The 115,343-nt window shown below is 73.5% G+C and carries 93 protein-coding genes, 1 pseudogene and 1 riboswitch (2 of these 95 cut by a window edge); of the genes and pseudogenes, 68 read left to right on the forward strand and 26 right to left on the reverse strand.

The features are described 5' to 3' along the window. The 4 genes from C1701_RS19820 to C1701_RS19835 all read left to right on the forward strand — a co-directional run. On the forward strand, nucleotides 1–1,812 hold the 3' portion of the coding sequence (locus C1701_RS19820; protein WP_026419976.1) for a polyribonucleotide nucleotidyltransferase. 414 nt of this gene lie to the left of the window's left edge; 1,812 of the gene's 2,226 nt are visible here — the last part of the coding sequence; its start codon lies off the left edge, out of view; it ends in the stop codon at nucleotides 1,810–1,812. 82 nt (nucleotides 1,813–1,894) lie between these two features. Further along, nucleotides 1,895–3,235 carry a M16 family metallopeptidase gene (locus C1701_RS19825; protein WP_026419977.1) on the forward strand — a complete coding sequence of 447 codons (1,341 nt, stop codon included), beginning with the start codon at nucleotides 1,895–1,897 and terminating at the stop codon, nucleotides 3,233–3,235. 59 nt (nucleotides 3,236–3,294) lie between these two features. Beyond that, entirely contained in the window at nucleotides 3,295–4,005 is a 711-nt protein-coding gene (gene dapB, locus C1701_RS19830; protein WP_051314219.1) for a 4-hydroxy-tetrahydrodipicolinate reductase, read from the forward strand. After that, nucleotides 4,002–4,451, forward strand: a complete 450-nt coding sequence (locus tag C1701_RS19835; RefSeq protein ID WP_026419979.1) for a hypothetical protein — start codon at nucleotides 4,002–4,004, stop codon at nucleotides 4,449–4,451. Before dapB ends, C1701_RS19835 begins: the two co-directional genes overlap by 4 nt. 6 nt (nucleotides 4,452–4,457) lie before the next feature. Here C1701_RS19835 and C1701_RS19840 read toward each other — a convergent pair whose 3' ends face one another. Then, a complete protein-coding gene (locus C1701_RS19840) occupies nucleotides 4,458–5,063 on the reverse strand; it encodes a GNAT family N-acetyltransferase (protein WP_103057118.1) in 606 nt (201 codons plus the stop codon). A 291-nt stretch (nucleotides 5,064–5,354) separates the two neighbouring features. On the opposite strand from C1701_RS19840, the gene C1701_RS19845 reads away from it, so the two are divergent. Next, nucleotides 5,355–6,590, forward strand: a complete 1,236-nt coding sequence (locus C1701_RS19845) for a winged helix-turn-helix domain-containing protein (protein WP_026419980.1) — start codon at nucleotides 5,355–5,357, stop codon at nucleotides 6,588–6,590. A 42-nt stretch (nucleotides 6,591–6,632) separates the two neighbouring features. Here C1701_RS19845 and C1701_RS19850 read toward each other — a convergent pair whose 3' ends face one another. Together C1701_RS19850 and C1701_RS19855 are read right to left on the reverse strand one after the other, a co-directional pair. Then, complete coding sequence (locus tag C1701_RS19850; protein WP_051314220.1) at nucleotides 6,633–7,547, reverse strand: DUF4097 family beta strand repeat-containing protein; 915 nt, start codon at nucleotides 7,545–7,547, stop codon at nucleotides 6,633–6,635. 98 nt (nucleotides 7,548–7,645) lie between these two features. Beyond that, nucleotides 7,646–8,227, reverse strand: coding sequence for a toxin-antitoxin system HicB family antitoxin (locus C1701_RS19855; RefSeq protein WP_026419981.1), 582 nt, complete (start codon nucleotides 8,225–8,227; stop codon nucleotides 7,646–7,648). Between the two features lie 243 nt (nucleotides 8,228–8,470). On the opposite strand from C1701_RS19855, the gene thyX reads away from it, so the two are divergent. The 5 genes from thyX to C1701_RS19880 all read left to right on the forward strand — a co-directional run bounded on the left by thyX (nucleotide 8,471) and on the right by C1701_RS19880 (nucleotide 15,470). Then, nucleotides 8,471–9,223, forward strand: a complete 753-nt coding sequence (gene thyX / locus C1701_RS19860; RefSeq protein ID WP_026419982.1) for an FAD-dependent thymidylate synthase — start codon at nucleotides 8,471–8,473, stop codon at nucleotides 9,221–9,223. Between the two features lie 140 nt (nucleotides 9,224–9,363). Beyond that, nucleotides 9,364–9,663, forward strand: a complete 300-nt coding sequence (locus C1701_RS19865) for a hypothetical protein (RefSeq protein ID WP_051314221.1) — start codon at nucleotides 9,364–9,366, stop codon at nucleotides 9,661–9,663. Nucleotides 9,664–9,764: 101 nt separating this feature from the next. After that, entirely contained in the window at nucleotides 9,765–10,709 is a 945-nt protein-coding gene (gene dapA / locus C1701_RS19870) for a 4-hydroxy-tetrahydrodipicolinate synthase (protein WP_051314255.1), read from the forward strand. 101 nt (nucleotides 10,710–10,810) lie between these two features. Further along, nucleotides 10,811–12,445 (forward strand): ribonuclease J, encoded by a 1,635-nt coding sequence (locus C1701_RS19875; RefSeq protein ID WP_103057119.1) that lies wholly within the window; start codon nucleotides 10,811–10,813, stop codon nucleotides 12,443–12,445. Between the two features lie 187 nt (nucleotides 12,446–12,632). After that, nucleotides 12,633–15,470 (forward strand): FAD-binding and (Fe-S)-binding domain-containing protein, encoded by a 2,838-nt coding sequence (locus tag C1701_RS19880; RefSeq protein WP_337661839.1) that lies wholly within the window; start codon nucleotides 12,633–12,635, stop codon nucleotides 15,468–15,470. A 617-nt stretch (nucleotides 15,471–16,087) separates the two neighbouring features. On the opposite strand, the gene C1701_RS19885 is transcribed toward C1701_RS19880, so the two are convergent. Continuing rightward, nucleotides 16,088–16,855 (reverse strand): lysophospholipid acyltransferase family protein, encoded by a 768-nt coding sequence (locus C1701_RS19885; protein WP_030105824.1) that lies wholly within the window; start codon nucleotides 16,853–16,855, stop codon nucleotides 16,088–16,090. Between the two features lie 264 nt (nucleotides 16,856–17,119). Between C1701_RS19885 and C1701_RS19890 the strand changes: the two genes are divergently transcribed. Then, complete coding sequence (locus tag C1701_RS19890) at nucleotides 17,120–19,609, forward strand: FtsK/SpoIIIE family DNA translocase (protein WP_211237582.1); 2,490 nt, start codon at nucleotides 17,120–17,122, stop codon at nucleotides 19,607–19,609. Nucleotides 19,610–19,892: 283 nt separating this feature from the next. Then, on the forward strand, nucleotides 19,893–21,539 hold the full coding sequence (locus C1701_RS19895) for a phosphoenolpyruvate--protein phosphotransferase (RefSeq protein WP_030225441.1): 1,647 nt from the start codon (nucleotides 19,893–19,895) through the stop codon (nucleotides 21,537–21,539). 159 nt (nucleotides 21,540–21,698) lie between these two features. On the opposite strand, the gene C1701_RS19900 is transcribed toward C1701_RS19895, so the two are convergent. The 6 genes from C1701_RS19900 to C1701_RS19935 form a co-directional block, all read right to left on the reverse strand. Then, complete coding sequence (locus C1701_RS19900; protein ID WP_051314222.1) at nucleotides 21,699–22,805, reverse strand: NAD(P)-binding domain-containing protein; 1,107 nt, start codon at nucleotides 22,803–22,805, stop codon at nucleotides 21,699–21,701. 397 nt (nucleotides 22,806–23,202) lie between these two features. Further along, complete coding sequence (locus C1701_RS27710; RefSeq protein WP_245588905.1) at nucleotides 23,203–23,892, reverse strand: hypothetical protein; 690 nt, start codon at nucleotides 23,890–23,892, stop codon at nucleotides 23,203–23,205. Nucleotides 23,893–24,158: 266 nt separating this feature from the next. Continuing rightward, nucleotides 24,159–25,748: a PPE domain-containing protein gene (locus tag C1701_RS27715; protein WP_051712737.1), complete on the reverse strand. Its 1,590-nt coding sequence runs from the start codon at nucleotides 25,746–25,748 to the stop codon at nucleotides 24,159–24,161. Between the two features lie 1,078 nt (nucleotides 25,749–26,826). Then, on the reverse strand, nucleotides 26,827–30,219 hold the full coding sequence (locus C1701_RS19925; protein WP_103056421.1) for a phosphodiester glycosidase family protein: 3,393 nt from the start codon (nucleotides 30,217–30,219) through the stop codon (nucleotides 26,827–26,829). Nucleotides 30,220–30,471: 252 nt separating this feature from the next. Then, complete coding sequence (locus tag C1701_RS19930) at nucleotides 30,472–31,002, reverse strand: phospholipase (RefSeq protein WP_103056422.1); 531 nt, start codon at nucleotides 31,000–31,002, stop codon at nucleotides 30,472–30,474. Between the two features lie 719 nt (nucleotides 31,003–31,721). Next, nucleotides 31,722–32,303 (reverse strand): amino-acid N-acetyltransferase, encoded by a 582-nt coding sequence (locus tag C1701_RS19935; protein ID WP_103056423.1) that lies wholly within the window; start codon nucleotides 32,301–32,303, stop codon nucleotides 31,722–31,724. Nucleotides 32,304–32,414: 111 nt separating this feature from the next. Here C1701_RS19935 and rimO point away from each other — a divergent pair, with 111 nt between their 5' ends. From rimO to pspM, 7 genes are all read left to right on the forward strand, one after another. Continuing rightward, nucleotides 32,415–33,860, forward strand: a complete 1,446-nt coding sequence (gene rimO, locus C1701_RS19940; RefSeq protein WP_026419992.1) for a 30S ribosomal protein S12 methylthiotransferase RimO — start codon at nucleotides 32,415–32,417, stop codon at nucleotides 33,858–33,860. A 20-nt stretch (nucleotides 33,861–33,880) separates the two neighbouring features. Next, nucleotides 33,881–34,537, forward strand: coding sequence for a CDP-diacylglycerol--glycerol-3-phosphate 3-phosphatidyltransferase (gene pgsA / locus C1701_RS19945; RefSeq protein WP_245588906.1), 657 nt, complete (start codon nucleotides 33,881–33,883; stop codon nucleotides 34,535–34,537). A 38-nt stretch (nucleotides 34,538–34,575) separates the two neighbouring features. Further along, nucleotides 34,576–35,061 (forward strand): CinA family protein, encoded by a 486-nt coding sequence (locus tag C1701_RS19950; protein ID WP_245588919.1) that lies wholly within the window; start codon nucleotides 34,576–34,578, stop codon nucleotides 35,059–35,061. A 296-nt stretch (nucleotides 35,062–35,357) separates the two neighbouring features. Continuing rightward, entirely contained in the window at nucleotides 35,358–35,813 is a 456-nt protein-coding gene (locus C1701_RS19955; RefSeq protein WP_026419995.1) for a helix-turn-helix domain-containing protein, read from the forward strand. Between the two features lie 219 nt (nucleotides 35,814–36,032). Continuing rightward, nucleotides 36,033–36,752, forward strand: coding sequence for a hypothetical protein (locus C1701_RS19960; RefSeq protein ID WP_103056425.1), 720 nt, complete (start codon nucleotides 36,033–36,035; stop codon nucleotides 36,750–36,752). 87 nt (nucleotides 36,753–36,839) lie between these two features. Beyond that, on the forward strand, nucleotides 36,840–37,658 hold the full coding sequence (locus tag C1701_RS19965) for a PspA/IM30 family protein (protein WP_035274800.1): 819 nt from the start codon (nucleotides 36,840–36,842) through the stop codon (nucleotides 37,656–37,658). Nucleotides 37,659–37,680: 22 nt separating this feature from the next. Continuing rightward, on the forward strand, nucleotides 37,681–38,481 hold the full coding sequence (pspM, locus tag C1701_RS19970) for a phage shock envelope stress response protein PspM (protein WP_103056426.1): 801 nt from the start codon (nucleotides 37,681–37,683) through the stop codon (nucleotides 38,479–38,481). 476 nt (nucleotides 38,482–38,957) lie between these two features. On the opposite strand, the gene C1701_RS19975 is transcribed toward pspM, so the two are convergent. Both C1701_RS19975 and C1701_RS19980 read right to left on the reverse strand, forming a co-directional pair. Further along, on the reverse strand, nucleotides 38,958–39,158 hold the full coding sequence (locus tag C1701_RS19975) for a DUF397 domain-containing protein (RefSeq protein WP_026419997.1): 201 nt from the start codon (nucleotides 39,156–39,158) through the stop codon (nucleotides 38,958–38,960). After that, nucleotides 39,155–39,460, reverse strand: coding sequence for a Scr1 family TA system antitoxin-like transcriptional regulator (locus C1701_RS19980; protein WP_156038480.1), 306 nt, complete (start codon nucleotides 39,458–39,460; stop codon nucleotides 39,155–39,157). Before C1701_RS19980 ends, C1701_RS19975 begins: the two co-directional genes overlap by 4 nt. A gap of 50 nt (nucleotides 39,461–39,510) precedes the next feature. Here C1701_RS19980 and C1701_RS19985 point away from each other — a divergent pair, with 50 nt between their 5' ends. From C1701_RS19985 to C1701_RS19995, 3 genes are all read left to right on the forward strand, one after another. After that, the gene (locus C1701_RS19985; RefSeq protein ID WP_103056427.1) at nucleotides 39,511–40,356 is read left to right on the forward strand and encodes a methyltransferase domain-containing protein; all 846 of its coding nucleotides are present in this window, start codon (nucleotides 39,511–39,513) and stop codon (nucleotides 40,354–40,356) included. Next, nucleotides 40,326–40,643: a hypothetical protein gene (locus C1701_RS19990; protein ID WP_103056428.1), complete on the forward strand. Its 318-nt coding sequence runs from the start codon at nucleotides 40,326–40,328 to the stop codon at nucleotides 40,641–40,643. Before C1701_RS19985 ends, C1701_RS19990 begins: the two co-directional genes overlap by 31 nt. Nucleotides 40,644–40,839: 196 nt before the next feature. Further along, the gene (locus tag C1701_RS19995; RefSeq protein ID WP_103056429.1) at nucleotides 40,840–42,108 is read left to right on the forward strand and encodes a uracil-xanthine permease family protein; all 1,269 of its coding nucleotides are present in this window, start codon (nucleotides 40,840–40,842) and stop codon (nucleotides 42,106–42,108) included. A 356-nt stretch (nucleotides 42,109–42,464) separates the two neighbouring features. Here the strand turns inward: C1701_RS19995 and C1701_RS20000 are convergent, their stop codons facing one another. Both C1701_RS20000 and C1701_RS20005 read right to left on the reverse strand, forming a co-directional pair. Next, nucleotides 42,465–43,298 carry a DNA-formamidopyrimidine glycosylase family protein gene (locus C1701_RS20000; protein ID WP_026420001.1) on the reverse strand — a complete coding sequence of 278 codons (834 nt, stop codon included), beginning with the start codon at nucleotides 43,296–43,298 and terminating at the stop codon, nucleotides 42,465–42,467. A gap of 51 nt (nucleotides 43,299–43,349) precedes the next feature. Next, nucleotides 43,350–44,171: a ParA family protein gene (locus C1701_RS20005; RefSeq protein WP_026420002.1), complete on the reverse strand. Its 822-nt coding sequence runs from the start codon at nucleotides 44,169–44,171 to the stop codon at nucleotides 43,350–43,352. 236 nt (nucleotides 44,172–44,407) lie between these two features. Between C1701_RS20005 and C1701_RS20010 the strand changes: the two genes are divergently transcribed. Together C1701_RS20010 and C1701_RS20015 are read left to right on the forward strand one after the other, a co-directional pair. Continuing rightward, nucleotides 44,408–45,142, forward strand: a complete 735-nt coding sequence (locus C1701_RS20010; RefSeq protein ID WP_026420003.1) for a methyltransferase domain-containing protein — start codon at nucleotides 44,408–44,410, stop codon at nucleotides 45,140–45,142. 256 nt (nucleotides 45,143–45,398) lie between these two features. Beyond that, nucleotides 45,399–45,809, forward strand: coding sequence for a DUF3040 domain-containing protein (locus C1701_RS20015; protein WP_026420004.1), 411 nt, complete (start codon nucleotides 45,399–45,401; stop codon nucleotides 45,807–45,809). Nucleotides 45,810–46,201: 392 nt separating this feature from the next. Here C1701_RS20015 and C1701_RS20020 read toward each other — a convergent pair whose 3' ends face one another. From C1701_RS20020 to C1701_RS20030, 3 genes are all read right to left on the reverse strand, one after another. Then, on the reverse strand, nucleotides 46,202–48,739 hold the full coding sequence (locus C1701_RS20020; RefSeq protein ID WP_337661840.1) for a transglutaminase family protein: 2,538 nt from the start codon (nucleotides 48,737–48,739) through the stop codon (nucleotides 46,202–46,204). Then, complete coding sequence (locus C1701_RS20025; protein ID WP_026420006.1) at nucleotides 48,739–50,022, reverse strand: DUF58 domain-containing protein; 1,284 nt, start codon at nucleotides 50,020–50,022, stop codon at nucleotides 48,739–48,741. The genes C1701_RS20020 and C1701_RS20025 overlap by 1 nt, the downstream gene beginning before the upstream one ends. Before the next feature lie 104 nt (nucleotides 50,023–50,126). After that, the gene (locus C1701_RS20030; protein ID WP_026420007.1) at nucleotides 50,127–51,209 is read right to left on the reverse strand and encodes an AAA family ATPase; all 1,083 of its coding nucleotides are present in this window, start codon (nucleotides 51,207–51,209) and stop codon (nucleotides 50,127–50,129) included. 452 nt (nucleotides 51,210–51,661) lie between these two features. Between C1701_RS20030 and mraZ the strand changes: the two genes are divergently transcribed. The 27 genes and pseudogenes from mraZ to C1701_RS20160 all read left to right on the forward strand — a co-directional run bounded on the left by mraZ (nucleotide 51,662) and on the right by C1701_RS20160 (nucleotide 84,670). After that, nucleotides 51,662–52,093, forward strand: a complete 432-nt coding sequence (gene mraZ, locus C1701_RS20035) for a division/cell wall cluster transcriptional repressor MraZ (protein ID WP_026420008.1) — start codon at nucleotides 51,662–51,664, stop codon at nucleotides 52,091–52,093. 210 nt (nucleotides 52,094–52,303) lie between these two features. After that, nucleotides 52,304–53,353, forward strand: a complete 1,050-nt coding sequence (rsmH, locus tag C1701_RS20040) for a 16S rRNA (cytosine(1402)-N(4))-methyltransferase RsmH (RefSeq protein ID WP_272480996.1) — start codon at nucleotides 52,304–52,306, stop codon at nucleotides 53,351–53,353. Then, the gene (locus C1701_RS20045; RefSeq protein ID WP_051314226.1) at nucleotides 53,350–54,081 is read left to right on the forward strand and encodes a hypothetical protein; all 732 of its coding nucleotides are present in this window, start codon (nucleotides 53,350–53,352) and stop codon (nucleotides 54,079–54,081) included. Before rsmH ends, C1701_RS20045 begins: the two co-directional genes overlap by 4 nt. Beyond that, on the forward strand, nucleotides 54,081–55,946 hold the full coding sequence (locus tag C1701_RS20050) for a peptidoglycan D,D-transpeptidase FtsI family protein (RefSeq protein ID WP_026420010.1): 1,866 nt from the start codon (nucleotides 54,081–54,083) through the stop codon (nucleotides 55,944–55,946). Before C1701_RS20045 ends, C1701_RS20050 begins: the two co-directional genes overlap by 1 nt. Nucleotides 55,947–56,127: 181 nt before the next feature. After that, on the forward strand, nucleotides 56,128–57,675 hold the full coding sequence (locus C1701_RS20055; protein WP_337662308.1) for a UDP-N-acetylmuramoyl-L-alanyl-D-glutamate--2,6-diaminopimelate ligase: 1,548 nt from the start codon (nucleotides 56,128–56,130) through the stop codon (nucleotides 57,673–57,675). Continuing rightward, nucleotides 57,672–59,195, forward strand: coding sequence for a UDP-N-acetylmuramoyl-tripeptide--D-alanyl-D-alanine ligase (locus tag C1701_RS20060; RefSeq protein ID WP_026420012.1), 1,524 nt, complete (start codon nucleotides 57,672–57,674; stop codon nucleotides 59,193–59,195). Before C1701_RS20055 ends, C1701_RS20060 begins: the two co-directional genes overlap by 4 nt. Then, nucleotides 59,192–60,265: a phospho-N-acetylmuramoyl-pentapeptide-transferase gene (mraY, locus tag C1701_RS20065; RefSeq protein WP_026420013.1), complete on the forward strand. Its 1,074-nt coding sequence runs from the start codon at nucleotides 59,192–59,194 to the stop codon at nucleotides 60,263–60,265. The genes C1701_RS20060 and mraY overlap by 4 nt, the downstream gene beginning before the upstream one ends. Nucleotides 60,266–60,310: 45 nt before the next feature. Beyond that, nucleotides 60,311–61,819, forward strand: a complete 1,509-nt coding sequence (gene murD, locus C1701_RS20070) for a UDP-N-acetylmuramoyl-L-alanine--D-glutamate ligase (RefSeq protein WP_103056432.1) — start codon at nucleotides 60,311–60,313, stop codon at nucleotides 61,817–61,819. Continuing rightward, nucleotides 61,816–63,255: a putative lipid II flippase FtsW gene (ftsW, locus tag C1701_RS20075; RefSeq protein ID WP_443098127.1), complete on the forward strand. Its 1,440-nt coding sequence runs from the start codon at nucleotides 61,816–61,818 to the stop codon at nucleotides 63,253–63,255. The genes murD and ftsW overlap by 4 nt, the downstream gene beginning before the upstream one ends. Nucleotides 63,256–63,487: 232 nt before the next feature. After that, the gene (gene murG / locus C1701_RS20080) at nucleotides 63,488–64,633 is read left to right on the forward strand and encodes an undecaprenyldiphospho-muramoylpentapeptide beta-N-acetylglucosaminyltransferase (RefSeq protein WP_245588907.1); all 1,146 of its coding nucleotides are present in this window, start codon (nucleotides 63,488–63,490) and stop codon (nucleotides 64,631–64,633) included. A gap of 89 nt (nucleotides 64,634–64,722) precedes the next feature. Next, on the forward strand, nucleotides 64,723–66,183 hold the full coding sequence (gene murC / locus C1701_RS20085; protein WP_245588921.1) for a UDP-N-acetylmuramate--L-alanine ligase: 1,461 nt from the start codon (nucleotides 64,723–64,725) through the stop codon (nucleotides 66,181–66,183). Nucleotides 66,184–66,302: 119 nt separating this feature from the next. Beyond that, on the forward strand, nucleotides 66,303–67,028 hold the full coding sequence (locus C1701_RS20090) for a cell division protein FtsQ/DivIB (RefSeq protein ID WP_026420018.1): 726 nt from the start codon (nucleotides 66,303–66,305) through the stop codon (nucleotides 67,026–67,028). 113 nt (nucleotides 67,029–67,141) lie between these two features. Then, the gene (gene fgd / locus C1701_RS20095; protein WP_035274805.1) at nucleotides 67,142–68,173 is read left to right on the forward strand and encodes a glucose-6-phosphate dehydrogenase (coenzyme-F420); all 1,032 of its coding nucleotides are present in this window, start codon (nucleotides 67,142–67,144) and stop codon (nucleotides 68,171–68,173) included. Between the two features lie 114 nt (nucleotides 68,174–68,287). Further along, complete coding sequence (locus tag C1701_RS20100; protein WP_051314229.1) at nucleotides 68,288–69,748, forward strand: xylulokinase; 1,461 nt, start codon at nucleotides 68,288–68,290, stop codon at nucleotides 69,746–69,748. Between the two features lie 771 nt (nucleotides 69,749–70,519). Next, nucleotides 70,520–71,905: a cell division protein FtsZ gene (gene ftsZ / locus C1701_RS20105; protein ID WP_026420019.1), complete on the forward strand. Its 1,386-nt coding sequence runs from the start codon at nucleotides 70,520–70,522 to the stop codon at nucleotides 71,903–71,905. Nucleotides 71,906–72,075: 170 nt separating this feature from the next. Further along, nucleotides 72,076–72,783, forward strand: coding sequence for a peptidoglycan editing factor PgeF (gene pgeF, locus C1701_RS20110; protein ID WP_026420020.1), 708 nt, complete (start codon nucleotides 72,076–72,078; stop codon nucleotides 72,781–72,783). 2 nt (nucleotides 72,784–72,785) lie between these two features. After that, a complete protein-coding gene (locus C1701_RS20115) occupies nucleotides 72,786–73,517 on the forward strand; it encodes a YggS family pyridoxal phosphate-dependent enzyme (protein ID WP_026420021.1) in 732 nt (243 codons plus the stop codon). A gap of 105 nt (nucleotides 73,518–73,622) precedes the next feature. After that, nucleotides 73,623–74,255, forward strand: a complete 633-nt coding sequence (locus C1701_RS20120; protein ID WP_026420022.1) for a cell division protein SepF — start codon at nucleotides 73,623–73,625, stop codon at nucleotides 74,253–74,255. A gap of 20 nt (nucleotides 74,256–74,275) precedes the next feature. Next, nucleotides 74,276–74,560, forward strand: a complete 285-nt coding sequence (locus tag C1701_RS20125) for a YggT family protein (protein ID WP_026065904.1) — start codon at nucleotides 74,276–74,278, stop codon at nucleotides 74,558–74,560. A gap of 78 nt (nucleotides 74,561–74,638) precedes the next feature. After that, on the forward strand, nucleotides 74,639–75,448 hold the full coding sequence (gene wag31 / locus C1701_RS20130) for a DivIVA-like cell division protein Wag31 (RefSeq protein ID WP_026420023.1): 810 nt from the start codon (nucleotides 74,639–74,641) through the stop codon (nucleotides 75,446–75,448). 515 nt (nucleotides 75,449–75,963) lie between these two features. Next, complete coding sequence (ileS, locus tag C1701_RS20135) at nucleotides 75,964–79,218, forward strand: isoleucine--tRNA ligase (protein WP_030225485.1); 3,255 nt, start codon at nucleotides 75,964–75,966, stop codon at nucleotides 79,216–79,218. A gap of 674 nt (nucleotides 79,219–79,892) precedes the next feature. Next, nucleotides 79,893–80,109: pseudogene (locus tag C1701_RS28200) on the forward strand (MFS transporter); the annotation flags it as partial. Between the two features lie 347 nt (nucleotides 80,110–80,456). Beyond that, nucleotides 80,457–80,738, forward strand: coding sequence for a DUF167 domain-containing protein (locus C1701_RS20140; protein WP_103057122.1), 282 nt, complete (start codon nucleotides 80,457–80,459; stop codon nucleotides 80,736–80,738). A gap of 148 nt (nucleotides 80,739–80,886) precedes the next feature. Next, a riboswitch (SAM riboswitch) is annotated at nucleotides 80,887–81,000 on the forward strand. Nucleotides 81,001–81,039: 39 nt separating this feature from the next. After that, nucleotides 81,040–82,416, forward strand: a complete 1,377-nt coding sequence (locus C1701_RS20145) for an aminotransferase class V-fold PLP-dependent enzyme (protein ID WP_103056433.1) — start codon at nucleotides 81,040–81,042, stop codon at nucleotides 82,414–82,416. A gap of 227 nt (nucleotides 82,417–82,643) precedes the next feature. Then, the gene (gene lspA, locus C1701_RS20150) at nucleotides 82,644–83,180 is read left to right on the forward strand and encodes a signal peptidase II (RefSeq protein WP_030105869.1); all 537 of its coding nucleotides are present in this window, start codon (nucleotides 82,644–82,646) and stop codon (nucleotides 83,178–83,180) included. Continuing rightward, a complete protein-coding gene (locus C1701_RS20155; RefSeq protein ID WP_026420027.1) occupies nucleotides 83,177–84,106 on the forward strand; it encodes an RluA family pseudouridine synthase in 930 nt (309 codons plus the stop codon). Before lspA ends, C1701_RS20155 begins: the two co-directional genes overlap by 4 nt. 186 nt (nucleotides 84,107–84,292) lie before the next feature. Continuing rightward, a complete protein-coding gene (locus C1701_RS20160) occupies nucleotides 84,293–84,670 on the forward strand; it encodes a hypothetical protein (RefSeq protein ID WP_155886228.1) in 378 nt (125 codons plus the stop codon). 57 nt (nucleotides 84,671–84,727) lie between these two features. On the opposite strand, the gene C1701_RS20165 is transcribed toward C1701_RS20160, so the two are convergent. The 3 genes from C1701_RS20165 to dnaE all read right to left on the reverse strand — a co-directional run bounded on the left by C1701_RS20165 (nucleotide 84,728) and on the right by dnaE (nucleotide 90,578). Continuing rightward, nucleotides 84,728–85,777 carry an AsnC family protein gene (locus tag C1701_RS20165; RefSeq protein WP_103056434.1) on the reverse strand — a complete coding sequence of 350 codons (1,050 nt, stop codon included), beginning with the start codon at nucleotides 85,775–85,777 and terminating at the stop codon, nucleotides 84,728–84,730. Nucleotides 85,778–85,879: 102 nt separating this feature from the next. Continuing rightward, a complete protein-coding gene (locus C1701_RS20170) occupies nucleotides 85,880–86,731 on the reverse strand; it encodes a DUF4253 domain-containing protein (protein WP_103056435.1) in 852 nt (283 codons plus the stop codon). Nucleotides 86,732–87,011: 280 nt separating this feature from the next. After that, nucleotides 87,012–90,578, reverse strand: coding sequence for a DNA polymerase III subunit alpha (gene dnaE / locus C1701_RS20175; protein WP_026420031.1), 3,567 nt, complete (start codon nucleotides 90,576–90,578; stop codon nucleotides 87,012–87,014). Between the two features lie 760 nt (nucleotides 90,579–91,338). Here dnaE and C1701_RS20180 point away from each other — a divergent pair. The 6 genes from C1701_RS20180 to C1701_RS20205 all read left to right on the forward strand — a co-directional run bounded on the left by C1701_RS20180 (nucleotide 91,339) and on the right by C1701_RS20205 (nucleotide 96,848). Further along, nucleotides 91,339–92,559 carry a cytochrome P450 family protein gene (locus C1701_RS20180; protein ID WP_030105875.1) on the forward strand — a complete coding sequence of 407 codons (1,221 nt, stop codon included), beginning with the start codon at nucleotides 91,339–91,341 and terminating at the stop codon, nucleotides 92,557–92,559. Nucleotides 92,560–92,708: 149 nt separating this feature from the next. Continuing rightward, nucleotides 92,709–93,941 carry an adenosylmethionine--8-amino-7-oxononanoate transaminase gene (locus C1701_RS20185; protein ID WP_443098164.1) on the forward strand — a complete coding sequence of 411 codons (1,233 nt, stop codon included), beginning with the start codon at nucleotides 92,709–92,711 and terminating at the stop codon, nucleotides 93,939–93,941. Between the two features lie 26 nt (nucleotides 93,942–93,967). After that, nucleotides 93,968–94,756, forward strand: a complete 789-nt coding sequence (bioD, locus tag C1701_RS20190; RefSeq protein WP_103056437.1) for a dethiobiotin synthase — start codon at nucleotides 93,968–93,970, stop codon at nucleotides 94,754–94,756. Between the two features lie 48 nt (nucleotides 94,757–94,804). Next, the gene (gene bioB, locus C1701_RS20195; protein WP_030105878.1) at nucleotides 94,805–95,848 is read left to right on the forward strand and encodes a biotin synthase BioB; all 1,044 of its coding nucleotides are present in this window, start codon (nucleotides 94,805–94,807) and stop codon (nucleotides 95,846–95,848) included. Between the two features lie 49 nt (nucleotides 95,849–95,897). Then, nucleotides 95,898–96,119 (forward strand): biotin synthase auxiliary protein BsaP, encoded by a 222-nt coding sequence (gene bsaP, locus C1701_RS20200; RefSeq protein ID WP_081715622.1) that lies wholly within the window; start codon nucleotides 95,898–95,900, stop codon nucleotides 96,117–96,119. A gap of 114 nt (nucleotides 96,120–96,233) precedes the next feature. Continuing rightward, complete coding sequence (locus C1701_RS20205; RefSeq protein WP_051314230.1) at nucleotides 96,234–96,848, forward strand: DUF2567 domain-containing protein; 615 nt, start codon at nucleotides 96,234–96,236, stop codon at nucleotides 96,846–96,848. Between the two features lie 72 nt (nucleotides 96,849–96,920). Here C1701_RS20205 and C1701_RS20210 read toward each other — a convergent pair whose 3' ends face one another. Further along, nucleotides 96,921–97,625: an NUDIX hydrolase gene (locus tag C1701_RS20210; protein ID WP_081715623.1), complete on the reverse strand. Its 705-nt coding sequence runs from the start codon at nucleotides 97,623–97,625 to the stop codon at nucleotides 96,921–96,923. Between the two features lie 87 nt (nucleotides 97,626–97,712). On the opposite strand from C1701_RS20210, the gene nadA reads away from it, so the two are divergent. The 3 genes from nadA (at nucleotide 97,713) to nadC (ending at nucleotide 101,345) form a co-directional block, all read left to right on the forward strand. Continuing rightward, a complete protein-coding gene (gene nadA, locus C1701_RS20215; RefSeq protein ID WP_026420038.1) occupies nucleotides 97,713–98,729 on the forward strand; it encodes a quinolinate synthase NadA in 1,017 nt (338 codons plus the stop codon). Beyond that, nucleotides 98,726–100,363, forward strand: coding sequence for an L-aspartate oxidase (locus C1701_RS20220; protein WP_026420039.1), 1,638 nt, complete (start codon nucleotides 98,726–98,728; stop codon nucleotides 100,361–100,363). The genes nadA and C1701_RS20220 overlap by 4 nt, the downstream gene beginning before the upstream one ends. Nucleotides 100,364–100,469: 106 nt before the next feature. After that, nucleotides 100,470–101,345, forward strand: coding sequence for a carboxylating nicotinate-nucleotide diphosphorylase (nadC, locus tag C1701_RS20225; protein ID WP_026420040.1), 876 nt, complete (start codon nucleotides 100,470–100,472; stop codon nucleotides 101,343–101,345). Nucleotides 101,346–101,396: 51 nt separating this feature from the next. Here the strand turns inward: nadC and C1701_RS20230 are convergent, their stop codons facing one another. The 3 genes from C1701_RS20230 to C1701_RS20240 form a co-directional block, all read right to left on the reverse strand. Further along, complete coding sequence (locus tag C1701_RS20230) at nucleotides 101,397–102,830, reverse strand: DUF6297 family protein (RefSeq protein WP_103056439.1); 1,434 nt, start codon at nucleotides 102,828–102,830, stop codon at nucleotides 101,397–101,399. Continuing rightward, a complete protein-coding gene (locus C1701_RS20235) occupies nucleotides 102,827–103,507 on the reverse strand; it encodes an ABC transporter ATP-binding protein (protein ID WP_103056440.1) in 681 nt (226 codons plus the stop codon). The genes C1701_RS20230 and C1701_RS20235 overlap by 4 nt, the downstream gene beginning before the upstream one ends. Nucleotides 103,508–103,748: 241 nt before the next feature. Further along, nucleotides 103,749–104,576: a carbon-nitrogen hydrolase family protein gene (locus C1701_RS20240; protein ID WP_337661841.1), complete on the reverse strand. Its 828-nt coding sequence runs from the start codon at nucleotides 104,574–104,576 to the stop codon at nucleotides 103,749–103,751. A 253-nt stretch (nucleotides 104,577–104,829) separates the two neighbouring features. Here C1701_RS20240 and C1701_RS20245 point away from each other — a divergent pair, with 253 nt between their 5' ends. The 4 genes from C1701_RS20245 (at nucleotide 104,830) to C1701_RS20260 (ending at nucleotide 109,289) form a co-directional block, all read left to right on the forward strand. Next, entirely contained in the window at nucleotides 104,830–106,416 is a 1,587-nt protein-coding gene (locus C1701_RS20245; RefSeq protein WP_103056442.1) for an ABC transporter substrate-binding protein, read from the forward strand. Between the two features lie 211 nt (nucleotides 106,417–106,627). Beyond that, the gene (locus C1701_RS20250; protein WP_337661842.1) at nucleotides 106,628–107,278 is read left to right on the forward strand and encodes a ribonuclease domain-containing protein; all 651 of its coding nucleotides are present in this window, start codon (nucleotides 106,628–106,630) and stop codon (nucleotides 107,276–107,278) included. Between the two features lie 121 nt (nucleotides 107,279–107,399). Next, nucleotides 107,400–107,906: a barstar family protein gene (locus tag C1701_RS20255; protein WP_051314231.1), complete on the forward strand. Its 507-nt coding sequence runs from the start codon at nucleotides 107,400–107,402 to the stop codon at nucleotides 107,904–107,906. 225 nt (nucleotides 107,907–108,131) lie between these two features. Beyond that, complete coding sequence (locus C1701_RS20260; RefSeq protein WP_337661843.1) at nucleotides 108,132–109,289, forward strand: aminotransferase class V-fold PLP-dependent enzyme; 1,158 nt, start codon at nucleotides 108,132–108,134, stop codon at nucleotides 109,287–109,289. Between the two features lie 192 nt (nucleotides 109,290–109,481). On the opposite strand, the gene C1701_RS20265 is transcribed toward C1701_RS20260, so the two are convergent. Then, nucleotides 109,482–110,798: a M14 family metallopeptidase gene (locus C1701_RS20265; protein WP_081715626.1), complete on the reverse strand. Its 1,317-nt coding sequence runs from the start codon at nucleotides 110,796–110,798 to the stop codon at nucleotides 109,482–109,484. A 275-nt stretch (nucleotides 110,799–111,073) separates the two neighbouring features. Here C1701_RS20265 and hisD point away from each other — a divergent pair, with 275 nt between their 5' ends. The 4 genes from hisD to C1701_RS27720 all read left to right on the forward strand — a co-directional run bounded on the left by hisD (nucleotide 111,074) and on the right by C1701_RS27720 (nucleotide 114,415). Continuing rightward, the gene (gene hisD / locus C1701_RS20270) at nucleotides 111,074–112,408 is read left to right on the forward strand and encodes a histidinol dehydrogenase (protein WP_026420047.1); all 1,335 of its coding nucleotides are present in this window, start codon (nucleotides 111,074–111,076) and stop codon (nucleotides 112,406–112,408) included. A 29-nt stretch (nucleotides 112,409–112,437) separates the two neighbouring features. Continuing rightward, a complete protein-coding gene (locus C1701_RS20275; protein ID WP_103056445.1) occupies nucleotides 112,438–113,562 on the forward strand; it encodes a histidinol-phosphate transaminase in 1,125 nt (374 codons plus the stop codon). Then, entirely contained in the window at nucleotides 113,559–114,158 is a 600-nt protein-coding gene (gene hisB, locus C1701_RS20280) for an imidazoleglycerol-phosphate dehydratase HisB (protein WP_026420049.1), read from the forward strand. Before C1701_RS20275 ends, hisB begins: the two co-directional genes overlap by 4 nt. Before the next feature lie 101 nt (nucleotides 114,159–114,259). Then, on the forward strand, nucleotides 114,260–114,415 hold the full coding sequence (locus C1701_RS27720; protein ID WP_169731699.1) for a hypothetical protein: 156 nt from the start codon (nucleotides 114,260–114,262) through the stop codon (nucleotides 114,413–114,415). 618 nt (nucleotides 114,416–115,033) lie between these two features. Here the strand turns inward: C1701_RS27720 and soxR are convergent. Continuing rightward, nucleotides 115,034–115,343, reverse strand: partial view of a redox-sensitive transcriptional activator SoxR gene (gene soxR / locus C1701_RS20285; protein WP_026420050.1) — the 3' portion only. It continues 152 nt past the right edge of the window; 310 of the gene's 462 nt are visible here — the last part of the coding sequence; its start codon lies off the right edge, out of view; it ends in the stop codon at nucleotides 115,034–115,036.

Here is a 115,343-nt window from a genome sequence, read left to right on the forward strand (position 1 = left end):
ATCAACGCCGCCTCGGCGTCGACCCAGCTCTCCGGTCTGCCCTTCTCCGGCCCGATCGGCGGCGTGCGCGTCGCCCTCATCCAGGGCCAGTGGGTGGCGTTCCCGACCCACGAGCAGCTCCAGGACGCCGTCTTCGACATGGTCGTCGCCGGCCGGATCGTCGGTGACGACGTCGCGATCATGATGGTCGAGGCCGAGGCCACCGAGCGCACGATCGAGCTGGTCGGCGAGGGCGCCCCCTCCCCGACCGAGGAGGTCGTCGCCCAGGGCCTGGAGGCCGCCAAGCCCTTCATCCGGGTGCTGTGCGAGGCCCAGCAGTCGCTGGCCGACTCCTCGGGCAAGGAGCGCCTGGAGTTCCCGGTGTTCCCGGCCTACGAGCAGGACGCCTACGAGGCCGTCGAGCGGGTCGCCTCGGCCGACCTTGCGCAGGCGCTGACCATCTCGGGCAAGCTGGAGCGCGAGGACCGCATCAGCGAGGTCAAGCAGGCCGCGGTCGAGAAGGTCGGCGTCGGTGAGGGCGAGGCCTTCGCCGGTCGGGAGAAGGAGATCTCGGCCGCGTTCCGCTCCCTGACCAAGCAGCTGGTCCGGCAGCGGGTGCTGCGGGACCGGGTCCGCATCGACGGCCGTGGCCTGGCCGACATCCGGAGCCTCGGCGCCGAGGTGTCGGTGATCCCCCGGGCGCACGGCTCCGCGCTGTTCGAGCGGGGTGAGACGCAGATCCTGGGCGTCACCACGCTGAACATGCTCCGCCTCGAGCAGACGCTGGACACGCTGGCGCCCGAGACCACCAAGCGGTACATGCACCACTACAACTTCCCGCCCTACTCCACCGGTGAGACCGGTCGGGTCGGTTCGCCGAAGCGGCGGGAGATCGGCCACGGCGCGCTCGCCGAGCGCGCCCTGGTGCCGGTGCTGCCCACCCGCGAGGAGTTCCCGTACGCGGTCCGGCAGGTGTCGGAGGCGCTCGGCTCCAACGGGTCCACCTCGATGGGTTCGGTCTGCGCGTCGACGCTGTCCCTGCTCAACGCCGGTGTTCCGCTGAAGGCCCCGGTGGCCGGCATCGCGATGGGTCTGGTGTCCGACGAGGTCGACGGGGAGACCCGTTACGTCGCGATGACCGACATCCTCGGTGCCGAGGACGCCTACGGCGACATGGACTTCAAGGTCGCCGGCACGAAGGACTTCGTGACCGCCCTCCAGCTGGACACCAAGCTCGACGGCATCCCCTCGGAGGTGCTGGCCCAGGCGCTCCGGCAGGCCTACGACGCCAGGGTGACCATCCTCGAGGTGATCACCGAGGCGATCGACCGGCCCGACGAGATGAGCCCCTACGCCCCGCGCGTCACCAGCATCAAGATCCCGGTGGACAAGATCGGTGAGGTCATCGGCCCGAAGGGCAAGATGATCAACTCGATCACCGAGGAGACCGGCGCCGACATCTCCATCGAGGACGACGGCACGATCTACGTCGGCGCGGGCGACGGCCCGTCCGCGGACGCGGCGATCGACAAGATCAACGCGATCGCCAACCCGCAGCTGCCGAAGGTCGGTGAGCGTTTCCTCGGGACCGTCGTCAAGACGGCCGCCTTCGGGGCCTTCGTCTCGCTGGTGCCCGGCAAGGACGGCCTGATCCACATCTCCAAGCTCGGCAACGGCAAGCGGATCGGCAAGGTCGAGGACGTGGCCAAGGTCGGCGACAAGCTCCGCGTGGAGATCGCCGACATCGACAGCCGCGGCAAGATCAGCCTGGTCCTCGTGTCCGACGAGGAGCAGGCGAGCAGCGAGCCCGCCGAGGCGCCCGCCGACAAGTGACGACGTGGCACACCCTGACCGCGGGCGCCTCCGGAGGCGCCCGCGGTCACCTGTCTGGCGTGGAGTCCCGGTGGTGAGTTGGATGGAAGCCAATGCCTCGTCGCTCGACGGCGGAACGGTGCTGGAAAGCGGACCCGACGGGCACCTCGTCCGCCGCAGCGTCCTGCCCGGTGGCCTGCGGGTGCTCACCGAGCGGGTGCCGGGAGTGCGCTCGGCCTCGGTGGGGATCTGGGTCGGAACGGGTTCTCGTGACGAGGAACCCGAGGTGGCCGGCGCCGCCCACTACCTGGAGCACCTGCTGTTCAAGGGCACGGCGCGCCGGACCGCAGCGGAGATCGCCGAGGAGGCCGACGCCGTCGGTGGTGAGCTGAACGCCTTCACCGCCAAGGAGCACACCTGCTACTACGCGCACATGCTCGACAGCGATCTGCCGCTGGCGGTGGACCTGATCTGCGATGTCGTGTTCGACGCGTTGATCAGCCCCCGGGACGTCGAGGTGGAACGCGGCGTGGTCCTCGAGGAGATCGCGATCCGCGACGACGATCCCGAGGACCTCCTGCACGAGGCGTTCTGCACCACGGTCCTGGGGGACCACGCCCTGGGCCGCCCGGTGCTGGGCACCGAGGAGTCCATCACCGGGATGACCGCCTCGGCCCTCCAGGGCTTCTACCGCCGCCGGTACACCCTCCCGCACATGGTGGTGGCGGTGGCCGGCAACGTGGACCACGACGAGGTCGTGACCCTGGTCGGCAAGGCACTCGCCGGGCGGCTCGCCGGGGCGGAGGTGCCGGTCGGGCCGCGGCGGGGAGTCGCGGAGATCCCCGGCCGGCGACGCCTGGTCCTCGAACACGCCGACAGCGAGCAGGCCCACCTGATGCTGGGCATGCCCTCGATCCACCGGCACGACGACCGCAGGTTCACGCAGCGGGTGCTCAGCGCGGCCCTGGGCGGCGGCATGAGCTCCCGGCTCTTCCAGGAGGTGCGGGAACGGCGTGGCCTGGCCTACTCGGTCTACTCGTCGGTGGCCTCCTACGCCGACACCGGCAGCTTCAGCGTCTACGCCGGTTGCCAGCCGGCGCGGCTCGGTGAGGTGGTCCGGGTCGTGCGTTCGGTGCTCGCCGACGTCGCCGAGGGCGGCCTCACCGACGCCGAGGTGGCCAGAGGACGAGGGCAGCTCCGGGGTGGGTTGGTGCTCGGCCTGGAGGACAGCGGGTCGCGGATGTCCCGCCTGGGCAAGGGCGAACTGAACTACGGAACCCACCTGCCGGTCTCCGAGGAGCTGGCCATGATCGACGCGGTCCGCGTCGAGGACGTGTCCGCGCTGGCCGCGGAGTTGTTGCGCCGCCCGCTCAGCGTCGCCGTGGTCGGCCCGTACTCTCACCCCGACGAACTCCCAGCCGAAGTGCACGAGGTGATCAGGTGAGCACTGTTGACCAGCAGTCCGGACCGGTTCGGGTTGGGGTGATCGGCGCTCGGGGCCGGATGGGTTCCCAGGTGTGCCAGGCAGTGGAGGGCGCCCCGGACCTGGAACTGGTCGCGGCGCTCGACTCCGGCGACCCCCTGGAGCGGCTCACCGGGGCGGGCGCCCAGGTGGTGGTGGAGTTCACCCGGCCCGACGTCACCATGACCAACATCCGGTTCTGCGTCGACCACGGCATCCACACCGTCGTCGGCACCAGCGGGTTCGACGACGAGCGGTTGGCGAGCCTGTCGGAGCTGGTGGCCGAGCACCCGGGGGTGGGCGTGCTCGTCGCGCCGAACTTCGCGATCGGCGCCGTCCTCGCCATGCGGTTCGCCGAGCTCGCCGCCCGGCACTACGAGTCGGCCGAGATTATCGAACTGCACCACCCGCGCAAGGTCGACGCGCCGTCCGGCACCGCCGACCGCACCGCCCGGCTGATCGCCGGAGCCCGGCGGGACGCCGGCCTCGGAGCGGCCCCCGACGCGACCACCCAGCAGGTGCCCGGGGCCCGGGGCGCCGACATCGCCGGGGTTCCCGTGCACTCGGTCCGCCTCTCCGGGCTGGTCGCGCACCAGGAGGTGCTCTTCGGGTCGGAAGGGGAGACCCTCACCATCCGGCACGACTCGGTGGACCGGTCGTCGTTCATGCCCGGTGTGCTGCTCGCCGTCCGCGAGGTCGGGGCCCGGCCCGGGGTGACGGTGGGCATCGACCCGCTGTTGGGGCTCCGGTGAGGGCTCGGGCCGCCGCCGTCGTCCTCACGGCGGCCCTCGTCGTCTACCTGGTCCTGTTGGCCGGTCGGGCGTGGTTGCTGGTCACCTCCGGCGACCCGGTCGCCGTGCTCCTCGGTGCGGCGGTGCTCGCGTTGCCGCTGCTCGGGGTGTGGATGGTCGTCGCCACCTGGCGGTTCGGGGCCCGCACGGCCCGGCTGGGGGAGCGCATCGTGGCCGAGGGAGGGCTTCCCGACGAGTCCCACCTGCCGACCATGCCCTCCGGCCGGATCGAGCGGGACGCCGCCGACGAGTTCTTCGCGGCCCGGCGGGCCGAGCTCGACGAGGCGCCGGGGGACTGGCGCAGCTGGTTCAAACTCGCCAGGGCCTACGACCTGGCCGGCGACCGCCGCCGGGCCCGGGAGGCCATGCGGCGCGCGGTCGACCTGGAACGTGGGACGACGGGCTGAGGCCGCTCACCTCGGGTCGGCGTCCGACGGGACGCCACCGGCCCCGCCGCCCCGCTCGACGAGCGGGATGTCCAACGGGCCGGTGAGCCGCACCTCCCGGAAGGGGCGACCACCCGCGTCGAGGGTGCGGGCCGTGCCGTCCGGCTCCCAACCGGCCTTCCGGTAGAAGGACTCCGACGCGGTGTCGGACTGGGGGAGCCAGGTCACCCCCCGCTCCGCCCCCTCGCCGCGGAGGGCCTCGCCCGCGGCGGCCAGCAGCCGTCCCGCGTGCCCTCGCCGCCCCCAACGGGGTTCCACGAGGAGCACGCTGACCAGCCCCACCCGGTCGGAGTCCTCGGGCAGGGCGCCGTCGGCGGAGGCGACGGCCTCGGCCGGCGCGGGCCCGGCGGCGCAGAACCCGACCGTCCACTCGCCCTCGGTGGCGACGAACACCCGGGCCGTCGGCTGGGCCAGCGCCTCCCGCCACGCCTCCTCGGCGTCCGGGGTGTCCAGGGTGGCCAGCACCTCGGGCGGCAGCAGGTCCGCGTAGGCGGCCTGCCAGGTGACCCGCTGGATCCTCGTGATCTCACTGGCGTCCGCGGTCACGGCTGGTCGAACATCGGCTACGGCCATGCGCACCAACGTATCCCGCACCGCCCGGACGAGTGGCCCCCGGGCGGGGCCGTCGCGGCGCCACCCCGACGGGTCGGGGTTCTCGGCAGGGCGCGGCACGGGGGCGAGGTCCCCGAGCGCGGAAAGGGCGGGGTGGTGCGACGCCGGCGCGCGGGCCGGGCCGAGGAGTTCCGCGGGGGTGGGACCCGGCGGACCCTGTCGCCCGTCCCCGGGCCAGAGGGCGTGGGAGAAGGCGCCAGCCGGTGGGCCGCCTCCGTGGTTGTCGGTCCCCCGTGACAGCATCCCCGGACTGTGCAGACGATGAGTGGTTCGGCCGCGACCAGGCTCGCGCTCGGGGCGCAGGGGTTCACCGACGCCCGACCCACCGGCAGACCCACGAGGCACCACCTCAAGCGGGTGCTGAAGCGGGTCAGGCTGCTCCAGCTCGACTCGGTCAACGTCGCCGTACGAGCCCACTACATGCCGGTCCTGAGTCGGTTGGGTCCCTACGACCGGGCGCTGCTCGACGACGCCGCCTGGACCGACAGCCCCGCCCGGCCCCGGCTGCTCGTCGAGGACTGGGCGCACGAGGCCAGCCTCGTGCCCGTCGCGGACTGGCCACTCCTGGGCTGGCGGCGGGAGGCCTACCGCCAGCGGTACGAGCACCACCGGGCGGCGCTGGAGGAACGCTCCCCGGGACTCGCCGACGAGGTGCTCGACGCGGTCAAACGCCTGGGACCGATCAGCGCGGGCGCGCTGGAACGGGAGCTGACGGGCGCCGGTTCGGGGTCGCGCGGCGGGTGGTGGAACCGGAGTGACACCAAGAACATGTGCGAGTACCTGTTCGGGGTGGGCGCGTTGACCACCGGCACCCGGCGGTCCTTCGAACGGCGCTACGACCTCCCCGAACGGGTGCTCCCCCCGACCGCGTTCGCCCGGACCCCGCCGGACCGGGACGAGGCCGCGCGGGAACTGGTGCTGCGGTCGGCCGGGGCCCTCGGCGTCGCCACGGAACCAGACCTGCGTGACTACTACCGCCTGCCGACCTCGGCGTCGAAGGCGGCCGTCGCGGAGTTGGTGGACGCCGGATCGCTGGAGGCCGTCGAGGTGCGCGGCTGGGACCGGGCCGCCTACCGGTTGCCGGGCGCCAGCGTTCCCCGTCGCGTGGAGGGCCGCGCGCTGCTGTGCCCGTTCGACCCGCTGATCTGGCGACGGGAGCGGGCGGAGCGGCTGTTCGGCTTCCATTACCGCATCGAGATCTACGTGCCCGAGAGCAGGCGGGTGCACGGGTACTACGTCTTCCCGTTCCTGCTCGACGGTGAACTCGTCGCCCGCGTCGACCTCAAGGCGGACCGGGCCGCCGGGGTGCTGCGGGTTCCCGGGGCGTTCCTGGAGGAAGGCCGACCGGTGGCCAGGACCGCCGCGGAGCTCGCGGGAGCCCTGCGGGAGATGGCGGAGTGGTTGGAGCTCGACGGTGTCGTGGTGGGAGGGCGAGGGGACCTCGCGGATCCCCTCGCCCGGGCCGTAGCGGGTTCGGACGGGGGCTGACCCCGCCCGCGGCCCGTGCGGGGCCCGCCGGTTCACCGGCGGTCAGGAGTCCCCGGTGCTGGCCACGAGCACCCGACCCATGCCGGACCTGGCCCGTACGCGCAGACCGACCTCGCCGTCCGAGGGTGGGCGGTCGGACACGGCGAGCGCGCTGCGGAAGCCGCCCAGGGGGGCGTGCACGTCGAGTTCGGTGTGCACACCCCTGGCGATGCCGATCCGGAGCTGGCCGGTGCCCGTGGTCAGCCGCAGGTTGCCCTCGACGGCCTCGGTGACGGTGATATCGCCGGCGCCGGAGCGGACCGTGACGTCGCCGCGCACGGTGCCCAACCGCACCCTGCCCAGGCCGGTGCGGATGGCGGTCCGCCCGCTCACCTCGGTGAGTTCCACCTCGCCGGCCCCGCTGTGCACCGTCGTCTCGCCCCGCACGCGGGTCAGCCGGACCCGCCCAGCGCCGCTGCCGACGTCCACCCGGCCGTCCGAGGCGTCGGCGCGCACCTCGCCGGTGCCCGCCCGCAGGTCCAGCCCGGCGGCCTCCCCGGTCACGGTGACGTCCCCGGTCTCGGTGCGCACGGTCACCCTGGAGCTGCTGGGTACCCGCACCAGCAGGGACATCGGAACTGACCGCAGCGGCAGGCTCTGGGGTGAACGGACCAGGAGCCGGTTGTCACCGTGGTCGATCCGGGTGCGCTCGATCGCCTTGGCGGCGAGGTCGACCGAGTCGCCCTCGGCCCGCTCGGTGGCCCAGCCGACGATGTCGAGGAGGCCGCCGGCCCACCCGGCCCCCCGGTCGGGAGCGTGTCGGAGCTCGGCGCTACCGCCGCTGGCACCGCCGAGTTCGACGGTGACGTCGCAGTCGGCGACGCCGATGTCCAGGTCCACGGGCCCGTCGGCCTCGAACTCCACCCGTCGGTACCGGGCCTGCCTGGCCTGCCCGTCGTGGTCGCTGTCGGTCGTCATCGTCGTCCTCACGGTCGTCGTCGCCTTGGAGGCGGGGAGGGGGTGGGTGAGGGGCGCGCGCGGCGCCCTCGGTGCGGGCGGCAGGGGGGAGGAAGGGCTCAGCCTCGAACCCAGCCGTGCACCCCGCCGTCGCCGTCCCGGTCCCGCCCGGTCCCACGCCGGTCCTCCTGCCCGCCGGGCCGCTCACCCCGGGGAGGTGGACCTCCCCGGTGCGCCTGACCGCTCCAGGGGCCGTGCAGGGCACCCTGCACCGCCTGGGCGACCCACGAGTTCAGCGAGACGCCCTGCGTCGCGGCGGCCTGCTCGGCCTTGGACTTGATCTCGTCGAACAGTCGCAGGGTGATCCGGCTGATGTCACCCTCGGCGGGGGGCGGGGGCGGGGGCGGCGGGGGTGGGGGAGCGGACTCCGGGTGCTCGGCCGACTCGGTGGCGGGACCACCGACCGGGGTGACGACGACGTTGACGTCCCGCCCGCTGATCCGCACGTCGACGACGTGGTCGTCCAGGTTCGACGTGACCTCGGCGGCGAGGTCGGAGAGCGCGTTCATCAGCGCCAGTCGGACCGCGGGTTCCACCGCTCCGGCCAGCAGCGTGGCCGCCCGCCTGGTCTCCTCGTCCCCGGCGGAGGCCGCCGAGGCGAGGTCCTTCCTCAGTTGAGCGACGTACGGTGAGAGATCCATGACACCACTATGACATCACCGATGGCGTCATTCAAGGAGAAATTGACGCACAGGTGGTGTCATCAGGGGAGGGTGGGTGGTGTCGTCGCCGTGTCGGACCCTCGCCGGACCCCCGCCCGATCGGGCTCCTCCTCCCACCTCGAAGGCCCCGAGAGCAGGGCGGTTAGGCTGCCGGGCGGGCTGCAAGCCGCCGCCCGGATCGGGAAGCGGTCCGGAGCCGATCGTTGAGGGAGTCGTTGGGCCGTGACCGAGCTGGTGTCGCCGAAGGTGCAGTTGATCGCCAAGACGGAGTTCACTCCGCCGGCCGACGTGCCCTGGGAGACGGACGCCGAGGGTGGTGAGGCGCTCGCCGAGTTCGCCGGCCGCGCCTGCTACCAGTCCTGGCGCAAGCCCAACCCGGCCACCGCCACCAACGCCGGCTACCTCCGCCACATCCTCGAGGTGGGCCACCTGTCGGTCCTCGAGCACGGCACCGTCAGCTTCTACTTCACCGGCGTCTCCCGCTCGCTGACCCACGAGCTCATCCGGCACCGCCACTTCTCCTACTCGCAGCTCTCCCAGCGGTACGTGCCCGAGCGCAAGGCCGCGATGGTCGAACCCGACGTCATCGCCGAGGACCCCGAGCTCCACGCGAGGTTCCAGGCCGCCGCCGAGGCCAGCGTCGCCGCCTACAACGAGCTGCTCGCCGGGCTGGAGGAGAAGTTCGCCGACCTGCCCAACGCCACCCTGCGCCGCAAGCAGGCCAGGCAGGCCGCCAGGGCGATCCTGCCCAACGCCACCGAAACCCGCATCGTGGTGACCGGCAACTACCGCGCCTGGCGGCACTTCATCGCCATGCGGGCCACCGAGAGCGCCGACGTCGAGATCCGCGCGCTCGCGGTCGAGTGCCTCCGCCAGCTCCACAAGGCGGTGCCCAACGTGTTCGGCGACTTCGAGATCTCGGCGCTGCCCGACGGCACCGAGATCGCCTCCAGCCCCTACGTCACCGAGGGCTGACCCGAGGCGACCTCGGGCACCGGGAACGGCCTCCCGGCCCACCGACCGCTCCGGCTCACCACCGACCCACGCGACCACCTGATCCCGCGCTACCCACCCGACACCCCCGGCCGCCCTGGCCGGTCCGGGCCTGGTGTCGGTTGACCAGGACCGAGGCGGAGCTGTCGGTGGTGCGCCCCGCGGCGGGCGCCCCCACCGCACCCGCCGTCGAACCGGGCTGGCGGCTGCTCGCCGTCGACGGCCCCCGGACCTTTCCCTCACCGGCGTGCTCGCCGGCCTGGCCACCACCCTCGCCGAGGCCGGCGTCAGCCCTGTTCGCCGTGTCGACCTTCGACACCGACTACCCGCTGGTGACGTCCGACCGCCTCCCGGGCGCCCGCCGGGCCCTCGCCGCCGCCGGCTACCTCGTGGAGGGTGAACCCGCTGGCCAGCGCCCGTGAACCCGCCACGAGGGCGGGCACGCGCGGTGCCGGGTTCCACACGGCGAGCTGTCGCCTGCCGCTGCCGCCCGACCCGGGGGTGAGGCGGTAGCGTCATGGGCATGACCGGATGTCCCACCGCCTCGCCCGGCAGGCCCTTCGGCCGGGTGCTCACCGCAATGGTGACGCCGTTCGACGCCGACGGCGCCCTCGACCTCGACCTGGCCCAGGAACTGGCCGTACACCTGATCGACAACCAGGGCAACGACGGTCTCGTCGTCAACGGCACCACGGGGGAGAGCCCCACCACCACCGACAAGGAGAAGGCCGAGCTCATCCGCGCCGTCGTCGCCGCCGTCGGCGACCGGGCCACCATCGTGGCCGGCGCCGGCACCAACGACACCGCGCACTCGACGCAGCTCGCCAGGGACGCCGAGAAGTCCGGTGCGCACGGCCTGCTGGTGGTCACCCCCTACTACTCCCGACCGCCCCAGGACGGGCTGGTCAGCCACTTCACCGCCGTCGCCGACGCGACCGAGCTGCCGGTGATGCTCTACGACATCCCGCCCCGCTCCGTCGTGCCCATCGAGGTCGACACGCTGCGCACCCTCGCCGAACACCCGAGGATCCTCGCGGTCAAGGACTCCAAGCACAACATGTGGGCCGGCAGCGAGGTGATGGCCACCACCGACCTCGCCTACTACTCCGGAGAGGACCCCCTCAACCTGCCGTGGCTCGCCGTGGGCGCCGTCGGGTACGTCAGCGTGATCGGCCACGTCGTCGCCGACCGGCTCCGCGTCATGCTCGACGCCTTCGAGGGCGGCGACCTGGCCAAGGCGCGCGAGGTCCACCACGGCCTCCTCCCCGTGTACCGGTCGATGAACCAGCTGGGCGGAGTGATCTTCAGCAAGACGGCGCTGCGGCTCTGCGGCTACGAGACGGGCCAACCCCGACTCCCGCTGCCACCCGCCTCCGAGGAGGACGTGCGGCTCATCACCGCCGACCTGTGGGAGGCCGGCCTCGTCCTGGTCAACCCCGACACCGTCGCGGGGGTGGCAAGCCAGTGACCGAAACCTCCCTGCCACCGCTGACCGCACCCGACCAGGCGTTGCCACCGCACCGGGGACCCGGCCCCACCAGCCCGCCACCACCACTGGCCGAGGGCGGGATGCGGGTGGTCGCCCTGGGCGGCATCGGCGAGGTCGGACGGAACATGACCGTCTTCGAGTACGACGGCCGGCTGCTGGTGGTGGACTGCGGTGTCCTCTTCCCCGAGGACGACGCCCCAGGCGTGGACCTGATCCTCCCGGACTTCCGCGCCATCGAGGACCGCATCGACGACATCGAGGCGCTGGTCCTCACCCACGGGCACGAGGACCACATCGGCGCCGTCCCCTTCCTGCTGCGACTGCGCCCGGACCTGCCCGTCGTCGGTTCCCGGTTCACGCTGGCCCTGCTCGCCGCCAAGTGCAAGGAACACCGGCAGACCCCCCACATGCGGGAGGTGCGGGAAGGGGAACGCACCAGGCACGGTGCCTTCGACTGCGAGTTCTTCGCCGTCAACCACTCCATCCCGGACGCGCTGGCCGTCGCGCTGCGCACACCCGCCGGGACCGTGCTGCACACCGGGGACATCAAACTCGACCAGGTACCGCTGGACGGACGACTCACCGACCTGGGCGGGTTCTCGCGGCTCGGCGACGAGGGCGTCGACCTGTTCCTCGTCGACTCCACCAACGCCGAGGTGCCCGGCTTCGTCCCCCTCGAACGGGACATCGGCCCGGTGCTGGACGGCGTCATCGGCAAGGCCACCCAACGGGTCATCGTCGCCTGCTTCGCCAGCCACGTGCACCGCGTCCAACAGGTCCTCGACGTCGCCGTCGCGCACGGCCGGCGCATCGCCCTGGTCGGCCGCTCGATGGTCCGCAACATGGGCGTCGCAGCCGACCTCGGTCTGCTCCAGGTGCCGGACGGCCTCCTGGTCGACCTCGACGCCGCCATGCGGCTCCCCGAGGACCAGGTGCTCTTCGTCTCCACCGGCTCCCAGGGCGAACCGCTCTCGGCGCTCTCCAGGATGGCCAGGGGAGAACACCGCCAGATCAGCATCAAACCAGGGGACACCGTCGTCCTGGCCAGCTCGCTGATCCCCGGTAACGAGACCGCCGTGTTCGGCGTCGTCAACGGCCTCACCCGCCTCGGCGCCAACGTCGTCCACCAGGCCAACGCGAAGGTCCACGTCTCCGGGCACGCCTCGGCCGGCGAGCTGCTCTACCTCTACAACGCGGTGCGCCCCACGAACGTCATGCCCGTGCACGGCGAGTGGCGGCACCTGCGGGCCAACGCCGAACTCGCCGAACTCACCGGGGTACCCGCCGACAGGGTCGTCCTCGCGGAGAACGGCGTCGTCGTCGACCTCGTGGACGGCCTGGCGGGCCGCACCGGGCGCGTCGAGGTCGGCCAGGTCTACGTCGACGGCCTCTCCGTCGGCGACGTCGGCGAGTCCACCCTGTCCGACCGGCTCATCCTCGGCGAGGGCGGCTTCATCGCCATCACCGTCGCCGTGGAGGCCGCCACCGGGCGCGCCGTCGCCCCGCCCACCGTCTCCGGGCGGGGGTTCTCCGACGACCCGAAGGCGCTCGACGAGGTCGTCTCCCTCGTGGAGAACGAGCTCTCCCGCACCGAGGCGGAGGGCATCAACGACACCCACCGCATCGCCCAGGCGGTGCGGCGCGTGGTGGGGCGCTGGGTCGCCGCCACCTACCGGCGTCGGCCGATGATCGTCCCGACCGTCCTCCCGGTCTGAGCGAGGAGCCGGGCCGGGCGACGTCCGGCCCGGCTCCCCGCCACCACGACCCGCCCCGCCCCGCCCCTCCCGCCCCGCCCCTCCCGTCCCGCCCGTCCCGTCCCGGCCGCGACGCACTCAGCCCGGTGCTTGCCTTCGCCGCCGGACTGTGATCACCATCGCGGGACGACACGCACACGGTGAGGCGGTGGTGACGGTGGGGCTGGCCGAGGAACTCCGGGCCCGGGTCGCGGGCGAGGTCCTCGCGGACTCCGCCACGAGAGCGGTCTACAGCAGCGACGCCTCCAACTACCGGCACGTGCCCAGAGCCGTCGTCCTGCCCCGCGACGCCGAGGACGTGGCCGCCACCCTCGCCGTCTGCGCCGAGCAGGGCGTCCCCATCACCCACCGGGGCGGTGGGACCTCCATCGGCGGGCAGGCCTGCGGTCCCGGCGTCGTCCTGGACCACTCCCGCCACCTCAACCGGCTGCTCGAGTTCGACCCGGACCGGGGGACCGCCAGGGTCGAACCCGGACTGGTCCTCGACGACCTCCGCGACGCCACCCTGCCCCACGGCCTCACCTTCGGCCCCAACCCGTCCTCGCACAGCCGTTGCACCATCGGCGGGATGATCGGCAACAACGCCTGCGGCTCCTCTGCCGTCGCCTGGGGGACCACGGCGGACAACGTCGTCGACCTCGACGTGCTGCTCGCCGACGGAACCCGGCTGACCGTGTCCGACCTCGACTCGGCCGGCCCCCTCACCCGACCCCTGCGCGCCCTCGTCGACCGGCGGCGGGCCGCCCTCCGCACCGGGTTGCCCACCCTGCCGCGCCGCGTGTCCGGGTACGCCCTCGACGCCCTGCTGCCCGAGAACGGGGAGGACCTGGCCCGCGCGCTCGTGGGCAGCGAGGGCACCTGCGTCACCCTGCTCGGCGCCACCGTCAGGCTGATCCGCCCGCCCGCCGTGCGCGTGCTGGCCGTGCTGGGGTTCCCCGACGCCTTCGCCGCCGCCGACGCCGTGCCGGCCATCCTCCCCCACGGCCCGCTCACCGTGGAGAGCGTCGACCGCGCCCTGGTGGAGGCGCACCGCGCCGTCCACGGCCCCTCCGCCGCCACCGAATCCCTCCCCGACGGCAACGCCTGGCTGTACTGCGAGACCGGCGGCGACACCCGGGCGGAGGCCGTGCTCCGCGCGGAGGGGCTGGCCCGCGACCTCGACGTTCCCGCCGTCGTCCTCGCCGAGTCCGCCCACCAGCGGGCGTTGTGGCGCATCCGGGAGGAAGGCTCGGGCATCGCGACGAGGATGAGCGACGGCACCGAGGGCTACCCGGGCTGGGAGGACGCCGCCGTTCCCCCGGAACGGCTCGGCGACTACCTGCGGGACTTCGAGGCGTTGCTCGGGCAGCACGGGCGACGCGGCATCTACTACGGGCACTTCGGCGAGGGGTGCATCCACGTCCGCCTCGACTTCGACCTGATCAGCTCGACCGGGGTGCGCGGCTTCCGCGAGTTCATGCTGGACGCCGCCGACCTCGTCGCCGGGTACGGCGGATCGCTCTCCGGCGAGCACGGCGACGGCCAGGCACGCGGCGAACTACTGACCCGCATGTACCCGGCGGAGGTCATCGACGCGTTCGGCGAGTTCAAGGCCGTCTTCGACCCGGACCGGCTGCTCAACCCCGGCCAGATCGTCGACCCGCTGCCCCTCGACGCGAACCTCCGCTGGCCCAGCGAGGACACCGTCACCGTCCCGGTGGACACCATGTTCAGCTACCCCCACGACGGTGGTTCCTTCGTCGCCGCCGCCCGCCGCTGCGTCGGAGTGGGGAAGTGCCGCAACACCGGGGGCGGCGTGATGTGCCCCAGCTACCGGGCCACCCGCGACGAACGCCACTCCACCCGGGGCCGGGCCAGGGCGCTCGTGGAGATGCTGCACGGCGAGGTCATCCGGGACGGGTGGCGCGCGGAGGAGGTCCACGAGGTCCTGGACCTGTGCCTGTCCTGCCGGGCCTGCCGCTCCGAGTGCCCGGTCGAGGTCGACATGGCCACCTACAAGGCCGAGTTCCTCCACCAGCACTACCGCAACCGGATCAGGCCCGCCGCCCACTACTCGATGGGGTGGCTGCCAGCGCTGGCGGTGCTGGCCCAGCCGTTCGCCCGCCCCCTCAACGCGGCGCTGTCGGCCCGCCCGGTCGCCTCGGCCGTCCGCCGACTCGGCGGAGTGGACCCCCACCGGGACCTCCCGGTGTTCGCCCCCGAAACCCTCACCCGCTGGTTCCGGCGCCGCGCCCCGCGCCCACCCGCCGCGGGCGGACGCCGGGTGCTGTTGTGGCCGGACACCTTCACGAACACCTTCAGCCCGGGGGTCGGCCGGGCCGCCGTCGAGGTCCTGGAGGCCGCCGGCTACACCGTCGAGCTGCCCAGGGAACGGGTGTGCTGCGGGCTGACCTGGGTGAGCACCGGGCAACTCGGCATCGCCCGGCGGGTGATGCGTCGCACCGCCCGCGTCCTGGCCCCCTACGTCCAGGCAGGTGTCCCCGTGGTGGGCCTGGAACCCAGCTGCACCGCCGCCCTCCGCACCGACCTGGGCGAACTCCTGCCCGGGACCGGCTGGCTCGGTGAAGGAGTCCGCACCTTCGCCGAACTCCTCGTCGCCGACGACCTCGACTGGCTGCCCCGAGGAGCGGAGCGGGCAGCGGTCGCCCAGACCCACTGCCACCAGTCGGCCGTGCTCAGCACCGACCCGGACCGCACGCTGCTCGACCACGTGGGGGTGCGGGCCGACTTCGTCGACGGGTGCTGCGGACTGGCCGGGAACTTCGGCTTCGAGAAGGGACACCACGAGGTGTCGATGGCCTGCGCCGAGGACTCGCTGTTCCCGGCCGTGCGGGCAGCCGAGTCGGACACCCTGGTGCTCGCCGACGGGTTCAGTTGCCGGACGCAGCTCGCCCAGGGCCTGGGGCGGGACTCCTCGCACCTCGCCGAGGTGCTGCGGGACGCGCTGCGGGCGGCGGCAACGCGGGGCGGAACGCCGGCGAGCTGACGGGTCGCGGAGGGCTGGGGAGGCCAGCGGGCGCGAGGAGAGCGGGCTCCGTCCGGACCAGCCCGGGACGAACGCGTGTCGTCGCCCGCCGTTCCCGGCCCGGGAGCAGGACTGCACGCGGCCTCCTCTCCGGGCGGAGCACGGTGCTCGGGGCGGCCAGGGCCGTCGGGGCGCGGCGTGCGACGTGGAGCCTGGGCGTCAACGCGCGGAACCGGTGGCCCTACCAGCTCGCCGAGTGCGGATACCCTGACCGGACGAGGACGCGGCGGCGTGAGGTGCTCGGAAAAGTGAACGAGAACCGAGCGTGCCGCCCCTAACGCCGCAGGTCGGAAAGTGTCGTCCCCGCGCACGCGGGGCTGTTCCTCGACAACCGGGGGACACTGTTCCTCCCGGGCCGTGTCGTCCCCGCGCACGCGGGGCTGTTCCCAACATCCCGAAGTCGAAGGAGTCACCGAACACGTCGTCCCCGCGCACGCGGGGCTGTTCCGGCCTCCTGCTTCAAGTTCGTGAAGTCGTTGGCGTCGTCCCCGCACGCTGGGGGTGGTGCGGTTGGGTCGGCGAGTTGACGGTGCGGCCGGCGGGGTGGGCCGCCGGCCGTGCGGCCACCGGTACTGTCCTCAGCCCGCCTTGGCCCGTTCTCGGTCGGCTTCCGGGGACCACGGGCTGCGGCCCGTCACCGGTCGGGTCCCGTCGTGGAACGCGGGGCGCAGCGGTTCCCGGTGGCGCAGCGGGCGCAGGCCCCTGCTGATCGCCCGCATGATGCGGTCCCGGGCCCGCACGGCGTCGCCGGGGCGGCCCGACTCCAGTCCGGACAGTTCGACCGGGTGACCGAAGTGCACCCGGAAGGTGGGACGCCGGCGCATGGCCTGGAACCACGACCGGAAGAGGATCCACAGGTCGGCCCGGCTCTCGATCCGCAGCGTGCCCCAGCACACCGCCTCGTGCGCGCCCCACTGGCTCACCGGTACCACGGGAGCCCCCGAGGCCAGGGCGATCCGGGCGACCCCCGTCTTGCCCCGCTCCGGCCACAGGCCCGGATCGAGGCTGATGCGCCCCTCCGGGTAGACCAGCACCGGCGCGCCCGAGCCCAGGGCGCTCACCGCCGTGCCGATGGCGTCCCCCGCCGTGTCCTTGCCCCGGTTGACCCGCACGTGGCCGCAGCGGCGCATCACCGGACCGAGCACGGGGGCGTCGAACAGCCCGCCCGTCGCCATGAAACGGGGCGCCACCCCGATGCGGCGGCAGGCCGCGACCAGCACCAGCACGTCGAAGTTCCCGATGTGGTTCGCCGCCAGCAACAGGGGCCGCCCCCGCAGCCTGGCCGGCACGTCCCCGGTCACGACCAGCCTGCCGGTCAGTCCGACGAGGAGGCTCGCCACTGGCATCAACGCCCGCCAGAGCGGCGGGACGTGCCAGCGCCCTCCGGAAGCGGGGACCGGCCGAGCCGGCGGGACGGGGTACCTGGTTCGCGGTGCCGAACCGGTCGGCCTGGGCGCGAGTGCAACCATGACGCAGCAGCATGGCAGCAGTGCCGGAGGTCACCCAACCGGGATACCCCTCGTGCCGGCCACGGCACGAGCTCGTCCCAGGCGGAGCCGGGTCCGTTGTGGTTCGTGTGACCAGCGGTACGGCGTACTACGGTATGGGGCATGGCTGGCCGGACCACGACGACAGGACGTAGCTCGAACCGGAAGGGCGGCTCGTCGAAGTCCGGCGGCACCCGGTCCGGCACCCGGTCCCGCTCCGCCGCCGCCCGGAAGAAGAGCCGTCCCAAGGGGGTCCGGGGCGGCTGGTCGGTGCTGGCACGCGGTGTCGGTGGCATGGCCAGGGCGGTCGGCCGCACCCGGGACCTCGACCCGGCGCACCGCAGGGACGGCGCGGCCATGGTGTTGATCGCGTTGGCGATCGTCACCGCCGCCGGTGTGTGGTGGCGGGCGGGCGGTCCGGTCGGCGAGTGGGTCGACGTCGCGCTGCGCAGCTTCGCGGGCCTGGCCGCGGCGGTGGTCCCGGTCGTGCTGTTCGGCACCGGCATCGCCATGTTCCGGCACCAGTCCCTTCCGGACGCGCGGATGCGCCACGTCCTCGGATCGCTGCTCATGGGGCTCGCCGCTCTCGGCATCCTGCACCTGTCCACCGGAGCGCCCCAGGAACCGGCCGCCTGGCGGGAGTCGGCGGGCGTCATCGGTTTCGTGGCGGGCGGGCCGCTCGGGCAGGGCCTCACCGGTCCGGTCGCCATCGCCTTACTCGCCCTGATCGTCTGCTTCGGGCTGCTCGTCTTCACCGGGACGCCGGTCAGCCGGATCCCGGAGCGGTGGCGTGAACTCGTCGGTGACGAGGAACCCGCGCCCAGCCGCGGCCCACGACCCCGCCGTACCCGGGCGGCCGAGGTCGGGACGCGCGAGGACGTTGAGCCCGAGGAGGACCGGCCCGCCCGCCGCCCCCGCCGCCGGGCGGCCGCGCGGGAGGACGCGGATCCGGTGGGCGACACCGGGGAGGCCGAGGAGGTCGCGGCCGCCGAGCCGGCCCGGCCAGCCGCAGCGGCGGCCGCCGCCCGTGCGGTCGCGCACCCGCCGGCCGCCGACCAGGAGACCGGCGCCGGCACCGCCGAGCGGGCGAAGGGAACGCCCTTCACCGTCCGGGCCGTGGAGGGCGACTACCGGTTGCCGCCGCCCGAACTGCTCCGCGCTGGCGACCCGCCGAAGGCCCGCAGCCGCGCCAACGACGCCATGATCGACGCCATCCAGGGCGTCCTGGAGCAGTTCAAGATCGACGCGCGGGTCACCGGGTTCACCCGGGGGCCGACGGTCACCCGGTACGAGGTGGAGCTGGGCCCTGGCGTGAAGGTCGAGAAGATCACCGCGCTCACCAAGAACATCGCCTACGCGGCCGCGACCGACAACGTCCGGCTGCTGGCCCCCATCCCGGGGAAGTCCGCCGTGGGCATCGAGGTGCCCAACAGCGACCGGGAGATGGTGCGCCTGGCGGACGTCCTGCACTCGCCGACCGCCCTGGGGGACGCGCATCCCCTGGTGATCGGCCTGGGCAAGGACATCGAGGGCCACATGTTGACCGCGAACCTCGCGAAGATGCCGCACCTGCTGTGCGCGGGTTCCACCGGATCGGGCAAGTCGAGCTTCGTCAACTCCATGCTGGTGTCGCTGCTGGCCCGGGCCACCCCGACCGAGGTCCGGATGATCCTGATCGACCCCAAGATGGTCGAGCTGACCCCGTACGAGGGGATCCCGCACCTCATCACCCCCATCATCACGCAGCCCAAGAAGGCGGCGGCGGCGCTGGCCTGGCTCGTGGAGGAGATGGAACAGCGCTACCAGGACATGCAGGCCAATCGGGTCCGGCACATCGACGACTTCAACCGCAAGGTCCGGGACGGCGAGATCACCACGCCGCCGGGCAGTGAACGGGAGTACCGGCCCTACCCGTACATCCTCGCGATCGTCGACGAACTCGCGGACCTGATGATGACGGCCCCCCGGGACGTCGAGGAGGCGATCGTCCGCATCACGCAGAAGGCGCGCGCGGCCGGTATCCACCTGGTGCTCGCCACCCAGCGGCCGAGCGTGGACGTCGTCACCGGGCTCATCAAGACCAACGTCCCCTCGCGGCTCGCCTTCGCGACGTCCTCGCTGACGGACTCCCGCGTGATCCTGGACCAGGCGGGGGCGGAGAAGCTCATCGGCATGGGCGACGGCCTGTACCTGCCGATGGGTGCCTCGCGGGCGACCCGGATGCAGGGCGCCTTCGTGTCCGACGAGGAGATCTCCCAGGTCGTCGCCTACACCAAGGACCAGGCCCAGCCCCAGTACACCGAGGGTGTCACCGCCGCCAAGCCGGGTGAGCAGCGGGAGATCGACCCTGACATCGGTGACGACCTCGAGGTGTTGCTCCAGGCCGCGGAACTGGTCGTGACCTCCCAGTTCGGGTCGACCTCGATGCTGCAGCGCAAGCTGCGCGTGGGTTTCGCCAAGGCGGGTCGGCTGATGGACCTGTTGGAGACACGGGGAGTGGTGGGCCCCTCCGAAGGGTCCAAGGCGAGGGACGTCCTGGTGAAACCGGAGGACCTCGGCGGTCTGATGGCCTCGATCAAGGGTGCCCCGCCGGCGGAGGAACCGGCGGGCTGACCGTCCGTCGTCTCGGGGGTCACCGCCGGCGGGCGGTACCGGTGGTGGCGGGGACGTCGGTCGGGGGCAGGGCGATGGGTGCCCGCGCGGCGTCCCGGCTCCCGTCCAGGTCGCCTGGCCGAGGGGACGCGACGCGTCGCTACCCGCTGGTTCCCCTGGGCCGTTCGGTGCCGGTCGCGCTGGGACGTTCGGGGTCACCGGTCGCGACGCTCGGCCCGGGGCACTGGTCCAGACCACTCGGATCGGGATAGCGTGCGGGCACACCACGGAAGGGAGTCCGCCGATGGCCGAGGTCGTGCTCAACGGAGTCGGGGTGAGCCCGGGACGGGCAGCCGGGCCGGTGGTGCGGATCACCGAACCGGTGCTCGATCCGCCAGCCGGCCCGCCGCCCGTTGATCCGACCGCCGAGGCCGCCCGCATCCGGCCGGCCGGCGCCGCCGTGGCCGGTCGCCTGCGTGCCCAGGCCGCGCGGGCGGAGGGCGAGTCCGCCGAGGTGTTGGAGACCACCGCCGTGATGGCGGAGGACCCCTCCCTGCTCGGGAAGGCGGAACAGCTCGTGGCCAGCGGTCCGCTGCCCGCGGCCAGGGCGGTGCACGAGGCCGCCGAGGAGTTCGTCACCGCGCTGCGCGCGGCCGGCGGCTACATGGCGGAACGGGCCCGGGACGTGATCGACGTCCGGGACAGGCTCGTCACCGAACTGCTCGGGCGGGCGGCGCCGGGCATCCCGGTGTTGGACCAGCCGAGCGTGCTGCTCGCCAGGGACCTCGCTCCCGCGGACACCGCCGGTCTCGACCCGTCGGTGGTGCTCGCCCTGGTCACCGAGGAGGGCGGTCCCACCAGCCACACGGCGATCCTCGCGCGTTCCCTGGGGATCCCGGCCGTGGTCGCCTGCCAGGGAGTGCTGGAGCTGGACCCCGCCGCCCTCGTCGTCGACGGGGGCCTTGGCACCGTGGTGGAGGCGGCCCCGGAGGTGACCGTCGTGACCGCCGACCGGCCGCCGGAGGCGCACTGGGACGGGGTCGGCCGCACCTCGGACGGCCACCAGGTGGCGTTGCTGGCCAACGTCGGGTCCGCACCGGACTCGGCGGAGGCGGTCCGGGCCGGCGCGGAGGGTGTCGGGCTCTTCCGCACCGAGTTCTGCTACCTCGGGGCCACCCGGGAGCCCTCGGCGCAGGACCAGCACGAGGCGTACCGGCGGGTCCTGGCCCCCTTCCGGGGCAAGCCGGTGGTCGTGCGCACCCTCGACGCCGGGGCCGACAAGCCGATCCCGTTCCTCGACCAGCACGGGGAGCCCAACCCGGCGCTCGGTGTGCGCGGGCTGCGGCTCGGACGGGTCCACGAGGACGTGCTGGACAGGCAGTTGGGCGCCATCGTCGCCGCGGCGACCGACAGCGGAGCGGTCGTCTCCGTGATGGCCCCGATGGTGGCCACGCCGGCCGAGGCCGCGTGGTTCGCGGCCCGGGCCAGGGCGGCGGGGGTGGAACGGGTGGGGGTGATGGTCGAGGTGCCCTCGGCCGTGCTCACCGCCGACGAGATCCTGGATGTCGTCGACTTCGTCAGCGTGGGGACCAACGACCTGGCCCAGTACACCCTGGCGGCGGACCGGCAGCTCGGCGCGGTCGCCCAGCTCACCGACCCCTGGCAGCCCGGCCTGCTCCGCCTGCTCCGCCTGCTCGGGCGGTCCGCCGGGGCGGCCGGGAAGCCGGTGGGTGTCTGCGGGGAGGCGGCGGCGGATCCCGACCTGGCGGCCGTCCTCGTCGGCCTGGGAGTCAGCAGCCTGTCGATGAACCACCCGGCGTTGGCGCCGGTGGGCGCCCGGTTGGCCGGGGTGGACCTGGCCCGCTGCCGGGCGGCGGCCGAGGCGGCGTTGGCGGCGGCGGAGCCCTCGGCCGCCAGGGCCGCCGCCCGGCTGGAACTCGCCCGGCGCTGACCAGTCGGGAGCGGTGGGTGGGCCTGGTGGTGGTCGTCCGCCGCACCCGGGCTGGGCCCGACCCGCCATCGGCCCGGCGGACCAGCTACCGGTGGTCGGGACGGTCGGACGGTCCAGGGCGCGGTGGTCGCGTGCCTCCGACTCCGACCCCGTCGTCCCTCATCCCGCTCGGGGCAGGTCGTCGCCCGCGCCGTCCGCCGCCGGAGCGGCGAGCAGCCGACGGATGTCGCGGACGGCGTCGCGACCCGCCCGGTTCGCTCCGACGGTGCTCGCGGAGGGGCCGTATCCGACCAGGTGGACCCGGGGGTCGGCCACCACCCGCGTCCCGTCCATGACGATCCCGCCGTGCCGGGTGCGCAGTCGCAGCGGGGCCAGGTGGTCCAGGGCGGGGCGGAAGCCCGTGCACCACAGGACGACGTCGACGTCCTCGTGGTGCCCGTCCGGCCACGCCACGCCGGTGGGGGTCAGCCGCTGGAACATGGGCCGTCGTGCCAGTCGCCCCGCCTCCCACGCCGCCAGGGCGTCCGGTGGGAGTACGAGCCCGGTGGCGCGCACGACGCTGCCGGGCGGTCGCCCCGCCCGCACCTCGCGGTCGACCGAGGCCACGGCCTCCCGCCCCCGGTCCTGGTCGAAGGGTCCCCGGCGGATGTCAGGCGGGTTCCTGGTCACCCACACCGTGCTGGCCACCTCGTCGATCTCCAGCAGGAGTTGGACGGCCGACGACCCGCCGCCGACGACCACGACCCGCTGGCCCGCGAACTCCTCGGGACCCCGGTAGTCGGCGGTGTGCAGCTGTCGGCCACCGAACAGTTCCTGCCCGGGGTACCTCGGCCAGAAGGGGCGGCGCCAGGTGCCCGTGGCGTTGATGAGGGCCCGCGCCGCGTACCCGCCGTCGTCGGAGTCGACCAGGAGCCGGCCGGCGGGTCCGGGGCGCACCGACCGCACCATGACCGGGCGTCGCACCGGGAGGTCGAACTCGCGCTCGTAGTCGGCGAAGTACCGGGGCACCGCCACGGCGGCGGCCTCGCTCTCGTCGACGGCGGGGACGGGCATGCCGGGCAGTTGGTGGATGCCGTGCACGGTCCGCATGGTCAGGGTCGGCCACCGCTCGCCCCACGCGCCACCGGGCCGGGTCGCCCCGTCGAGCACCACGAAACCCGAGCCGGGCGGGAGACCGGCCCTCGCCAGGGAGTGGGCGCTGGACAGCCCGGCCTGCCCCGCACCGATGACGACGACGTCGACCCGCGTGACCTGGGAGGTGCTCACGCCCACCTCAACACCCGAACGGCCGTGGAGCTTCCCGCGCTGGTGGAGCCGGGCCGGCCAACCGCCGTGAGGGGTGGTGGCCGCGTGCTCCCCACCGCTCGGAGCGCCGCACCGAGGGGACGCCGGGCGGAACCCCGTGCCGAGGCGGGGGCGGCCGGTCGGTCGTTCGGCGGGAGACCCGCCGGCTCCGGCCGACCCGAGGTGGCCCGCACCCCGGATCCCCCCACCGGCGCGGACGGTCCTCGTCCCGCCACCGGGAGCGCCCAAGCCCCAGGCGGGCCACGGCCGTTGTCGCCGGCCGACCCGAGCGTCCCCGCGGAGGGGGTGCGCCGCCGCTCGCCAGCGGTACCGCCGGCACGCGGCGTGGGGAGTGGGCTGCCCGGGGAGGAGGTGGAAGTCAGTGCTCCCGGTGGGCCTTCCGCCACAGCATGCCGGCGGCGCCGTGACCGTGGTGTTCGGTGGCAGCCGATTCGTCGTGCCGAGCTCGACCACCGTGCCGACCGAGGTGGTGCCACCCCTCGTGCTTCCCGTGCCCGTGATGCCGCCGGGACTCGTGGTGCCCGTGGTGTTCGTGACCGCGCCCCTCACCGGCTCCGCGGTGCCGGCAACGCCCGTGGTGCGCCGCCGCACCGCCGGCGCGCAGCAGTGCCTTGCGCCTGCGGTGCCGCCGGAGGGCCGCGCGGTGCACGACCCCTTCCACCACCATGCCCACGCCAGCGCCCACCAGCCAGATGTCCTTGGCCAGCGGGAGCCCCTGTTCGGTGGGACGAACGCTGCCCTTGTGCCGCGTCCCGGGAGTCCGCAGGTACATGCCCACCAGGCCGGCCGAGAAGGCGGTCAGGCCGACCCCCGCCACCCCGGTCGGAACCAGGGGGATGAGCAGCGCGGCACCGAGGCCGATCTCGGCGGTCGAGAGGAGCCGCACGAACTGCTTCGGCTCCATCGACTTCAGGAACGGGTAGGCGCCGGCCGCCGCGCCGTGCAGACCGGCGGCAGCCTCGTCGTCCGCGTCCCGCTTGCTCAGACCCGAGTTGAGGATGAAGGTCCCCGCCGCGAGCCGGCTGGGCCAGTGCCCGAGGCTGGTCATCGGTCGTATCACACGCACCTCCGACGGCGTCGCCCGGCCGGTCCGGGCAGCCTCCCGACGCTAACCCCGCCCCACGGCGGCGGCCAGCCGACGACGGCTTCGGTCGGTACCGGTCTGGGCCGGGAGGGCACCCCGGGCGGGAAGCGCGGTCCGAGCCGTTCCGTTCCGCGAGCGGTGCCGATCCGCCCGCCGCACGCCGGGGTTCTCGGGACCCGTTCGCGCGGCGGGGAGGACCCGCCGCGCGGCCACCGGGCCTCGGTCAGCCGTCAGCGGTTGGTGTCGCCGAGCACCGGGGGAGCCACCATCCGCCCGTCCCCGAAGATGTCGTCGGTCTCCTGGAGGAACGAGGCACGGGTGTGCTCCTTGTCCTCGGCGTTCTGCCCGCCTCGGCCGCCGCCGGCACCCATGCCGCCGCCCATACCGCCACCCATGCCACCGGCACCCATACCGCCCATGCCCCGGGCGCCGCCCATACCCGCACCGGGACCGCCCGCGCCCGAGCTGCCACCAGGGCCGAAACCACCGCCGCCCCCGCTGCCGCCCGGTCCGAAGCCGCCGCCACCGGGGCCGAAACCTCCGGGGCGCATGCCACTACCCGGGCCGCCCCCACCTGGTCCACCGCCGAAGCCGCCGCCACCAGGAAGCCCACCGAGCGGGCCGGGGAGACCGCCGCCACCGGGGCCACCGCCACCCGGTAGCCCTCCGCCGGGGAACCCACCCCCCGGGCCACCACCGCCCGGCAGGGGGGGCAGGTTGCCGCCGGGCAGGTTGCCGCCCGGGTAGTTCGGGTTGTTGGGCACCCAGTCGGGGCGGACGTTGCCCGGGCCGTCAGAGCCAGGGGGGTTGCCGCCGGGGTAGTTACCGCCGGGAAGGCCGCCGCCCCCGCCGCCGCCACCACCGCCGCCAGGAAGTCCACCGCCGCCACCGGGCAGACCGCCCCCGCCGCCACCGCCACCGCCACCGGGAAGGCTTCCCCCGCCGCCGGGCAGGCCCCCGCCACCGCCGGGAAGGCCGCCACCGCCGCCGGGCAGGCCCCCGCCGCCCGGACCGTCGCCCGGCCGGCCGTACCGGTCCAGGCTGCCCTCACCGACCGGGGTGCGGATGTTGGACCGGTCGACCGTTCCGTCACCGTCCCCACCCGTGATGGAGGGCGGCGGAGCGAACGCGGGCATGCTGCTGTCCGTCGTCTGGAAAGTCGACTCCAGCGTGCCCATGACCTGCACGGCCTCTTCGTGCGCGGCGACGGCGCGTTCGTAGGTCTCGACGGCCTCGTTGCCGATGGCGATCATCTCGAGCGGGTTGGCCGTGGTCAATATCCGCCGTTGGAACTCGGCCCGGTCGTATTCGACCGGTTCCGGCATCCGTTGTCTCGCCTCGGACGCGGCGAAGGCCTGCTGTTCCACCTGCGCGGACGTGGCGTGGTACGCCTGGCTGCTCTCCCCGGTCCACTCGCCGAGGGAGGCGACGGCGGCGAAGGCCGCGTCGGCGGACTCGCCCTCCCAGTCGGCGCCGTTGTCGGCGAGTGACCTCAGCTCCTCGAAGTCCTCGACGAACTCGTTGCCGATGCTGTTCCAGGTCTCGCCGACAGCGTGGGTGTGCTCGGGCTCGTTGCCCTCGTCGACCCACTGCTTGAGCTCCGGGTGCCCCGACGAGGCGTAGTTGTGGCAGCTCGTGAGCATCGGGTCCCGGTGGTCCAGACCCTGGTTGAGCTTCTCGCCCCGATTCCTGATCAACTGGTTGTTCATCCAGGTCGAGGGCAGTTTCAAGACATCCCCGAAGGACTCCAGGGTCGGGCTTTCCTGTCTCTGGTACTCGGACTGCGTGAAGTCTGGTTCCTGGGTTTCGGCGTCGGTCATGGTGCTGCTCCCCGAAGTGCTGGCCGCAACAAGGAAATCACCGTTCCCCGACGAACCCGGACCGGCTCTCCCCAGCTTGGTCCGGATGCCCGGAGGTCGTCGGTCCGTGCGCGGCGGCCGGGTGCGCACGGGCGGCGGGACGCCCCGCCCCCGCTGACCGCCGACGTGGTGCCGGTCGCCCCCGTCGTCGGAGGAACGGTGGCCGTGATCGCGTGGTGGTCCTTGGTGCTGTCTGGTCGTGTGGACGTGCCGACCGGTCGCCCGCCGCCGGGGCGGACGGGACGCCGGTCTGGTTGGTGCGGGTGGGCCGTGCGGGAGGTGGTGCCGGATCCCGCCGGCCCAGGCTTCCTGGGCGGGTGAGCCGTGTTCGGGGGCGGAGTGCCCTCGCCGGAGGGGCGGGAGGCGCGGTCCGGCAGGCTCGGCTCGCTCGCCAGGAGGGCGCGCGGGGGCGCGGGCCGGCGCTCGGCCGTCACGGAGGTCCGTGCTCGCCGTGGAGCGGAGTCGCCGCCGCTCGACCCGACCTCGGGGGAACCGACGAGCGGGCACGCTCTCCGTGCGGGCGAGGACCACGGGGCCGGCGCTGACGGCCAGTGGATCGCCTCCCGCCGCGCGGTGGGCGCGTGCCGGCGACCCGGCGCCCGGACCGCGTGCTCGCGCGGGACCAGCGAGGGCGAGCGCGCGGTCCGGCGGTCGACGGTGCCCAGGGCGTCCGGTGACGCGACGAGGCGCTCCCCACCCTGTTCGGTCGCCATCCGCGGCCCTTCCGATGCTCGTCAGCCGGGCGGGGACGGTGCACACACCGCCGGCTGGTGATTCCCCTCTGTGAAGTTAGCAGGCGTGAGAAGGGTGTGAGGGGCACTTCGGGAACACCGTCGATCCGAATCGGACCCAGGCGCGAACTCCGTGTCCGCACACCGTCTCGTGCAGACCGCGCGCGCGGAGCGCGTCCAGGTTTCGCCTGGTCATCGACCTGGGCCGTGTGCCGTCCCCGCGCGGCGGACGGCCCAGGGTACCGGAGCGGTTCCCGGGGCCGTCGAGGCCTGGCGTCAAGGGCGGGCGGCGGTCACCCTGGGCGAGATCAGCGCACGGTCACCCGCACCCGCTCCGTCACCCCGTTCACCGCCAGTTCGAGGGACGCCGTCCCCGCCCGAAGCCCCCGGACCTGACCGGTGGCCGGGTCGAAGGAGGCCACGTGTTCCGGGCCGGGCTCGGAGGTCGAGGCGCCAGCGACGTGCAGTCCGTCCGAGCCGGACCACGACCCGGCCACCGGGTAGGCCACCGGGACGGTCCGGCCGTCCTGGTGGACCTCGGCCACCACCTCGCCGGTCCCGCCGATCGCCAGCTCGTCCGGGACCTCGACCGACAGCCCGTCCACGTGCGGACGCATCTCGACGCGCATCGGCAGCTCCTCCCGGCTCGGGTCCAGGTGCAGCAGGCTCCACCCCGTGAAGCCGCCCGACTCGGGCCGCGCCGACGGGCCCTTGCCGGCGTTGCCGTTGATCCAGTAGGGCACGCCATCCACCCGCGAGGCGTGGAACAGTCCCGCGTGGGCGGTGATGACGGCGGCGGGTTTGCCGGACTCCAGTTCGAACTCCGTCAGCCACCCGGCGATGAGGTCGGCCTCCCTGGAGTCGGCGAGCCGCGAGTTCGCCGCGGGCCCCGGGTCGACGGTCGGGTGGTGCATCGCCACGAGGACCCCGTCCACGTCCGGGTCGGACACCGCCGAGTCCAGGGCGTCCCGCAGCATCTCCACCTGGTCGAACCCGCCACCGCGCAGCGTGCCGTACGCGCTGTTCAGCAACACCATCCGAATTCCCCCGTGGTCGGCGACCTGGAAGGGAGCGCCGAACGCGGCCTGGAACTCGCTGATGTCACCCGGGCCGGAGATCTCGTGGTTGCCGGGCACGTAGTACCAGGGCACGGAGTCGCCCAACTCCTCGTCGAGGATCCGGCGGGCCACCGCGAAGTCCTCGGCGAACCCCCGGTCCACCAGGTCGCCGTTGATCAACACCACATCCGGCTCGGACGCCAACGCCTCGCGGAAGGACCTCCTCGCCTGCCTGGCCGCCTCGCCGTCCGGGGAGTCGGCGGTGAACTGGGCGTCGCTGACCACGGCCACCCGCAGGCCTCCCGCCGGCCCCCGCGGGGCCGCGCCCAGCACCGAGGGGTCCCGGGGAGCACCGGGTGGCGGTACCTCGGCGACGGGGGAGACAGCGGCGGTGAGGTCGTCGAAGACCACCCTGCCCTCGTACTGGCTGTTCCCGTCGGTCTCGGCGAGGTAGACGCGGTGCACCCTTAGCGGACCGGCCAGTCCTCCCGGCACGGTCGCCTCCACGTAGCGCCAGCCCGTCCAGTCCACGGCGGCGGCGAGGTCCAGGATCGTGGCCACCCCACCGTTGTCCCGGAGGTCCAGCCTCGGCCACGCCCCGCGCCCGTCCCCGTTGATCCACACCCCGATCCGCTGGGTGCCCGCCGGCAGTGCGAGGTCGCCCCGGGCGGCGACGTAGGCGGCCCTGGTCGCCGTGGTGCCGGTGAACCCGTAGTCCAGGGCGATCCCGGTGCCGCCGTCGCGGCCGGGAGCCGAGGAGATCGCCGAGTCGACGACGGCGGGGAAGCCGGTGGCCTGCCAGGCGGCGAGGTCGTCCATGCTGGACAGCACGTGGTCCTCGGTCCCGACCGACACCCCGACGGCGGCGCGCAGTCCGCCGACGGTCGCCTCGACCACGGTCGATCCGCTGGGCACCAGGGCGGTGACGGCGAAACCGTCCTCGTGCGGGGTGATCCGCACGACGTCCCGGTCGTAGTCCAGCGACACGTCGGCCGGTTCGACCCACGTGCCGAACCCGTCGCCGTCGTACCCGAGGACCGTGAAGTGCCCGACGGCGCCGTCACCGGCGAGGGCGACCTGACCGATGTCGGTACCCAACCGGACCGGGGTGCCCAACACCCTCAGTTCCACCTCCGAGCGGGTGCCGTCCCGGCCGGCCGCGACGGTGACCGTTCGGGGGCCGTCGACACCCGGCGCGCCCGGACGGGCCCGGAACACACCGCGACCGACCTGACCGAGCCGTTGCGGGGTGACCGACCACCTCGGGGTGGCGGCGACGGCCGCGCCGGTCTCGTCGTGGCCGTGGGCCACGAGCCGGCGGCCGAGCCCGCCGAGGACCCGCTCCGAGTCGGCACCGGTGACGGCGGGTTCCACGCGGTAGCCGGTCAGTTCACCGCTGCCCTCCGGCGTCACCAGACCCAGCCCGTTGGGCACCGTCCGCTCGCCGCCGTCCGACGGCGAGTTGCGGACACTGGGTTCGGCGTCGCCCACGGGGCGGGCCAGCATCGTGGAGGAACCGCCGCCGTCGAGGTTGAGGGCGTGGTGCGCTCCCAGCGACCGCAGGTAGTGGCCCAGCTCCCGCTCCGTCATCCCCCGGCTGCTCGCCTGCCGTCCGTCGATGGTGACCAGCCAGAAGCGCTCGCCGTCCTCCGAGAAGCCCACCGCCGTCCTCGGGTGCAGGGCCACGTCGTCGACCGGCAGGACCGCACCGTCCCTGACCAGGACCCGGTTCCCGCCGACGGCGACGGCGATGTCCTCGACGTCCGAGCGCACGTCGACGTCCAGTCCCACCGCGTCCCCGACCGACAGCGCGCCGAGGAGGTCCGCCCCGCCGTCACGGCCGAGGAGGAACTGGCTCCCGTCGGCCACCGGCCCGGCGGATGGCGCCTCCCGGACCGCGACCACTCGTCCGTCCCGGACCTCCACCTCCGAGACGCGGTCGGCGCCGACGACGGCCGTCGTCCGGTCGGACTCCCCCCACAGCGGGGTGAACACGCCGATGCCGCCGTCGGCCACGACCGGCGAGTTGAAGTTGCTCGCCGGGACGGACTCCCCACCGGGAAGGGTCACCGAGGCCTCCAGGAAGACCTCCGTGAGGGAGGCCAGGCCCTCCTCGGTGAAGGTGGCGGTCAGGTTGCGACCGTCGGCCGGGGCGTGCCGCAACGTGCCGTCGTCGATGCCCACCCCGAGAGGAGCGCCGGTGGCGTTGATGTCGAAGAAGTCGGCGTTGACCCCGGCGACCGCTCCGGCCGAGGCCACCTGCTCCGAGAGCGGCGCGCGGTCGGACACCGAGCCGGGGTGGAGGTAGGTGGGACGCAGCCCGGTCCCGCTCAGGTCGGCGGTGAGCACGTCGCCCTCCACCCAGCCGTTCGGGTCGAAACGGGCGAACTCGGTCAACTCGAGTCCCGGGGCGACGGCGGTCGTGCTGCTGCTGACCGTGAAACCGAGGTCCGCCGCGCTCCCGCCCGGGGCCGCCCACAGGTCGGGTTCGATCCGCGAGGACGCCGCGGGACCGTCCTCGGGGAGTGCCGCCCCGGCGGGGGGCCCCGGATCGGGGGCGGCGGTGGCGGTCGGTAGCGCGGCCAGGGGCAGCGTCACCAGTGCGGCGCAGAGCAGTGTCCTGACACCCCGTGGCGTCACCATCGGACCTCCAGTCGGAAGGACTGTGCTGATCGGGACGGGACGATTGCAGCCAACCGGCGGAGCCAGCCGATGACGGGTGCCTGGCCGAGGGGTGAACGGGGGCGAACGGCGAGGGCCCACCCGTGCCGACAGCGCCGCGGACCGTCGCGCCCGGCCCACCGTCCCTCGTGGACCGGTACGCGCACCGGCGGCCGCGACCGCCGTCGTACCGGTGGGGACCCGGCCGACGGCGGCGGAAGGGGCGGCGCCCGGTCAGCGGGAACCGAGCTCGGCGAGCCGTGCCTGGACCGAGGGCTCGTGCAGGGCCCGCTCGATCGCCTCGGCGGTGGTGGTGCCCGAACCACCGAAGGCCCGGACTGCCCAGTAGTAGACGTCCGCCGTGCGGCGGCACACGGCGGAGGAGCACACGGAGTACATGTCGTCACGGAACCGGTCGTCGATGGCCTTCCTGTTGGCCGAGGTGAACCGGTTCTGGAGTTTGTAGTTGCGGTAGCCGAAATCGTGCCGGTGGCAGGAGTTCAGGAACTCGTACCCGAAAGGCTCGTCGGGGGAGTACGAACAACCGTCCGACGACCAGTCGAGCTGGGGCGCGTGCGGGCGCTGCGACCGGAGTTGGACGAACGAGGGCAGGCTCTGGGTGAACAGGTAGTCGTCGGTCACCTGTCGCAGTTCGGCCGGCGGGAGGGATGCGTGGGCGACTCCCCCTCCCACCAGCAACGCCATCGTCGCGAGAACGGAGGCGAGGAGCGTTCGCAGGGCACGGCGCGGGGATCTGGAGGACATGCGATCTCCTGGGCAGGGAAGGCGACCGCGACGGGCCTGGCCCCCCGGGGAACGCGGGAACCGGATGCCGACGGGTCGCTGGGATGTCGAAGTGATCACAATTCTTAGCCGACCGATTCCCCGCGCGGAACCGTCATGCGATGTGGCTCCGATAAACATTGGGTGTTCGTTTGATAACTCCGGGTGGTGGGGGTCCTGAGGCGGTTTCCCGGGTGTGGGCAGGGGTTCCCGAACCGGGGATCAGGGGTTCGCCCGCCGAAGTGCGCCCCCACGAGGCCCGGGGCCCTCGACCGACGTGCTCGTCGTCCACGGTGGATGGTCGGCACGGGGCACTGGCGGAGTCCGATGAGGGCGCTCGCGGGTGGCGGCGGCCCGAAGCGGCGCCAGGCCGCCGACCCGTCACCACACCGGGCACGGGCTCGCGCCGCCTTCCCCGAGGGCCTCGCCGCACCGGATGTGGCCGCCCACCGGAGCGGGAGCGGGCTCCGAGACATCCGCACCGCCGGCGCCGTGGCCAGGTGGGGGAGGCGGCAGCCGGAACCGCGGCCACGCGCCGCCTCAGGACCGGGCTCCGCCCTGGCGGGCCGTCAACCCGACGGGACGGTGCCGCCGCGGGCGCGGGTGCCGACGTCGCCGAATTTCACCCGGTCGGGCGGGTCCCGTGGGGTCAGGACCGGACCAGGCCGGGGCCAGGCGCGGTTCCACGGGCGAGACGCGGGTCAGCCGGGGGTCACGCGCGGACCGGGCGATGTGGACCCCGGGCTCTTCTGCTCCTCGGCGGGCAGTTCGAGCAGCATCCGGCTGTTCCCCAGGGTGTTGGGCTTGACGTAGGGCAGGTCGAGGAACTCCGCGACCCCCTCGTCCACCGAGTGCCGCATCTCCTCGTACACCTCGGCGGACACCGGCGTGCCGGAGATCGCGCGGAAACCCAGCCGTGCGAAGAACGCGGTCTCGAAGGTCAACACGAAGATCCGCCGCAGGCCGAGCTCGATCGCGACCTCCACCAGCCTGCTCACCACCGCGCGGCCCACGCCCCGCCCGGCGGCCTCGGGGGCCACCGCGACGGTCCTGATCTCGGCGAGATCCTCCCAGAGGACGTGCAGTGCGCCGCATCCGACGATGTCGCCGCCGATCTCGGCCACCCAGAACTCCTGCACCCCCTCGTAGAGGGCGACGAGCTCCTTCGCCAGCAGCACCTTGCCCGCATAGGCGTCGACCAGTCGTTTGACGGCTCGCACGTCACCCACCCGGGCACGCCGGACCACCAGTGGTTCGTCCTCGGCTACCTGCACGTTCAGCAAGCCTATCCGCCTGGTTCACCACCCGTGCGGTGGTGACCGGCCCCGAGCCGTCCGGCACCTGGCGGCCCTCGCCCCACCGGACGGGTGGACGGGCCCCGTTACCCTGACCTCGTGCCAACCCCCGAACCACCCCGCCGCGTCGCCGTCGTCACCCTGGGCTGCTCCCGCAACGAGGTCGACTCCGAGGAGTTGGCCGGCCGCCTCAGCGGTGCGGGCTGGGAGCTCGTCGACACCGACGCCAGCGGGGAGGACACCCCCTCCGTCGTGCTGGTCAACACCTGCGGCTTCATCGAGTCCGCCAAGAAGGATTCGGTGGACACCCTGCTCGCCGCGGCCGACACCGGAGCCAAGGTGGTCGCGGTGGGGTGCATGGCCGAGCGGTACGGCAAGGAACTCGCCGACAGCCTCCCCGAGGCTGACGCCGTCCTCGGCTTCGACCACTACCCGGACATGGCCAACCGGCTCGACGAGGTGCTGGCCGGGAACGCGGTGGCCTCCCACACCCCGGGTGACCGCCGTCGCCTGCTGCCGATCTCGCCGGTCGAGCGCCCCTCCGCCCTGGCCGGCTCGGCCGAGCAGGTGGCCGTTCCCGGCCACGCCTGGGGGCCGAGGGTGCCGCGCCGCCGCCTCGACAAGTCCCCGGTCGCCCCGCTGAAGCTCGCCTCCGGCTGCGACCGGCGGTGTTCCTTCTGCGCGATCCCGAGCTTCCGGGGCTCCTTCGTCTCCCGCCCCACCGACGACGTGGTGGCCGAGGCCGAGTGGTTGGCCGTGTCAGGGGTGCGGGAACTCTTCCTGGTCAGTGAGAACTCGACCTCCTACGGCAAGGACCTCGGGGACCTGCGGGCGTTGGAGAAGCTGCTCCCCCGCCTGGCCGAGGTCCCGGGGATCGACCGGGTGCGCGTCTCCTACCTCCAGCCCGCGGAGACCCGGCCGGGTCTGGTGAGCGCCATCGCCACCACACCGGGGGTGGCCTCGTACTTCGACCTCTCCTTCCAGCACTCCAGCGAGTCGGTGCTGCGCCGCATGCGCCGGTTCGGGTCGACCGAGTCCTTCCTGGGCCTCGTCGAGAGCGTCAGGGCGCTGTCCCCGACCGCCGGTCTGCGGACGAACGTCATCCTGGGGTTCCCGGGCGAGACCGAGGACGACGTGGCGGAGCTGGAGCGGTTCCTCACGGCGGCCCGCCTGGACGTCGTCGGTGTCTTCGGCTACTCGGACGAGGAGAACACCGAGGCGGCGGGATTCCCCGACAAACTGGACCCGGACCTGATCTCCGAGCGGGTGACGCGCGTCTCCGCCCTCGTGGAGGAGCTGACCGCCCAACGCGCCGCCGAACGGGTCGGTGAGGAGGTCACGGTGCTGGTCGAGCGGACCGCCGACGAGGAGGGCGACTGCACCGGTCGGGCGGAGCACCAGGGGCCCGAAGTCGACGGGGAGTGCGTTCTCACCGATGCTGAGGGAATCGAGGTGGGCCAGTTCGTGCGGGCCACGGTGGTCGATTCCGAGGGCGTCGACCTCATCGTGCGGCCGCAGGAAGTCCTGACGAGGGGATACCCGTGACGGCAGCCGAGGACGCGACCATGGACAGCACCGGAACCCCGACCGGCGCCGACTGGGCGAAGGCGGAAGCGCCAGAGCCCGCCGACCCCGCCGGCGTGACACCGACCGCCGTCCCGGTGGTCAACATCGCCAACGCCCTGACGGTCTTCCGCCTCGTCCTGGTGCCCTTCTTCCTCGTCGCCCTGTTCGTGGGGGCGGAGGGCGGGACCTGGCGCCTGGTCGCCGCCGGGCTCTTCGCGCTCGCGGCCATCACCGACCGCCTGGACGGGGACCTCGCCCGCCGCCGAGGCCTCATCACGGACTTCGGCAAGATCGCGGACCCGATCGCCGACAAGGCGCTGATCGGGGCGGCACTGGTGGGGCTCAGCGTGCTCGGCGAGCTGCCCTGGTGGGTGACCATCGCGATCGGTGTCCGCGAGCTCGGCGTCACCCTGCTGCGGTTCTGGGTGATCCGGCACGGCGTGATCCCCGCCAGCCGGGGAGGGAAGCTCAAGACCCTCGTCCAGATCGTCGCCATCGGCCTGTACGTGCTGCCGCTCTCCGACGGCTTCGACCTGGTGCGCTGGTCGGTGATGGCGGTGGCGTTGCTGCTCACCCTCGCGACCGGGATCGACTACGTGGTTCGGGCCGTGCGCATGCGCGCCCGGGGGCGGCGGGCGCTCGCGGGTACCGCGTGAGCCGAGCGGACGACCACTCGCCCCTGCCCGGGTTCGGGCTGGACGAGGAGCGTCTCACCCTCCTCCTGGACAGGCTCCGCCAGCGTGGTGAGACGGTGGCCGCGGCCGAGTCCCTGACGGCGGGCCTGGTCACCGGGCTGTTGACCTCGGTTCCCGGGGCCAGCGCGGTCGTCAGGGGCGGCCTCGTCGTGTACGGGACCGACCTGAAGGGCAGCCTCGCGGGCGTCGACACCGCCGTGCTCGACGAGCACGGGCCCGTGCACCCCGAGGTCGCCAGGCGGCTCGCGGAGGGAGCTCGGCGGCGCTGCGGGGCGGACTGGGGTCTGGGGCTCACCGGGGTCGCCGGCCCGGACCCGCAGAACGGGCTCCCACCCGGCCTCGTGCACGTCGCGGTGGCCGGCGCGGACGAGGTCACGGTCCGTACGCTCCGGCTGTCCCGCTCCCGGCACGGCGTGCGCGCGGCGGCGGTCCGCGCCGCTCTCGACGCCCTCGGCGCGGCCCTGGACCGGGCGCCACCCGCGTGAGGGACGGGGAAGGCCCGGTCGCGCCCGGTCACCGGCCGGCGCCCGGACGCCGGCCGGAATGCCGGGCGGTCGCGATCCGTTAACCCGATCAGGCAAACAACAGGGGGAACTGGCTGGACGGGAACCCGTTCGCCCTCGGCGGACGTTGACCCGAAGTTGCTGATCGTATTGGCTCGGCTGGGTACGGTGGAGTGGACGGCGCGCTCAACTGGATCGTCGTTCGATCGCGGCGCGCTGCCGGCGCGTCAGCCCGACAGTGAACCGTCGAACACATCCAGGGTGGAAGGAGACACGGCATGGCCGTTCTGTTGCGGGAGGCCATCGGCGAGCGCCTGCGTGAGGAACGCACGGCCCAGCGCCGCACTCTGCGTGAGGTGTCCAGGATCGCCCGGGTCAGCCTGGGCTACCTGTCCGAGGTCGAGCGGGGGCGCAAGGAGGCCTCCAGCGAGCTCCTCGCGGCCATCTGCGACGCCCTGGAACTGGAGCTGCCCAGGCTCCTCGACGACGTGGCCACCGAGATCCGGTCCGACGCCGGGACCCGCCAGGTGGCGACGCCGGTGCCCGGCGCCGCTGCCCGGGTGGCCCAGCCGGCGACCGCCGAGGCCCGGGTCGCGCGGCAGGCCCAGCAGTCGGACGAGCTCGTCCCCGCCGTGGTGGGGGAGCAGTTCTCGGAGTTCGCCGTCGCCCCGGTGCTCGGCGGACGCCTCGACTCCTCGATGCGCATCACCAACAAGGTGGTGGTGGCGGCCTGACGAGCCGCTTCCCGGTTCGGACCCGGGTCACGACCGCCACCCCCGCGCGGCCTGCTGCCACCCGGTGATCGGGTCAGCACCACCACGCAAGTGCGCCTGACTACTATTGGGGGCACTTCGTTGACCGGGGGCCACGGAGCGACGTCATAACACGTCACGGTGTGGGGAACCCGGAATTCGAGACGTGTCAGAACCCTCGGAGCGGGTGGGGGACCACCAGTGATTCTCGAAGTCCTCGTCGCGGTACTGGCGGTCGTCGTGCTGGCGGGCGGGGCACTGCTGTTCGTCGCCGTGCGGCGATCCCGGAGCGGCACCTCGTCCCCGCGCCTCGCGGCCGAGGCGCCCCGCCCGGTGCGCGGTAGCCCCGCCCAGGTCTGGGCGGAGCGGGCGGAGCGGGCGGCGCGCGCCATCACCTCCGCCACGGCGGGTCGACCCGAGCTGTCGGGTGTCCACGACGACGTGGAGCTCGTGCTGGTGGAGGTGCGGTCCAGCGCGGCCGAGGTGGCCAGGCTCGACCAGCTGTTGGGCCAGGACCTGGCCCCCGAACTGCGGGCCGAGTCGCAGCGCCTGTCCCAGGCCGCCGACCAGGCGACGGACGAGGTCACCCGGGCCGAGCTGGCCGGCGCGGCCGCCTCCGTCACCGACCGGCTCCGGGCTGCGGAGGCGCGGCAGGGGGCGAAGGAGACGCTGCTCGCCAGGATGCGGGGTGCGGTGGCGGGTCTGGAACGGTCCCGCACGGAGATCGCCGAGTGGACCTCCGCCCGTGCCCTCCCGGTCACCGTCGGTGACCCGGTGGCTGACCTGGCCGACCGACTGCGTGGTTTGCGGTCCGGGCTGGTGGAGGTTCAGCGGCTCTCGGCGGCGGGGGGTGACCCGGGCTCTGGTCAGGGACAGCCCCGAGATGTTCCGGGGTCGCTGGAACCGCGCGACGGTACCTGACACGATGGAACAGGCAATCAGGCATCGGGTGATTATCCGGATAGTCGCCTCGGGCGGCCGGGTAGCAGAAGAAGGCAGGCGGAGGAGATGGCCAACCCGTTCGTGAAGTTCTGGAAGTACCTCATGGCGGCGTTCTCGTCGAAGATCGACGAGCACGCGGACCCGAAGGTGCAGATCCAGCAGGCCATCGAGGAGGCGCAGCGGCAGCACCAGGCGCTGTCCCAGCAGGCCGCCGCCGTGATCGGCAACCAGCGTCAGCTGGAGATGAAGCTCAACCGGCGGCTTGGGGACGTCGAGAAGCTCCAGGCCTCGGCCAGGCAGGCACTGGTGATGGCCGATGACGCCAGGAACCAGGGTGACCTGGAGAAGGCGCAGCAGTACGAGAACAGCGCCCAGGCGTTCGCGGCCCAGCTGGTCAGCGCCGAGCAGGAGATCGAGGACCTCAAGAGCCTCCACGACTCCGCGCTCCAGGCCGCCAACGAGGCCAAGCAGGCGGTGGAGCGCAACGCCATGCAGCTCCAGCAGAAGATCGCCGAGCGCACCAAGCTGCTCAGCCAGCTGGAGCAGGCGAAGATGCAGGAGCAGGTGTCCAGCTCCCTCCAGCAGATGAGCGAGCTCGCCGCCCCGAAGAACACCCCGTCGCTCGACGAGGTCCGCGACAAGATCGAGAAGCGGTACTCGACGGCGATGGGGCAGACGGAGCTGGCGAAGAACTCGGTCCAGGGGCGGATGATGGAGGTCGAACAGGCCTCGGTGAACATGGCCGGTGTCTCCAGGCTGGAGCAGATCCGTGCCAGCATGGGTGGGGGATCCGCTGGCCAGGTGGGTGGCGGTGCCGCGGCGCCGCAGCCGGCCCAGCCGCAGAACATCCAGCAGCCCGGTCAGCAGCAGCCAGGCCAGGCCTGAGCGACCGAGGGTGTGACTCCAGGTGGCGGATCGCAGGGGCGACGTGTCCGACCTCGTTTCGGTGGCGAACCAGGCCGGTGGCCTGATCGCCAGCAAGTTCCGCCAGGGCCTGGACAAGTGGCGTGACCCGCGGGCCCAGCTGCTGCGCAAGCGGCGCCGGGCCCGGCGGGGCCTCTACGTCAAGACCGGTTTAGCCGCCCTCGCCGGGGCGTTCGCGTTCACCGTGGGCAGCGAGCCAGGGCTGGAGACGTCCGAGGTCGTCGTGGGCGGGGTGAGCGCCCTGATCGGGGCGAGCGCGGTGTCCTCCGGCGTGCGGACAGTCCGGCTGTACCGGACCCCGCTGCCCGAGGAGGCGGTGGCACCGCCACCTCCGCCGCCCCTGCCCGATCCGGGTTCCGCCGCGCACAAGCCGATGCGGCGGCTCGCCGACGCGGAGGCCAGTCTCGCGGAGTTGCTCCACCAGTTGTCCACCCCGGTCGGCGGGGCGCCGCTCGTCCCGGAGGAGTCCGTGCGGAGGATTCGGGGGACCGCGCGGGAGGCGGGTGACGCGGCTCGGGCGGCCGCCGCTCGGCTCCAGGCGGTCGAGCGGGCCAGGGATGCCTCTCCCGCCTCGGAACGTGCCGCCCTGGCCGGGGACATCGACCGGTTGGCCGCCAGGCTCCACGACGGCGTGGACGGCTTCGGGCGGTTGGTGGCCACGGCGGGTCGCACCGTCGCAGCCCATGACCACGACACCTCCGCGCCGGCGCTCACCGAGGCCGCGGACTACCTCGACGGGCTCGCCGCCGGGCTGCGGGAGCTGTCCCGCTCACCCCGGCTCTGACCGGGGTTCCCCCTTCCCGTACCCCCACCCTCGGCCCCGGGGGCCGGCAGCCCGGTTCCCACTCTCGGACCATGTGCGGCAGGCCGGGTGGAGCCGTCAGGAGGGCGGGTTCGGCCCGGGTGCGCGCCGGAGGGGTGCGCTGGGCTGGCGGTGCCAGGAACCCGGCCGGAATGAGCACTGGAGTCCCTCCCGCCTCGGGAGCGGCCTCGCGGGGACGGCGTTCGGCGTCGCCTCCTTCCGCTTCGGGTGAGCTCGGCGGCCTGAACCTCCGGTCCGCGTGGGACGTCGGTGTGGATGCCGGCGGGCGCGCGGGCGGGCCGCCGGTGGTGTTGGGCGGACGGCGGGCGCCGCGTGGTGGCAGGATGCGACCTCGCGCGGGGAGGTGTCGGCATGCCGTTGTGGCGGTCCTCGTCGGCCTCGGCAGCGACGAGACGGCCTCTCGCCACGATGTGGGGCGGGGGCCGTCCAGCGCGTGTTCACCGGTCGTCACGGCCGGCCTGGATGGCGCGCGGGAAAGAGGACCACCGTGGGCCCGTAACGGTGACGTGGCCAGCGGCCCGATCTTTGGTGTCCCGCACCGCGACACCGTCGGCGAACCGGCCGACCTCGACGCGGGCGGAACCATTCCGCGACCGGCGTGCCTTCCGCCAGTGCTCCGGCTCGTGGTGCACCGTCATGATCTCCTCTCCATTCTCCCGATCACGTCAGCGATGAGTGCGCAGGTGTCGTCCGGGCTCATCGCGACTTCCCGCACCCTGTCCGCCGCTTCCTGGTACGCGCCGACATCCTTGGCTTCATGGAGGAACAGGGCGGACCGCCGTGTCTCCAACCGCACCACTGGCGCGTCATCGCCCCCGCGCTCGACGATGCCGAACGCACCCTCGAGCCCGGGATGCCAGCCCACACCCATCGGCACCACGCGAAGGTCCACCGTCGGCCACTCGACGACGTGCGGCAGCCACAGCAGGTGCTCGCGCATCACGTGGTGACGGAAGCGTGGACCGATGAACTCACCAGAACGGATGCCGCATGACCACGCCCCACCAGGACATCCCCGCGTTGCGCGCGGGTTTGGCCGACCAGCTCGCAGCAGAGCTGCCCTCGCGGACCTGGCCCGAGGTGTTCCGCGTCGTCGACCGCCACGTCTTCGCGCCCCGGTTCGCCTTGTTCGACCCGGTGACAGGCAGCTTCACCCACTACGACGTCCACGATCCCGACCCGGTCCGGCGTGCTGAGGCGATGGCGGCCGCGTACTCGAACGACACCTTGATCACGCGGTTCGACGATGACGGCAACCCCATCAGCTCGTCCACCGAACCGAGCATGATGGCGTCCATGCTGGCCGCGCTCGATCTGCGCCCTGGCCACCGTGTGCTCGAAGTCGGTACGGGTACCGGCTACAACGCGGCCTTGCTGGCCAGGTTCGTCGGCGACGAGCAGGTGACCACGATCGATGTGGACGGCGAGCTGATCAACACGGCTCGCGCAGCGCTCGACGTCACCGGCTACGCGCCCACCGTGGTGTGCGGCGACGGCGCTGCCGGTGTGCCCGAACGGGCGCCGTTCGACAGGATCATGGCGACCTGCGGTGTGGACCGCGTGCCCGGAGCATGGCTGGACCAGCTCACGGCGGACGGCGCGATCCTGGTCACCGTCTCGACGGGCATCGCGCTGCTGCGCCGCGGCCCGGACGGCGCCGTCACGGCCGGTTCTTGGGGGCAGCGGGGTTCATGCCGCTGCGTTCCCAGGGCTACCAGCCGAGGTGGAGCGGCCGTCGCGTTCTCGAGGAGACCGGGGGCAGCGCGGACGACACGCGTTCCGTCACGGTCCCGAAGGGGCTCGAATTGTCGACGGCGGCGTTCTTCACCTCCCTGATCGCCGAACACGGCCGCCTCGTGTTCCTCGGCGAGGACGAGCAGGTGGTCTCGTACCGGTGGGTGCATCCGGCATCCGGGTCGTGGGTGCGCGTCGACCTCGGTGAGCATCCGGCGACGGTGCACCAGGCCGGGAGCCGTCGCCTGTGGGACGAGGTGGAACCCGTGCTGGAGACCTGGGACGTCGCGGGCCGTCCTGAGATCGACCGGTACGGCCTGACCGTCACCACCGACGGTCGCCACGTGCTGTGGCTGGACAGCCCGGAACACCACATCACCGCGCTGTGACCGTTCGCGAGGTGGTGTCGCCGTGATCGGCGTCGCCTCCTTCCGCCTCGGGTGAACCCGGCGGCCTGAACCTCCGGTCCGCGTGGGACGTCGGTGTGGATGCCGGTGGGCGCGCGGGCGGGGCCGCCGGTCGTGTTCGGCGGACGGCGGGCGCCGCGTGGTGGCAGGATGCGACCTCGCACGGGGAGGTGTCGGCATGCCGTTGTGGCGGGTGCGAGCGGAGGACGTCACCGGGACGGGCGGGGTGGTCGCGCCGGAGGAACGGTTGGGCTGGCCGCTGACCTTGGGCTTCGGGGCGCAACACGTGGCGGCAATGTTCAGCGCCACCGTCCTCGTGCCGACGATCACGGGCTTCCCGGTGACCACGACGTTGTTGTTCTCCGGTCTGGGCACCCTGCTGTTCCTGGTGGTCACCCGCAACCGTGTTCCCGGGTACCTGGGCGCTTCGTTCGCGTATGTCGGTCCGCTCCTGGCGGCTTCCGAGGCGGGGGCGGAGCCCTCGGCGATGCTCGGTGGGGTGCTGGTGGCGGGCGTGACGTTGGTGATGCTCGGGGTGGCGGTCAAGGCGTTGGGCGTCGGTCTGGTGGAGGTGTTGCTGCCACCGGTGGTGACCGGGGCCGTCGTGGTCCTCGTCGGGCTCGGGATGGCCCCCCACGCCACCGCCAGTGTCTCGGCGCAGCCCGTGGTCGCCGGGGTGACACTCCTGACGATCGTCGTCGCGGCGGTCGTGGGTCGCGGGCTGTGGCGCCGTCTGGCCGTGGTGCTCGGCATCGCGGTGGGCTGGACCGCGTCCTGGCTGTCCGGGCCCCTGGAGAACGCCCCCGAACTCCTCGACACCCCGTGGACCGGTCTGCCCGAACTGGTCACACCGGTCATCACGCCCTCGGTGTCGCTGCTGGTCCTACCCGTGGTGATCACCGTCCTCGCGGAGAACCTCGGCCACCTGAAGGCCGTCGCCGCGGTCACCGGACGTGACCTCGACCGTCACGCCGGCGACGTGCTCATCGGCAACGGGCTGTCCACCAGCCTGGCCGGTGCGGGAGGCGGGGTCGGGACCACCACCTACGGGGAGAACATCGGCGTGATGGCGCTGAGCAGGGTGCACTCCACCGCCGCGTGCGCCACGGCGGCGGTCCTGGCCGTGGTGCTGTCCTTCTCACCTCGCGTTGGCGCGGCGGTGGTCCTCGTCCCGCCAGGAGTGATCGGCGGGGTGGCCCTGGTGCTCTTCGGTCTCATCGCGATGCTCGGCTTCCGGGTCTGGTCCGACCACCAGGTGGACTTCCGGGATCCGCTGAACCTCGTGGTGGCGGGTGCCGCGTTGGTCGCCGGAGTGGGTGGGCTGACCTTCACCGTCGGTGGGGTGGAGATCGGCGGGATGGCCTGGGGGGCGCTCGTCGTCGTCCTCCTGTACCCGGTGCTGCGCGGGCTCCGCGCCGTGGTGCCCCGCCGGCCGCCAGCCGGGTGAGCTCGGGGCGGCTCCCTCGCGGAACCCTCGGCCGGTGGCCGTGACTCCCGGCCGGCCCCGGACGAGGTGTTGGTGCCGCACCGTCTCGCGATCGTCCACTCTCACGGTGGCCACCGTCCCTCGGGGCGCGCGGTGTTCACCTCCTGCTCCGCTGCCCGGGGAACAGGGCGCCGAGCCCCGGCGACCGGGGTGGGGGAGAGGCCGGTCCCGCTCGGGCCGGGGGGCTGGCGGCACGGGGTGGGGGGACAACGGGCGTGGAGTGGGAGACCGCGCGACGACCGCTGGTGCCTGACCGGTTGAGCCGTCCGGACCGCTGCCGCCGTCGAGCACCCGCGCACCAGGGCGTGAATGCCGGGTCAGCCCTCGGCTCCCGCCGGGGCGGAGTGCCCGGGAGCCCCTTCGGGAGCTGGCTGGCACCGGGGGCAGTGGTAGACGGTGCGGGCCTGAACTCCCACCCCCAGCGTCCCCCGGCGGATCGCGGTGCCGCAGCGCGCGCACGCCAGGCCGGCCCGCCGGTACACCCAGTGCCGCTGGTCGCGGCGCAACGAGCCCGTGGTGCTCTGCTCCCAGCGCCACGCGTTGGCCGCCAGCAGCCTCCTGGCGAGGTCGACGGTGGCGGCCGGGTCGACGTCGGCCACCCTCGTCCACGGCGACACGCGGAGGAGGAAGCAGATCTCGCACTGGTAGAGGTTGCCCACACCGGCCATCACCCGTTGGTCGAGCAGTGCCTCGCCGACGGCTCGTCCGGGATGCGCGGCGAGCCGGCGTTCGGCCTCCCGGCGGTCCGCCTCCCCCCAGGTCCGCCCCAGCAGGTCGGGGCCGAGGTGGCCGACCAGCGACGACTCCTCCCCCGTGGGTAGCAGCGCGAGGTCGTGCAGCAGGAACCCCACCGCCACCCGGTCCTGGTTCGCCAGCACCGCCCTGACCTCGTGGGCGGGACGTCGCCACCGCTCGCCGGGGCCGTGCAGCCGCCACGACCCGTCCATCCGGAGGTGGCTGTGCAGGCTCCGCCCGTCGTCGAAGCGCACGAAGAGGTGCTTGCCCACCGAGTCGGCCCCGACGACGGCCCGGCCGGCGAGGTCGACCGCGCTCAACGCGGGGTGCCGCAGTTCACCCCGCACCAGTACCCGGCCGGCGAGCGCCGCGTCGAGGCGCCGTCCGGTCAGGAAGACCGTGTCACCCTCCGGCACACCTCCGATGGTGCCATCCCGCCGGAGCCGGTAGCCGGTCCACCGCCCGGCTCAGTCGAACGCGGGCTCGGTCTCGGGCTCCCGCCCGGCCCGCCGGCCACGCGCCGAGCGCAACACGCGGGCCAACAGCAGGTTGAACGCCAGCGACACCTCCCGCGCCCCGGGGGTGCCCCACTGGTGGATGGGCATGCAGGCGCCCTGGGCCTGCTGCACCGCGAGGCGGTCGGGCAGCACCACCGGCATCACGAGCGGACCGAAGATCTCCCGGAGCTCGTTGATCCGGAACTGGTGTTCGTGCGACCGGGGGCGCACCCGGTTCACCACGACACCCAGCGGTTGCAGGTCGGAGTTGGTGTTCTCCCGTTCCGCCTGGACGGCCTCGAACGCGCGCTGCACGCCGGAGACGGCGAACATCGTCGGTTCCGTCACGAGCATGGCGCGCTGGGCGGCCACCAGCGCGGAACGGGTGAGCTGGCCGAGGGAGGGCGGGCAGTCGAGGAGCACCAGCTGGTAGGGGGGCAGCCCCTCCTCCTCGTCCAGCTCGCGCACCGTCGTCAGCACCTCCCGGAGCCGGGAGAGCTCCGGCGCGCCCGGGTTGGGGACGTTGTGGCCCTCGGCGCCCTCCGAACCGACCAGGACGTCCAGCCCCTCTCCCCAGGAACTGGGTGCGATCGCCGCCCGCACCGTGTCCGGCGAGGGGTCGGCGAGGACGTCGGCCAGGTCGGCGTCCGTCTCGGCGGGATCCATCGCAGCCGTGGTGTTGCACTGGGGATCGAGGTCGACGACCAGGGTTCGCAGGCCCCGCCGCAGGGCGGCGGAGGCGCACCCCAGCGCGACGGTCGTCTTCCCCACGCCACCCTTCAGGCTGAGCACTGCCACCGTAGTAAGCACGGGTTGCAGCCTACGGTCTGCCCCGATCAGTGGTGGAGCCGTCACTGCATCGGCCCAACGAGCTCCGGGCCGGCCCCGCTGCCGACCGGGGCGGAACCGGTCGTGGCCCCGGGTGGTCGAGGTGCTGGCAGGCCGCGAACCACGGCCGGCCGGACGAGCCGGTTCGCGGGGAGGGAGGCCGCCGCCACTCCCGCACGACGGGTTCTAGGCTCTGTCCCATGGTTTCCGAGGCCGTGCTGTCCGCGTTGAACGTCGAACTGGTCGCGGTGCGCCGCCGCTCCGGGGCCGGGCGTCCGCCGAGGGTGCTCGACGTGGGCGGGGGCAGCGGGGTGTGGGCGGTGCCGCTGGCCGAGGCGGGGTGCGAGGTCACCGTCGTCGACGCGAGCCCGAACGCGTTGGCCACGCTGCGCACCCGGGCGGCGGAGCGGGGCGTGCTGGACCGGGTCACCGCCGTGCAGGGCGATTCCGAGGCCCTGACCGCCGTGGCGGAACCGGGCCGGGCCGATCTGGTGCTGGGCCACGGACTGCTGGAGTACGTGGAGAACCCGGGTGCCGCGCTGGCGGAGCTGTCGGCCGTGACCGCCCCGGGTGGCGCGATCTCCGTGGTGGTGGCCAACCGGCACGCGGCGGTCCTGCACCGCGTCCTCTCGGGACGTGTCGCGGAGGCCAGGGAGGTGCTGACCTCGCCGAGCGGAACCCTCGCCCCCGGCACCGGTGCCGACCCGCTGCTCCGCCGCTTCGACGCCGCCGGCCTGTCGGAGCTGGTGACCGCCGCCGGGTTGGCGGTCGAACTGCTCCAGGGGGACGGGGCCGTCACCGACCTGGTGCCGGGGTCCGTGCTCGACACCTGCTCGCCCAGTGATCTCGCGGAACTGGAGTTGCTCGCGGCGCGGCAACCGCCCCTGCGCGAGCTGTCGAGCCGGCTGCACGTGCTGGCCCGCCGCCCCCGCTGAGGAGCTGCCCGCCCGTCTTCCCCCGATCCGGGGAACACGGGGTGTCGCTGCCGTGCGGCCCGCCCTCCGCGTCGAACAATCGACTCACTGACCTCGCACGACGATAATGTGTGCGTGTGCGAACATTCTGGTGGTCGGTCCGGGTAGTGGTCGGGTTGCGCGGCTCGTATCCTTAGACGTGACGCCCCATGAGGGCGTCCGCCGGAAGTCTCGAAGGATTGTCCGGCGCCGCAATCGCTGTGCCGGAGGAGGAGCCATGCCACTCTCCGAGCACGAGCAGCGTTTGCTCGACCAGATCGAGCGCGCGCTCTATGCCGAAGACCCCAAGTTCGCCTCCAACGTGCGTGGCGCACGCGTGCGGAGGCCTTCCAGGCGTCGGCGCCTCCAGGGCGTCGCGCTGCTGGCCGTTGGTTTGCTCACGCTCGTGCTCGGAGTGGTACTCCCGGTACGGGTGGCGGACATACCGGTCATCAGCGTTTTCGGCTTCCTGCTCATGTTCGGTGGTGCCGTACTGATGTTGACCGCTCTTCGGGCCAGTTCCTCCGAGACCGAGGAACCTGCCGAAGGGGGAGGCGCAGGCGAGCCGCCACCGACGTCCCGGACGTCGAGGAGTTCCTTCTCCCAACGGATGGAGGAGCGGTTCCGCCGGCGGTTCGACGGCGAATAGGACGTGGTGCGTGCGGCCCGGTGCTAAGGATCGGGCCGCGAGCCGAGCGTGTTCCTCCGCATCAGCAGGCAGACAGGCATCCTGGCTTCGGCCGGGGTGCCTTTCTTCTGTTGGGGGGCCGCGCCACCAGGCCCGAGTAGCCGGGGGGACGGCGAGGAGCCACTGGTGGCCGCGCCCGCCCCGACCGCACCGAGTCCTCCGGGTTGACCCGCCCGGGTCACCTCGACCCGGCCTGGCGGCATCGGCGAGGCCATCGCCGCCAGGTGGCTCCGCCGGCGGGGGAGGACGCGTGGGCCGCCCACCCCGGCCCGGCGGCACACACTCGGCCCTCCGCCTCCAGCCAGCCTCCAGCGCGCGTCCAGCCGCGCCCCACCTCCGGGGCCCGGCGTGCCCTACTCGGTCCCAGCCCCGTCGCTCGACGGCCCCTCGGGGGCCCGGCGCGGCCGCCGCCGTGTCGAGGGGGGAACGACCCGGTCGACCCAGCGCGGGGGCGCGTTCCGGTGGAAACCGGCCAGCACCGAGTCCAACGCCCCGGCCAACTCCCCTGACGGGGCGGCGGACGGCGCGTACCACTCCCGTTCCACCGCCTCGGCCAGCACGGTCAGACCGGCCACCGTCCGGCCGTCGAACCGGTACTGCCGGCTGAGGCGGTCCACCGCGACCCGGACGGTGTCCGATGCCGGGGGAGCGGAACCCCGGTCGGCGCACAGGTCGAGCACCTCCGCCCAGGCGGCCGTCGCGGCACCGGCCCACCCGGACCGGACGGTCTGGAGGCGGATGCGGCGCCGCGAGGAGCGGAGCAGCGGCGGCGACGCGACCACGACAGCGGGGGGCAGCAGGACGGCCGCCAGCCACCACAGGCCGTCCGGCCCCACCGGGAGCACCAACCACCACAACACCGGGACGAGGGTCGCCGCCACCGCTCCGCACAGCGCGAACCGCAGGACCCGCCGGGTGGCCGCCACCGGCCGGAGCCAGGCGTCCAACTCCCCGGGGCCCGTGCCCGCCTCACGCCGGCGTCCGAGGGTGAGACCGGCCACCAGCGCCGTCAGGGCGGCGGAGACGAGGACACCCACCACCAACCACACCCAGAGCGCGACGGGGAACGCGCCCTTGCCCGGTTCGACGACGCCCTCGTCGTGACCGGCCTGGGGGGCGTCGCTCGTCGTCGTGGAGGTGTCGGTGGGCGCCGTCGTGGTCGGCACCGAGTCCGTCTCCTCCGGGCGGTCCGGCCGGTCGGACTCCTCCGGTGTGCTGTGCGCCGGCTCCACGGCCCGGCCGTCGTTGAGCGGCGTGGGCTCGAAGGAGATCCAGCCGAAACCCTCGAAGTAGCCCTCCACCCAGGCGTGGGCCTCGTTGTTGGTGATCAGCCGTGATGTGCCCGTCTGGTACCCGGGGCTGAACCCGACCGCGACCCTGGCCGGCACCCCGATCGACCGGAGCAGCACCGCCAACGCCGAGGAGTACTGCTCGCAGTACCCGGTGCGCCCCTCGAACAGGAAGTCCGCGAGGGCGTCCGAACCGCTGCCCGTCTCGGTCTCCAGGCTGTACTGGAAGCCGTTCGCGGGGTCGCGGAAGAAGGCGGTCAGCGCGTTGGCCTTGTCGATCGGCGCCGCGTGGGGGGCGGCCAGCCGGTCGGCCAGCGCGCTCACCTCGGGAGTGACCCCGTCCAGCCGCAGGTACACCGGGTCGACGTTCTGCGGGTCCGGTGCCGTGCGCAGCTCCTCGAGCGGGTACTCGGGCACCACCGCCTCGACCGTGTAGGGGGTGGCCCGCCGGCTCTCCTCGGCGTAGATCAGGCCGGAGCGCGCGTCGTAGCGCCAGCCGGGCGCCACGTCGTCGACCACGGTGGGGACTCCGAACACGGGCAGCCAGTGGTCCTGGTAGTTCAGCGGTTCGACACGGATGCGACTGCTCTCGGCGGGCAGGCGCGCGCTGCCGGCCGGGCGCGGCAACGGCCGCCCCGCGGCGGCATCGACGCCCTCGTCGACGGGGCCGAGCCGCCACCCCTCCCCGGGGTCGTAGTGGCTGAGGGTGAAGGCCCGCAGGTACTGCCGCTCCCGCATCCCCTCGACCCGCAGCAGATCGATCGTGGTCTCCCGGTCCAGCTGTCCCCGCAGTGAGGTGAAGGTGTTCAGCCCGACGCCGTAACCGCCCTGGTCACCGCCCCCACCACCGCCGCCCCCACCGGGGAACCGCCCCTCGGTCCCGATGAAGGTCAGGCTCGCGCCCGCGACCAGTGCCGCGGCCACGGACAGGGCCGTCGTCGCGGTCGCCGCCGGCGTCCACAGGTTCCGGGGCGCCCCGCTGTCCGTCGCGGCCCCCGCGAGGACGCGTTGCCGGTGCCGACCGTCTACCGCCAGCAGGAGGGCGAAGCCCACCGCGCCAGCCGCGAAGGTCCACCACGGCAGCATCTCCCTGGCCAGGGACGCGGGGATGGCGAACACGGACAACAACAGCAGGCCGGCGGCGGCCGGTGCGCGCAACCCCACCGCGAGCAGGTCCGCCGCCACGGCCACCACGCCGATGCTCAGCATGAGCAGGCACAGGATGGGAGCGGTCGCCTCGACCGGGGGGACCCCGACCTTGACCTGTTCCAGCGATTCGCCCAGCAGCCCGAGCACCTCGCGCACCGCCTCCGGCCCTGGCAGCAGACCGAGGACACCGCTCCCGGTGAACAGCACGGTGACCAGGCACGACAGGACGAGCAGCTGGCCGGTGACGACGATCCACGCCGGCAGCCGCATCGCGCGCAGCGCCACACCGGCGGCGGCCACGGTGAACACCGCCAGCGCCACCAGGAGGATCGGCCCAGCCCCGTCGACGATGCCGGTGACCGCGCTCGCCGCGCCGAGCATCGCCAGCCCGCACAGGACCGCGTTCGCCGCGTGCCGCCCCAGGTCGGTCCGGCCCGCCTCCACGCCCACCATCACCCGACTCCTCCGTGCCAGACCGCCCGGGCGGTCGGCGTGGCCGGCGGGCCCTCCGCTCCCCGCCCGCACAACCGCGACCACACCGCGACCATCTCCTCACCGGGAAGCGGGGTGACGACCCGCCACCCGGCTGCCCGGAGCACCCGCGCGGCCGGCTCCTGGCTGGGCGCCATCGTGTCGCCGAGGCCCGCCCACTGCCGGACGTCGAGCAGGACCGCGCTGGTCCGGCTCCCGGGCGGGCGGCGGACCGCGAGCCGGTGCGCCTCGTCCGCCGAAAGCATGCCGAGCACCGCCACCAGGTCACGCCCCTCGGCCGGGTCCGCCTCCAAGGCCAGCTCCCGCCGCCGCGAGGGTGCCAACCTGGCCAGCGTGTCGAGCACGACGGCGTCGCTCCGGGAACCGAGGACGTCCTCGCTGAGCAACGGGACCCCCTCATTGGTCAGGAGCCGGAAGCCCTTGCCCGTGCTCCTGAGGTGCAGGCAGACGCTGGCGGTGAACGACACCGCCCACTCCAGGCTCGACGCCGGCCCCGTGCCCCGGTGGGCGGCGTTGCGCACGTCCACCAGCACGGTCGTGCCACCCACCCAGGGGCTCTCCTCGACCCGCACCATCAGTTCGTCCCGGCGCGCGGTGGACCGCCAGTGCACCCGGCGCATGTCGTCACCGTGCCGGTAGGGGCGCACGACCACGTCGTCCAGGCCCTGCCCCGACCGCGCCCTGGCGATGCCCTCCTCCCCCCGCCCGGTGCCCGACCCGGCCGGATGCCCGGCGAGTTCCTCGACCCGCGGGGTCACCACGAACCGCAGCTGCTCGCCCAACGCCTCGTCGTGTTCGGCCAGCCCGAAGGCGTCGGTGAACCTGGCCGCGAGCGGACCGACCGTGTGGACGCCCCGCAGCGTGGGCCGCAGCTCGTAGGTCAGCACGACGCACTGCCCCCGCACCGGCCGGGGAGCGAGGAAGCGGGGGCGCTCGCCGAGCGCGTAGGGCAGGGTGTCCTGGAGCAGGACCGTCCCGCCGCCCAGGGTCCCGCGCCCCCGCACGGTCAGCCGCATCCGCGCGAGGTCACCGGCCTGGACCCGGGCCGGGCTGACGGCGCGCTCGACGCTCACCTGCGTGCGCGACCGGCGTGTCACGAGAGCGGACAGCAGGGGCAACAGCAGCGTGAAGAGGCCGACCCGCAGCAGGTCGCGTTCGTCGAGCACGACGGAGCACAGGGCCGCCGCGGTGCCGGCCGCGAACAGGCACCGGCCTCGGGTGGTCAGTCCGGAGAGCGCTGTCAATCTTCTGCCTTCTCGTCGTCGCCGGGAGCTGCTGGTCGTCGGGGAACTGGGGGACGCGGAAGGCGACGGAGGCTGTCCGCCCGCTCGGTCACGGGACCGTTGTCTCAGCGCGCGCGGTGCGCCGGCTCGACCGGCCACTGCCCGCTCCGCTGCTGGGCCGAACCGGCCCCCTGCGGGACGGGCACCCGTTGCAGCAGACCGTGCACGACCTCGGCGGGTGAGCGCCGGGCGGCCTGGGCCTCCGGTGCGAGGACCAGCCGGTGCGCCAGGACGGTGACGGCGACCGCCTGGACGTCGTCGGGGATCACGTACTCCCGCCCGACCAGCGCCGCCTGGGCTCGGGCCGCCCTGACCAGGTGCAACGTGGCCCTGGGGGACGCCCCGAGCCGGACGTCGGGTGTTCGGCGGGTCGCGGCCACCAGGTCGACGGCGTAGCGGCGGACCTCGGAGGACATGTGCAGTCCGCGCACGGCGTGCGCCATCTCCCGCACCTGCGCCGCCGTGCACATCGGCCGCAGCTCGGCGAGCGGGTCGTGCCCGGAGTGCTCGTCCACCATCGCCAGTTCGGCCGCCGGGTCCGGGTAGCCGATCGACACCCGGCACGTGAAGCGGTCCCGCTGGGCCTCGGGCAGTGCGTAGGTGCCCTCCATCTCCACCGGGTTCTGCGTCGCGATCACCATGAACGGCGGCGTCAACGCGTAGGTCTGCCCGTCGACGGTGACCTGGTGTTCCTCCATGCACTCCAACAGCGCGGACTGGGTCTTGGGGGAGGCCCGGTTGATCTCGTCGCCGACCACGACGTTCGCGAACACCGGGCCGGCGCGGAACTCGAAGGAGCTGTTCTGCCGGTTGAAGATGGACACACCCGTGATATCGCTGGGCAGCAGGTCCGGGGTGAACTGCACCCTGCTCACGGTGCCCCCGACCGACTTCGCCAACGCCTTCGCCAGCGACGTCTTGCCCACCCCCGGGACGTCCTCCACCAGGAGGTGCCCCTCGGCGAGCATCGTGATCATGGCGACCCGCACCACCTCGGGCTTGCCGACGATGACCCGTTCCACGTTGGCCGCGATCCGGCCGGTGATCGCGTGCAGCTCGGACAGCCCGAGCGTGCCGCTCCGGTGTCGCTCGTCGGCCGGAGCCGCTCGTTCGTTCGGCGGCGCTGGGGACTCGGTACTCGGCGTCACACGACCTCCTGTGCATCGCAGGCGTCCCGACACCGCCGCTCCCTCGTGAGGGGCCGGACCCCGCGCCGGCGCCCTGGGTGAGGCGGTGTGGGACGCAGTCTGTCAAACGTCGCCGGGGCCGTCCCGTGACGAGTGCGGCGGCGGCCAACACTGGCAGCCCGGGATGATGATCTCCATTCTTCCCCACCACGCTCCGGTCGGAGACGAAACCAACCACCTCCCGGGTTGTCGGCGCCGGCGCGGCCGCCTGCCCCGCCGGCCGACACGCGAGCGGCCCCCCACCGCCCCCCACCGCGCGTCGATCCTCCTACCAGCGGAAACGGTCCGACATTCGGGCCTGGCGCGCTCCGATCCGCGTTGACGGTGGGCCGTGGTGGGGTAATGTGGCGCGCGGTGGGGCGACGGGGACCCCACGGCCGGTTCCACCCGAGCCGGGCGGGAGGTGGTGCGGGGTGTTCCTCGGCACGCACAGTCCCAGGCTCGACGACAAGGGCAGGCTGACGCTGCCGGCCAAGTACCGGGACGCGCTCGCGGAGGGTCTGATGGTCACCAAGGGCCAGGATCACTGCCTGTACGTCTTCCCCCGCGCGGAGTTCGAGGAGATGGCGCGCCGCGTCGCGCAGGCGCCGCTGACGAACGAGTCCGTCCGCGCCTACCAGCGCTACCTCTTCGCCGGCACGGACGAGCAGAAACCCGACGGGCAGGGCCGCATCGCCGTCGTCCCCGAACTGCGCCGCTACGCGAACCTCCGCAAGGACTGCGTCGTGATCGGCGCCATCACGCGACTCGAGATCTGGGACGCGCAGGCGTGGCAGACCTACCTCGACCAGCACGAGGACTCCTACGCCCAGGCGAGGGAGGAGGTCCTGCCCGGAATCTTCTGAGACGAACCGGGCAGGTTCGAGCAGAGCTGGGAATCGGGTGCGGTGAGGCCTCGGTCCGCTCGGCTGACGGCCCTGGCACACCTTCCCCGGTGCCAGGGCACTCGGGCGGGCGGGGACCTGACCGCACCCGATTCCGCCGTTTTCCGGACCCGGGGGCGAGCCGGGAGCGAAGATCCGGATGATGGGGCGCCGACGACGAAGGAGGAGGCCATGGGCGACGAGCCAACGGCCGTCCCCGGCGGTGCCGACACCGGCGTGGGGGACGACGACGGGACGGCGGCGGAGCGAGGCTCCGGCGGGGGGTACGGCCACGTCCCCGTGATGCTGGGCAGGGTGCGTGAACTCCTCGCACCGGCCCTGGCCGGCGAGCGACCGGTGGTCGTCGACGCCACCCTCGGGCTCGGCGGGCACACCGAGGCGCTGCTCACCGCCTTCCCCCAGCTGACCGTGGTCGGTCTCGACCGGGACCCGCAGGCGCTGGAACTCGCGGGAGAGCGGCTCCGCCCCTTCGGCGACCGGATCAGGCCGGTGCACGCGGTCTACGACGAACTCCCCGACGTGCTGGCGGAGCTGGGAACACCCCTGGTCCAGGGCGTGCTGTTCGACCTCGGGGTCTCCTCCCTCCAACTCGACGCCCGGGAGCGGGGCTTCGCCTACGCCCAGGACGCCCCGCTGGACATGCGGATGAACCAGGGCGCCGGTCCGAGCGCGGCGGACGTCCTCAACGACTACCCCAGCAAGGACCTCGTCCGCATCCTGCGCGAGTACGGCGAGGAGCGGTTCGCCAGCCGGATCGCCGCCGCCATCGTCAGGGAACGGGCCAAGGAACCCTTCACCACCAGCGGACGGCTGGTGCGGCTGCTCTACGACGTGGTGCCGGCCCCGGCCCGCCGCACCGGCGGGCATCCCGCGAAACGCACCTTCCAGGCCCTGCGCATCGAGGTCAACGCCGAGCTCGACGTCCTGCGCGCGGCGATCCCCGCCGCCGTGGACAGCCTCGCGGTGTCGGGTCGCCTCGTGGTGCTGTCCTACCACTCCCTGGAGGACCGCATCGTCAAGCGGGCGGTGGCGCCGCGCGCCGAGTCGAGCACACCGGCAGGGCTGCCGGTCGAACTTCCTGGACACGAGCCGGAGCTGCGCCTGCTGGTCAGGGGCGCCGAACAGGCCGGCGAGGACGAGATCCAGGAGAACCCGAGGGCGGCCTCGGTCCGCCTGCGGGCCGCCGAACGGATCCGGAAACCCAGGGGGACACGACCATGACCACCCGCACGCCCACCCGGGGCCGCCGCGAGCGGACCATCGGAACGCCCGTTCGCCAGGCGGGCGCGCGGAGCGAACCCCGACGGCGGGACGCTCCGAGCCCCCGGCGTCGTCGCCGGAGCGGGCTGGGTGGGCTGCTGGCCAGCTCGGGGAGCAAAGCCACCAAGGCTCCCTTCGTGCTCCTGGTGATGGCCCTGCTCAGCACCGGCCTCGTCGCCACCCTCTGGCTGTCGACCGCGGCGGGCGACGACGCCTACTACCTCGAGCAGTTGCAGTCCGACGTGGACTCGCTGACCGAGGAGACGGCGGCGATGCGCCAGGACATCGCCCGGCAGGAGGCGGCACCCGCCCTCGCCGAGCGAGCCCAACAGCTGGGACTGGTCGCGGCGCGGGATCCGGCCCGCCTCGTCGTCGAGCCGGACGACTCCGTGCGGGTCGTCGGCACCCCGTCCCCCGTGGAGGCGCCCGTCGCGGCGGCCGGTGGCAGTGCGGGGACGGACGAGGACAGCACGACCGGCGAGGAACGGGACGGCGCCGAGGACCAGGCCCCCGACGGGGACGCCGATCCGCCCGGCGGTGCGGCCGGGGGCACCGGGGATCCGACCGGCGCGGCGGGGGACGAGGCGGCCCAGGACACCTCCCGGGAGGAGGCCCCCGGCCACCAGCCCGGTCGCCCGGTCCTCGACGCGGCGGCTCGTGACCAGGCTGGGGAAGGGGGCGAGGACTGATGCCCTCGAGCACCCGCCGCCGCCCCACCAGGAGCTCGGGGCAGCTGAGGTCCTCCCGGCCGCGCGGGCCCTTCGACGCGCGGCAGCACAGCCTCCGGCTGCGGATCGCCCGGCTGGGACTCGCCATCGCGTTGCTCGCCGCCGGGGTCAAACTCGTCCAGGTCCAGACCTTCGAGGCCGCTGCCCTGTCCGAGCAGTCGTTGCGGCAACGCGAGGTCTCCCAGCGCATCCACGCCGAGCGCGGCGCGATCTACGACAGGGAGGGCAACCCGCTGGCGCTCAGCGGGGAGGCGCGGATGCTCACCGCGAGCCCGAACCAGATCGAGACCGACCGGGAGGAGCTGGGGGAGGACCCCGCCGAGTACAAGCGGACCATGGCCGCCTTCATCAAGGACGCGCTCGGGGACGCCGTCGACGAGGACACCCTGCGCGAGGCGTTGTCCCGGGACGCCAGGTTCACCTACCTCACCAGCAGGCCCATCGAACCGAGCAAGGCCGACGAGATCACCGCCGAGTACCCCGAGATCGCCACCGAGTACCGGGCGACCAGGACCTACCCGGGCGGGCACCTGGCCTCCAACATCCTGGGATTCGCCAACTGGCGCCTCGACCAGGACGAGCCGAGGGTGCTGGGCATGGCGCACCTGGAGAACTCGGAGAACACCCTGCTCGCCGGCCGCGACGGCGAACGCATCCTGAGCCTCGACCGGGCCAGGAACATCACCATCCCCGGGTCGACCCGCGTCATCGAGGAGGCCACCCCGGGCTCCAGCCTGGCGCTCACCCTCGACTCCGACCTCCAGTACGTGTTGCAGGACGAACTCGCCTCCTACGTCGCCGAGACCGGGGCCGAGAGCGGCAGCGCCGTCGTGCTGGACGCCAGGACGGCCGAGGTCTACGCCCTGGCGAACGACGTCAGCTTCGACCCCAACGACACCAGCGGCGCCACCCGGGACGAGATGGGCAACCCGGCGGTCACCCACGCCTTCGAACCCGGCTCGGTCGCCAAGGTGGTGGCCGCCGCCGGGGCCATCGAGGACGGCCACCTGCGTCCGGACAGCGTGCTCGACGTTCCGGGGAGCATCCAGGTCGCCGACCGGGTGATCAGGGACGCCTGGTCGCACAACGTCGAGCGGATGACGCTGACCGGGGTGCTGGCGCGTTCCTCCAACGTGGGAACCCTCATGGTGGCCGACCAGCTCGGCAGGGAACGGTTCGCCGAGATGCTCGGCCGCTTCGGCCTGGGAGAGCGTACCGGAGTCGGTCTTCCGGGGGAGAGCGCCGGTTATGTCCCCCCGCTCAACCAGTGGTCCGGCAGCACCTTCGGCAACCTGCCCATCGGCCAGGGCCTCAGTGTGACCGTGTTGCAGATGGCCGGCATGTACCAGGCGATCGCCAACGACGGGGTGCGGGTGCCGCCGAGGATCATCCAGGCGGAGATCTCCCCGGACGGCGAGCGACTCGACCGGCCCCGGCCGGAGGGGGTGCGGGTGGTCAGCCCGGAGACGGCCCGCACGGTCCGCGACATGCTGCGGGCGGTGGTCCAGGACGCCCCGGGGCAACGGGGGACCGGCACGGCGGCCGCGCTCCCCGGCTACCAGATCGCCGGCAAGACGGGCACCGCGCAGCAGATCGACCCCGAGTGCGGCTGCTACAGCCGGGAGGACCACTGGATCACCTTCGCGGGCATGGTGCCGGCCGAGGACCCCCAGTTCGTGGTGGCGGTCATGCTCAACCGGTTGGGCACCGAGCACAGCAGTTCGTCCGCGGCGCTGTTCCGGGAGATCGCCTCCTACCTGACCCAGCGGTACGAGATCCCCCTGTCGGAGGAGCCCAGTCCCGTGGCCGAGCTGACGCTGCGCTGAACCGCGGCGACGGCGCGCACCCGCCGGGTGGACCCGGGACCCGCCCCTCGGGGTTCCCGGTCCCGACGGGCGGATCCTGCCATCTGGCGGGAAGATCCAGGAGAGGAGCCGTGTGTCAAGGGGCCGGTGGCCCGTCGGTAGCCTTTCGCCCGTGTCCGTCCTCTCCAATCCGAAAGCAGCCATGGCCTCGTTGCGACCACACCGAGTAGAGCCGAGGTCAGTTGCCGAGCTCGCCAGTCTGGTGGCGGCCCGCCCACTGGCCGAGACGGGTACACCGTCCACTGCGGACACCGCTGCCGCGGTCGTCACCGGGGCCACCCTGCGCGCGCAGGAGGCCCGGCCCGGGGATCTCTTCGCCGCGCTGCCCGGCGGCCGGGCGCACGGCGCCGACTTCGCCGGCCAGGCGGTGGCGGCCGGCGCGGTCGCCATCCTGACCGACGAGGAGGGCGCCGCCCGCGCCACCGCCGCCGGCGGCTCCGTGCCGGTGCTGGTGCACCCCGACCCCCGGTCCGCGCTGGGCCCGCTCGCCGCCAGCATCTACGGCGACCCCTCCCAGTCCCTCCAGGTGATCGGCGTCACCGGCACGGCCGGGAAGACGACCACGACCTACCTGCTGGACGCGGGCCTGCGGGCGGCGGGGCTGACGACCGGCCTGGTGGGCACCGTCGAGACCCGTGTCGCCGGGGAACGGCTCGGCAGCGCCTTCACCACCCCTGAGGCCCCCGACCTCCAGGCGCTGTTCGCCGTGATGCTCGAACGCGGCGTCCGGTCGGTCTCGATGGAGGTCTCCAGCCACGCCCTCAGCCTCGGCCGGGTCGCCGGCACCCACTTCGCGGTCGGCGCGTTCACGAACCTCTCCCAGGACCACCTCGACTTCCACCCCGACCTGGAGCACTACTTCGCGGCCAAGGCGAAGCTGTTCGACGGCAGGGCGCGCCGCGAGGTCGTCTGCGTGGACGGCCCCTGGGGTGCCCGCCTGGTCCGGGACGGCACGGTGACCGTGTCGACCGGCGGCGGAGCGGCCACCTGGACGGCACGCGACGTGGAGGCGATGCCCAGCGGCGAACAGCGGTTCGAGGCCGTCGGCCCGGAGGGGATCGTCGCCAGGGTCTGGCTCCGCCTCCCCGGCTCATTCAACATCGCCAACGCACTGGTCGCCGCCGCGTGCCTCCACGAGGCCGGGGTACCCGTCGACGCCATCGAACGCGGCCTCGCCGCCGTCGACGTGCCCGGGCGCATGGAACGGGTCGCCCTCGGCCAGCCCTTCGTCGCCATGGTCGACTACTCGCACAAGCCGGCGGCGGTGGCCGCGATGCTCGACGCCGTCCGGGCCCAGACCCGGGGCCGGGTGATCACGGTCCTGGGCTGCGGCGGGGACCGGGACACCGGGAAGCGCCCCGCCATGGGCGAGACCGCCGCGCGGGGCAGCGACCTGCTGATCATCACCGACGACAACCCGCGCAGCGAGGACCCGGCCTCCATCCGCGCGGAGATGCTGCGGGGCGCCTACGACGTCCCCGACGTGCAGCGCGGGGACATCGTCGAGATCGGCGACCGTCGCGACGCCATCGTCGAGGCGGTCAGGCGGGCCGCCCCCGGCGACGTGCTCGTCGTGGCCGGCAAGGGCCACGAGACGGGGCAGGACGTCGCCGGCGTCGTCCACCCGTTCTCCGACCGGGAAGTACTCGCGGAGGCCATCGAGGCCCGCGCTGTTGAGGAGGCACGGTGATCAGGCTCAGCCTGGCTGAGATCGCCAGGGCCGTCGGTGGACGGCCGCACGGCTGCGAGGGCTCGGTCGAGGTGACCGGGTCGGTGGAGTTCGACTCCAGGAAGGTCGGGCCAGGCGGCCTGTTCGTGGCGCTGCCCGGGGAACGGGTCGACGGCCACGACTTCGCCGCGCGAGCCGTGAGCCAGGGAGCGGTGGCCGTACTGGCGGCCCACGAGGTCGACGCCCCCGCCATCATCGTCCCGCCGGTCGCCGCGGGCTCCGGCCCGAGCGGCAACCCCATGGTGCTGGCCGCGGACGTCGCGGGGGAGGGCGCGGCGGTCCTCGCCGCCCTGGCCGCCCTGGCCAGGGACGTCACCGACCGGCTGACGGCACCCGGTCGACCCGAGGGGAACCTGACGGTGGTGGGGATCACCGGGTCCTCCGGCAAGACCTCCACCAAGGACCTGGTGGCCCAGGTCCTGGGACCCCTCGGCCCGACCGTGGCGCCGCCCGGCTCGTTCAACAACGAGATCGGCCACCCCTGGACCGTGCTGCGCGCCGACGAGCGCACCCGGCACCTCGTCCTGGAGCTGTCGGCGCGGGGCGAGGGGCACATCGCGGCCCTGTGCGAGGCCGCCCCGCCCCGGATCGGGGTCGTGCTCAACGTGGGCAGCGCCCACCTCGGCGAGTTCGGCTCCCGGGAGGCGGTGGCCAGGGCCAAGGGAGAGCTGCCCGCCGCGTTGCCGTCCGCCGCCGAGGGTGGCGTCGCCGTGCTCAACGCCGACGACCCCCTGGTGGCGGCGATGGCGGAGCGGACGACCGCCCGGGTCGTCCGGGTCGGGCTCGCGCCCTCCGCCGACGTCCGGGCGGAGGACGTGGTCCTCGACGACCAGGCCAGGGCCAGCTTCCGGCTGGTGACACCGCGCGGATCGGCACCGGTGCGCCTCGGCCTGCACGGAGCCCACCAGGTCGGCAACGCCCTGGCCGCCGCGGCCGTCGCCCTCGAGTGCGGAGCCGAGGTCACCGACGTCGCGGCCTCGCTGTCCTCGGCGGTCCGCCGGTCCCCGAGGCGGATGGAGGTCACCGACCGCGCCGACGGGGTGACCGTCGTCAACGACTCCTACAACGCCAACCCGGAATCGGTCCGGGCGGCGTTGAAGACCCTCGCCACCATGGCGCGGGACGCCCCCGCCGGTCGACGTCGCAGCTGGGCTGTGCTGGGGCCGATGGGCGAGCTGGGCGAGGACTCCACCACCGCGCACGACGAGATCGGCCGGTTGGCGGTGCGGCTGGACATCAGCCGCCTGGTTGTAGTCGGTGAGGAGGCCCGCCCCATGTACCAGGGCGCGTGCCTGGAAGGTTCCTGGGGCGAGGAGGCGGTACTGGTGCCCGACGTCGGATCGGCGGCGCGGCTCCTGGAGGAGGAGCTGCGGCCGGGTGACGTGGTCCTGGTGAAGGCGTCGAAGGTCGCCGAGCTGTGGCGGGTCGCCGAGAGCCTGCTGGCCGGTGAGCGTGGCGGCGCCGCGGGAGGTGCCGCGTGAGAGCGATCCTCATCGCGGCCGCCGTCGCGCTGGCCGTCTCCATCCTCCTCACCCCCTACCTGATCCGGCTGTTCTCCAAGCAGGGCTTCGGCCAGGAGATCCGGGAGGAGGGCCCGCAGAGCCACCAGAGCAAGCGCGGCACGCCCACCATGGGTGGCGTCGCGATCCTCGTGGCCATCTGGGCCGGGTACTTCGTCACCCACCTGACGGTCGGCGACGGCCCCACCGCGTCCGGTCTGATCGTCCTGCTGCTCACCTCGGTCCTCGGACTCGTCGGGTTCCTCGACGACTTCCTCAAGATCCGCAAGCAGCGCAACCTCGGTCTCAACAAGACGGCGAAGCTGGTCGGGCAGTTCGTCGCGGCCATCTCCTTCGCCGTGCTGGCCGTCAACTTCCCCAACTCGGACGGGCTGACCCCGGCGTCGACCCACCTGTCGTTCCTGCGCGACTTCGCCGCCATCTCCTTCGGCGTCGTCGGGTTCATCGTGTTCTGCAACCTGGCCGTCATGGCCTGGTCCAACGCGGTGAACCTCACCGACGGCCTCGACGGTCTCGCGGGTGGCACGGCGGCGATGGTGTTGGCCAGCTACGTGCTGATCACCTTCTGGCAGTTCCGCTACGACTGCGGGCTGCGGGACACCGCGGGCTGCTACGCCGTCCGTGACCCGCTGGACCTCTCGATCCTCGCCGCCGCGGCGATGGCGGGCTGCATCGGCTTCCTGTGGTGGAACGCCGCGCCCGCGAAGATCTTCATGGGCGACACCGGGTCGCTGGCCCTCGGTGGTCTGCTCGCCGGTCTGTCCATCACCACCAAGACCGAACTCCTCATGGTCATCATCGGTGGTGTGTTCGTCGTCGAGGCGGCCTCGGTCAGCCTCCAGGTGCTGGTCTTCCGGACGACGAAGAAACGGATCTTCCGAATGGCCCCGTTCCACCACCACTTCGAACTGGGAGGTTGGGCGGAGACCACCGTCATCATCCGGTTCTGGCTGATGGCGGGGGTGACCTGCCTGTTCGGGCTCGGCGTGTTCTACAGCGACTGGGCCGTGGAGTTCGGTCTCACCCCTTAGCCGGGCAGGTGAGACCCGAGACCGTTCGAGGAAGTGGGAGAGGCAGTGGACGCAACCGCCCTCGCCGGGAGGCGCGTGCTGGTGACCGGAGCCGGGGTCTCCGGGGTGTCGGCGGCCAGGGCGCTGGTGGCGGTCGGGGCCGAGGTGACGGTGGCGGACGGGTCGGAGCGGCGGTTGGCCGAGCTCGACCTCCCCGGGGTCGACACCCTGGCGGGCGCCGCCCGGCCACCCGAGGGGACCGAGCTCGTCGTCACCAGCCCCGGGTGGCGGCCCGACAGCCCACTGCTGACCGCGGCGGCCGCCGAGGGCATCGAGGTCGTCGGCGAGGTGGAACTCGCCTGGTGGATCGACCAGGCCAGGCCGGCCGGCCCGGCGACCTGGCTCGCGGTGACGGGGACCAACGGCAAGACCACCACCGTGGGCATGCTGGAGGCGATGCTGCGGGCCGCCGGGATCGACGCCGTCGCCTGCGGGAACGTCGGACTCCCGGTGGTGGACGCCGTGCTGGCCGGCCACCGGGTCCTCGCCGTCGAGCTGTCCAGCTTCCAACTCCACTGGTCGCCCTCGGTGCGGCCGGCGGCGGGGGCCGTGCTCAACATCGCCGAGGACCACCTCGACTGGCACGGGTCCCTCGCCGCCTACATGGCGGCCAAGGCGCGACTGCTCACCGGTGACGTCGCGATCGCCGGCGTGGACAACGAGCTCGCCGCGCGGATGCTCGCCGAGTCCCCCGCCCGCCGCCGTGTCGCCGCGCGGCTGGGGGAACCCGCGCCCGGCGAGTTCGGGGTGTCGCGAGGGCGCCTGGTCGACCGCGCCTTCGCCGCCAGCCCGGACGCGACCGCCGCCGAACAGGGACCGGGACCCGACGACGGCGAGGGCTCCGGCACCGTGGTGCTGGCCGAGGTCGAGGACGTCCACCCCTCGGGGCCGCCCGGTGTCACCGACGCGTTGGTGGCCGCCGCGCTGGCCAGGGCGCACGGTCTCGCCCCGGCGGCCGTGCGCGCCGGCCTTCGGGAGTTCCAGCCGGGGGCGCACCGCTCGGTGGTGGTGGCCAGGGTCGCCGGGCTCACCTTCGTCGACGACTCCAAGGCCACCAACCCGCACGCGGCCGCGGCCTCGCTCCTCGGGCACGACCGCGTGGTGTGGTTGGCCGGCGGTCTGCTCAAGGGCGCGTCCGTCGACGACCTGGTCCGGGAGGCCCGGACCAGGCTGGCCGGCGTGGTGCTCTTCGGCGCGGATCGCGACGTCTTCGCGGCGGCCCTCGCACGACACGCGCCCGAGGTCCCGGTTCGTACCGTCCTTTCGGGTGACGATAGTGCGATGGCGCGGGTGGTGACGGTGGCCAGGGAACTGGCCGGCGACGAGGAGACCGTGGTGCTGCTGGCTCCCGCGGCGGCCTCGATGGACATGTTCACCGACTACCGGCAGCGGGGTGACCGCTTCGTCGAGGCGGTGGAGTCCCTCGTCGCCGGGAAACCCGCCGGTGATCCGGGCCGGCCGGGACGGGCACCCGCCGCTGGAGGCGGTGGCGCCGGGCGGCGAGGGGCGCGGTGAGCACCACCACCACCGGCGGACGGGCGAAGTCGACGCGGTCCATCGACCGGCTCAGCGGCTTCGCGCTGCTCCGCAGCCTGTGGAGCGCGTGGCTGACCCGCCCGTTGACGTCGTTCCACCTGGTCCTGGCGGTCTTCGGGCTGCTCACCGCGTTCGGTCTCGTGATGGTGCTCTCCGCCTCCGCGCAGGACTCCATCCAGACCTACGGCTCCCCGTACCGGATCTTCCTCTCCCAGCTCGGGTACGTCGCCGTCGGGCTGGTGCTGTTCTACCTGGCCCTGAGGACCCCGCCCCGGCTCATCCGGCAGGTCAGCCTGCCGCTGCTGGTCATGTGCGTCGTCCTGCTGGTGCTGGTGCTCACCCCGCTCGGCTCCACCGGGGGCGGGGCGCAGAGCTGGTTCCGGCTCGGTCCCGTCGGGTTCCAGCCCGTCGAGGCCGCCAAGGTCGCCTTCGGCCTGTGGGGCGCCCACGTGTTGGCCACCAAACGCGCCATGCTCAGCCAGTGGCGGCACGTCCTGGTGCCGGTGGTCCCGGTGGCCCTGGTGATGTTCGCCCTCGTCATGCTCCAGCCCGACCTCGGCAGCACCGTCACGCTCGGAATCGTGCTGATGGGACTGCTCTGGTTCGCCGGTGCGTCGATGCGGCTGTTCGCCATCCTGGTGCTGGCCTTCGTCAGCGGGGCGATCGTGCTGGCCCTCACGGCGGGCTACCGGCTGGCGAGGATCACCTCGTTCCTCGGCGACGGCGACGACCACCTCGACGCCGGGTACCAGGCGCGCCAGGCGTTGTACGCGTTGGCGGACGGCGGGCTCTTCGGCCAGGGACTCGGGCAGGGCAGCACCAAGTGGTCCTACCTGCCGATGGTGCACAACGACTTCATCTTCGCCGTGGTCGGGGAGGAACTCGGGTTCGTCGGAGCGGTGCTGCTGCTGTGCCTGTTCGGCACCCTCGGCTACGTGGGCCTGCGCATCGCGGCCCGCAACACCGACCCGTGGATGCGCCTGGTGGCCAGTTCCCTGACCGTGTGGCTGGTGGGGCAGGCCGCGATCAACGTGGGCTACGTCGTCGGTCTCCTCCCCGTGACGGGGCTCCCCCTCCCGATGATCTCCTCGGGGGGCAGTGCGACGGTGACGACCATGGTCGTGTTCGGCATACTGGCCAACCTGGCCCGGCACGAACCGGAGGCCGTCGCCGCGTTGCGGGCCCAGCGCAGCACCCGGGTGAGCCGGTGGCTCCGGCTCCCCCTGCCCGACCCCTACCGGCCCCCCGCCGGTCGTCGCCGACCGGTCGGGCCGTCAGCCCCACCCCGGCGGACCGGCCAGAACACCGCGGCCCGGCGCGGCGGCGGCGCCCCGGCCACGGCGGGCCGCCGGCGGGTCAACCCGGCGAGGAACACCGGAGGCGGACCCCGGCAACGGGGACGCCGGTCGCCCTGACCGGGTCACCACCGGGCTGGGCGGAGGAGAACCGGACGAACGCCCGGCCACACCAGACGACGGACGACGCGAACACGACACACACGAGAAGGACGTGCGCCGGCGCACCACCGCGACCAGCAGGGCGCGGCGGTGGACGCGCACGTCGGACGAGGACACCGGAGCCGGTGAGGGCCCGGTCGGAACGGGGAGGTCATTGTTGAGCGGTCAGGGCGGTCCTGGTGGTCCAGAGATGCCTCCGTACGGGGCCGGTGACCGGCGGCCCGGACACCACCCGGGGGCGGAACCGGCCCGCGCCGGGCTGTGCGTGGTGGTGGCCGGCGGCGGCACCGCCGGCCACATCGAGCCGGCGCTGGCGTTAGCGGACGCCGTCCGGCGCCTCGACCCGACGGCACGGGTCGTGGCCCTGGGCACCGAACGAGGACTCGAGAACAAGATCATCCCCGCGCGGGGGTACCCGCTCGAGCTCATCCCCCCGGTGCCGATGCCCCGCAAGCCCAGCCCGGACATGCTGAAGCTCCCCCTGCGCGTCCGGGACTCGGTGCGGCGCACCAAGGAGGTGCTCACCCGGGTCGGGGCCAACGTCGTCGTCGGCTTCGGGGGTTACGTCTCGCTGCCCGCCTACCTGGCGGCACGCGGACGCGTCCCCATCGTCGTCCACGAGGCCAACGCCCGTTCCGGCCTGGCGAACAAGGTCGGCGCCCGGTTCGCGACCAAGATCGCGGCGGCGGTCCCGGGCAGCGGCCTGCCCAACGCCGAGGTGGTCGGCATCCCGCTGCGCGAGTCCATCACGTCCCTCGACAGGGCGGCGCTGCGCGCCCACGCCCGGCAGCACTTCGGGCTGCACCCCACCGCTCCCACCCTGCTGGTCACCGGTGGCTCGCAGGGGGCGCGGTCGCTGAACACCGCCGTGGCCGGGGCCGCGGGGGAACTGGCCAGGGCCGGGATCGGCGTCCTGCACGCGTACGGCCAGAAGAACACCCTGGCGGTGCAGTCGGTGCCCGGCGCCGCGCCCTACGTGGCCGTCCCCTACCTGGAGCGCATGGACCTGGCGCTGGCCGCGGCCGACATGGTGCTCTGCCGCTCCGGCGCCATGACCGTCGCCGAGATCTCCGCGGTGGGCCTGCCCGCCGTCTTCGTCCCCCTGCCGCACGGCAACGGCGAGCAGGCGCTCAACGCCAGGCCCCTGGTGGACGCTGGCGGGGGACTCCTCGTCGCCGACGAGGACCTCACGAGCCAGAAGGTGGCCGAGACCGTCGTCCCGCTGTTGCTCGACGGCCACCGGCTCGCCACGATGTCGAGTGCGGCGCAGGGCTTCGGCCACCGGGAAGCCGCCGTGAAGCTGGCCAACATGGTGCTGGAGGTGGCACGCCGGTGACGGGCGGAGGCAGGGACGGGCGGCAGGACCCGACCCGGGAGGGGGGACCGCTGTCCCGGGTGCACCTCGTCGGGATCGGCGGGGCCGGGATGAGCGGTATCGCGCGCATCCTGCTGGCCAGGGGCGCGGAGGTGTCCGGCTCGGACGCCAGGGACTCGCGGACGGTGCTGGCGCTGCGCGCGCAGGGAGCACGGGTCGGCGTGGGCCACGACGCCGCCCACCTCGACCAGTTCGAGGCGGACCCGACGGCCGTGGTCGTCTCCACGGCGATCCGGGAGGACAACCCGGAGCTGGCGGAGGCCCGCCGCCGCGGCCTGCGCGTCGTCCGGCGGGCGGAGGCGCTGGCCGAGCTGATGCGCGGTCACCGGGTGGTGTGCGTGGCGGGCACGCACGGCAAGACCTCCACCACCTCGATGCTCACCGTCGCCCTGCAACGGTGCCGCGTCGACCCGTCCTTCGCCATCGGGGGCGACCTCAACGAGTCGGGCGCGAACGCCCACCACGGCACCGGCGGGATCTTCGTCGCCGAGGCGGACGAGAGTGACGGATCGTTCCTGGTGTTCGAGCCGTCGGTGGCGGTCGTGACCAACGTGGAGGCCGACCACCTCGACCACCACGGGACCGAGGCCGCCTACGTCGCGGTCTTCGACGAGTTCGTCGACCGCATCCCCGCCGACGGGGTCCTCATCGTCTGCCAGGACGACCCCGGCGCCGCGGCGCTCGGGGACCGCGCGGCGGCCAGGGGGGTCCGGGTCCGCCGTTACGGGTCCGCCGTGACGGCCCCAGGCGATGCCAGGATCCTGGGCCACCGCCCGGACGAGGTGGGCGGGGTGACCACCGTGGAGGTCCTGGGTGACACCGCCGGTGCCCCGGCCACCCCGGCCGGCGGGGACGGCGCGGCCGCCGACGGCGGTCAGGTCGGTCCGGAGGGGCCGGCGGAGCCGGCGGGCCGCCGCCTGGACGTCCGGTTGGCCGTCCCCGGGGAGCACATGGGGTCCAACGCGGTCGCCGCGCTCCTCGCCGGGATGGAGGCCGGTGGCCCGGAGGAGGACCTGCTGGCGGGGCTGGCCGGGTTCCGGGGGGTGCGCCGCAGGTTCGAGTTCAAGGGCGAGAGCGCCGGGGTCCGCGTCTACGACGACTACGCCCACCACCCCACCGAGGTGCGCGCGCAACTGGAGGCGGTGCGGGGCGTGGCGGGCCAGGGCCGGCTCGTCGTCGTCTTCCAGCCGCACCTGTACTCCAGGACCGAGCGGTTCGCACCCGAGTTCGGGACCGCGCTCGGTCTGGCCGACGAGGTGTTCGTCCTCGACGTGTTTGGCGCGAGGGAGGAACCCAGGCCCGGGGTGACCGGCGCGCTGATCGCCGAGGCCGTGCCCCTCCCACCGGAACACGTCCACTACGAACCCTCGTTCGACCGGGTGCCGGCGCAGGTGGCGAACCTCACGCGTCCGGGCGACCTGGTGATCACGATGGGCGCCGGCGACGTCACGATGCTCGGCCCCGAGGTGATCGACGCGCTCAGGCTGGGCGGCGCGGGAACGGACCGGTAGTGGCGGCGGCGGGTGGGCGCGGCGGGCGGGGGAGCGGTTCCGCCCGCGGCAGGGGCGGCACGAGCACGCGGCGGCCGCGTGACCGGCGCGGCGGGCGGTCCGAGACCACCCGCCGCCACGTGCCCCGCCGTCCCGGCACGCGCCGGAACGCCACCCGTCGCCCCCGTCGCCGCCTCCGGCTCCGGAGCCTGCTGACCCCGCGGGGGCTGGCGATCGTGTTGCTGCTCGGCCTGACCTCCGCGGCCGTGCTGCTGTACACCCCGGTGCTGCCCCTGCGGACCGTCGAGGTGGAGGGGCTGGACGAACTCACCCGGCAGGAGGTCCTCGCGGCGGCCGCCATCGAGTCCGACGTCCCGATCCTGCGGCTGGACACCAGCGGGATCGAGGCGCGGATCGGGGACATCCCCCGGGTCGCGGAGGTGTCCGTGCGCCGGTCCTGGCCGGACACGGCCGTGATCTCGGTGACGGAGCGCGCACCCGAGGCCGTGGTGCGGCAGGACGACGGCCTCTGGCTGGTGGATCGCACCGGGCGTCCCTACGCGCGGGTCGCCGACCAGCCCGCCGAGGTGCCCGTCCTCGACGTGGCGAACCCCGGGGTGGGTGACGAGCCGACGTTGGCTGGCCTCCGGGTGCTGGAGACGCTGCCCCCCGAGGTCGCTCGCGAGGTGCTCGCCGTGGCCGTTCCCACCGCCACCGACATCCGGCTCCGGCTCAGCCTGGGCCGGGAGGCGCGCTGGGGCGACACCCGGGACTCCGAGCGGAAGGCCGCGACCCTGGCCGCGCTGCTGACCCAGGACGGCGAGGTCTACGACGTTCGCGCCCCGGAGCTCCCGACGGTCAGCTGACCCCCTTGCCGCCCCCGCGGCGCCGTGCGACGGCGGTGGGCCCAGGCGCCGAGGGGAGACGAGAATCGGTGCGTCAGGATGACGATCACCACCCGACGCGGAAGGATCAGCACATGGTCAAGCTCGGATACAAGGCGTCCGCGGAACAGTTCGGCCCCCGACAGCTGCTGGAGTTCGGGGTGCTCGCCGAGCAGGCTGGTTTCGACAGCGTCATGGTCAGCGATCACTTCCAACCCTGGAAGCACACCGACGGCCACGCCCCCTACTCCTTCGCCTGGCTGGGCGCGCTCGGCGAACGCACATCGCGGATCACGATCGGTACCAGCGTCCTGACGCCGACCTTCCGCTACCACCCCTCGGTCGTCGCGCAGGCCGTCGCCACGCTAGGGGTCCTGTTCCCGGGCCGGGTACTGCTCGGGGTCGGGACGGGGGAGTCCCTCAACGAGGTGCCGGCGACGGCGATGGAGTGGCCCGAGTACCGCGAACGGCTGGGGCGGTTCCGCGAGGCCGTCGACCTCATCGAGAAGCTGTGGCGCGAGGACTTCGTCACCTACGAGGGCGAGTACTACCAGACCTCCAACGCGACGATCTACGACAAGCCCGACGCGCCCCTGCCCGTCTACCTCGCCGCCGGCGGGCCCAGGATGGCCCGGTACGCCGGCCGCACCGCCCAGGGCATGATCTGCACCAGTGGCAAGGGCGAGGAGCTGTACCGCGACTCGCTGCTGCCCGCCCTCGTGGAGGGCGCCGTCAAGGCCAGCCGGGACCCCCGGGACATCGAGCGGATGATCGAGGTGAAGGTCTCCTTCGACACCGACCACGAGCGGGCGCTGTCGGACACCAGGAACTGGGCCGCGCTCGGCCTGCCCGCCGAGTCCAAGGTCGGCGTCGAGGACCCCCGGGAGATGGAGCGGCTCGCCGACTCGCTCACCACCGAGGAGGCGGCGAAGCGCTGGATCGTCTCCAGCGACGCCGACGAGCACGTCGAGATGATCCGCCGCTACGTCGACCTCGGGTTCACGCACCTGGTGTTCCACGCCCCCGGCGATGACCAGGCACGGTTCATGGAGCTCTACGCGGAGCGGGTGCTGCCCCGGCTGCGGGACCTGACCCCCGGGCCCCTCCCGGCGCCGGCCAGCGACTGATGGAGCCGGCGACCGGGATCCCCACCAGGCCACGTGGCCGGGGCCCCGGCCGACAGGACCCGGGGACGGCAGGACGGCCCCGGTCGCGCGCCGGGACACGATGAGGAGGGTGTGATGGCCGAGGCCCTGCTCGGTGTCGACCTGGGCACGAGTGGCGTGAAGGCACTGGTGGTCGCGCTGGACGGCGCGGTGCTCGGCGAGGCGGTCGTCGAGTACCCCGTCCGACGGCCCGCCCCCGGTGCCGCCGAGGGGGACCCCGAGGAGTGGTGGCGGGCGACCGCGACGGCAGTCCGGAGCGCGGTGAGCCGCGCGGGCCCCGGCACGCGCGTCCTCGGGGTCGGCCTGGCCGGCCAGATGCACGGCGTGGTGCTCACCGGGCCCGGCGGCCGCCCCACCCGACCGGCGGTCCTCTGGCCGGACCAGCGGGCGCTGTCGGTGCTGGACCGGTGGAACGAACTGCCCACCTCGCTCCGGGTGCGGCTCGCCAACCCGGTGGTACCCGGCATGGCCGGTCCGCTGGTGGACTGGCTCACGACGGTGGAACCCGACGCGGTCGCGGCCGCCGAGTGGGTGCTGTCCCCCAAGGACTGGCTGCGGCTGCGGATGGTGGGTCGGGCGGCCACCGACCCGTCCGACGCGTCCGCGACCCTGCTCTGGGACATCCCCGCCGACCGGTGGTGCGAGGCAGTCCTGCGCGCGCAGGACCTCCGGGAGGATCTGCTGCCCCTGGTGTCGCGTTCGGCCGAGATCGCCGGGGAGCTCGGTGCCGAGGTCGCGGACGAACTCGGCCTGCGGGCCGGAACCCCGGTCGCGGTCGGCGCGGCCGACACCGCCGCCGGGCTGTTGGCCACCGGGCCCGCCCCAGGGGAGGTGCAGCTCACCGTCGGCACCGGGGCCCAGCTGGTGCGCCTGGTCGACGACACCTCACCCGCCTCGGAGGACGCCGTCGGTGCCGGCCGGCCGGTGGTCCACCGCTACCGCCGGGCGGAGGACACCGGCTGGTACTGGATGGCCGCCGTCCAGAACGCCGGGCTCGCCCTCGACTGGGTGCGCGCGGTGGTGCGGGCCGACCGGGAGGAACTGGCCGACGCCGCGCGCCACGGTTCCAGCGGCGGGGTCCTCTTCGTCCCTCACCTGACCGGGGAGCGCACCCCGCTGGTCGACCCCACCGCCACGGCCTCCCTGCGCGGTCTCCGACTGGACCACGACCGGCGGACCGTGCTGACCGCCGCCATCGAGGGCGTCGCCTTCGCGGTGCGCCACGCCGCCGGGGAGCTGCCCGGGCCGGCTCCGGACGCCCTGCGGCTGACGGGCGGGGGGCTCACCGAACCGGCGGTGCGGCAACTGGTCGCCGACGTGCTCGGCGTGCCCCTGCGGCCCGTCGAGGTGCGCAGCGCCGCCGCCGTCGGAGCGGCCCACCTCGCCGCCGGGGCACTCGGTCTGCCGTCACCCCCGGTGGCGGAGTCCGTCGGGGAGACAGTGCTCCCCGGCCCCCGGGCCGAGGAGCTCGCCGAGGGCTTCGCCCGGTACCGGGAGGCCGTCGAGCCTCCCGACGAGGACGATCACCACCACTGACGCCGGAGGACGTCGGCGTTCCGGGTGGCGAGCGGTGGTCTGGGGTGGACCTCGGCGCCGTACCCCGGGCCCGCCGGCGACGACCGGCGGGCCGGCGACCACGGGAGGGGAGTCGAGCGGGCCGTTCGGGCCGGCGGGCCCGGCTGGGTCCGAGGTGGACCGGAGAACGCTCCGGTGCGTCCCCGGCCCGACCGTGCCATCGCCGGGCGGTGCGAACGGCGCACTTGCCCGCCGCCGGCCAGCACCGCCCTGGTAAATTGATCTTGGTCCTGCCGGTCCGCCGGCGATCCCGATGTCGGGAACCTGACCACGAACCGCCGGAACGTCCGTCACCTGGGCGGGAATCCCGGTTCCGACCAGAGTCCACGCCGCCGGGGTGGGCCGTGCCGGTGCCGGCGCGCGGACCACCGGACGGACACGGTGGACACCGTGGGCGGTGGCGCCGTGGGGCCCGCTCGGAGGGGAGACCCGACGAGGGCGCACCGCGCGGGTGGGAACCCGATACCATCGGCGCCAGACCGCGGGCGCTGACACGTCGGGTGCACATTCACCAGCGCGCACGGGGCACAGCGTGTGCCGCCGTGCGGCGTGGCTGCTGGACCACAGGCGTTACGGTGCCTAACGTCCGCAATCGAGACACGGGTTGACTGGACGAGGCGCACTCCCGGTTCCGCGCCGGGGTTTTCCGGTCCAGGACGACCAGGTCCTGGACGCGCTGGTCCTGGCCAGCGCAGCACTCGAAGCACGAGCCAGATCAGGAAGGCGGATCCGATGACGCCCCCGCACAACTACCTCGCGGTGATAAAGGTCGTCGGCATCGGTGGCGGCGGCGTCAACGCGGTCAACCGAATGATCGAGGTCGGGCTCAAGGGCGTCGAGTTCATCGCGGTCAACACGGACGCCCAGGCGCTGTTGATGTCCGATGCGGACGTCAAACTGGACATCGGGCGCGAGCTGACCAGAGGGCTGGGCGCCGGCGCGAACCCGGAGGTCGGCCACAAGGCCGCCGAGGACCACCGCGAGGAGATCGAGGAGGTCCTCAAGGGGGCCGACATGGTCTTCGTCACCGCCGGTGAGGGCGGTGGTACGGGAACGGGCGGCGCGCCCGTGGTCGCCTCGATCGCGCGGAAGCTGGGCGCTCTGACCATCGGTGTGGTCACGCGGCCGTTCTCCTTCGAGGGCAACCGCCGGGGCAAGCAGGCCGAACAGGGCATCCAGGAACTCCGCAACGAGTGCGACACGCTCATCGTCATCCCCAACGACCGGCTGTTGCAGCTCGGTGACATCGGCGTCAGCCTGATGGACGCCTTCCGGTCGGCTGACGAGGTGCTCCTCTCCGGTGTGCAGGGCATCACGGACCTGATCACCACCCCGGGCCTGATCAACCTCGACTTCGCCGACGTCAAGAGCGTGATGTCGGACGCGGGGAGCGCGTTGATGGGCATCGGCTCGGCGCGCGGGGAGGGCAGAGCGGTGCAGGCGGCGCAGAAGGCCATCAACTCCCCGCTGCTGGAGGCGTCGATGGACGGCGCGCACGGTGTGCTGCTCTCGATCGCCGGTGGGTCGGACCTCGGTCTGTTCGAGATCAACGAGGCCGCGTCGCTGGTGCAGGAGTCGGCGCACCAGGACGCCAACATCATCTTCGGGACGGTGATCGACGACTCGCTCGGCGACGAGGTCCGGGTGACGGTGATCGCCGCCGGTTTCGACGGGGGCGTTCCCGCCCACAAGAGCCTGGAGCCCGCGCCGGTCACCTCCCGAAGCGCCGACCGGTCGGCACCCACCGGCGAGTCCGCGAGCACCTACCAGCCAGAGCCCGCGCAGCCGGCGCGGCCCAGTTCGCCTCCGGCGGTGGACCCGCCGCCCGCGCAGCCCCGGCTCACCCACGCCCACCCGACCGACCCGCCCCGCCCCGCCCCGGAGCCCTACCGGCCGCCCGCGTCCGCCGAGTCGGCGTTCCCGACCGGTCAGCCGGGCATCGGTGGGGTCGGTGAGCAGCAGCACCCCCACGTCCAGTCCGGGGGAGCGGAAGGGCTCCGGCCGGCCTTCCCCAACCGGGGTCTCGGTGGCGGTAGCTCCCTGCCGGGGCGGGCCGTACCCGTGGCCGACGACGCCGAGGACGACGAGGTCGACATCCCACCGTTCATGAGGCGGTGACGACGGGCCAGCACCAACGGCCGCCCCCCGGTCCAAGCCGGGGGGCGGCCGTTTCGCTGTTCGCGGGGCGGGTTGGTCGCCGTTGGCGGGACTCCCGCGTCCGGGCCACCCCGGCTCTTCCTAAGATCACTCTCGACAGTGCGACACCCGGGCGAAGGGAAGACCGACACGTGCGCGTCCGCCGCATCGTGACCACCAGGGAGGGCGGTCGCTCCTCCGGTCCCTACCAGGCCTTCAACCTGGGGGACCACGTCGGTGACGACCCCGCCGCCGTCGCGGCGAACCGCCGGCGCCTCGCCGACGAGCTCGGGCTGCCCCCGGACCGCCTGGTGTGGATGGAACAGGTGCACGGCCGCGGCGTGACGACCGTGGACGGCCCGCGCGCGGAGGCGGTGGAGGCCACCGACGCCCTGGTGACGGCCGAACCAGGGCTGGCACTGGTGGTGCTGGTGGCCGACTGCGTGCCGGTCCTGCTCGCCGACCCGGTCGCCGGGGTGGTGGCCGCGGTCCACGCGGGACGGATCGGTACCCGGGTCGGCGTGCTCCCGGCGACCCTGGCCGCGATGGAACGCGCCGGGGCGCGGGTGGGCGATGTCGAGGCGCTGTTGGGCCCGGCGGTGTGCGGGGACTGCTACGAGGTGCCGGAGGCGATGCGCGCCGACGTCGAGCGGCACGTTCCGGGTACGGCGTGCCGCACGCGCAGGGGAACTCCCGGTCTCGACCTCCGGGCGGGTCTACTGGGCCAACTGACCGAGGCCGGCGTGGGCCGGGTCGGCGCGGACCCCCGGTGCACGGTGGAGTCCCCGGAACTGTTCAGCCACCGACGGGGAGCCCCCACCGGGCGGTTCGCCGCGGTGACGTGGTTCGAACGGAGCTGACCGTGACCGAGGACCGCGCCAGCGAACTGGCGGAGCGACTGCGGACGGTGCGCCGTCGCCTGGCCGACGCCGAACGGGCGGCCGGCCGGGAGGCGGGTTCGGTGCGCCTGCTGGCCGTCACGAAGAACTTCCCGGCGGAGGACGTGGCTCTGTTGGCCGACCTCGGCCTCAGCGAGTTCGGGGAGAGCAGGGACCAGGAAGCCCGGCCCAAGATCGGACGGGTCGGCGAGCTGCGGCCCGCGCTCGACGTGAGCTGGCACATGGTCGGCCGGCTCCAGCGGAACAAGGCGCGGGCGGTGGCCCGGTGGGCGGACGTCGTGCACTCCGTGGACAGCCTCCGGCTCGTCGAGGCGTTGCGCGGCGGGGTGCGGGCCGCCCTCGACGAGGGCCACCGGAGCCGGCCGCTGGACGTGCTGGTCCAGGTGAGTCTCGACGAGGATGCTGACCGTGGTGGTTGCCCACCCGGGCAAGTGACAATTCTCGCGGAATCCGTAGCCCAGGCGAGTGAACTGAGGCTGCGCGGAGTGATGGCTGTCGCGCCATTGGGTGGTAATCCCCTGACGGCGTTCCATAGTCTCGCTACCGTGTCCGATCAGATCCAGCGCCACCACCCAGGAGCCACCGAAGTCTCCGCCGGGATGAGTGGGGACATGGAACACGCCATCGCGGCGGGGTCAACCCTCGTGCGTGTCGGAACCGGTCTGCTGGGTACCCGGAAGTTAGCCTCGCCTTGAGGTTGACGGGGAAACCACGGCGGTCGGATGGCCGTCGAGTCGTGTGGTACGGGGGGAAGCTGAGGCCGACGGCCTGGCGGACCGGGAGGCGGGGAAGGGCTGTCCATGAGCGCGTTGCACAAGCTGAAGGCCTACTTCGGAATGGTCCCCACCGACGACTTGGAGGCGTACGACGAGTCGTCGTCTGGCTACCGGGACGGGTACCAAGATGGTGATGACTACGACTCCTACGGCGACCGGTCGGCTACTCGTGGCCGCCGCTCCAGCTCCTACCGCGGCGGTTACCGCCCCGCCGAGTTCGAGGACGACGACGAGGACTACACCGAGGGCGAGCAGCGCCCCTGGCCCCGGCGGCAGTGGTCGGGCGGGGACGCGCCGACCCGGGGAGCGCTGGCCGTGGATCCGCAACGGGAACCCGTTACCCGGATCCGCCCGGCGCCGGAGCCGGCGAGCAGCGTCATGAGCAGGATCACGACACTGCACCCGAAGACCTACAAGGAAGCCAGGACGATCGGGGAGCACTACCGTGACGGCACCCCGGTCATCATCAACCTCACCGAGATGGCCGACGCGGACGCGCAGCGTCTCGTGGACTTCGCCGCCGGCCTCGCGTTCGCGCTGCGCGGGTCGATCGACAAGGTCACGACGAAGGTGTTCTTGCTCTCACCGGCCAACGTCGACGTCACCGCCGAGCAGCGCAAGAAGCTCGCCGAGGGCGGGCTGTTTGGTCGCGGCTGACTAGTGGCAGAGTGAAGAGCGTGGATGCGGTCCGGATCGTCCTGTACTACGTGTTGTTCTTCTTCTGGCTGCTGCTGATGGCCAGGATCGTGGTCGAGCTCGTGCGGTCGTTCGCCCGCGAGTGGCGACCCAACGGAGGGGTTGCGGTCGCGCTGGAGACCATCTACACAGTGACAGACCCACCCGTTCGTGCGCTGCGTCGGCTCATCCCGACCGTTCGGATCGGCGGCGTGGGGCTGGACTTGTCGATTATGGTGCTACTGCTGGTTGTCTTCATCGCGATGCAACTGGTTGTGCCTTCCTAACAGGTTTCGACTGGAGCACACGGGGTTACGGGGAGCCCAGGTGCCGCAGAGTCGAGGAGTGCGTGAGGTGATCTGACCATGCCGTCTCTGACCCCCGCCGACGTTCACAACGTCGCGTTCAGCAAGCCCCCGATCGGTAAACGGGGCTACAACGAGGACGAGGTGGACGCCTTCCTCGACCTGGTTGAGTCCGAGCTCGCCAGGCTCATCGAGGAGAACAACGAGCTCCGCAACCAGGTCGAGCAGCTCGACCAGCAGCTCGACAACGCCAGGGCCGACCTGGAGGACGCCAGGGCGAACGCCGGGTCGGTGACCGCGGTCCGGCCGGTGGACGAACCGCGTCGGCTCTCGCCGGTCCCGCCGCCCACCCCGATGGAGCAGACCTCCCCGGGCGGCGACCACCACGTGCAGGCCGCCAAGGTGCTGGGACTCGCCCAGGAGATGGCCGACCGCCTGACCGGCGAGGCCAAGACCGAGGCCGACGGGATGCTCTCGGAGGCACGGGCCAAGTCCGAGCAGTTGCTCTCGGAGGCGCGCACGAAGGCCGACAGCATGATCAACGAGGCCAGGACCCGCGCGGAGACCATGGTGTCTGAGGCCAGGACCCGGTCCGAGACGCTGGAGCGGCAGGCCAGGGAGAAGGCGACCGGCCTGGAACGGGACGCCCAGCGCAAGCATGCCGAGGTGATGGGGAGCATCACCCAGGAGAAGAACAGCCTGGAGAAGCAGATCGAGGTGCTGCGCACCTTCGAACGTGAGTACCGGACCAGGTTGAAGACGATGCTGGACTCGCAGCTCCGCGAGCTGGAGGACCGGGGCTCGGCGGTGCCCGAGGGGCGGGCCAACCAGTCCGGCTACACCTTCGGCACGCGGGCGGAGGCCGGCTGACCGGAGTTCCCACGGCTGTGGGCTGACTGCCAGCTGTCCGCCGGGCGACCCCCGAGGGGTCGCCCGGCCGCCGGCTGTTCACTCCTTGCGGTGAAAACGGACCGTGATCAGTGCGCACTCGGTCGGGGTTCTCTCACTCCGGAGAGCGAGGACGAGCTCGCCGGGCAGGTGTGACGTCGCCGGCGGAGCGGGTCGGGCCAGCGGAGGGCATCCGTGCGCGTTCCCGCTCGCGACCCTCGCTATGCTGGTCGTCACAGGCACCGATCCGGCCATCACCGGGGAGCCTCCGGAAGAACGGCGCCGCCCCCTGGGGCGGGAGCCAAGTAGAACCGGACGGGTGGGCCCGTCACAGCCCAGAAGAGAGGTCGTCGCGGCCGGTCGTACCGGCGACGGCGGCAAGCGGGGTGGTACCGCGGTGCGCCTGCGAGTGCGCGTCGTCCCCGTGGGGGCTGGAGTCCCTGAGACTCCGGTCCGTGCGCAGGACGCCAGCCACGACGCCCCAAGGAGCGACACCGATGGCCTACCCCCGGGTCCATCTCACCGGAACACCGCGATCCGAGGCCGACGGTTCGGCCGACGGGACCACGGCCGCCGACGAGCGGCGCGGCGTGCCGGCCCAGCCCTCCTTCCCCGACCTCGAACTCGCCGTCCTCGACTACTGGGCTGCCGACGGCACCTTCGCCGCCAGCGTCGAGGCGCGGCCGGCGGGCGAGAACGGGGCCAACGAGTACGTCTTCTACGACGGTCCGCCCTTCGCCAACGGTCTTCCGCACTACGGCCACCTGCTGACCGGCTACGTCAAGGACGTCGTTCCCCGCTACCGCACGATGCGCGGCAGCCGCGTCGAGCGCCGCTTCGGTTGGGACACCCACGGCCTGCCGGCCGAGCTGGAGGCCGAACGGCAGCTGGGCATCACCGACAAGTCGCAGATCGATGAGATGGGCGTGGCCGCCTTCAACGAGGCGTGCCGGTCCTCCGTGCTCCGCTACACCGACGAGTGGCGGTCCTACGTCACCAGGCAGGCCCGGTGGGTGGACTTCGACAACGACTACAAGACCCTCGACATCGGGTACATGGAGTCGGTGATCTGGGCCTTCAAGCAGCTCTGGGACAAGGGGCTGGTCTACGAGGGCTACCGGGTGCTCCCCTACTGCTGGCGGGACGAGACCCCGCTGTCCAACCACGAACTGCGGATGGACGACGACGTCTACCAGCGCCGCCAGGACCCCGCCGTCACCGTGGGCTTCCGCGTCACCGGCAACGACTCCGCCCTCGACGGCGCGTACCTGCTCATCTGGACGACCACGCCCTGGACCCTGCCGGCGAACCTGGCGACCGCGGTCCACCCCGAGGTCGACTACGTGCTGGTGGAGTCGGACGGGCGGCGGTTCGTCCTGGCCGAGGCGCGCCTGGCCGCCTACGCCAGGGAGCTCGGCGAGGACCCGCTGGTCCTGGCCCGCCACAGCGGCTCCGAGCTGCTCGGGCTGCGCTACGCGCCGCCGTTCCCGTACTTCGTCGGGCACGAGGGCGCCCACCGCGTCCTCGCCGCCGACTACGTGACCACCGAGGACGGCACCGGCGTCGTGCACATCGCCCCCGCCTACGGTGAGGAGGACAAGGCGGTCACCGACGCCGCCGGCATCGAGCCGGTGACCCCGGTCGACGCCAGGGGCCGCTTCACCTCCGAGGTGTCCGACTACGAGGGCCAGCAGGTCTTCGAGGCCAACCCGAACATCATCCGCGACCTGCGGGACGGCACCGAGGGCGCCTCCGAACAGGGCGCGGTGCTCCTGCGGCACGAGACCTACGACCACGCCTACCCCCACTGCTGGCGGTGCCGCAACCCGCTGATCTACCGGGCGGTGTCCTCCTGGTTCGTGCGGGTGACCGCGTTCAAGGACCGCATGGTCGAGCTGAACCAGGAGATCACCTGGTACCCCGAGCACGTCAAGGACGGTCAGTTCGGGAACTGGTTGGCCGGCGCCCGGGACTGGTCGATCTCCCGCAACCGGTACTGGGGTACGCCGATCCCGGTGTGGGTCTCCGACGACCCGAGCCACCCCCGGGTGGACGTGTACGGTTCGCTGGACGAGTTGGAGCGGGACTTCGGGGTGCGGCTGACCGATCTGCACCGCCCCTACGTGGACGAGCTGACCCGACCCAACCCGGACGACCCCACCGGTCGGTCCACGATGCGCCGGGTCCCGGACGTCCTCGACGTCTGGTTCGACTCCGGGTCGATGCCCTACGCGCAGGTGCACTACCCGTTCGAGAACGCGGACTGGTTCGAACACCACCACCCCGGCGACTTCATCGTGGAGTACATCGGCCAGACCCGTGGCTGGTTCTACACCCAGCACGTGTTGGCGACCGCGCTCTTCGACCGGCCGGCGTTCCGCAACTGCGTGTCGCACGGGATCGTGCTCGGCTCCGACGGGCAGAAGATGTCCAAGTCGCTGCGCAACTACCCGGACGTCAACGAGGTCTTCGACCGCGACGGTTCCGACGCCATGCGCTGGTTCCTGATGGCGAGCCCCATCCTGCGCGGCGGCAACCTGATCGTGACCGAACGGGGAATCCGGGAGTCGCTGCGCAAGGCGGTGCTGCCGCTGTGGAACTCCTGGTACTTCCTGTCCTTGTACGCCAACGCGGAGTCGTTGACCGGGGTGTCCTACGCGGACGGGGAGGAACTGGCCGCCGCCGGGCGCGGCGTCTCCCGGCACGTCCTCGACCGCTACGTCCTCGCCAAGACCCACGACCTGGTGCGGCGGGTCACCGAGCGGTTGGACCACTACGACATCGCCTCGGCGTGCGCGGAGGTCCAGGACTTCCTGGAGGTGCTCACCAACTGGTACGTGCGTCGGTCCCGCGACCGGTTCTGGGCCGGGTCCCAGGAGGCGGTGGACACCCTGCACACGGTGCTGGAGGTGACCTGCCGGGTCGTCGCCCCGCTGCTGCCGATGACCTCGGAGGCGGTGTGGCGCGGCCTCACCGGCGGCCGATCGGTGCACCTGACGGACTGGCCGGACGCGGACTCCCTGCCCTCGGATCCCGACCTGGTCGCGGCCATGGACCAGGTCCGGCAGGTGTGCTCCTCGGCCCTGGCCGTGCGGAAGGCGGCGCGGCGCCGGGTTCGTCTCCCGCTCGCCAGGCTGACCGCCGTGGTCGCCGACCCGGGGGCCTTGGCGCCCTTCGCCGACCTCATCAAGGACGAGGTCAACGTGAAGGAGGTCGAGCTCACCGACGACGGCAGCTCGTACGGTTCCTTCGAGCTCGCGGTCAACGCCAGGGTGGCCGGCCCCCGACTGGGCCGGGACGTGCAGAAGGTCATCCGCGCGGCCAAGGCGGGGGAGTGGCACGAGGCCGAGGACGGCACGGTGGTCGTCGCCGGTGTGGAGCTGCTGCCGGGCGAGTACGAGCAGCGGCTGGCGAAGAACGTGGACGACGTCGAGTCCCTGCCGGGTAACGCGGGGCTGGTCGCCCTGGACACCGAGGTGACACCGGAACTGGCGGCCGAGGGCGTCGCCCGCGACCTGGTCCGCGTCGTGCAGCAGGCCCGCCGCGACGCGGGTCTCGACGTCTCGGACCGGATCGGGTTGGCGGTCGAGGTGCCGGCGGACCTGGTGGCGGCGGTGACCGCCCACGAGGAGTTCGTGCGGGGCGAGACCCTGGCGGTGTCGCTGTCCACCGCCATCGAGGAGGGTGCGCCCGCGCTCACCGGCACGGTGGGCGAGGGGACCTCCGTGCGGGTCTCCGTGACCAGGGTGTGAGCCCTCGGGCGCCGCGGCCGGTGGGAACGTGTCCCGCCCGGCGGCGCCCGGCGGGACCACCGACGAGGTCCCGGCCGCCGGGCCGGTGACCGACCGGCGCGGCAGTCGGGGCCGTCGTCCCGTCCCGCTCCCGCCGGGACTGGGCGAACCGGTCGTCCGCCGCGCCATGGGCGCCCCCGCTCGGGCGTGGCGAGCGGTGCGGGTGGGCCGTGGTGGTCGTGCGGGGGGACGGACGGGCCGTCCCGCCCTCCCATGCCGGGAAGGGGAGCCGGTGGGGCGCGGTCCCCGGTGCGGGGCCGTCAGCCGAGGCCCGTCGACGAGGGGTCGCAGGCCCCGGCGGCCGCCTGCCCGGTGTGGTGGCCGCTCCCGTGAGCCGGGACGCGTCTGTCCCAGGGGCGGTCCCCGCCCCTGTTCCCGCACCGCCACCTCGGTGGCACCGGGCCGTCGCGTACCCACTGGTCGACGCGATCCATCAGGTCAGTTCTGGTTGAAACCAGCCCTCCGTCCCGTAGGTGCACGCACCGCGACCGCGCCGGTGATCCACCGACGCCATCCAGCCGTCGGTGTCGCCGTCCGCGCGGATCACCTCAGCTTCCGGTCAGGTCCGCCCCTCGGCCAGGGCCGGCGGGCTCGCGGTCGCCGGAGTCGGGTTCCTGCTGCTGCCCGTGGCGCCCAATCCCCTCTCCTACCCGAACCTGGCGATCGGGCTGGCCCTGTTGGGCGCTGGCGCGGGATCACTGGCCATCGCCTCGGCCATCATCATGTCCGGAACACCCCCGGAGAAGGCCGGCAACGCCGCCGCCATCGAGGAGACCGCCTACGACCTCGGCACCGTGCTCGGCGTCGCCGTGCTCGGCAGTCTGGCCTCAGTGTTCTACCGCGCCCAACTGGAAGTCGGGCTGGGGGAGGCCGATGTCGGGGGTGTTGACGCCGGTCCGGCCGGGGAGCCCCTCGCCGCGGTCCTGGAGCTGTCCTCGGAGTCCGGGGTGCCCGAGGTGGGTGCGGCTGGCGAGGGCGGCGTTCGGCGAGTCGCTGGCGACGGTGACCCTCCTGGCGGTGCCAGTCGTGGCCTGCCTCCTGGTGCCCCGGTCCCTGGACCTGACGAGACAGCGGCACTGATTGGGCGGCTCGCCCGCCGCGGGCCCACCAGCACCCCGACCGCGCTCGGCTCGCGTGTCGGGGCAGGGTGGTCGGTGCGGGCGGCCGGTCGGGACGCCCGGCGGAGGAGGTGGACGGTCGTGTTCCGTTTCGCGGTGCGTGTCAAACCCGGCGCGCGACGAAACGTCGTCGGGGGCAGGTGGGACGGGGTCCTGGGGCCGGCGTTGGTGGTGGCGGTGGCCGCCCCGGCGGTCGAGGGCAAGGCCAATGAGGCGCTCCGCCGCGCGGTGGCGGACGCGTTCGGTGTCCGCCGCCAAGCCGTGCGAGTGGACGCCGGGGAACGCGGTCGGGACAAGTGGCTGGTCGTCGACCTCGACGAGACCGCGGCCGAGGACCGCCTGCGCACCCTGCTGGAGGGCTGATGCCGGCGGCGACCGAGGAGGGGCGGACGACGGTGCCCGGGCGGGTCCAGCGCGGGGGTGGCTGTTCCGGTGGGTGCGGTCGGGCCGGCTCCCAGTGGCTGGGAGGCCCGCTGGACAGGTCGGGCGGCGGCGGTTAGGTTCTGCCGCAGGTCATGAGCGCCAGCGCCAAGCCCCGGCTCGCTGGCCGGCAACCCTCCTCCGCGGTGGGGTGCTCCGGGTGAGGACCAGGCCCGAGCCGTGTGGTGTCGGGCAAGCGCGGGGCCTACCACCGGGTCCCCCCTGGATCCGAGGAGGTCGTGCCATGTCGTCCGCACCCACCACCGCCCGCCCGTCCCGCCTCGCGCCCCCCGCGTCGGCCCTGCCGCCGGTGGTCGGTGCGGACCTGCGGGTCCCGCTGGTGACCGGCGGGGATGTCCCGTACGCGAACCTCGACCACGCGGCGAGCGCCCCCTGCCTTGAGGCGGTGCGGGACGCCGTCGACGCGGTCCTGCCCTGGTACGCGAGCGTCCACCGGGGAGCCGGGTTGCTGTCGCAGGCGTCGACGAGGATCTACGAGAACGCGCGGGCGACGGTGCGCCGGTTCGTCGACGCCCCGCCCGACCACGACGTGGTGTTCACCCGCAACACCACCGACGCGATGAACCTGGTCGCCGCCGTGTTGCCGGTGGGGACCGTGGTGGTCACCTTCGACACCGACCACCACGCGGCGCTGCTGCCCTGGGCCGGCCGCCGGGTGCGCCGCGTCCGCGCGCCGCGTACCCGGGGTGAGGCGGTGGCGGCGCTGGAGGCGGAGCTGTCCGGGCTGGTCGCCGACGGTGACCGGGTCGCCGTGGTGCTCACCGCCGCGTCGAACGTCACAGGTGAACTGTGGCCGGTGGCCGAGTTGGCCGAGGTCAGCCGTCGGCACGGAGCCCTGTCCGTCCTCGACGCCGCGCAGTGGGCGCCCCACCGGCCCGTGTCGGTGTCCGAGCTCGGGGTGGACTTCCTCGCCTTCTCCGGGCACAAGGCCTACGCGCCCTTCGGCTGCGGGGCGCTGACGGGGCCCGCGCGCCTGCTGCGGTCGGCGCCGCCGTACCTGCGGGGTGGAGGAGCGTCGGCCCTGGTGGAGTCCGTGGGAGCTGATCTGCGGGTGACCTGGGCGGCCGGTGTGGAGCGCCAGGAGGCCGGGACGCCGAACGTGGTGGGAGCGCACGCGCTCGCGGTGGCCTGCGAGACGCTGTCGGGGCACTGGCGGGGGGTGGCCGAGCACGAGGACCGGCTGGCGGGAGCACTGCGGGAGGGCGTCGCGGCCGTGCCGGGGGTGCGTCCGCTGCGGCTGTTCGACGATGCCACCCCCTCGGTGGGCGTCGTCAGCTTCGGCGTCGACGGGATCGACCCGGGGTTGCTGGCCGCCGCGCTGTCGGCGGAGTACGGGATCGGGGTGCGGGACGGGGCGTTCTGCGCGCACGTCGCGACCGAGCGCCTGCTGGCCCGGGCGGGGGTCGGTGGGGGACGCGCGGTGCGGGTCAGCGTGGGCCTGGGAGCCACCGAGGAGCACGTCGACCGCCTGCTCGCCGCGCTCCGGGCGGTGGTGGCCTCGGGGCCGGCCTGGTCCTATGCCCAGCGGGACGGGCGCTGGGTGCCCGTCCCGGACCCCCGGCGGTTGCCGGTCGGGCTCCTGGGGGACGGGCCCGCCTGAGCGCGGGTGGCCCCACCGAGCGGCCCGGGGCTGCCCGACCAGCGCCCGCTGGCCGGTGTCGACGCCTGTGACCAGCGTCGATGCCGGTAGGTCACAATGACTGGGTGACCGAGACCGGCCCTGCGGGGTCCAACGCCGACGACGATCCCGCCAACGCCGACGCGGGAGCCGTCGGCGGACCCAGCGGGCCCGCCGTGCCCCCTGGTGGGGGGTCGCCGAGACGACGGGTGGGCCTGCTCGCGGTGGTGGCCGGGGTGGCGTTCGCCCTCGACCTCGTCACCAAGGTCGTGGCCGTCGCCCAGCTGGAGGGGCGGGAGCCGGTGCGGCTGCTCGGTGGCGGTGTGTACCTGGTGCTGCTGCGCAACCCCGGCGCCGCCTTCTCGATGGCGACGGGCATGACGTGGCTGCTGACCCTGGTCGCCGTCGGCGTGGTCGTGGGTATCATCTGGATCGCGCCCCGGTTGCGCTCGGTGGGTTGGGCCCTGGGGTTGGGCCTCATGCTGGGCGGTGCGCTGGGCAACCTCGCGGACCGGATCTTCCGTTCCCCGGCGCCCCTGCACGGCCACGTCGTGGACTTCGTCTCGTTGTTCGCTCCTGACGGCAGCGTGTGGCCGGTGTTCAACGTCGCCGACTCCGCGCTGGTGGGCGGGGTGGCGCTGCTGGTGGTGCTGGCCGTGCTCGGCCGGGACTACGACGGGAGCACCGTCCGGGGGCGCGCCGACCAGGAGAAGACGACCACCGCCGAGGGAGACGACCAGCGATGAGCGACACCCGCACCTTTCCGGTGCCCGACGGACTCGACGGGATGCGGGTCGACGCCGGCCTGGCGAAGCTGCTCGGTCTGTCACGGACGGCCGTGGTCTCGATCGCCGAGTCCGGTGGCGTGGTGATCGACGGTGCTCCCGCGGGCAAGTCGGACCGGCTGGTGGCCGGTTCGTGGATGGAGGTCCAGCTCCCCCAGCCGGAGCGGCCGGTCGTGGCCGCACCCGAGCCGGTGCCGGGCTTGCGGATCCTCCACGAGGACGAGGACGTGGCTGTCGTCGACAAGCCGGTCGGGGTCGCCGTCCACCCGAGCCCGGGCTGGACCGGGCCGACGGTCCTGGCGGGGCTGGCGGCGATGGGGTTGCGGATCGCGACGTCCGGTGCCGCCGAGAGGCAGGGGGTGGTGCACCGGCTCGACGTGGGCACCACCGGGGTGATGGTGGTCGCCAAGAGCGAGACCGCGTACTCGACCCTGAAGCGGGCGTTCAAGGAGCGGACGGTCTCCAAGATCTACCACGCGGTGGTCCAGGGTCACCCTGATCCGACCAACGGCACCATCGACGCCCCAATCGACCGGCATCCCCGGCACGACTACAAGTTCGCGGTGGTGGCGGGGGGCAAGCCCAGCGTCACCCACTACGAGGTGGTGGAGGCCTTCCGGGCCGCCTCGTTGGCCGAGGTGCGGCTGGAGACCGGGCGGACGCACCAGATCCGGGTGCACTTCGCCGCGCTGCGGCACCCCTGCGCCGGTGACCTCACCTACGGTGCCGACCCCACCCTCGCCCAGCGGCTGGGGCTGACGCGGCAGTGGCTGCACGCCAGGCGGCTCGGGTTCGACCACCCGGGCACGGGGGAGTGGGTGGAGTTCACCAGCGAGTACCCGGACGACCTCGCCGAGGCGTTGCGGCGGCTGCGTTCGGAGAGTTGACCGCCGGGCGGTGGTCCCCTGGCGCGGGCTGTCCCGGCCCGGGCCCAGCCGGTCGGGCGTGTGCCGACGCAACGGGTCGGCCACGACCTCGGGACGAAGTGACCGGAATGGGTGGATCATGCGCCGTCACCGTCTAGCGTGGTGGGGACGGCTGTGAGCCCGAACGGGACCGACTGGGGAGACGTCGTGCGGCAAGGACGAGACGAGCAGTACATCGAGGCGGGACGCGGAAGGCTGGCGGGGCCGGAGGAACCGCCCACCCCGCCGATGGGGTTCGCGCTGCCACCGGTGGCCGTGGGGGCCTCGGCCGGCGGCGCGTCGATGGCCGGGGGCGGTCGGCGGGACCCCTTCGACCCGCCGACCGAGCCGACCCCGCGACCGCTGGTGGACCAGACGGCGGCTGGCCAGGCGGCGCCGGCGGTGATCGGGGCCGAGGCGCCCGAGTCGGTCGAGGGCGAGACCCGGGACTGGCCGACGTTCAGCCGGAGCCGTGACGACGACCGGGAGGAGCCCGACGGCAGGGCTGGCTGGGTCGGCCGCATGTTCGGCCGCCGCGACGCCTGACCGGGCGGAGCTTCGCCGGCGTCACCCTCCGGGGCCGGCGCCGCGCGGGCGGCCCGCTCAGTCCTCGTCGACGGTCCAGGTCAGGGTGCGGTGGTCGGGGTCGGGTCCGGGGCTCCAGCGGACGGAGGTGACCCGGGTGGTGTCGGGCAGCACGTACACCGAGTGGCCGCCGGCGGTCTCCCCGGGTCCCACTCCGATGCGGTAGGCGGGCCGGGAGGACAGGGACACGGGGGCCTTCGACACCGGTTGGTCGTCCTCGGTCACCAGGACGAGGTACAGGTCGGGCAGGGCCGCGAACGGCAGGGGGCCCTGGTTGGTGATCTCGGTGTGGACGACGACGGCGCGTTCGCCCTCCTGGAGGGTGTACCCGGCTGCCTCGAACAGGAAGTTCGCCGGGTCGACGACCTCCAGGAGCTGGATGCGGACGCGTTCGCCCTCGACGCCGTGCGTCTCCAGGGCCGTCCCGACCTGACCGGCCCGGGGTGGGGTGGGGGTGGCAGCCGGAGGGCCGTCCCCTCTCGCCCACGACGCCGACTGCGGTGGACCCCACACGCTGGCGGGATCCGAGGGCGCCCCCTCCTGCGCGGCCGGAGCCGGGTGCGGGGGCGCGGCCGGGCCTGGCGGCGGTGCGGGGAACGGGCCGCTGGGTGGCGCCTGCCCCGGCGGTGGGAAGCCGGGTGCCGGGTGCGGGTAGGGACCGCTGGCCGCGCCGGGGTGGTGCGCCGGGGGGTAGGCCCCGCTGGCGCTGCCCGGCGGGGGGTAGGGGCCGCTACCGCTGCCCGGGGGAGGGTAGGAGCCGCTGGGCGTGCCGTGCACCGGGTAGCCGGGCGGGGCTGGCGCCGGGTAGCCCGGTGGCGGGCCGGGCGGGTAGGACTGGTACTGGTGCTGCGCCCAGGCTCCGGCCGCCATCAACACGTTGCGGATGGCCTGTTGGTCGCACTCCACCCCGACCACCAGGGGGAGGCCGGCGGCGGACAGGGCCGCCAGGCGGGCGGCCACCTCCCGCACGTCCATGCCCAACCGGTGCGCCATGTCGGTGACGGACGCGCGACCGGCCTCGGCGATCAACGCGAGTAACCGGGTGTCGACGGGATCAGGACCAACCACGTCAGGCACGCTACCTAATCATGGGGGCCGCCCACCGGGCGGAGCCGACAACGGTGGCTCGTTCCCGTAGCGGGACGGCGCGGGAACGGGGGTGCGGCGGCATCATTCCCACCAGAAGGTCCAGGAGTGGTGCCCCACGATCTGCCGGGCGTAGTCGCCCAGGTTGCCGACCCCCTGGTCGATGCTGTCGGGGCAGAACGACCAGTGCTCGGCCGCCACGGCCAGGGCGTGCTCCGGGGTCTTGGGCGGCGCCGCCACGCTGAGGTCCAGGGTGTCGAACCCGAGCCGGACGACGCGCACCCCGAACCGGTCCTCCCAGCTGCGCAGGATCGCCGACAGGGGGGCGGTGCGCTCCGAGTAGTTCACCGGCCCCATCCAGCCGATCTGGGCGAGCGCGTCCGCGCCGCGCGACGCCGCGACGAGCCCCAGCCGAGCCACCCCGTCGGTCAGTTCACCGGCCAGCCAGTCGGCGACCTCCTCCGGGGGGCGGTCGGGCACGGCCCTGGGGGCGAGGCCGGGGAAGTCGGGGCCGAAGGGCAGCAGCTGTTCGCTGACGTCGTGTCCGCCGCCGGACGGGGCGGCCGATTCGGCCCACCACTCCGCCATCAGGGCCCGCGCGTCGTGCCGGTCGACGCGGGACACCGGTTCGGGAGCGAGCTCCCCGGTCTCCCACGGCTCACCGCCCTGGAGGTCACTGGGGCGCAGCAGCAGCGGCCACAGCCCGGTCTCGGGGTGGAGGGCGCGGTACCGGGCCCACGTCCCAGCCCCGGCGGGGTCCCGGCTGAGCCACAGCGCGGGCCGCACGGTGGACAGCCGGTAGCGGGCGAAGCTCTCGTCGGCCCAGATGAGCTCGCCCGGCGGCAGGTCCGGTGGGAGGGGCCGCCCGTCCCCGCCCTCGGGGAACAGGGCCGCCAACTCGTCCGGCAGTGATCTCGTGTCCGCCTGATCCACCACGTCGGGTTCTCCCGGATGTCGTCCAGTGCTCGGGTCGCCCCTTGCGTTGGGCCTGCCGATATTCTCACGCCAAACCGACGACGAGCGTGATCATCAGATCGTGGGGGCCGCGGCCGCGCGCGACCACGCAGGGTGCGGGACGTGGCGGCTGTCGGACGAGGAAGATCACCCGCGAGGGGGCCAGTCGGGCAGGCCGGTGAACCTCGGCGAGGCGGTCCGGGCGGGCGTGCGACGGGGCCCGCCCCCGACGCGCGGGAACGGGCCCCTCGGTGGTGTGGCCTCAGGCGCTGATCGTGACGCCCGGGATCGCCTTCAGCTCTCCGAAGAAGGCCGGCGAGGTGGAGATCGGGTAGTCGTCCACGGCCAGCATGGCCGTCTTGTGCTGGTAGTGCAGCTTCAGCCGCACCGGGGTCTCCCCCGGGTGGGCGCGCAGCGCCTGCTTGAGGTCGCTGACCACCTCCTCGGTGATCAGTTCGGACTTGACCAGCAGCGTCAACGGTGGTTCGACGCCGGGGTTGTTCTCCGCCTCGCTGATGTCCAGCGGGATCACCCCGGAACCGAAGATGCTCATCTTGTCCTCGCGCCAGTTGACCCGGCCCTTGACCGCCACGGCGGTGTCCTCCACGAGGTCCTGGCCGAGCACCGCGTAGGACTTGGGGAAGAACAGCACCTCGATGGAGGCGTCCAGGTCCTCCACGGTCGTGATCGCCCAGGGCTCGCCGTTCTTGTTGACCCGCCGCTCGACCGAGGAGATCATGCCGGCGATGATGACCTCCCCCTCCTTCGGTGGGTCGTTGAGCAGGGCGGCGATGTCCCGGGGGGCCTGCTTGCGCAGGATGCGCTCCGCCCCGTCCAGGGGGTGCGCCGACACGTAGAGCCCCAGCATCTCCCGTTCGTAGGCCAGCTTCTGCTTGCGGGGCCACTCCTCGGGGGTGTAGGTGAGGTGCGCCAGCGGGGAGGCGTCCTCGCTGGCCGGCGTGTCGTCGCCACCGCCGAACAGGTCGAACTGGCCCATCGCCTCCTGCCGCTTGAGGCCGATCACGGCGTCGACGGCAGCCTCGTGGTGTTCGATCAGCGAGCGGCGCGAGTGGCCGAGCGAGTCGAACCCACCGGCCTTGATCAGCGACTCGATCACCCGCTTGTTGCAGCTGACGATCTCCGACTTGGTGAGGAAGTCGTTGAAGGAGGTGTAGGCGCCCTTCTTCTTCCGCGTGTCGATGATCGACTGCACGACGTTGCCGCCGACGTTGCGGATGCCGCCGAGGCCGTAGCGGATGTCGGTCCCCACGGCGGCGAAGCGCAGCGCCGACTCGTTGACGTCGGGAGCCAGCACCTGGATGCCGAGGCGGCGGCACTCGGAGAGGTAGACCGCGGACTTGTCCTTGTTGTCGGCGACCGAGGTGAGCAGGGCGGCCATGTACTCGGCCTGGTAGTTGGCCTTGAGATAGGCGGTCCAGTAGGAGACCAGGGCGTAGCCGGCGGCGTGGGACTTGTTGAACGCGTAACCGGCGAACGGCAGGATCGTGTCCCAGAGCGTCTTGATGGCCTCGTCGGAGAAACCCTTCTCCCGCATCCCGGCCTGGAAGCCCTCGAACTCCTTCTCGAGCACCTCCAGCTTCTTCTTGCCCATCGCCTTGCGGAGCACGTCCGCGCGTCCCATCGAGTACCCGGCGACCTTCTGCGCGATGCGCATGATCTGCTCCTGGTACACGATCAGGCCGTAGGTCTCGGAGAGGATCTCCTCCAACGGTTCAGCCAGCTCGGGATGGATCGGGGTGATCTCCTGGCGGCCGTTCTTGCGGTCGGCGTAGTTGTTGTGGCTGTTCATCGCCATCGGGCCCGGGCGGTAGAGGGCGTTGACGGCGATGATGTCGCTGAACTCGGTGGGCTGCATCCTGCGCAGCAGGTCCCGCATGGCGCCGCCCTCGAGCTGGAACACGCCGAGCGCGTCCCCGCGCCCCAGCAGCTCGAAGGTCCTCGTGTCCGTCAGGCCCAGCACGTCGAGGTCGATCTCGTCGCCCCGGTTCGCCCTGATGTTGTCGATGGCGTCGTTGATGATGGTGAGGTTCCGCAGCCCGAGGAAGTCCATCTTCAACAGGCCGATGGCCTCGCAGGACGGGTAGTCCCAGCCGGTGATGATCGACCCGTCGTCCCGCTGCCACAGCGGGATGGCGTCCATCAGCGGTTCGGAGGACATGATCACCGCGCAGGCGTGCACGCCCGCGTTGCGGATCAGGCCCTCCAGACCACGGGCGGTCTCGAAGATCTTGGAGACCTCCGCGTCCGTCTCGATCAGGGTGCGCACCTCGGCGGCCTCGGGGTACCGCTCGTGCTCCGGGTTGACGATGCCGGCCAGCGGGATGTCCTTGGCGGCCACCGGCGGGGGCAGGGCCTTGGAGATCCGGTCCGCGATCGCGTAACCGGGCTGACCGAAGTGCACCCGGGCGGAGTCCTTGATCGCCGCCTTGGTCTTGATCGTGCCGAAGGTGATGACCTGCGCGACGCGGTCGGCGCCGTACTTCTCCGTGGCGTAGCGGACCATCTCACCCCGGCGGCGGTCGTCGAAGTCGATGTCGATGTCGGGCATCGACGCGCGCTCGGGGTTGAGGAACCGTTCGAAGAGCAGTCCCTGGGGGATCGGGTCCAGGTTGGTGATCCCCAGGGCGTACGCCACCAGGGAACCCGCCGCGGAACCACGACCGGGGCCGACGCGGATGCCGATCTCCTTGGCGTGCTGGACGAGGTCACCCACGACGAGGAAGTAGGCGGGGAAGCCCTTCTGCGCGATGACGCTCAGCTCGAACTCGGCCCGCTCGTGGTAGCCGTCGGGCACGCCCTCCGGGAAGCGCCAGTCCAGCCCCTTCATCACCTCCCGGTGCAGCCAGGACTCCTGCGTCTCGCCCTCGGGCACGTCGAAGACGGGCATCCGGTCGCGGTGCTCGTAGACCTCGGCGTAGGACTCGACCCGCTCGGCGATCAGCAGTGTCGACTCGGACGCGCCGGGGACCTCCTTGTCCCAGAACGCCCGCATCTCCTCGGCCGACTTCAGGAAGTAGCCGTCGCCGTCGAACTTGAAGCGGTTCGGGTCGGAGAGAGTCTTGCCGGACTGCACGCACAGCAGGGCGGAGTGCGACTCCGCCTGGTCCTTGGTGACGTAGTGCGAGTCGTTGGTGGCCAACGGCCGCAGTTCGAGCCGTTTGGCGATGTCGAGCAGCCCCTCCCGCACCGAGCGTTCGATGGCTAGCCCGTGGTCCATCAGCTCGACGAAGAAGTTGTCGGCGCCGAAGATGTCCTTGTAGTCGCTGGCGGCCTGGATGGCCTCGTCGTACTGGCCCAGTCGCAGCCGGGTCTGGACCTCGCCGGAGGGGCAGCCGGTGGTGGCGATGATGCCCTGGCTGTTTTCCGCGATCAGGTCGCGGTCCATCCGGGGCTTGCGGTAGTAGCCCTCGATGGAGGCCAGCGAGGACAGCTTGAAGAGGTTCCGCAGGCCGGTGGCGTCGCCGGCCAGCATCGTCATGTGGGTGTACGCACCCCCACCGGAGACGTCACCGCCCTCACCGAACTGGTCCGTGGAGCGCTGGTGGGACTGGCCCCAGAACACCGGCTTCTTGTGGAACCGGCTGCCGGGAGCGAGGTAGGCCTCGATCCCGATGATCGGCTTGATGCCCGCCTTCTTCGACTGTTGGTAGAACTCGTCGGCCCCGTACATGTTCCCGTGGTCGGTCATGCCGACCGCCGGCATCCCGAGTCTCTTGGCCTCGGCGAACAGCGGCGCCATCTTGGCCGCTCCGTCCAGCATCGAGTACTCGGTGTGGACATGCAGGTGGACGAAGGAGTCACCGGGCACGGGCAGGGACCTCCGGGGCGTGTCGACGGCGCGCGGGGGCGGCGGTGCGGGCCGCGCGGGAGAAGCGCCCAGCCTATGTCCTGGCCGTGCCGCGACGAGAGCACCCCACCCGGGGTGTCGCCCTCGGTTCGGGGTGTCCCACCGCACGGTGGGACGGCGTGGGGCGAGGCCACGACGCCCCTCGGGTGTGGCGGGGTGGCGTGGCTGGCGAGTCCCACCCGCCCCCCGAGGTTGATCGGGGGTGGCGACGGGTGGTAGTTGGTTGAACCGGCAACGTGACGTCCCGTCAGGCCCGGCGGGCACCGCATGATCGTCGAGGAGGGGTCGGAGCATGACCGGCGTGTCGGCCTGGGCCGGCCCATCGACCCGGTGCGGCCGGGGCGGTGACGACCGCGCGCCGGTGCTCGCCGTGACCGGCTCGGGTGGTGATCGAGGTGGCGGGGAGGCGTGGGACCAGCCGTCGGTTCCGGGGTCGCGGCGACCGGCCGCGTGCCTCGCCGGGAGAGCGCGCCAGCCCGGGCGAGGCCGGCGGGGAGGGCGGCTCGCGGGCGGACGCCCCCGCTGGTCCGGGCGCCCCATGCCCCCGCGCCCGAGCGGACCGCCGCACCCGCCAGGGGGAGTAGCGGCCGTGCCGCCCGCGGACCCCGCGCTGGGCCGAGCGGAGTAGTTCCGGCGGCTTCCCGTGATTGGCCGTTTACTCCGAGCCATCGAGACGGTTCACTCGTCACGCGCAAGATCATCTGAACGAGGAAGGATCTCCATGACCCAGTCGCTGACCGCCCCACGGCCGCTCGGGGACGACTTCTTCCAGGATCCCCACCGCGTCTACGAGGCGTTACGGACCACCGGACCCGCGCACGCGGTCCGACTACCCTCCGGTCTTCGGGCGTGGGTCGTCACCCGGTACGACGAGGCGAAGGAAGCGCTGACCACGCCGTCGCTGAGCAAGGACTACCGGGGCTTCTCCAGCCTCTTCCGGCACCTCGACCTGCCCGACGGCCAGACACCGGCCGAGCTGGCCGGCAGCTTCGCCGCCCAGATGGTCAACATGGACCCGCCGGAGCACACCCGGCTGCGGCGCCTGGTGCGGCAGGTCTTCAGCCCCCGCATGGTCGTCAACCTCCGCCCCCGCGTCGAGGCCATCACCACCGAGCTGCTCGACGAGATGGAGTCGAGGACGGAGGTCGACCTCCTCGACGCCTTCGCCTTCCCGCTGCCCATCAGGGTGATCTGCGAGTTGTTGGGCATCCCGCACGCCGACGCGGACGAGTTCCGGCGGTGGAGCGCCGACGTGGTCGCCAACTACGGACCGGCGGACGGCACCCAGTCCTCGATCAACGACATGCTCGCCTACCTCCAGCACCTCATCGCCGAGAAGCGCGCGCACCCGGGCAACGACCTGCTGACCGACCTGATCGAGGCCAGGGACGGTGAGGACCGGCTCAGCGAGGAGGAGCTGGTCGCGATGGCGTTCCTCCTGGTGGTGGCCGGTCACGAGACCACGGTGAACCTCATCGGCAACGGGATGCTGCACCTGATGCGCCACCCCGAGCAGCTGCGGGCGCTGCGGTCCGACCTGACCATGCTGCCGGCCGCCATCGAGGAGATCCTGCGCTTCGAGGGCCCGGTGCACCTGGCCAGCATCCGGTACGCCACCGAGGAGTTCCGCCTGGGCGACGCCCGGATCGGCGTCGGGGAGATCGTGCTGGTCTCGCTGCTCGCGGGCAGTCGGGACGACCAGTGCTACTCCCGCCCGGACGAGTTCGACATCACCCGCAACGCCAGCGGGCACCTGGCGTTCGGCCACGGCGTGCACTACTGCGTCGGAGCCGCGATGGCCAGGATGGAGGGCGAGGTGGCCTTCGGTGGGCTGCTGCGCCGGTTCCCGAACATGAGCCTGGGCACGCCCCAGTCGGAGATCCGGTGGCGCCAGTCGACCCTGGTCAGGGCGCTGGAGGAACTGCCGGTCCGCCTGCGCTGAGGCCACCCGCTCCACCCAGGTGGTCCCCGGTCCTCCGCCAGGGCGGGGGACCACCTCGGGCGGGGCGATCACCGCTCTACCCTGCTGGGGTGACGGTCGAACACCTGCTGGACCTGGACCGACGGCACGTCTGGCACCCGTACGGGCCCATGCCGGGAACGGTGGAGCCGCTGGTGGTGGACTCGGCGTCCGGCGTGCGGCTCCGCCTCGCCACCCCCGTCGCCGGGCGGGCAGAACTGGTCGACGGCATGTCCTCGTGGTGGTCGGCGATCCACGGCTACCAGGTGCCCGAGCTGGACGCCGCCGCGCGGGACCAGCTCGGGCGGATGAGCCACGTCATGTTCGGGGGGCTGACCCACGAGCCCGCGGTGCGGCTGTGCGCACGGCTGGCGGAGATCACCCCGGGGTCACTGCCCCACGTCTTCCTCAGCGACTCCGGATCGGTCGCCGTCGAGGTGGCCGCCAAGATGTGCCTCCAGCACTGGCGGTCCCGGGGACGACCGGAGAAGACCCGCCTGCTCACCTGGCGCGGCGGCTATCACGGCGACACCTTCCACCCGATGAGCGTCTGCGACCCGGTGGGGGGGATGCACGCGTTGTGGTCGGGGGTCCTGCCCGAGCAGGTGTTCGCCCCCGCACCGCCCCCGGGTGCCCACGCCGGAGTCGACCAGGACTACGTGCGGACCCTGGCGGACCTGGTGGAGCGGCACGCCGACGAGCTGGCGGCCGTGATCGTGGAGCCGGTGGTGCAGGGCGCGGGAGGGATGCGGTTCCACGACCCCCGCTACCTGCACGTCCTGCGTGAACTCACCCTCGCCCACGACGTGCTGCTCGTCTTCGACGAGATCGCCACCGGCTTCGGTCGCACCGGTGAGCTCTTCGCCGCCGACCACGCCGGAGTCGCGCCCGACGTCCTCTGCCTGGGCAAGGCCCTCACCGGCGGGTACGTGAGCCTGGCCGCGACGCTGTGCTCGGAGGAGGTCGCGGAGGGGATCTCCGCCGGTGCCGTGCCCGTCCTGGCGCACGGCCCCACGTTCATGGGCAACCCGTTGGCCTGCGCGGTCGCGGCGGCCTCCGTCGAGCTGCTGCTGGCGGGTGACTGGCGCGCCCGCGTCGCCCGGGTGGAGCGGGGCCTGCGGGCCGGCCTGGCCGCCGCTTCCGCGCTGCCCGGCGTGGTGGACGTCCGGGTGCTCGGGGCGATCGGGGTCCTCCAGCTCGACCGCCCGGTGGACCTCCCGGCGGCCAGGGAGACCGCCGCCCGGCACGGGGTGTGGCTGCGCCCCTTCCGGGACCTGGTGTACACGATGCCGCCCTACGTCAGCGAGGACGAGGACATCGCCGCGATCTGCGCGGCCATGACCGCGGTGGCCGAGGAGGCGTGAGGCGCGCCTGCCGCTAGGGTCGCCGCGTGCGACTGTTGGTGATCACCGGCACCGACACCGGTGTCGGCAAGACCGTGGTCACGGCCGGGGTGGCGGCGCTGGCGGCGGCGAGCGGTCGGCGTGTCGCCGTGCTCAAGGCCGCGCAGACCGGGGTGGCCGAGGACGAACCGGGGGATGTCGACGAGGTGGTCCGCCTCGCCGGTGCGGTCACCTGCCGGGAGACCGCGCGCTACCCCGATCCGCTGGCCCCCGCGACGGCGGCCCGCCGCCGGGGCCTGGCGCCGGTGTCCCCGAGCGATGTCGCCGACCTGGCCCGCTCCCTGTCCGCCGACCACGACCTGGTGCTCGTGGAGGGCGCCGGTGGGCTGCTGGTCCGCTTCGACGAGAGCGGGGGCCTCGCCGAGACGGCGGCCGAGCTGGCTGCTCCGGTGCTGGTCGTGACCAGGGCCGGTCTGGGCACGCTGAACCACGCGGCGCTCACCGTGGAGGCGCTGCGCGGGCGGGGCCTGCCTTGCGCGGGGCTCGTCGTGGGGGAGTGGCCGGCCCACCCGGACCTCGCGTGCCGGGAAAACCTCCGGGACCTGCCGTTGGTCACCGGGGTACCGCTGCTCGGCGTGCTGCCCACCGGGTGCGCGGGGCGGTCCCCGGCGGACTTCCTGCTCGCCGCCCGCGACGGTCTCGCCGGCGCACTGGGCGGGCGGTTCACCCCGAAGGGGATCACCGGGCCGGCCGGAGTGGGCGTCGCACCGGGCACCGCCCCCACGACGCCGTCCGAAGTGGAGGAGCCAGCACAGACTCGCCGACCGATTTTGTAGGTCTTCGGCAGTGCGCGCCACGTACCGTCACTGACATCGTGACAACTCGTGAGCGATGTCGACGGTAGGTCCACCACCAGCGCCCAGCCGGTGGACGTCCTGGCCAGGGCCGAGGCCGAGGTGCTGGAGGCCGGCCGGGGGCTGGGCGAGGGCGCGCTGCGCGAGGTGCTGTCCCTGCCGGACTCCCGGTTGCCCGAACTCCTCGACCTGGCACACCGGGTGCGGCTGCGCTGGTGCGGTCCGGAGGTCGAGGTCGAGGGCATCGTCAGCCTGAAGACGGGCGGTTGTCCGGAGGACTGCCACTTCTGCTCCCAGTCCGGCCTGTTCCCCACCCCGGTCCGGGCGGCCTGGCTGGACATCCCGGGCCTGGTGCGCGCCGCCCGGCAGACCGCAGCCTCCGGTGCGACCGAGTTCTGCGTGGTGGCGGCGGTGCGCGGGCCGGACGAGCGCCTGCTCCGGCAGGTCAGGGCGGGCATCGAGGCCATCCGCGCCGACGAGGTGACCCGCGAGCTCAACATCGCCTGCTCCCTGGGCATGCTCACCGGGGAGCAGGTGGAGGAGTTGGCGGCGATGGGGGTGCACCGCTACAACCACAACCTGGAGACCGCCCGTTCCCACTTCTCCCGGGTCGTCACCACCCACACCTGGGAGGAACGCTGGTCCACCCTCCGGATGGTGCGGGACGCGGGCATGGAGGTGTGCTGCGGCGGGATCATCGGGATGGGGGAGACGACAGCGCAGCGAGCCGAGTTCGCCAGCCAGCTCGCCGAGCTCGACCCCCACGAGGTGCCGTTGAACTTCCTCATCCCCAACCCGGGCACCCCGTTCGAGCACTACCCGGTCGTCGAGGGGCCGGAGGCGCTGCGCACGGTGGCGGCGTTCCGGTTGGCCCTGCCGCGCACCATGCTGCGCTTCGCCGGGGGCCGGGAGCTGACCTTCGGTGACCTGGGGGCCAGGCAGGGCATGCTCGGCGGGATCAACGCGATCATCGTCGGCAACTACCTGACCAACCTCGGGCGACCGGCCGGCGAGGACCTGGACATGCTGGCCGAGCTGAACATGCCGATCAAGGCGCTCAACAGCACCCTGTGAGCCCTCGGGGTTTCGGACTCGACGCACCCGGGGGTGGGAGGAGGGGGACGTGGACGGCACGGGCTACTGCGGGTGGTGCGGCCGGCCGGACGGGGCCTGCCCGGACCGGGCGGTCTGTGTTCGTCGGCGCGGCACCGACCCTCCCCGGTACTGTCCTTCCTGCGCCCGGCGCATGGTGGTGCAGGTGACCCCGGCCGGGTGGAGTGCCCGGTGCGGCCGGCACGGCAGCCTGGGGGTTGAGGCCGACGCACCCACCCCGCCGGTCGGTTGAGGCGTCCTGGGACACTCACCGCCCGGGAGCGGCGTCGCCCACGGCGCCCGGCCCCGGGACCGACCAGGGTGAACCGCGCGGCGGCCGGAACCCACCGAGAGAGCGGAGGTGCGGGTGTCGCGGCAACCGCGCAGCACCGGAGATGTCGGACCAGCACACCTCCCGGCCGTCCCGCCACCAGGTGCCGGGCACGTCGTGGCGATGCCGGCGCGGCGCCCCCGCCCGCCGTTGGTGCGGCCCGACCTGCTGCCCGCGCTGAACCTGCTGTCCCTGGTCGCGCTCACCGGCCTTCCCCTGGGGTGGTTGTGGTCCGCCCTGGCGCCCCCGGTGCGGCTGCGGGTGCTCGCCGACGGGCGCCTGGCGAGCCTGCCCGCCGAGAGCTACCACCGGTTCGACGCCCTGGCGCTGTTCGTCCTCCTCGGCCTGGGAGCGGGCGTGGTCACCGGCTTCGCGGCCTGGTCGTGGCGCAGCCGGCGGGGACCGGTCGTCCTCGTCGCCGTCGTCCTCGGCTGCCTGGCCGCGGCCTGGTTGGCCAACCGGATCGGCACGTCGTTCGCCATGAGCCGGTTCCCCCTGGCGGACACGGTGTCGGCCGGGGCCACGCTGGTGCGCCCTCCGGAACTCACGACCGCCCTCGCCCTGGTCGCGCAACCGCTCGGAGCGGCACTGAGCTACGGCATGGCTGTCGCCTGGTCGGGGACCGACGACCTGGGTCGACGGCGGGGCTGACACCGGCGGCGGGCGCCCGGCTGGCCTTCGCCGGGGGCGGGACGGTGCCGTCCGACCCCCCGCGGCGGGCGCTCAGCAGGAGCGGACGTCCTCCCCGCTCGGGGGTCGGAGCACGGCGAACGGATCGGTGACCCGCAGCCCCGAGCCGGTGAACCGGAACAGCGCCGCCGGCCGTCCTCCGCTGGGGCCGGACGGGGCGGTGCCGCCGGTCGGTTCGAGCAGGCCGCGTCGGGACAGGACCCGTTGCAGGTTGGTGGCCGAGACCCGGTAACCCAGCGCGGCGGAGTAGACGCGGCGCAGGGCGGACATGGTGAACTGCGGCTGAGCCAGGGCGAACCCGAGGTTGGTGTAGGACAGCTTGGCGCGGAGCCGGTCGCGCGCGCGCAACACGATCGACCCGTGGTCGAAGGCGGTCTCGGGCAGCGCGGAGACCGGGAACCACTCGGTGTCGTCGGGGATCTCCGGGTCGACGTCGCAGGGGACCAGGCCGAGGAAGGCGGTGGCGACCACCCGTCGCCCCGGGACCCGTTCGGGGGCGCTGAACACCGAGAGCTGCTCGACGTGTGTGAGCTGTCGCACGTCGACCTTCTCGGCGAGCTGACGCCGGATGGAGGACTCCACGTCCTCGGTGGCGCCCAACTGCCCGCCGGGCAGCGCCCATCTGCCGGCTTGCGGCGGCCTGCCGCGCCGCCAGAGCAGTACCCGCAGGGACTTCTCGCGGTCGCGGCCCCGGACTCCGAGCACCGCCGCCAACACCTCGTGACCGGTCTGACTCACCTGGTTGATAGTATCCACCCAGTTTTCGATCGGAGGGCGAAAACCGGCGGGTGGTGACCCACCTCCGGTTCCCTCGAGGAGGACAAGATGGTTGCGACCACCACGACCGACCTGGACCTGACCCCCTACGGCGGCGTGACCCCCGACGCCGCGTGGCGGGAGGAGGTGCTGCGCCTCGCCGAGGAGCGCGACGCGGTGCTGCTGGCGCACAACTACCAGCTCCCGGAGATCCAGGACGTCGCGCACCACACGGGAGACTCGCTGGCGCTGAGCAGGATCGCCGCCAGCAGCACGGCGTCCACCATCGTCTTCTGCGGTGTGCACTTCATGGCCGAGACGGCGAAGATCCTCAGCCCGGAGAAGACCGTGCTGATCCCCGACGAGCGGGCCGGGTGCTCACTCGCCGACTCCATCACCGCCGAGCAGTTGCGGGAGTGGAAGGCCCAGCACCCCGGGGCGGTGGTCGTCTCCTACGTCAACACCACCGCGGCGGTGAAGGCCGAGACCGACGTCTGCTGCACCTCCTCCAACGCGGTGGACGTGGTGCGTTCCATCCCCGAGGACCGCGAGGTGCTCTTCTGCCCGGACCAGTTCCTGGGCGCCCACGTCAAGCGGGTCACCGGCCGGGAGAACCTGCACATCTGGGCCGGCGAGTGCCACGTCCACGCCGGCATCAACGGCCCCGAGCTGGCGGAGAAGGCCGCGGCCAACCCGGACGCCGACCTCTTCATCCACCCCGAGTGCGGCTGCGCGACCTCCGCGCTCTACCTGGCCGGTGAGGGAGCCGTCCCCGCCGACCAGGTCAAGATCCTCTCCACCGGCGACATGCTCACCGCGGCCCGGTCCACCAACGCCAGCTCCGTGCTGGTGGCCACCGAGGTCGGCATGCTGCACCAGCTCCGCCGGGCCGCTCCGGAGATCGACTTCCGCGCGGTGAACGACAGGGCGTCCTGCCGCTACATGAAGATGATCACGCCAGCCGCGTTGCTCCGCTGCCTGCGCGAGGGCCTCGACGAGGTCACCGTGGACCAGGAGACCGCGGAACGCGGCCGGGACGCGGTCCGGAGGATGATCGCCATCGGGCAGCCCGGCGGCGGGGAATGAACACCGGCGACCAGGGAACGCCGCGCTGGGAGGCCAGCGCGGACCTCGTGGTCGTCGGATCCGGCGTGGCCGGACTGACCTCGGCGCTGCGCGCCACCAGCCTCGGGCTCCGAGTGCTGGTCATCAGCAAGGGCGAACCGTCCGAGGGCGGCACCGCCTGGGCCCAGGGCGGCGTGGCGGTCGTCCTCCCCGACGGCCCCGACGACGACACCCCCGAACGGCACATCGCCGACACCCTCACCGCCGGGGTGGGGCTCTGCGATCCCGGCACCGTGGACGCGGTCGTCCGCGCCGGCCCCGCCGCCGTCACCGACCTGCGGGACCTGGGAGCTGTCTTCGACCGGGGCGCCGACGGGCGGCTCGACCGCACGCGGGAGGGGGGCCACACCGCGTTCCGGGTCGTCCACGCCGGCGGGGACGCCACCGGGGCCGAGGTCGAACGCGCCCTGCTGTCCGCCGCCCGCGGCGGTCCGGCCCTCCTCACCGGCCACACCGCGGTCGAGGTGCTGCGGGGCCGGTCGGGCGGTGTCGCCGGCCTGACGGTGCTCGACGCCGACGGCGTGCCCGGCGTGGTCCGCGCCCCCGCCGTCCTGCTGGCCACCGGGGGCCTCGGCCAGCTCTACCGCGCCACCACCAACCCGGCGGTGGCCACCGCCGACGGGATCGCGCTCGCCCTGCGCGCCGGAGCGAAGGTCGCCGACCTGGAGTTCGTGCAGTTCCACCCCACCGTGCTCTACACCTCGGCCGACGCGACCGGCAGCCGACCGCTGGTGACCGAGGCGGTCCGAGGCGAGGGAGCGGTCCTCGTGGACGCCACCGGAGCCCGGGTGATGGCGGGCGTGCACCCGTTGGGTGACCTGGCCCCCCGGGACGTCGTGTCCCGGGCGATCGGCGCCCACCTGGCCGCCGCGCCCGGCGGCGTGGACGACCACGTCTTCCTCGACGCCACCCACCTCGCCGGCGGCGCCTTCGCCCGCCGGTTCCCCACCGTCAGCGCCGCCTGCCGCCGCGCGGGCATCGACCCCGAGGTTGAGCCCATCCCGGTCGCTCCGGCCGCGCACTTCTCCTGCGGCGGTGTCCTCGCCACGGTGCACGGGCGCACCAGCGTCCCCGGCCTCTACGCGGCGGGGGAGACCGCGAGGACCGGACTGCACGGCGCGAACCGGCTGGCCTCCAACAGCCTGCTCGAAGGGCTGGTCACGGGACGACTCGCCGCCGAGGCGGTCGCCGGTGACCTCGACGCCGGCCTGGTCGGCGGCCCCTGCGCCGTGGACCGGGCACCCCTGCCCGCCAGCGGCATCTGCGACCGGGACGTCGTGCAGCGGGTGATGACCCGGCACGCCGGTCTCGGCCGGGACGCGGCGGGACTGGCCACGGCCCACGCCGAGCTCGAGGCCCGCTCGGTGTCCCGCCCGCTGTCCACCCGGCGGCTCGCCGAGGACGCCGCCCTCACCCTGGTGGCGAGGACCCTGCTCGCCGCCGCCGCACACCGCACCGAGTCCCGGGGTTGCCACCAACGCCTGGACCACCCCGGACGCGAGGACGAGGTCTGGAGGCGGTCCACGGCGTTCCGGCTCGACGTGTTCGGCGAGCCCATCGCCGTGGACGCACCCGCCCTCGGAGCCGCCGCGTGAACCGCCGCGCCGCCACCGGCCCCCGCCCCGAGCCCCCCGGGGCCACCCGCACGAGGAAGGTGCGATCGTGAGCACTGCCCCAGCCGCCCCCGCCCTGTCCGACTCCGTGGCCACCGCCCTCACCACCGCCGGCCTGGACCCCTCGGAGATCGCGACGCTGATCGCCACCGCCCTGCGCGAGGACCTGCGGTACGGGCCGGACGTCACCACCGAGGCGACCGTCCCCGCCGACCAGTGGGCCGTGGCCGACATCGCGCCGAGATCGCCGGGGGTGCTCGCCGGGCTCCCCCTGGTCCGGGCCGTCTGCGACCTCCACCTCGGCCCCCGGGGGTACGAGGTGGTGGAGGCGCTCTCCGACGGTGACCGCGTCGTGGCCGGGCAGCCAGCGATGCGGCTACGCGGACCGGTGCGGGGGCTGCTCACCGTCGAACGGACCGCGCTCAACCTGCTCTGCCACCTCTCCGGCATCGCCACCGCCACCGCCGCCTGGGTGGACGCGGTGGCCGGCACGGGCTGCGTCATCCGGGACAGCCGCAAGACCCTGCCGGGGCTGCGTTCGGCGCAGAAGTACGCGGTGCGGTGCGGCGGGGGCTCGAACCACCGGATGGGACTGGGGGACGCGGTCCTGATCAAGGACAACCACGTCGTGGCGGCGGGCTCGGTCACCCACGCGCTCGCCGCCGTGCGGGAACACGCCCCCGACCTCCCGTGCGAGGTCGAGGTGACCACGCTGGAGGAGCTGGACGCGGTGCTCGCCGCGCGCGCCGACGAGGTGTTGCTGGACAACTTCACCGTCGAGCAGTGCGCCGAGGCGGTGCGCCGCCGGGACGCCGCCGGAGCCAGCGGGACCCGGTTGGAGGCCTCCGGCGGGCTCACACTGGCGGTCGCCGCCTCCTACGCGGCCACCGGCGTCGACTACCTCGCGGTGGGGGCGCTCACCCACTCCGCTCCGGCGCTGGACCTGGGGCTGGACCTGGACTGACCCCGTGCCCACCCGCCATCCGCTCGCCCGCGACCAGGTGGCCGTCGGTCCTCAACCGACGATGGCCAGTTGGGCGACGACCACCAGCACCAGCAGCAGCGACCCCCGCGACAGTTCGCGGATCAGGTTCAGCGGCATCGGTCCGAGCCCGGTGTCGTAGAGCGTCAGGTCGTAGGACAGCGGGGGGCGGGTGGCGAGCCGGTAGGTGACCAGCACCGCGCCGAGCACCGACACCGCCGAACACCACCACGTCGAGGACGGCAGGGCGGGAGCCGTCAACAGCACCCACAGCAGCGCGCCCACACCCGGCACCACCAGATGGGCGAGCAGCAAGTGGCGATCGGTGCCGCCCAACGCCCGCCGCAGACCGGGCGAACGCGCCACCGTCCGCAGCCCCCCGGCGAGCCGGTCGGTGGCCAGCGCCGCGCCCAGCGCCTGGACCACCGCGACCGTCGCCTCGGGCAGCGCCACGCCCGCCACCGCGTAGGGCACGAGCAGCAGGACCGCCCACACCACACCCCGCGCCGGCCGACGCAGCAGGCGGAGGCAGTCGGCGCGGAGCGACACCGTCACCCGCGTCCCCCGCAGCCGCCGCGACCGAACCCGGCCCCGGCGTCGCATCGCCTTCTCGTCGAGAGCCGACGAGAGCACCGAGAGGTCCAGCCACCACACCGCCACGGACGCGGTGCCCGCGAGGTCGGCACCAGCGGTGAGGGTGGCCCGCCCCACCCGGGCCAGCCGAACCCACGAGGCGAGCGAGGCGGCCACCGCCACCACCCCCAAGACGACCACCCAGGCCGACGAGGGCGCGGGCAGGGTGACCATCCACCCCGCCGGTGCGGCGAGGACCACCCCGCCCACCACGCAGGCGGCCAGCACCCCGTCCACGGCCCACCGCAGCCGACGCGGCCCGTCCGGAACCGATTGGCCCAGCACCGCGACCGCCACCGCCAGCGCACCACCGGCCACCCCGGCGGCACCGGCGAGCAGGACGCCCGGGCCGCGCAGGGACGCCAACGCGGCCAGCACCACCCCGACGAGCCCGCCCAGCGCCGCGATCCCGGATGACAGGGCGACCATCGTCGGAGCCAGGAAGCCCCGGCGGCTCACCGGCGCGCCCAACAGCCAGAACCGCTTCGTCGCGCCGACGACCACAGGTCCGATGGTCAGCAGGGAACGGACCACCCCCGCCCAGGCGGCGACCGCGCCCACCAGCACCAACCAGCGCAGCGACGCCAGCTCCTCGGGCTCCGGCACTGCCGGCCCCCCTGCCACGGCGGAGACGAAGCTGACCAGGGCACCGGCCACCACCAGAGCGACCAGGACCGGCGAGGAGAGGTCCCCCACCCGGCCCATCGCCCCACGCCCACCCCGCTCCCGCCGCGCCGCGCGCAACCGGGCCCGCAGCGCACGCGCCGTGGGAGGTGGGGAACCCACCGCCGGGACCGTCGTGCCCGGCCCACCGGCGCGCCGGACCGCGGTCACGGAGCGACCGTGACGACGTCGTCCGCCACCGCGTCGACCAGGGCGGAGTGGTGGGACGCGAAGAGCACCGCCGTCCCGGCCGCCTTCTCCGCGAGGAGCCTCTCCCGCAACCAGTCGTGCCCACTCTCGTCCAGCCGCTGCTCGGGCTCGTCGAGGACCAGCGCGCGCCGTGGCCGGACGAGGCAGGAGGCCAGGGCCAGCCGCCGCGCCTGCCCGCTCGACAGCGTCGCGGGGAGGTTGTCCCGCACGGACCGCAGTCCACAGTCCACGACGGCGGCGTTGACCACCGCCGGGTCGTCGACCCCGTGTGCCCAGGCCACCACCAGCAGGTGCTCCACGACGGAGAGGTCAGGGAAGGAGGCCGCGTCGTCCAGGGCGGCGGCGACCGAGGCGCGGAAGGCGGGCGAGGTCTCGTCGAGCGGAGCCCCGTCGAACAGCACCTCTCCCAAGGTCGGCGCCTCCGCGCCCACGGCACAGCGCAACGCCGTCGACTTGCCCGCGCCGTTCGGTCCGACCACCGCCACCGCCCGACCCGCCTCGAGGGCGAGGTCGAGGCGGTCCAGGACGACGTGGTCACCGAAGCGCACCGTCAGCCCCCGGAACTCCAGCAACGCCGTCCCCCGGCGTTCCGGAAGGGTGGGGGCCGGCGACGACGAGGTCGACGGTGGACGGTGCATGCGAGGACCTGCTCTCGGAGGCGGTGGGCATCCCCCCGACAACGGCCGGGGCGTCGCCCCGGTTCCGCCCCGATCCCCGTCCTGGGCTGGCACCGTCCTGTCAGGACGAGCCGCCCGTCGAACGCCCCGAGGCGGTCCGAGCCACGAGCCCGGCCCGGGTGGGAGCGGCACGCGCCCGCTCCCGCGCCCAGGTCGGAGCCGGTGCCCAGCACGGCGACCCGCGCACTGGTCGTCGCGGTCGTCAGAGCCGCTGGTTGGCCAACACCGGAACCGAGTCCCGGGCAGCGGCGACCCGTGCCGAGTCGATGCCGGCGAGCACCACCTCGGGAGCGGAGCCCGCCGCGACCCGCACGGTGCCCAACGGGTCGACCACCATGCTGTGCCCCACCCCGGTGGGCGCCCGTCCCCCGGCCTGCTCGACGTCCGCGCCATCGGGAAGGGCCTGGCCGCAGGCCAGCACCCAGCTGGTCGAGTCGAGCGCGCGGGCCCGCACCAGGAGCTCCCACTGCCGCAGCTTGCCCGGCCCGGCGCCCCAGGACGCGGGCACCACCACCGCCTCCGCCCCCTCCGCCGCCAACCGGGTGAACAACGCGGGGAAGCGCAGGTCGTAGCAGGTGGCGAAACCCAACCGCATGCCCTCGACCTCGACGCTGACCAGCCGATCCCCCGAGGCCACGGTCGCCGACTCCTGGAAGCCGAACGCGTCGTACAGGTGGATCTTGTCGTAGTAGGTGTCCACCCCCCGCCCGGTGACCAACAGGGTGTTGGTGACCCGGTCGTTCGGGGCCGGGGTGAACATGCCGGCGACCACGAGCAGCTCGTACTGGGCCGCGATCCGGCGGACCTCCGTCGCCCACGGCCCCTCCAGGCCCTCGGCGAGGGGGCGCAACGGGATCCCGAAGCACGCCATCGTCGCCTCCGGGAACACGACGACCTGGGCGCCGGCGGCGGCCGCCTCCGCCGCGCCGTGCCGGACCAGCTCCAGGTTGCTCGCGGGATCCGGTGTCGTGCTGAGCTGGCAGAGAGCCACCCGCAACGAGCCTGCCATCATCCACCTCGCCGTAGCCATCGTCGTGATCGGACACTCCGATCCTGCCCCACCGCGCGTCCACCGCGCCGGTTGGACCGATCGGGCGGGCGAGGAAGGCCACGCCCGGGGGAACCGAACGCCTCCGCCCGCGCCAGCCGGGGAACGCGGCGGACGGTCCGGCGGTCCGTCGGGTGTGCGGGCCGACCGGAGCGGAACCGCCGGTGGACCGCGCTCGCACCCCGCCGGGCACTCCGCGTGCCGGTCGTGGGACGCCGGTTCCTAGAGTTGGTGGGTGTTCGTCCGCCGCAGGCCCGTGGCCTTCCTCGCCCTGTCCGCCGTCGCGTTCTCCGCCGGGTGCACCACGCCGACCTCCGAGCGGACCGACGAGGTGCGGGCCGGCGACTCGATCGTGTTGGCCGAGGTCGCCGAACCGGCCACCCTCCACCCGTTGCTGGGCTACGCCGAACAGGGCAAGGGCAAGTTCTACGACGGCCTGCTCACCCACGACGCGGAACGGGTCACGCGCCCCGCCCTGGCCCTGGAGGAACCCGAACCCTCCACGGACGGGACCACCTGGACGGTGCGCCTCCGCGAGGACGTCACCTTCCACGACGGTTCCCCCCTCGGCGCGGAGGACGTCGTCGCGACCTACCGGGCCGCGATCGACCCGGCCAGCGGGTCCCTGGTGGCCGCCGGTCTCGACGTGGTCGAGTCGGTCACCGAGCTCGACGACCACACCGTCCAGTTCGACCTGCGCCACCCCCACGCGTCCTTCCCCGACCTGTTGGTGCTGGGCATCGTCCCCAGCGAGGACGTGGCCGCCGGCCCCCTCGTCGACTCACCCCTGAACACCCAACCCGTCGGGACAGGCCCCTACCGGCTCGTCGAGTGGATCCAGGGCGAGCGGATGGTGTGGGAGGCCAACGAGGACTACTGGGACGGCGCACCCGAGATCGACCAGGTGACCGTCGTCTTCGGCCTGGGGTTCGAGGAGAGGGTCCGGGGGATGGGGGACCGGGAGCTCGACGGGGCGGTGCTGCACCCGTGGGAGGCCAGGGACCTCCCGGAACAGACCGAGCTGGAGGTCGTCCACCACGACAGCGGGGAGTTCCGGGCCGTGACGCTGCCCTCCGGTCACCCGGTCGCCGGGGACCCGGCCATCCGCCTCGCGTTGAACCTGGCCGTCGACCGCGCCGGCATGGTGGCCGACGTCCTCGGTGGGCACGGACAGCCGGCGCACACCCCGTTCCCGCCCACCCTCCCGGAGTTCGTCGACCCCGAGGCGTCCTTCGTCCTCGACGCCCCGCAGGCCCGCCGGATGCTGGAGAACGAGGGCTGGGACCTCGACGACGGCGAGGAGGTCCGCACCCGGGAGGGCACCCCCGCGCGCTTCACCCTGCTGCACCCGGACGACGACCCGCTGAGCGCCGAGCTCGCCGCCGCCTTCGCGGAGGGGGCGGCGAGCATCGGCGTGGAGGTGGGGGTCGAGGGGCTGTCCTGGGAGGACATCCTCCCCCGGGCCGGGAGGGACGCCGTGGTGGTCAGCCACGGGAACCCGCTGGACCCCGACCTCCAGGGCTACCCGTCGCTGCACTCCTCCTCGGTCGCCGAGGCCAACCTGGGCCGCTACGACAACCCCCAGGTCGACGCCTCGCTCGACGCCGCCCGCCTCGGCCTCGACCAGGCGGAGCGCACCGCCCACTACCGGGCCGCGCAACGGGCCTACGTGGCCGAGCCGGGGCTCGTGTACCTGGTCTTCCCCCGCCACAGCTACCTCCTGGGCCCGGGGTGGGCCGGGTACCAGCGGGTCACCGAGCCTCGCGGCCACGGGATGACCTGGGGGCCCTGGTGGAACCTGGAGGACTGGTCCCGGAACTGAGCGCCCCCGGGGGACGGGTGCGCGGTGGGCGGGAGGACGCACCGGTCCACGTGGACCCGCTGGCGCCCGGGCCCGGTGCGCGGGGCGGCAGGTGACGTTCCGCCGAGGGAGCCTTGGCTCCCGGTCCGCGCCTCACCTGATCAGGGGGCTCGGGGGTGAACGTCTTCCTCCCCGTGATCAACACACCTACCGTGGTCGAACGAGGACGACGGTGAGCGCGCCCGACGGAGAACCACCCCAGCGGCTCGGAGGCAGGCAGGTGAGCGGCATGTGGAGCAAGGACCGCACCCGGGACCACGTCGTGGGCGATCCCGCCTCGAGAACTCGGCACCCCCTCGTCCGGGGCCGCGGCGCGCCCCCCGGCCGGGAAGCGGGACCGTCACCCCGGCGGGGCCGGCGAGGCGGCGCCCGCACCCGACCGCCAGGGCCGATCACCGCCTTCCTCCTCGCCGCGTTGACGGCGGCCGCCGCCTGCGCACCCCCCGCGCCGCTGGTCGAGGACACCCGCTCGACCAGCGGTACCCCGGCCGACCTCGTGGGACCGCCGCTGCCCGTCGACGAGTTCCCGGACCAGGTGGGGCGGGCGTGCGGGACCTGGGCGGACCTGAGCTGGCCGGTCAACGACCAGGCGGTGGACCACCCGGCGGGCGGCGGACTCGTCATCCGGGGCGGGAACCAGTACCACAACTACGGGGAGGACCTGCCGCTCGACGGGTCCTACCGGGAGTACGACGTCAACCCGCGCCCGCCGGGTGAGCGCCGGGACGCCGAGCGGCTGGTCCGGGACCGCGACACCCACGAGGTCTGGTACACCGCCGACCACTACGAGTCCTTCCGGCTGATCTCCGGTGGTTGCGGATGACGACGGCCGTGCCGACCCGGCCACGGCCCGCCCACCCGCTCCGCGGGTGGCAGGACGACGACCCCCCACCGCGCCGGCCGGGCCCACCCGGCCAGCCCCAGCGCCCGAGGACACCCCCACCATGACCGAGCCACTGGACGCGCCCGTACTCCCCGGACACCGATGGGCGGAACTGGCCCTGGACGACGAGATCACGACCGCGAGCCGGGGTGGCGAGGGCGGCGGAGCGAGTCCCGGTCGCTGGACCGTCGACGGTCGCCACTGCGCCACCAGGGCGCAGCTCTTCGACGAGTGGGCCAGGGCGCTGGGGTTCCCCGACTACTTCGGCCGCAACTGGGACGCCTTCGACGAGTGCCTGTCCGACCTCCTCACCGGTGGCGCCGGAATCGGCGTTCGGGAGGGGGGCCCGGGGTCCCGTGAGGAGATCACCGTGCGGCACGCGGAGAACCTCCTGGTGGCCGAACCCGTCACCGAGCTGACGACCTTCATCCGGGTGTTGGACGCGGTGGCGGGGTCGACCGGACCGGAACCGGGCGGAGCCGGACTGCGCGTGCTCTTCCGGACCTCCACCGACGAGGCCGGGGACCTCCGCGACCGGCTGCGGACGGCGGCCCCCGGCCGGGCCTGAGAGAGGTGGCGCTCCGGGGGTGCCGGCTGGCGCGGGTGGGCGTTCCCACCCGTGGGCCGAGGCGAGGCCGGAGCGGCGTCCCGGCGCCCAGCCGCCGCGCCGTTCCCGGGGTCTCGACCCTGGTCCCGAGGCCGGAGCCGCACCGCCTTCCCCCAGAAGTGTGACCCGGTTAGGCTGCGACGAGGTCTGTCACCGCACCGAGGGGGAAAAGTGGAGCTGAACCGGGTGCGAGCCGACACCCCGGCCTGTGAGGACCTGGTGTTCCTGGACAGCGCGGGCTCCTCCCTGCCACCCTCCGTGGTCCTCGACACGGTCACCGGCCACCTCCGCCGGGAGGCCGAGATCGGCGGCTACCGGGCCGCCGGCGAGCGCACCGACGACCTCGAACGCGGCTACCACAGCGCGGCCCGGCTGCTGGGGTGCCGGCCCACCGAGGTCGCCTTCCTCGGCAGTGCCGCCCAGGCCTGGTTGACCGCGCTCGACGCGGTACCCCTCGTGCCCGGCGACCGGGTGCTGATCAGCGAGGCCGAGTACGGGACCAACGCGGTCGAACTCCTCCGGCGGCGGGACGAGACGGGCATCTCCGTCGAGACCGTTCCGTCGGCCGAGGACGGGCGGCTCGACCTCGCCGCGCTGCGCCGGATGCTCGACGAACGGGTCCGCCTCGTGTCGCTGGTGCACATGCCGACCAACGGCGGCCTGGTCAACCCGGTGCGGGAGGCCGCGCTGGCCGCGCACCAGGTGGGCGCGCTGGTGCTGCTGGACGCCTGCCAGACCGTCGGACAGCGTCCCGTCGACGTGGACGCCCTCGGTGTGGACCTGCTCAGCGCCACCGGCCGCAAGTGGCTGCGAGCCCCCAGGGGGACCGGCCTGCTCGTGGTCCGGGAGGAGGTCCTGCCCCGGCTTCGCCCTCGGCTCGTCGACCACACCGCCGCCCAGTGGACAGCGCCCGGGCGGTACCGGATGCGGACCGACGCCCGGGTGTTCGAGCGGTTCGAGTTCGGGGTGGCCAACCGGCTCGGGCTGATCGCCGCGCTGGACTACGCGTGGGATCTCGGGATGGAGGCCATCGCCAGCGAGGTGGCCGACCGCGCGGCCCGCCTCCGCGCCGGCCTGGCCGCCCTCCCCGGCGTGCGCCTCTGGGACCTGGGCCCGGATCCGGGCGGCATCGTCACCTTCACCGTCGAGGGCCGCCCCGCCGGTCAGGTGCGGGACGCGCTGTGGGACCAGCGGGTCGCGGTCACGGTGAGCCCGCCGAACTCGACCCTGTTGGACGCCACCCGCAGGTCCCTTCCCGACCTGGTCCGGGCCTCCGCCCACTACTTCGTCTCGCCGGACCAGGTGGCCACCGCCGTCGCCGAGGTGGACAGGCTGACCCGCTGACCGGTGCCACCGGACGGGGAGTCCGGTGCTGCTCGCCTGGTCGGGCCGTCCGCCACCGTGCGAGCCGCCGGACGCGGGGCGTGCCCCGGGGTGTCGGCCATCCAGGGCGCGGTATGACCAGCTCTGACGGGCGGCCGCGGGGCGGGCCCGGCCGCTCGGAACCGGACCCGCCCGCTCGCGACCGGACCCCGCTCAGGAACAGGTCTCCCCGATCACCCTGGGCACGCAGTCCGCGTAGGAGAGCAGCAGGTCCACCGCCTCGTCGTTGCGGGCGGTCTCCCGCTCGATGACCGAGTCCGGCGGGTAGAAGCCGCCGCCGCCGGCCCCCCTCGGGTACATCTCGAAGGTGTAGCTCCAGATCCCGTGGGCCGCCCACATCCAGTCGTCGATGCTCCCGTCGGTGATGTACAGCCCGCTGGCCTGCATGGGCGTGTACCCGTTGGTGGCCGCCAGCTGCCTGCCCAGGGTGGCGAACACCCTCGCGTCCCGCGCGGTGAGCCCGGGGCCGGTCTCGGCGTAGGTGTAGCCGTAGGGCCACAGCACCAGCTCCGAGTAGGTGTGCCAGTCGATGTGGGCCGTGATCCGCTGCTCACCGCCGACGACCCGGGACGCCACGAAGTCCCGCACCCTGGCGGTCTCGGGCGCGGAGAACGCCGCCGCCCCCCGGTAGGTGCTGCTGCCGGGGCTTCCGCTGGAGCCGCCGCAACACCCCCACTGGTGTCCCCAGTTGCGGTTGAGGTCGGTGCCCTGCCCCTGGCGGTTCTTCCGCCAGCTCCGGAACTGCCCGGTGGCGATGTCGTACTCCTTGCCGTCGGGGTTGACCACCGGGACGACGTGGATCACGCGGCCGTCCACGACCCTGGTGATGTCCGGGTCGGTCCCGTAGCCGTCGGTGAACCGTTCGACGATGCGCAGGCACATCTCGGTGGTCAGGTGTTCCCTGGCGTGCTGGGAGCAGGTGAAGAGCACCTCGGGGACGTCGGGGCCGGGGGTGCCGATGCTGAGCAACCAGAGGTCACGCCCCTCGTGGGAGGCGCCGATGCTCGACATCCTCGCGATGTCCGGGTGCTCGCTCACCGTTCGCCGCAGCTCCGAGGTCACCTCGGCGAAGTCGTGGTAGCCCTGGTGGTTGGGGGGAAACGCCAGCGGATCGCTCGGGACGTCCTCCGTGCGCGGGGCCAGCGGTGCCGTGGGGAAACCGAGCCGTTCCACCTCGGCCAGCTGGTCCGGGGTGGCCAGCACCGTCAGCGCGTCGCCCTCCACCGCGAGGATGTCGACGCCGGTGCGGCTCACGGCGGTCCGGTCCCGGGCCTCGCCCGTGCCCTCGACCCGGTGGGGGGACGCCCCACTCCCGGGTCGGACCTCCTGCTGGGTCTCCTGTAGGGACGTGGACGCCGGAACGGCGGGTCGGGCGATGCCCGTCGCGCTGATCGGCGCGAGTAGCGCGAGGCAGCAGCCGGCCGCGAGTACCGCGGCGGACCGGCGAAGGGTGCGTGTGGTCGGGAACATCCTGCCTCCGGGTGATCGCGGAGCGTGATCCCCTGATGGTTCTCCACCTGGCCGGCGGTCCACAAGCAGGGAACCGCTCCCGGTTCCGTTCACTGTCAACAGCTGTGACCGGAGAGCCCCGTTCGTGGCCGCGTCCCGCCATCTACCCTTGGGGGGCGTTCCGGCCGGGACGCGGCCGGCGGGGCCTGGACCTGCCCGGACGGCCGCGAGCCCACCCGCAGCCCCGTGCGCGGGACCCGGAGCGCCGCGACGGAACGACGAGTGCGAGGAACCCGATGCTCACCCGAACAGACCTGCGGGACCGCGTCCCGTCCGCCGCCGAGTTGCGCGCGGTGCTGCCGCGCGCCGAGGTAGACGTGGACACGGTGCTGCATCGGGTGCGCCCGCTCGTCGAGGAGGTCCGGCGGTACGGGGTCTCGGCGGCGCTCGACCTCACCGAGCGCTTCGACGGTGTGCGCCCGGCCCGCGTCCGCGTCCCGGCCCAGGCCCTCGCCGACGCCGAGCGGGACCTCGAACCCGGGGTGCGGTCCGCGCTGGTGGAGAGCATCTCCCGCGCCACCCGGGTGCACGCCGCCCAACGCCGGCGGGACGTGACCACCCAGGTCGTGCCCGGCGGCACGGTGACCGAACGGTGGGTCCCGGTGGCCAGGGTCGGCCTCTACGTCCCCGGGGGCAACGCCGTCTACCCGTCGAGCGTGGTCATGAACGTCGTACCCGCCCAGCAGGCCGGCGTGGACTCGCTGGTGGTGTGCTCGCCGGCCCAGGCCGACTTCGGCGGGCTGCCGCACCCCACCATCCTGGCCGCCTGCCAGCTGCTCGGCGTCACCGAGGTCTGGGCGGTCGGGGGCGCGCAGGCGATCGCCCTGCTCGCCTACGGGGGGCAGGACACCACGGGGGAGGACCTGGTCCCCGTCGACCTGGTCACCGGGCCGGGCAACATCTACGTGACCGCCGCCAAGCGGGAACTGCGCGGGCTGGTCGGCATCGACGCCGAGGCCGGTCCGACCGAGATCGCCGTGCTCGCCGACCACACCGCCGACCCGGTCCACGTCGCCGCCGACCTCATCAGCCAGGCCGAGCACGACGAGCTGGCCGCCAGCGTGCTGGTGACCACCTCGTCCGACCTCGCCGACGCCGTGGACGCCGAACTGGCGCGCCGGGTCCCGGCCACCCGGCACAGCGAGCGGGTCCGGACGGCGCTGTCGGGCGCCCAGTCCGGCTGCGTGCTGGTCGCCGACCTGACCGACGGGCTGCGGGTGGTCGACGCCTACGCCGCCGAGCACCTGGAGATCCAGACCGAGGACGCCGGGGCGGTGGCCGCCCGGGTGCGCAACGCCGGAGCGGTGTTCGTCGGAGCCCACAGCCCCGTCTCGCTGGGCGACTACTGCGCCGGATCCAACCACGTGCTGCCCACCGGCGGCTGCGCCCGCCACTCCGGCGGCCTGTCCGTGCAGAGCTTCCTCCGGGGCATCCACGTCGTGGACTACTCCGAGCAGGCGCTCCGGGACGTCGCCGACGTCGTGGTCGCCCTGGCCGAGGCCGAGGACCTGCCAGCCCACGGGCAGGCCGTCACCGCGCGTTTCCGACCCGAGTCTGGAGCTTCCAGTTGAGCAGCACCCCCGAGCCGCCCGCTTCCGCTGTGCCCGGTGCCCGCGTCGGGTTGGAGGCCCTGCCGCTCCGCCCCGACCTGCGCGGCCGCAGCCCCTACGGGGCACCGCAGCTCGACGTGCCCGTCCGGCTGAACACCAACGAGAACCCCTTCCCGCCGCCCGCCGAGCTGGTGGCGGACGTCACCGCGGCGGTGGGCCGGGCCGCCGCCGAGCTGCACCGCTACCCGGACCGGGACGCCGTGGCGCTGCGCGCCGACCTGGCGGCCTACCTCTCCCGGGCGACCTCCACCCCGCTGGACGCCCGCAACGTGTGGGCGGCCAACGGCTCCAACGAGATCCTCCAGCAGCTGATGCAGGCCTTCGGCGGCCCCGGCAGGACGGCGTTGGGCTTCGAGCCGTCCTACTCGATGCACCCCATCATCGCCGCCGGCACCCGCACCGAATGGGTCGCCGCGCCCCGGCGCGCCGACTTCTCGCTGGACACGGCCGCCGCGGCGGAGACCGTGCGCTCCCGGCGGCCCGACGTCGTGTTCGTCACCAGCCCCAACAACCCGACGGGGCAGTCGGTGCCGCTGGCCGACCTGCGCACCGTGCTGGACGCCGCCACCGGGATCGTCGTCGTCGACGAGGCCTACGCCGAGTTCTCCTCCGCCCCCAGCGCGGTGTCGTTGATCGACGAGTACCCGGACCGGTTGGTGGTCAGCCGGACGATGAGCAAGGCGTTCGCCTTCGCCGGGGGGCGTCTCGGCTACCTCGCCGCCGCCCCGGCGGTCGTCGACGCGTTGCTGCTCGTCCGGCTCCCCTACCACCTGTCCGTCCTGACCCAGGCCGCCGCCAGCGCCGCGCTCCGCCACGCCGACGCGACGCTGAAGTCGGTGCGGACCCTCGTCGAGGAACGGCACCGCGTCGCCGACGGGCTCGGGGCGCTCGGGTTCGACGTGGTGGACTCCGACGCCAACTTCCTGCTGTTCGGCCGTTTCCCCGACGCGGGCGCGGCCTGGCGCGCCTACCTCGACTACGGTGTGCTCGTTCGTGACGTCGGCATCCCGGGGCACCTGCGGGTGACCGTGGGCACGGCCGAGGAGAACGACGCCTTCCTCGCCGCGAGCAGGGGTCTCGCCGAGGGGGCCGCAGACGGGAAGGACCAGCGGTGAACCGCATCGCGCGGGTGGAACGCACCACCAGGGAATCCTCGGTCGACGTGGAGGTCGACCTCGACGGCGCCGGGAAGGTCGAGATCGACACCGGCGTGCCCTTCTACGACCACATGCTGACCGCGCTCGGGACCCACGCGGCCTTCGACCTCCGGGTGCGGGCCAGCGGTGACACCGAGATCGACGCGCACCACACCGTCGAGGACATCGCGATCGTGCTGGGGCAGGCGCTCCGGGAGGCGTGGGGCGACAAGAAGGGGGTCCGCCGCTTCGGGGACGCCTGGATCCCGATGGACGAGACCCTGGCGCACGCGGCCGTCGACCTGTCCGGCCGGCCGTACTGCGTGCACACCGGTGAGCCGGAGACCTACAACACCTTCACCATTGGTGGGAACTACCCCTTCGTGCTCAACCGGCACGTCTTCGACTCGTTGGCCTTCCACGCCCAGATCGCGCTCCACGTGCGGGTGATCCACGGTCGGGATCCGCACCACATCACCGAGGCCCAGTTCAAGGCGGTGGCCAGGGCGCTGCGGGCCGCCGTCGAGCCGGACGAGCGGCTGCGGGGAGTGCCCTCCACCAAGGGCGCCCTCTGACCGAGCACCGGTACGGCGCGGGGGGAGCCCCGCGCCGCTACCACGGTCCGCCCCGGCGCGGGCGCCGGCTGACGACGTGTCACGACGAGAAAGGGTTCCGCGTGGAGTTCACCTGGGTGTCGATCGTGCTGCTCGGGGTGGCGGGTTTCCTGTTGGGAGGGGCCTGGTCGCTGCGCCGGACCAGCCGGGCGGGCGTGGTGGTCCTCCTGGTCGGCGCGGTGCTCGCCGCCGCGGGAGCGGTGCTCTGGACGGGCTGAGCCCAGCCACCTGGTCGCCGACGGCAGGGTGGTGACCGGCAGACCAGCCACCCGCCGTTGGCGCTGAGGTGGAACACGTGCCTGCCCCGGGTCATGCCTCCGGCGTCCACGACGAGCACGACGGGTGCGCCCCCGCGGTGCGGACGGCCCCGGCCGTCGCCTCGTCAGGGGAGACGCACGGCGTGGCCCCGCACCGGGCGTAGCCCCTCCCGGCGGATCGAGGCAGGGGACTTCGCCGTCGTGCCGTGGAACGACGTCGGTGGGGGGTGGCGGAGGTGAGGCCGGGGTCGAGGGGCACCGGGGGCCCCTGGCTCGCCCGCATCCACGAGCCGGACCCGTCGTCGGCGAAGCGCTTCCGGTCGTTCTCGCCGACCAACCCGGTCCAGGGCGCCGGTCGATCCGGTGCCCTCGTCCCGCAAGCCCCGCGAGCCGGGGCTCGACCGACACCCACCCCGCGGCGCCCGGGGAGACCCCCAGCGTTCCCGGGTCGCGCCGGAGTGCGTGGGCCAGGACGCGCGGGATCCCGCCGGGGTCGATGTTCCGCGCGGTCCGCCCCTGCCACCCCGGCCGCACGACCCACCTCCGCCGCGTCCCGGCTGGTCGGCGTCCTTTCGTGGATCAGCGGCCACCCTCGCGTGACGGTCGCAGCATGGGGGCTCCCGGGCCCTGCGCGGCCAGCTCGTCGTCCGGGTTGTGCAGCCCGCAGGTGGCCAGCGAGAGGCAGCCGCAGCCGATGCACGAGTCGAGGCGGTCCCGCAGCCGCACCATCCCGTCGATGCGGGTGTCGAGTTCGGACCGCCACTGCCGGGAGAGCCGCGCCCAGTCCGCCTTGGTCGGGGTGCGCCCTTCCGGAAGGGTGGTGAGCGCCGCCTGGATGTCCTCCAGGCTCAGACCGACCCGCTGCGCGGAACGGATGAAGGCGAGCCGG

This window comes from Actinoalloteichus sp. AHMU CJ021 (genome assembly GCF_002895405.1).
Classification (GTDB): Bacteria; Actinomycetota; Actinomycetes; order Mycobacteriales; family Pseudonocardiaceae; genus Actinoalloteichus_B; species Actinoalloteichus_B caeruleus.

Bases quoted from the DNA above. Each gene is read 5' to 3' on its own strand.
- C1701_RS19825 (WP_026419977.1), top strand. From the start codon at position 1,895: ATGGAAGCCAATGCCTCGTCGCTCGACGGCGGAACGGTGCTGGAAAGC.
- dapB (WP_051314219.1), top strand. From the start codon at position 3,295: ATGGGTTCCCAGGTGTGCCAGGCAGTGGAGGGCGCCCCGGACCTGGAA.
- C1701_RS19840 (WP_103057118.1), bottom strand. From the start codon at position 5,063: ATGGCCGTAGCCGATGTTCGACCAGCCGTGACCGCGGACGCCAGTGAG.
- C1701_RS19850 (WP_051314220.1), bottom strand. From the start codon at position 7,547: ATGACGACCGACAGCGACCACGACGGGCAGGCCAGGCAGGCCCGGTAC.
- C1701_RS19855 (WP_026419981.1), bottom strand. From the start codon at position 8,227: ATGGATCTCTCACCGTACGTCGCTCAACTGAGGAAGGACCTCGCCTCG.
- dapA (WP_051314255.1), top strand. From the start codon at position 9,765: ATGACCGGATGTCCCACCGCCTCGCCCGGCAGGCCCTTCGGCCGGGTG.
- C1701_RS19875 (WP_103057119.1), top strand. From the start codon at position 10,811: ATGCGGGTGGTCGCCCTGGGCGGCATCGGCGAGGTCGGACGGAACATG.
- C1701_RS19885 (WP_030105824.1), bottom strand. From the start codon at position 16,855: ATGCCAGTGGCGAGCCTCCTCGTCGGACTGACCGGCAGGCTGGTCGTG.
- C1701_RS19890 (WP_211237582.1), top strand. From the start codon at position 17,120: ATGGCTGGCCGGACCACGACGACAGGACGTAGCTCGAACCGGAAGGGC.
- C1701_RS19895 (WP_030225441.1), top strand. From the start codon at position 19,893: ATGGCCGAGGTCGTGCTCAACGGAGTCGGGGTGAGCCCGGGACGGGCA.
- C1701_RS27710 (WP_245588905.1), bottom strand. From the start codon at position 23,892: ATGACCAGCCTCGGGCACTGGCCCAGCCGGCTCGCGGCGGGGACCTTC.
- C1701_RS27715 (WP_051712737.1), bottom strand. From the start codon at position 25,748: ATGACCGACGCCGAAACCCAGGAACCAGACTTCACGCAGTCCGAGTAC.
- C1701_RS19925 (WP_103056421.1), bottom strand. From the start codon at position 30,219: ATGGTGACGCCACGGGGTGTCAGGACACTGCTCTGCGCCGCACTGGTG.
- C1701_RS19930 (WP_103056422.1), bottom strand. From the start codon at position 31,002: ATGTCCTCCAGATCCCCGCGCCGTGCCCTGCGAACGCTCCTCGCCTCC.
- pgsA (WP_245588906.1), top strand. From the start codon at position 33,881: ATGGACAGCACCGGAACCCCGACCGGCGCCGACTGGGCGAAGGCGGAA.
- C1701_RS19955 (WP_026419995.1), top strand. From the start codon at position 35,358: ATGGCCGTTCTGTTGCGGGAGGCCATCGGCGAGCGCCTGCGTGAGGAA.
- C1701_RS19965 (WP_035274800.1), top strand. From the start codon at position 36,840: ATGGCCAACCCGTTCGTGAAGTTCTGGAAGTACCTCATGGCGGCGTTC.
- C1701_RS19975 (WP_026419997.1), bottom strand. From the start codon at position 39,158: ATGACGGTGCACCACGAGCCGGAGCACTGGCGGAAGGCACGCCGGTCG.
- C1701_RS19980 (WP_156038480.1), bottom strand. From the start codon at position 39,460: ATGCGCGAGCACCTGCTGTGGCTGCCGCACGTCGTCGAGTGGCCGACG.
- C1701_RS19985 (WP_103056427.1), top strand. From the start codon at position 39,511: ATGACCACGCCCCACCAGGACATCCCCGCGTTGCGCGCGGGTTTGGCC.
- C1701_RS19995 (WP_103056429.1), top strand. From the start codon at position 40,840: ATGCCGTTGTGGCGGGTGCGAGCGGAGGACGTCACCGGGACGGGCGGG.
- C1701_RS20010 (WP_026420003.1), top strand. From the start codon at position 44,408: ATGGTTTCCGAGGCCGTGCTGTCCGCGTTGAACGTCGAACTGGTCGCG.
- C1701_RS20015 (WP_026420004.1), top strand. From the start codon at position 45,399: ATGCCACTCTCCGAGCACGAGCAGCGTTTGCTCGACCAGATCGAGCGC.
- C1701_RS20020 (WP_337661840.1), bottom strand. From the start codon at position 48,739: ATGGTGGGCGTGGAGGCGGGCCGGACCGACCTGGGGCGGCACGCGGCG.
- rsmH (WP_272480996.1), top strand. From the start codon at position 52,304: ATGGGCGACGAGCCAACGGCCGTCCCCGGCGGTGCCGACACCGGCGTG.
- C1701_RS20045 (WP_051314226.1), top strand. From the start codon at position 53,350: ATGACCACCCGCACGCCCACCCGGGGCCGCCGCGAGCGGACCATCGGA.
- C1701_RS20050 (WP_026420010.1), top strand. From the start codon at position 54,081: ATGCCCTCGAGCACCCGCCGCCGCCCCACCAGGAGCTCGGGGCAGCTG.
- C1701_RS20055 (WP_337662308.1), top strand. From the start codon at position 56,128: ATGGCCTCGTTGCGACCACACCGAGTAGAGCCGAGGTCAGTTGCCGAG.
- murG (WP_245588907.1), top strand. From the start codon at position 63,488: ATGCCTCCGTACGGGGCCGGTGACCGGCGGCCCGGACACCACCCGGGG.
- murC (WP_245588921.1), top strand. From the start codon at position 64,723: ATGAGCGGTATCGCGCGCATCCTGCTGGCCAGGGGCGCGGAGGTGTCC.
- fgd (WP_035274805.1), top strand. From the start codon at position 67,142: ATGGTCAAGCTCGGATACAAGGCGTCCGCGGAACAGTTCGGCCCCCGA.
- C1701_RS20100 (WP_051314229.1), top strand. From the start codon at position 68,288: ATGGCCGAGGCCCTGCTCGGTGTCGACCTGGGCACGAGTGGCGTGAAG.
- ftsZ (WP_026420019.1), top strand. From the start codon at position 70,520: ATGACGCCCCCGCACAACTACCTCGCGGTGATAAAGGTCGTCGGCATC.
- C1701_RS20120 (WP_026420022.1), top strand. From the start codon at position 73,623: ATGAGCGCGTTGCACAAGCTGAAGGCCTACTTCGGAATGGTCCCCACC.
- wag31 (WP_026420023.1), top strand. From the start codon at position 74,639: ATGCCGTCTCTGACCCCCGCCGACGTTCACAACGTCGCGTTCAGCAAG.
- ileS (WP_030225485.1), top strand. From the start codon at position 75,964: ATGGCCTACCCCCGGGTCCATCTCACCGGAACACCGCGATCCGAGGCC.
- C1701_RS20145 (WP_103056433.1), top strand. From the start codon at position 81,040: ATGTCGTCCGCACCCACCACCGCCCGCCCGTCCCGCCTCGCGCCCCCC.
- C1701_RS20155 (WP_026420027.1), top strand. From the start codon at position 83,177: ATGAGCGACACCCGCACCTTTCCGGTGCCCGACGGACTCGACGGGATG.
- C1701_RS20180 (WP_030105875.1), top strand. From the start codon at position 91,339: ATGACCCAGTCGCTGACCGCCCCACGGCCGCTCGGGGACGACTTCTTC.
- C1701_RS20185 (WP_443098164.1), top strand. From the start codon at position 92,709: ATGCCGGGAACGGTGGAGCCGCTGGTGGTGGACTCGGCGTCCGGCGTG.
- nadA (WP_026420038.1), top strand. From the start codon at position 97,713: ATGGTTGCGACCACCACGACCGACCTGGACCTGACCCCCTACGGCGGC.
- C1701_RS20220 (WP_026420039.1), top strand. From the start codon at position 98,726: ATGAACACCGGCGACCAGGGAACGCCGCGCTGGGAGGCCAGCGCGGAC.
- C1701_RS20235 (WP_103056440.1), bottom strand. From the start codon at position 103,507: ATGCACCGTCCACCGTCGACCTCGTCGTCGCCGGCCCCCACCCTTCCG.
- C1701_RS20240 (WP_337661841.1), bottom strand. From the start codon at position 104,576: ATGGCTACGGCGAGGTGGATGATGGCAGGCTCGTTGCGGGTGGCTCTC.
- C1701_RS20255 (WP_051314231.1), top strand. From the start codon at position 107,400: ATGACCGAGCCACTGGACGCGCCCGTACTCCCCGGACACCGATGGGCG.
- C1701_RS20265 (WP_081715626.1), bottom strand. From the start codon at position 110,798: ATGTTCCCGACCACACGCACCCTTCGCCGGTCCGCCGCGGTACTCGCG.
- hisD (WP_026420047.1), top strand. From the start codon at position 111,074: ATGCTCACCCGAACAGACCTGCGGGACCGCGTCCCGTCCGCCGCCGAG.